The organism is Tenacibaculum litopenaei (genome assembly GCF_964514025.1).
GTDB classification, from domain to species: Bacteria; Bacteroidota; Bacteroidia; order Flavobacteriales; family Flavobacteriaceae; genus Polaribacter; species Polaribacter litopenaei.
On the sequence record NZ_CAZEQT010000007.1, the window covers coordinates 2501 to 117843 of the forward strand.

89 protein-coding genes and 2 riboswitches (2 of these 91 running past the window's edge) are annotated in these 115343 nt (G+C 39.3%); of the genes, 25 read left to right on the forward strand and 64 right to left on the reverse strand.

Annotation, left to right across the window (positions count from 1 at the left end; translation table 11 throughout):
* Positions 1–994 carry the 5' portion of a sensor histidine kinase gene (locus ACKTS5_RS14695; RefSeq protein WP_408044647.1) on the reverse strand. It extends 296 nt beyond the left edge of the window, so only the first 994 of its 1290 coding nucleotides appear in the window; the start codon lies at positions 992–994; its stop codon lies beyond the left edge, outside the window.
* 157 nt (positions 995–1151) lie between these two features.
* On the opposite strand from ACKTS5_RS14695, the gene ACKTS5_RS14700 reads away from it, so the two are divergent.
* From ACKTS5_RS14700 to ACKTS5_RS14740, 9 genes are all read left to right on the forward strand, one after another.
* Complete coding sequence (locus ACKTS5_RS14700) at positions 1152–2618, forward strand: cobyric acid synthase (protein WP_408044648.1); 1467 nt, start codon at positions 1152–1154, stop codon at positions 2616–2618.
* A 13-nt stretch (positions 2619–2631) separates the two neighbouring features.
* A complete protein-coding gene (locus ACKTS5_RS14705; RefSeq protein ID WP_408044649.1) occupies positions 2632–3657 on the forward strand; it encodes a pyridoxal phosphate-dependent aminotransferase in 1026 nt (341 codons plus the stop codon).
* On the forward strand, positions 3645–4580 hold the full coding sequence (gene cbiB / locus ACKTS5_RS14710; RefSeq protein WP_408044650.1) for an adenosylcobinamide-phosphate synthase CbiB: 936 nt from the start codon (positions 3645–3647) through the stop codon (positions 4578–4580). The genes ACKTS5_RS14705 and cbiB overlap by 13 nt, the downstream gene beginning before the upstream one ends.
* Positions 4577–5110, forward strand: a complete 534-nt coding sequence (locus ACKTS5_RS14715; protein ID WP_408044651.1) for an AAA family ATPase — start codon at positions 4577–4579, stop codon at positions 5108–5110. Before cbiB ends, ACKTS5_RS14715 begins: the two co-directional genes overlap by 4 nt.
* 57 nt (positions 5111–5167) lie before the next feature.
* Positions 5168–5352: riboswitch (cobalamin riboswitch) on the forward strand.
* 186 nt (positions 5353–5538) lie between these two features.
* The gene (locus ACKTS5_RS14720; protein WP_408044652.1) at positions 5539–6378 is read left to right on the forward strand and encodes a (2Fe-2S) ferredoxin domain-containing protein; all 840 of its coding nucleotides are present in this window, start codon (positions 5539–5541) and stop codon (positions 6376–6378) included.
* On the forward strand, positions 6359–7174 hold the full coding sequence (locus tag ACKTS5_RS14725; protein ID WP_408044653.1) for a Rossmann-fold NAD(P)-binding domain-containing protein: 816 nt from the start codon (positions 6359–6361) through the stop codon (positions 7172–7174). The genes ACKTS5_RS14720 and ACKTS5_RS14725 overlap by 20 nt, the downstream gene beginning before the upstream one ends.
* A 2-nt stretch (positions 7175–7176) precedes the next feature.
* Complete coding sequence (gene cobA, locus ACKTS5_RS14730) at positions 7177–7914, forward strand: uroporphyrinogen-III C-methyltransferase (protein ID WP_408044654.1); 738 nt, start codon at positions 7177–7179, stop codon at positions 7912–7914.
* Between the two features lie 6 nt (positions 7915–7920).
* Positions 7921–8859, forward strand: coding sequence for a sirohydrochlorin chelatase (locus ACKTS5_RS14735; protein WP_408044655.1), 939 nt, complete (start codon positions 7921–7923; stop codon positions 8857–8859).
* Positions 8859–9362: a hypothetical protein gene (locus ACKTS5_RS14740; RefSeq protein WP_408044656.1), complete on the forward strand. Its 504-nt coding sequence runs from the start codon at positions 8859–8861 to the stop codon at positions 9360–9362. Before ACKTS5_RS14735 ends, ACKTS5_RS14740 begins: the two co-directional genes overlap by 1 nt.
* Before the next feature lie 5 nt (positions 9363–9367).
* Here the strand turns inward: ACKTS5_RS14740 and cobN are convergent, their stop codons facing one another.
* The 14 genes from cobN to ACKTS5_RS14810 all read right to left on the reverse strand — a co-directional run bounded on the left by cobN (position 9368) and on the right by ACKTS5_RS14810 (position 26727).
* Entirely contained in the window at positions 9368–13111 is a 3744-nt protein-coding gene (gene cobN, locus ACKTS5_RS14745; RefSeq protein ID WP_408044657.1) for a cobaltochelatase subunit CobN, read from the reverse strand.
* Between the two features lie 6 nt (positions 13112–13117).
* A complete protein-coding gene (locus tag ACKTS5_RS14750) occupies positions 13118–14416 on the reverse strand; it encodes a cobyrinate a,c-diamide synthase (protein WP_408044658.1) in 1299 nt (432 codons plus the stop codon).
* A complete protein-coding gene (locus ACKTS5_RS14755; RefSeq protein ID WP_408044659.1) occupies positions 14413–16080 on the reverse strand; it encodes a VWA domain-containing protein in 1668 nt (555 codons plus the stop codon). The genes ACKTS5_RS14750 and ACKTS5_RS14755 overlap by 4 nt, the downstream gene beginning before the upstream one ends.
* A gap of 1 nt (position 16081) precedes the next feature.
* Positions 16082–16795, reverse strand: coding sequence for a hypothetical protein (locus ACKTS5_RS14760; protein ID WP_408044660.1), 714 nt, complete (start codon positions 16793–16795; stop codon positions 16082–16084).
* Positions 16792–17892, reverse strand: coding sequence for a cobalt-precorrin-5B (C(1))-methyltransferase (locus ACKTS5_RS14765; protein ID WP_408044661.1), 1101 nt, complete (start codon positions 17890–17892; stop codon positions 16792–16794). Before ACKTS5_RS14765 ends, ACKTS5_RS14760 begins: the two co-directional genes overlap by 4 nt.
* The gene (locus tag ACKTS5_RS14770; RefSeq protein WP_408044662.1) at positions 17893–18633 is read right to left on the reverse strand and encodes a precorrin-6A/cobalt-precorrin-6A reductase; all 741 of its coding nucleotides are present in this window, start codon (positions 18631–18633) and stop codon (positions 17893–17895) included. It abuts the gene before it with no gap.
* On the reverse strand, positions 18634–20490 hold the full coding sequence (cobM, locus tag ACKTS5_RS14775) for a precorrin-4 C(11)-methyltransferase (RefSeq protein ID WP_408044663.1): 1857 nt from the start codon (positions 20488–20490) through the stop codon (positions 18634–18636).
* 6 nt (positions 20491–20496) lie between these two features.
* On the reverse strand, positions 20497–21675 hold the full coding sequence (gene cbiE, locus ACKTS5_RS14780) for a precorrin-6y C5,15-methyltransferase (decarboxylating) subunit CbiE (RefSeq protein WP_408044664.1): 1179 nt from the start codon (positions 21673–21675) through the stop codon (positions 20497–20499).
* Positions 21672–22331, reverse strand: coding sequence for a 5,6-dimethylbenzimidazole synthase (bluB, locus tag ACKTS5_RS14785; RefSeq protein ID WP_408044665.1), 660 nt, complete (start codon positions 22329–22331; stop codon positions 21672–21674). The genes cbiE and bluB overlap by 4 nt, the downstream gene beginning before the upstream one ends.
* On the reverse strand, positions 22318–23694 hold the full coding sequence (cobJ, locus tag ACKTS5_RS14790; RefSeq protein ID WP_408044666.1) for a precorrin-3B C(17)-methyltransferase: 1377 nt from the start codon (positions 23692–23694) through the stop codon (positions 22318–22320). The genes bluB and cobJ overlap by 14 nt, the downstream gene beginning before the upstream one ends.
* A 1-nt stretch (position 23695) precedes the next feature.
* Entirely contained in the window at positions 23696–24382 is a 687-nt protein-coding gene (gene cobI / locus ACKTS5_RS14795) for a precorrin-2 C(20)-methyltransferase (RefSeq protein WP_408044667.1), read from the reverse strand.
* Between the two features lie 4 nt (positions 24383–24386).
* A complete protein-coding gene (locus tag ACKTS5_RS14800) occupies positions 24387–24974 on the reverse strand; it encodes a cob(I)yrinic acid a,c-diamide adenosyltransferase (protein ID WP_408044668.1) in 588 nt (195 codons plus the stop codon).
* Between the two features lie 48 nt (positions 24975–25022).
* Positions 25023–26111 carry a cobalamin biosynthesis protein CobW gene (gene cobW, locus ACKTS5_RS14805; RefSeq protein ID WP_408044669.1) on the reverse strand — a complete coding sequence of 363 codons (1089 nt, stop codon included), beginning with the start codon at positions 26109–26111 and terminating at the stop codon, positions 25023–25025.
* A 64-nt stretch (positions 26112–26175) separates the two neighbouring features.
* Positions 26176–26727, reverse strand: a complete 552-nt coding sequence (locus ACKTS5_RS14810) for a hypothetical protein (RefSeq protein ID WP_408044670.1) — start codon at positions 26725–26727, stop codon at positions 26176–26178.
* Positions 26728–27766: 1039 nt separating this feature from the next.
* Here ACKTS5_RS14810 and ACKTS5_RS14815 point away from each other — a divergent pair.
* On the forward strand, positions 27767–27973 hold the full coding sequence (locus tag ACKTS5_RS14815; protein WP_408044671.1) for a hypothetical protein: 207 nt from the start codon (positions 27767–27769) through the stop codon (positions 27971–27973).
* A gap of 1342 nt (positions 27974–29315) precedes the next feature.
* Here the strand turns inward: ACKTS5_RS14815 and ACKTS5_RS14820 are convergent.
* The 5 genes from ACKTS5_RS14820 to ACKTS5_RS14840 all read right to left on the reverse strand — a co-directional run bounded on the left by ACKTS5_RS14820 (position 29316) and on the right by ACKTS5_RS14840 (position 34691).
* Positions 29316–29804 (reverse strand): hypothetical protein, encoded by a 489-nt coding sequence (locus ACKTS5_RS14820; RefSeq protein ID WP_408044672.1) that lies wholly within the window; start codon positions 29802–29804, stop codon positions 29316–29318.
* 11 nt (positions 29805–29815) lie between these two features.
* Positions 29816–30799 carry a hypothetical protein gene (locus tag ACKTS5_RS14825; protein ID WP_408044673.1) on the reverse strand — a complete coding sequence of 328 codons (984 nt, stop codon included), beginning with the start codon at positions 30797–30799 and terminating at the stop codon, positions 29816–29818.
* 135 nt (positions 30800–30934) lie between these two features.
* On the reverse strand, positions 30935–32290 hold the full coding sequence (locus ACKTS5_RS14830; protein WP_408044674.1) for a di-heme oxidoreductase family protein: 1356 nt from the start codon (positions 32288–32290) through the stop codon (positions 30935–30937).
* 28 nt (positions 32291–32318) lie between these two features.
* On the reverse strand, positions 32319–33365 hold the full coding sequence (locus ACKTS5_RS14835) for an imelysin family protein (RefSeq protein WP_408044675.1): 1047 nt from the start codon (positions 33363–33365) through the stop codon (positions 32319–32321).
* Between the two features lie 27 nt (positions 33366–33392).
* Positions 33393–34691 (reverse strand): autotransporter outer membrane beta-barrel domain-containing protein, encoded by a 1299-nt coding sequence (locus ACKTS5_RS14840; protein ID WP_408044676.1) that lies wholly within the window; start codon positions 34689–34691, stop codon positions 33393–33395.
* 213 nt (positions 34692–34904) lie between these two features.
* Here ACKTS5_RS14840 and ACKTS5_RS14845 point away from each other — a divergent pair, with 213 nt between their 5' ends.
* Both ACKTS5_RS14845 and ACKTS5_RS14850 read left to right on the forward strand, forming a co-directional pair.
* Positions 34905–35924, forward strand: coding sequence for a sensor histidine kinase (locus tag ACKTS5_RS14845; RefSeq protein ID WP_408044677.1), 1020 nt, complete (start codon positions 34905–34907; stop codon positions 35922–35924).
* Positions 35914–36621 (forward strand): LytR/AlgR family response regulator transcription factor, encoded by a 708-nt coding sequence (locus tag ACKTS5_RS14850; protein ID WP_408044678.1) that lies wholly within the window; start codon positions 35914–35916, stop codon positions 36619–36621. The genes ACKTS5_RS14845 and ACKTS5_RS14850 overlap by 11 nt, the downstream gene beginning before the upstream one ends.
* Before the next feature lie 177 nt (positions 36622–36798).
* Here the strand turns inward: ACKTS5_RS14850 and ACKTS5_RS14855 are convergent, their stop codons facing one another.
* The 18 genes from ACKTS5_RS14855 to ACKTS5_RS14940 form a co-directional block, all read right to left on the reverse strand.
* A complete protein-coding gene (locus ACKTS5_RS14855; RefSeq protein WP_408044679.1) occupies positions 36799–37560 on the reverse strand; it encodes a LytR/AlgR family response regulator transcription factor in 762 nt (253 codons plus the stop codon).
* A gap of 387 nt (positions 37561–37947) precedes the next feature.
* Positions 37948–39057 (reverse strand): cytochrome-c peroxidase, encoded by a 1110-nt coding sequence (locus tag ACKTS5_RS14860; RefSeq protein WP_408044680.1) that lies wholly within the window; start codon positions 39055–39057, stop codon positions 37948–37950.
* An 18-nt stretch (positions 39058–39075) separates the two neighbouring features.
* Complete coding sequence (locus ACKTS5_RS14865) at positions 39076–40608, reverse strand: DUF6850 family outer membrane beta-barrel protein (protein ID WP_408044681.1); 1533 nt, start codon at positions 40606–40608, stop codon at positions 39076–39078.
* A gap of 49 nt (positions 40609–40657) precedes the next feature.
* Complete coding sequence (locus tag ACKTS5_RS14870) at positions 40658–41983, reverse strand: DUF4876 domain-containing protein (RefSeq protein ID WP_408044682.1); 1326 nt, start codon at positions 41981–41983, stop codon at positions 40658–40660.
* 22 nt (positions 41984–42005) lie between these two features.
* A complete protein-coding gene (locus ACKTS5_RS14875) occupies positions 42006–44714 on the reverse strand; it encodes a TonB-dependent receptor (RefSeq protein WP_408044683.1) in 2709 nt (902 codons plus the stop codon).
* Between the two features lie 298 nt (positions 44715–45012).
* Complete coding sequence (locus tag ACKTS5_RS14880; RefSeq protein WP_408044684.1) at positions 45013–45441, reverse strand: heavy-metal-associated domain-containing protein; 429 nt, start codon at positions 45439–45441, stop codon at positions 45013–45015.
* A 10-nt stretch (positions 45442–45451) separates the two neighbouring features.
* Positions 45452–47158: an efflux RND transporter periplasmic adaptor subunit gene (locus ACKTS5_RS14885; protein ID WP_408044685.1), complete on the reverse strand. Its 1707-nt coding sequence runs from the start codon at positions 47156–47158 to the stop codon at positions 45452–45454.
* A complete protein-coding gene (locus ACKTS5_RS14890; RefSeq protein WP_408044686.1) occupies positions 47155–47877 on the reverse strand; it encodes a heavy-metal-associated domain-containing protein in 723 nt (240 codons plus the stop codon). The genes ACKTS5_RS14885 and ACKTS5_RS14890 overlap by 4 nt, the downstream gene beginning before the upstream one ends.
* 2 nt (positions 47878–47879) lie before the next feature.
* The gene (locus ACKTS5_RS14895) at positions 47880–49109 is read right to left on the reverse strand and encodes a TolC family protein (protein ID WP_408044687.1); all 1230 of its coding nucleotides are present in this window, start codon (positions 49107–49109) and stop codon (positions 47880–47882) included.
* On the reverse strand, positions 49093–52833 hold the full coding sequence (locus ACKTS5_RS14900; protein WP_408044688.1) for an efflux RND transporter permease subunit: 3741 nt from the start codon (positions 52831–52833) through the stop codon (positions 49093–49095). Before ACKTS5_RS14900 ends, ACKTS5_RS14895 begins: the two co-directional genes overlap by 17 nt.
* A gap of 86 nt (positions 52834–52919) precedes the next feature.
* A complete protein-coding gene (locus tag ACKTS5_RS14905) occupies positions 52920–53342 on the reverse strand; it encodes an HYC_CC_PP family protein (protein ID WP_408044689.1) in 423 nt (140 codons plus the stop codon).
* 442 nt (positions 53343–53784) lie between these two features.
* On the reverse strand, positions 53785–55125 hold the full coding sequence (locus ACKTS5_RS14910; protein WP_408044690.1) for a LytR/AlgR family response regulator transcription factor: 1341 nt from the start codon (positions 55123–55125) through the stop codon (positions 53785–53787).
* Between the two features lie 178 nt (positions 55126–55303).
* The gene (locus ACKTS5_RS14915; protein ID WP_408044691.1) at positions 55304–55837 is read right to left on the reverse strand and encodes a hypothetical protein; all 534 of its coding nucleotides are present in this window, start codon (positions 55835–55837) and stop codon (positions 55304–55306) included.
* A gap of 19 nt (positions 55838–55856) precedes the next feature.
* A complete protein-coding gene (locus ACKTS5_RS14920; RefSeq protein WP_408044692.1) occupies positions 55857–57320 on the reverse strand; it encodes a hypothetical protein in 1464 nt (487 codons plus the stop codon).
* A 22-nt stretch (positions 57321–57342) separates the two neighbouring features.
* Entirely contained in the window at positions 57343–57936 is a 594-nt protein-coding gene (locus tag ACKTS5_RS14925; RefSeq protein ID WP_408044693.1) for a hypothetical protein, read from the reverse strand.
* 305 nt (positions 57937–58241) lie between these two features.
* Positions 58242–61355 (reverse strand): efflux RND transporter permease subunit, encoded by a 3114-nt coding sequence (locus ACKTS5_RS14930; protein WP_408044694.1) that lies wholly within the window; start codon positions 61353–61355, stop codon positions 58242–58244.
* A 9-nt stretch (positions 61356–61364) separates the two neighbouring features.
* Positions 61365–62453 carry an efflux RND transporter periplasmic adaptor subunit gene (locus tag ACKTS5_RS14935; protein ID WP_408044695.1) on the reverse strand — a complete coding sequence of 363 codons (1089 nt, stop codon included), beginning with the start codon at positions 62451–62453 and terminating at the stop codon, positions 61365–61367.
* A 27-nt stretch (positions 62454–62480) separates the two neighbouring features.
* Complete coding sequence (locus ACKTS5_RS14940) at positions 62481–64820, reverse strand: TolC family protein (RefSeq protein WP_408044696.1); 2340 nt, start codon at positions 64818–64820, stop codon at positions 62481–62483.
* 278 nt (positions 64821–65098) lie between these two features.
* Between ACKTS5_RS14940 and ACKTS5_RS14945 the strand changes: the two genes are divergently transcribed.
* From ACKTS5_RS14945 to ACKTS5_RS14960, 4 genes are all read left to right on the forward strand, one after another.
* Complete coding sequence (locus tag ACKTS5_RS14945; protein ID WP_408044697.1) at positions 65099–66232, forward strand: helix-turn-helix domain-containing protein; 1134 nt, start codon at positions 65099–65101, stop codon at positions 66230–66232.
* A gap of 3 nt (positions 66233–66235) precedes the next feature.
* Positions 66236–67102 (forward strand): helix-turn-helix transcriptional regulator, encoded by an 867-nt coding sequence (locus ACKTS5_RS14950; protein WP_408044698.1) that lies wholly within the window; start codon positions 66236–66238, stop codon positions 67100–67102.
* Positions 67103–67172: 70 nt separating this feature from the next.
* Positions 67173–67583 (forward strand): DUF4345 family protein, encoded by a 411-nt coding sequence (locus ACKTS5_RS14955; RefSeq protein WP_408044699.1) that lies wholly within the window; start codon positions 67173–67175, stop codon positions 67581–67583.
* Positions 67570–68505: an SDR family NAD(P)-dependent oxidoreductase gene (locus ACKTS5_RS14960; RefSeq protein WP_408044700.1), complete on the forward strand. Its 936-nt coding sequence runs from the start codon at positions 67570–67572 to the stop codon at positions 68503–68505. Before ACKTS5_RS14955 ends, ACKTS5_RS14960 begins: the two co-directional genes overlap by 14 nt.
* 44 nt (positions 68506–68549) lie before the next feature.
* Here ACKTS5_RS14960 and ACKTS5_RS14965 read toward each other — a convergent pair whose 3' ends face one another.
* Positions 68550–69479 (reverse strand): carboxypeptidase-like regulatory domain-containing protein, encoded by a 930-nt coding sequence (locus ACKTS5_RS14965; protein ID WP_408044701.1) that lies wholly within the window; start codon positions 69477–69479, stop codon positions 68550–68552.
* A 231-nt stretch (positions 69480–69710) separates the two neighbouring features.
* On the opposite strand from ACKTS5_RS14965, the gene ACKTS5_RS14970 reads away from it, so the two are divergent.
* A complete protein-coding gene (locus tag ACKTS5_RS14970) occupies positions 69711–70850 on the forward strand; it encodes a hypothetical protein (protein ID WP_408044702.1) in 1140 nt (379 codons plus the stop codon).
* Between the two features lie 598 nt (positions 70851–71448).
* On the opposite strand, the gene ACKTS5_RS14975 is transcribed toward ACKTS5_RS14970, so the two are convergent.
* Genes ACKTS5_RS14975 through ACKTS5_RS14985 form a run of 3 tightly spaced genes read right to left on the reverse strand, consistent with a single transcriptional unit; the run spans position 71449 to position 73998 of the window.
* Positions 71449–72117, reverse strand: a complete 669-nt coding sequence (locus ACKTS5_RS14975; protein ID WP_408044703.1) for a response regulator — start codon at positions 72115–72117, stop codon at positions 71449–71451.
* A 1-nt stretch (position 72118) separates the two neighbouring features.
* Positions 72119–73744 (reverse strand): tetratricopeptide repeat-containing sensor histidine kinase, encoded by a 1626-nt coding sequence (locus ACKTS5_RS14980; RefSeq protein WP_408044704.1) that lies wholly within the window; start codon positions 73742–73744, stop codon positions 72119–72121.
* A gap of 47 nt (positions 73745–73791) precedes the next feature.
* Positions 73792–73998, reverse strand: a complete 207-nt coding sequence (locus tag ACKTS5_RS14985) for a hypothetical protein (protein WP_408044705.1) — start codon at positions 73996–73998, stop codon at positions 73792–73794.
* A 325-nt stretch (positions 73999–74323) separates the two neighbouring features.
* Here ACKTS5_RS14985 and ACKTS5_RS14990 point away from each other — a divergent pair, with 325 nt between their 5' ends.
* Complete coding sequence (locus ACKTS5_RS14990) at positions 74324–75046, forward strand: hypothetical protein (protein ID WP_408044706.1); 723 nt, start codon at positions 74324–74326, stop codon at positions 75044–75046.
* A gap of 270 nt (positions 75047–75316) precedes the next feature.
* The gene (locus tag ACKTS5_RS14995; RefSeq protein WP_408044707.1) at positions 75317–75979 is read left to right on the forward strand and encodes an MIP/aquaporin family protein; all 663 of its coding nucleotides are present in this window, start codon (positions 75317–75319) and stop codon (positions 75977–75979) included.
* Positions 75980–76003: 24 nt separating this feature from the next.
* Here the strand turns inward: ACKTS5_RS14995 and ACKTS5_RS15000 are convergent, their stop codons facing one another.
* The 8 genes from ACKTS5_RS15000 to ACKTS5_RS15035 form a co-directional block, all read right to left on the reverse strand.
* On the reverse strand, positions 76004–76435 hold the full coding sequence (locus ACKTS5_RS15000; protein ID WP_408044708.1) for a carboxymuconolactone decarboxylase family protein: 432 nt from the start codon (positions 76433–76435) through the stop codon (positions 76004–76006).
* 61 nt (positions 76436–76496) lie between these two features.
* The gene (locus tag ACKTS5_RS15005) at positions 76497–77075 is read right to left on the reverse strand and encodes a Crp/Fnr family transcriptional regulator (protein WP_408044709.1); all 579 of its coding nucleotides are present in this window, start codon (positions 77073–77075) and stop codon (positions 76497–76499) included.
* 393 nt (positions 77076–77468) lie between these two features.
* The gene (locus tag ACKTS5_RS15010; RefSeq protein WP_408044710.1) at positions 77469–78035 is read right to left on the reverse strand and encodes a Crp/Fnr family transcriptional regulator; all 567 of its coding nucleotides are present in this window, start codon (positions 78033–78035) and stop codon (positions 77469–77471) included.
* 226 nt (positions 78036–78261) lie between these two features.
* Complete coding sequence (locus ACKTS5_RS15015; protein WP_408044711.1) at positions 78262–87147, reverse strand: LamG-like jellyroll fold domain-containing protein; 8886 nt, start codon at positions 87145–87147, stop codon at positions 78262–78264.
* A gap of 10 nt (positions 87148–87157) precedes the next feature.
* Positions 87158–87694 (reverse strand): hypothetical protein, encoded by a 537-nt coding sequence (locus ACKTS5_RS15020; RefSeq protein WP_408044712.1) that lies wholly within the window; start codon positions 87692–87694, stop codon positions 87158–87160.
* A 6-nt stretch (positions 87695–87700) separates the two neighbouring features.
* Positions 87701–88669, reverse strand: a complete 969-nt coding sequence (locus ACKTS5_RS15025) for a hypothetical protein (RefSeq protein WP_408044713.1) — start codon at positions 88667–88669, stop codon at positions 87701–87703.
* A 1083-nt stretch (positions 88670–89752) separates the two neighbouring features.
* Positions 89753–90511, reverse strand: a complete 759-nt coding sequence (locus ACKTS5_RS15030; protein ID WP_408044714.1) for a response regulator transcription factor — start codon at positions 90509–90511, stop codon at positions 89753–89755.
* 106 nt (positions 90512–90617) lie between these two features.
* A complete protein-coding gene (locus ACKTS5_RS15035; RefSeq protein WP_408044715.1) occupies positions 90618–91373 on the reverse strand; it encodes a response regulator transcription factor in 756 nt (251 codons plus the stop codon).
* Between the two features lie 495 nt (positions 91374–91868).
* On the opposite strand from ACKTS5_RS15035, the gene ACKTS5_RS15040 reads away from it, so the two are divergent.
* Positions 91869–92090, forward strand: a complete 222-nt coding sequence (locus tag ACKTS5_RS15040) for a hypothetical protein (RefSeq protein ID WP_408044716.1) — start codon at positions 91869–91871, stop codon at positions 92088–92090.
* A gap of 164 nt (positions 92091–92254) precedes the next feature.
* Entirely contained in the window at positions 92255–92407 is a 153-nt protein-coding gene (locus ACKTS5_RS15045) for a hypothetical protein (RefSeq protein ID WP_408044717.1), read from the forward strand.
* A gap of 45 nt (positions 92408–92452) precedes the next feature.
* Here the strand turns inward: ACKTS5_RS15045 and ACKTS5_RS15050 are convergent, their stop codons facing one another.
* From ACKTS5_RS15050 to ACKTS5_RS15060, 3 genes are all read right to left on the reverse strand, one after another.
* Positions 92453–92821 carry a hypothetical protein gene (locus ACKTS5_RS15050; RefSeq protein WP_408044718.1) on the reverse strand — a complete coding sequence of 123 codons (369 nt, stop codon included), beginning with the start codon at positions 92819–92821 and terminating at the stop codon, positions 92453–92455.
* 102 nt (positions 92822–92923) lie between these two features.
* A complete protein-coding gene (locus ACKTS5_RS15055) occupies positions 92924–93532 on the reverse strand; it encodes a hypothetical protein (protein WP_408044719.1) in 609 nt (202 codons plus the stop codon).
* Positions 93533–93781: 249 nt separating this feature from the next.
* Entirely contained in the window at positions 93782–95437 is a 1656-nt protein-coding gene (locus ACKTS5_RS15060) for a tetratricopeptide repeat protein (protein ID WP_408044720.1), read from the reverse strand.
* 194 nt (positions 95438–95631) lie between these two features.
* Between ACKTS5_RS15060 and ACKTS5_RS15065 the strand changes: the two genes are divergently transcribed.
* Positions 95632–98517 (forward strand): T9SS type A sorting domain-containing protein, encoded by a 2886-nt coding sequence (locus tag ACKTS5_RS15065; RefSeq protein ID WP_408044721.1) that lies wholly within the window; start codon positions 95632–95634, stop codon positions 98515–98517.
* A gap of 1876 nt (positions 98518–100393) precedes the next feature.
* On the opposite strand, the gene folE is transcribed toward ACKTS5_RS15065, so the two are convergent.
* The 7 genes from folE to ACKTS5_RS15100 form a co-directional block, all read right to left on the reverse strand.
* Positions 100394–101050: a GTP cyclohydrolase I FolE gene (folE, locus tag ACKTS5_RS15070; protein WP_408044722.1), complete on the reverse strand. Its 657-nt coding sequence runs from the start codon at positions 101048–101050 to the stop codon at positions 100394–100396.
* Positions 101051–101064: 14 nt separating this feature from the next.
* Positions 101065–101469, reverse strand: a complete 405-nt coding sequence (locus tag ACKTS5_RS15075) for a MerC domain-containing protein (protein WP_408044723.1) — start codon at positions 101467–101469, stop codon at positions 101065–101067.
* On the reverse strand, positions 101459–102781 hold the full coding sequence (locus tag ACKTS5_RS15080) for a hypothetical protein (RefSeq protein WP_408044724.1): 1323 nt from the start codon (positions 102779–102781) through the stop codon (positions 101459–101461). The genes ACKTS5_RS15075 and ACKTS5_RS15080 overlap by 11 nt, the downstream gene beginning before the upstream one ends.
* Complete coding sequence (locus ACKTS5_RS15085; protein ID WP_408044725.1) at positions 102778–104187, reverse strand: DUF3526 domain-containing protein; 1410 nt, start codon at positions 104185–104187, stop codon at positions 102778–102780. Before ACKTS5_RS15085 ends, ACKTS5_RS15080 begins: the two co-directional genes overlap by 4 nt.
* 4 nt (positions 104188–104191) lie before the next feature.
* Positions 104192–104893, reverse strand: coding sequence for an ABC transporter ATP-binding protein (locus ACKTS5_RS15090; RefSeq protein ID WP_408044726.1), 702 nt, complete (start codon positions 104891–104893; stop codon positions 104192–104194).
* 184 nt (positions 104894–105077) lie between these two features.
* Positions 105078–105731 carry a hypothetical protein gene (locus ACKTS5_RS15095; protein WP_408044727.1) on the reverse strand — a complete coding sequence of 218 codons (654 nt, stop codon included), beginning with the start codon at positions 105729–105731 and terminating at the stop codon, positions 105078–105080.
* A gap of 10 nt (positions 105732–105741) precedes the next feature.
* Positions 105742–106260, reverse strand: coding sequence for a GNAT family N-acetyltransferase (locus tag ACKTS5_RS15100; protein WP_408044728.1), 519 nt, complete (start codon positions 106258–106260; stop codon positions 105742–105744).
* A 106-nt stretch (positions 106261–106366) separates the two neighbouring features.
* Positions 106367–106554, forward strand: a riboswitch (cobalamin riboswitch).
* 92 nt (positions 106555–106646) lie between these two features.
* Between ACKTS5_RS15100 and ACKTS5_RS15105 the strand changes: the two genes are divergently transcribed.
* The 3 genes from ACKTS5_RS15105 to ACKTS5_RS15115 all read left to right on the forward strand — a co-directional run bounded on the left by ACKTS5_RS15105 (position 106647) and on the right by ACKTS5_RS15115 (position 112175).
* Positions 106647–108986 carry a TonB-dependent siderophore receptor gene (locus tag ACKTS5_RS15105; RefSeq protein WP_408044729.1) on the forward strand — a complete coding sequence of 780 codons (2340 nt, stop codon included), beginning with the start codon at positions 106647–106649 and terminating at the stop codon, positions 108984–108986.
* Positions 108987–109027: 41 nt separating this feature from the next.
* A complete protein-coding gene (locus ACKTS5_RS15110; RefSeq protein WP_408044730.1) occupies positions 109028–110536 on the forward strand; it encodes a PepSY domain-containing protein in 1509 nt (502 codons plus the stop codon).
* Positions 110537–110732: 196 nt separating this feature from the next.
* Complete coding sequence (locus ACKTS5_RS15115; RefSeq protein WP_408044731.1) at positions 110733–112175, forward strand: SLC13 family permease; 1443 nt, start codon at positions 110733–110735, stop codon at positions 112173–112175.
* A 59-nt stretch (positions 112176–112234) separates the two neighbouring features.
* Here ACKTS5_RS15115 and ACKTS5_RS15120 read toward each other — a convergent pair whose 3' ends face one another.
* From ACKTS5_RS15120 to ACKTS5_RS15135, 4 genes are all read right to left on the reverse strand, one after another.
* Complete coding sequence (locus ACKTS5_RS15120; RefSeq protein ID WP_408044732.1) at positions 112235–112762, reverse strand: hypothetical protein; 528 nt, start codon at positions 112760–112762, stop codon at positions 112235–112237.
* 124 nt (positions 112763–112886) lie between these two features.
* Positions 112887–114206 (reverse strand): methyltransferase domain-containing protein, encoded by a 1320-nt coding sequence (locus tag ACKTS5_RS15125; RefSeq protein ID WP_408044733.1) that lies wholly within the window; start codon positions 114204–114206, stop codon positions 112887–112889.
* A gap of 72 nt (positions 114207–114278) precedes the next feature.
* Positions 114279–115172 (reverse strand): DMT family transporter, encoded by an 894-nt coding sequence (locus ACKTS5_RS15130; protein WP_408044734.1) that lies wholly within the window; start codon positions 115170–115172, stop codon positions 114279–114281.
* On the reverse strand, positions 115165–115343 hold the 3' portion of the coding sequence (locus tag ACKTS5_RS15135; protein ID WP_408044735.1) for an APC family permease. Its footprint extends 1117 nt past the window's final position; 179 of the gene's 1296 nt are visible here — the last part of the coding sequence; its start codon lies beyond the right edge, outside the window; it ends in the stop codon at positions 115165–115167. The genes ACKTS5_RS15130 and ACKTS5_RS15135 overlap by 8 nt, the downstream gene beginning before the upstream one ends.

Consider the following 115343-nt stretch of genomic DNA (forward strand, 5'->3'; position numbering starts at 1 on the left):
TCAAGTTTTGAAAAATCTGGGTAAACTGTGCTTGGTTATAGTAAATTTCAGGAAACTTATTTAAAAATTTAATGATCACAACGTCACTTCCCCATTTTTCAACGAGGTCCATTAACTCCTCTGTTACATTCAATAACTTAACCGCGTGCTCTTTGTTTGCTTGTAAAGAATAATTTAAAATCCCATTTATCAACAGATCCATAATATCAACTTGTTCTTTTAAGGTTTTCAAATTGTGCGCCATTTCTTCTTTGCTAACTTCTTCTTCATCTATATCTGGTAAGGTTACCCATTCTGCCAAGGTATGTATATTTCTCAAGTGTCTTTTTAAATCATGAGAAACTACATAAGCAAACTCTTCCAAATCTTTATTACGCAATTCTAATTCTCTCGCTCGGGTTTCTAAATCTCTCGTCCGCTGTTCAATATTTTTCTCTAGAGATCTATTTACTGCTTCTAAGCCTTTTCTGTACCTCATAATCCCATTGATAATAATGAAAGAATAAATAAAAATGGTGGCTATAGAAATCAGTATTGCTCCTTCCGTCAGGATATCCACTTCGGAATAGACCACTCTATAGGTCATATGTAATAACTGTATGGCACTAAAAATTATGACGAGCGTTCTATTTGTCAACATTAAGATTCCTCCGAACATTACAATATAACTTCCCAAGAGGTAATCTATTGAAAAGTTATTCAGTGCGACTGTATAGGTCAAATAAAATTGGAATGTAAACAGCAAGGTAAATACAAATAACCCGTAATACTTATATATCCATTTCCTTTTAAACCTAGGCAAAAGCCCTACCGCTAAAAATACTATAGAAAACAGCTCCCTCATATAGGGAAGCTCAACAGCATTTACATTGAATTCAAAAATGAGTACTGAGTACAGGTACAATCCTGGAGAAATTAAACAGAGCACAATACTGCTGTTTCTAATTTCAAAGGACTCTAACTTCCCCAATCTTTTTAAGTATTGTTTTAACATCAGGATTCCTTATCAAAATAATTCGAACTTAAATATACAAAAACACACAGGTAATTTACTGAAAACATTCAATTTAGGACAATTCTTTAAAAAAGCCAATCTGCGAACTCTTGATATCACCAATATATAAGTATTTTTAGGCTCTAAATTTTTGACCATGAAACCACAAATACGACCGATTATGTTTGTAGGAACGGGATCGGATGTCGGAAAGAGTTTAATTGTCACTGGAATGTGCAGGTTACTTAAACTCAGAGGATATCACCCTGCCCCTTTTAAGGCTCAAAACATGTCGTTAAACAGCTTTGCTACTCCAGAGGGATTAGAGATCGGGCGTGCTCAGGCAGTTCAGGCAGAAGCTGCAGGCATCGCTTGCTCTACTGCGATGAATCCTATATTACTCAAACCGTCTAGTAAACACTCTTCGCAAGTTATTTTGCACGGAAAACCGATTGGTGACCAAAGTGCAAAAGCGTATTTTTTAGGCAACAATAAAATGGAGTTGTTCAAGGAAGCCACACAGGCATTTCAGACTCTTGCTAGTCAATACGCACCGGTGGTCATGGAAGGTGCCGGTAGTATTAGCGAATTAAACTTGAAACACCGCGACATCGTTAATATGCGTATGGCAAAAGCGGCCAATGCCGATGTTTACTTAGTTGCTGATATTGATAGAGGCGGAGTATTTGCCAGCGTATACGGAAGTATTGCTCTTCTGGACGATGATGAACGCGCATTGGTTAAAGGAATTATTATCAATAAATTTAGAGGAGATATAAGTTTGTTTGAAGCGGGCAAAAAAATCATCGAAGATCTCACTAAGATTCCCGTTCTCGGAGTAGTGCCATTTGCTCCTGATATTTATATAGAAGACGAGGATTCACTTGGACTCGAAACAAAAAATAAAACTACAGGTCAAAACACCGTAAATATTGCAGTTATCCTACTCCCCTACCTTTCTAATTTTACCGATTTCAATGCTTTAGAAATGGACGAGCGAGTTCATTTGTTTTATACACGGTCGAGTGATGATTTAGAAAAAGCGGATATCATTATCATTCCCGGAAGTAAAAACACCATGGCCGATTTACAGTTTTTGAGAACTACGGGACTTGCAAAAACGATCATGCAGGCATCCAAAAAAGGAAAACTACTCATCGGGATATGTGGTGGATATCAGATGTTAGGTAATTCTATTGAAGATCCTCACGGAATTGAAAACGAAATCAACACCTTACCTGGTTTGGGAATCATCCCCGCAAAAACAATTATGGCAAAGGAGAAGATCACGGTACAAACCAGTTTTACCTTCAATAAAATTTCTTCGGTATGCACGGGCTATGAAATTCATATGGGACACACTACATTTGAAGAGTCTTCTCCGATGAACAGTATTGACGGCAAGCCGGAGGGCTATCAAACTGCTACGGTTTGGGGTACCTATATTCATGGTTTGTTTGACAATGCAGAAATCGTAGATACTCTTTTGGCAGGTTTTACTACAGAACAAGGAGAAAAATTTGATTACGAAGCGTATAAAAATGAAAACTACGATCGTCTTGCAGAGCATTTGGCTACTCATTTAGACATTGAATTTATTATTAAAGAAATGCAACGACACTAAAAACGTAAATCTTATGGCTATTCAATACGGTCATGGTGACGATAAACACCTCTACAGTCATATTAATTTCAAGGCTAATTTCAGCTCTAATGTTTGGTTTACAGGAAGTGCTCCAGATCTTAAAGAGCATTTACGCACACAAATTAATACGATTGATCAATATCCGGCTCCAAGTGGTGAATTTCTGAAAAAACAAATCGCAGCTAAACACGAAGTTTCTGAGCAAAACATCCTAGTTAGCAATGGCGCTACTGAAGCCTTCTATCTCATTGCCCAACACTTCAGTAAGAAACGAGTGAGTATTTGTTATCCCAGTTTTTCGGAATATGAATTGGCCTCTAGAGTTCACGGCCTACAAATAGAATACTTACACAGACAGGACTGTACTACCCATCAATTTAATTCTGATATTGCTTTTATCTGTAATCCGAACAATCCGGATGGATTTGAAAATAGTAGCGAAGAAATAGCGCTGCTTTTAAAAAAACACCCCGATACTTATTTCGTTATTGATGAAGCTTATATTGAATTTACGAGTAGTGCTATTTCGGTAGTCCCATTATTAGCGGAACACAACAACCTCATCATCGTAAAATCACTGACCAAAGTCTTTGGCATTCCCGGCTTACGCCTTGGCTACCTTATGGGAGCTACTGCCATTATCGATGCTATTGCTGCACACAAAATGCCTTGGAATGTCAATGGTTTAGCGCTTAGTGCTGGACGGTATATTTTCCAAAACTATGCATCGTTATATCCTAACTTTTCCACATATTTGCAACGTTGTTACGAACTTCAAACTGCTATCTCAGAGATTCCTGGTTTTCGTAGTATCCCTTCTCGAACTTCGTATTTCTTGGTAAAGATGCAAGACTACGTATCTCAACGCCTAAAAAACTACTTGGCTGAAGAACACCAGCTGTTGATTAGAGACGCTTCTAATTTCAAAGGTTTAGACCAGCGTTATTTTAGAATTTCGGGGCAAAGTGACTCTGAAAACAACCTACTAATAAAAGCCTTAAAAGCATGGAAGCACTGATAAGCATCTCACCTTTATTACTTGGATATGTACTAGACCTTCTTCTGGGTGATCCGCGAATGTTACCACACCCTATTCGACTCTTTGGAAATGCGATTTCCCTAGGTACTCGATTATTAAACCATGGAACTCATCGATTTTTAAAAGGACTTTTGCTAACTGCTCTCCTTTGCGCTGCTACTTTTCTCTTTTTTTGGTTTCTCATGCAATGGACTGCTCAATACCTCTATGTATCACTGAGCATCGGAAGTATTTTTTTGTTCTACGCACTGGCGAATAAAAGTCTGCTTGAAGAAGGCAATGCCGTATTTACTGCTCTCGAAAAAGGCATCGAAGAGGGACGCTCAAGACTGTCATGGATTGTAGGTCGAGATACCCGATCACTAGATACTCAACAAATTACCAAAGCGGTATTTGAAACTGTTTCTGAAAATCTCAGTGACGGTGTAATTGCCCCTTTGTTTTACTATGCTATTTTGGGAATTCCCGGTGCAATGCTCTACAAAATGATTAACACCTTAGACTCCATGATTGGATACAAAAATGACCGTTATTTTTATTTTGGGAAGTTTGCTGCCAAGCTAGATGATGTTTTTAATTTTATTCCTGCCCGATTGACGGCAGCGCTCATGTTACTCGTCAGTGGAAAGTTACATAAGCTCCCTACAGTCATGAGGCAAGCAAAAAATCACACAAGCCCGAATGCGGGATATCCGGAAGCAGCATTAGCTATTATTTTGGATTGTCAGTTTGGGGGACCGAATGTTTACCATGGAAAACTGGTAAACAAACCCTATATAGGGACTAACTCACGTCAAGTACTCCCCACTGAATTCAAAGCCGTATCCAAGATCAACCAACGAAGTACTTTTTGTTTTGTAGTTCTTATCGCTATTTTACAATACCTTTATTACACACTATGAATCGAATTATCATAACAGGAGGTCCGGGTTCTGGAAAAACTAGCTTGTTGAAAGCTCTCAGAAACAAAGGTATGCAATGCTTTGATGAAATTGCTCGTGCGGTTATTGAGGAACAGCAAGCTAAGAAAGGTCAAAAAACCCCTTGGCAAGATGTTACCGGATTTACGGAGCTCGTCTATGAGAACACTTTAGCTAAATTTGATGAACCCATTTCAAATTTTGCTTTTGTAGACCGTGGATTACCAGATAACATCGCCTACTTAAAACATTATGGAGGCCTTATCAGTACCCAATGGAAAACTTTTAATTACTTCGATTTTTACTATCCGACTGTCTTTTTACTACCTGCATGGGAGGCGATCTACGAGCAAGATCCACAACGACTACAATCGTACACAGAAGCCCAGGCCCTGCATAAAGAGTTAGTAAAGACCTACAAAGACTTGGGGTTTGAAATTATTCAACTTCAAAAAACAACTGTAAGCAAACGCGTTACTGCCGTGATTCAATATACAAACCACCTTCATTAGGAATGATTCCTTCTGTTTCTCGACATCATCACATTGATTTAAAATAATATCATTTATATTCGCAGGTAACAAATTGGTTTTTTAGCACACTAAAAATTAAAAGGGAATTTGGTGCAAACCCAAAGCTGTTCCCGCAACTGTAAGCTCTCACCAATTTTTGTACGACAACCACTGTAATTCGTTATGGGAAGGTGTACAAAATAGAGCGAAGCCAGGAGACCTGCCTCTTTGTGTATATTTATTAACTCTCGGGTAAAGAGTTCGAAAATAGTTACATATTTTCTTCCCTTACCTGCTATTATCAACACAATTATGACAAATTCAATGATTTTAAGCAGGGTATGGTCTGGAATACTGTTCCAAAAGACCTACTCTTCGGCATTTCTGCTTTTTTCTTGTAACACTACAAACTATTCAAAACGCTAGGTATGGGAAAAGACTTATCAAAAGTAACCACCACCTTTCAGTTTTGTGATGGCGGATCGTGCAGGAAGGCACATAGTGAATTGAGTGTTAGAGAAGCTAGAGCCCATTTGAGAAATGCCGACTTATGGCACAGCACTCATACCATAAAAACTCGTTGTAACGGTCGTTGTGAAGATGCTCCTACGCTCATAGTTCAGCCTGGAAATTTTTGGTACAAACAACTAGACCAACAAAAAGTAATTGAAATAGTAGAGGCCCACACTACTGCGCAATCACCAGTAGAGGCCTATTTATTATTTAAAGAAGGCGGTGAAAGCGTTTTATCCGACCGAGAGCGCAAGGTTACTCCTGTGGTATTTAAACCCAAAGTTCATGAGGAATACGGGACTGTACTCGTTGCCAGAGCCTCAGCCTCTGACCAGTTTTTATATCCCGTACTAAAAACCATGTTTGAAAAGTTTCCAAACTTCGAACTGCTCCACCCTATCCAAAACACGCGAATTACCACTGAGCATCAGGTAAAATACACAGATGCTTTTGACCTTATGATTAAGGGACCTGAAGCGGAACTCGCTATAGCCATCGGTCCAATTACCAAAGCTATGGAGAAAGAGGTAGCCCCAGAAATTCTAAGTCGAAAAGTAGGTGTTTCTGAGGTATACTGGTTCGATAATCATGAGCGCTATCAAGGGGCTATACATTTAAAAAACAGAAAAGGAAAACCGATTGTGAATTTTTTAATTCCAAAAGAAAATCAAGACCTTTGGACTTATCTAATGACAATATATTTAGAAATGACTATTAACTCACCTAGAATTGCCGATGAAGTTACCACAAATTAGTATAGTTGGATCAGGTTGGCTCGGTGGTGCTTTAGCTACCGTACTAGCAGAAGACTATACTATTCATATTTCAACTACGAGCGTCTCTAAAGTGGAAACGCTAAAAGCTCAAGGATTTACTCCTTTTGTTTTTTCCTTAGGATCGACGAATACTCATGAGATTCCATCTTTTTTGGAAGGCAGTGATATTATCATTATCAACTTTCCACCGAAGCGACGTATCGATGCTATTGAAACCGTCTACCCACAGCAGGTATCGGCTTTACTCCCCTTTATAAAAGAACATCAAAAGGTTCTCTTTATCAGCTCAACCTCTGTGTATCAAAACACCAATGATTGGGTTACGGAGTCTTTACCCCTTCATCCTGAAAAAGCATCTGGCTTAGCGGTGCGAGGTGCAGAGCAAGCTCTTCAAGAGGCTTTACAAGAACGATTAACCATCCTTAGATTTTCGGGGTTGATTGGGTACGATCGTTTGCCAGGACGATTTTTGGCTAACAAAAAAGAGCTCAGAAATGGAAAATCACCCGTCAATGTCATACATCGCGATGACTGTATTGGACTCATTCAACGCATCATTGAAACAAAAAGTTGGGGTGAAATTTTCAATGGTTGTTCTGACGAGCATCCTACACGTGAGCACTTTTATACCTTAGCAGCAACGCGCCTTGGATTAACGGCTCCAGAATTTGTACAGGAACAAACACCTACAAATTTCAAACTGATTTCAAATCGTAAGAGTAAAGAAAAACTAGCATACGTATATCAATTCCCCGATCCTCTAAAACTAATTTAAGCATGGCCAAAATTTCTATTATTGGAGCAGGACCCGGTGACCCAGAATTACTGACTGTAAAAGCATCGCGATTAGTTACGGAAGCCGATGTTATTTTACATGATAATTTAGTATCGGAAGCCATACTCAGCTTAAACGGGCATGCTGAGAAAATATACGTCGGCAGAAAATTTGGAGATAGCAGCAATCAAATGGATCGTCAGCTTCGTATTAATGAATTGCTACACGAACACTATTCACAAGGAAAAAACGTCGTTCGATTAAAATCTGGTGACCCTTATATCTACGGACGAGCCGCTGAGGAAGCTCGCTATTTAAGTGAACGCTCTGTAGACTTTGAGGTAATTCCGGGAATTTCAGCAGCTTTGGCCGCAGCAAATATCTATAATATTCCAATTACGGAGCGCAACAAATCAAACGCCGTACTTATCTGTACTGCACATACTGCTGACTATTCCTTTGAGCAACTCAACGGCATTGCACATATGCTGAAAGCTGGAAATACCATCAGCATCTATATGGGACTCAAAAGTCTGCATCGCATTATTCCTAAATTGATGGAAGTTTGTAAAGACCCAAACATTCCCGTCAATGCCATATCGAATGCCTCGCGAAGCAACCAACAAATTTTAAGTGGAACTCTAGGAACTATTGAAGCACTGGTAGCTGAACGAGATTTACCCATGCCCGTCGTTTTTATTATTGGAGCGGACCCCATATTAACAACTAACAACAATTAATATTTGATGAAAGAAGGAATATTACTTTGCGGGCACGGCAGTAGACGCCCCAATGCAGTTACTTCATTTAAAAAACTCGTAAGCATATTACGAGCACGATACGAGAACAGTTATGAGGTAGATTACGGTTTCTTAGAATTTAACCATCCTACTTACGAAGCTGCTGTAGAGCGTATGTACCTTAATGGTGTTCGCAAAATTTACGCCTTACCGGTCATTCTTTTTGCGGGTTCTCACGCTAAGAATGATATCCCGTATGAACTTAACACCCTGCAGTCGTATCACGACGATTTGAGCATCCACATGGGAAAACACATTGGGGTCAGTTCCTTTTTACTCGATTTAGCAAAAAAGCGAATCGAAGAAACGGAAGCTAAGTTTGGAGCAATAGACAGAAAAGACACTTGTTTAGTAGTTGTAGGAAGAGGTACCACAGATTCCGATGCCAACAGTGACGTAGCAAAATTGACCAGCATGCTTTGGGATGGTATGGGATTTGGTTTTGCCACTACAGGATATAGCGGAACGGCATATCCGAAGGTAGACGAATGTCTTAGTATGGTTAATAAACTCGGATTTAAACGTACCATCGTCATTCCTTTCTTCTTTTTTACAGGAGTACTCTTAGAGCGTATCTACAGCAGTGTTACACAACAACAGGCTAAATCTGAAAATGAATTCATTTATACGGACCCTTTTGGCACTGACGAACTCATTTTACAGGCTTTTGATGAACGTTTGGAAGAAGCCAAAAATGGTACAGCTCATATGAACTGTCAGCTCTGCAAATACAGAAAACAAATCATTGGATTTGAACAAGATCAAGGACAAGAACAAATTGGACACCACTTAAATGTCAAAGGAATACTTTTTGAAGAAGACGAAAAGCCAGGAAAAGATGCCAACAGTATTAGTGCTAAACTCAAGAACATTTTAGGAATCTAATGCTTGTAAAAGAACAGAACAAGTCAGCAAGTAAAATCAAACAGGTGGTGGGTGCCCCTATAAGCATTCAACATCGCAAGGGAAGTACAACCTTTTTTTTACGTTACTTCCATCACAAAATTAATGGTAGCCCTAAGGTTGAATGGCATAAAAACGGCAAGGTAAATCTCCAAGTATTTGAAAAGGGCATCGCCCTGTATTACGCCAAAGAAACTACTCGGGAAACACTCTTTTTACCATACCACGATATAACAGATCTCTCTTTTACACCGGGTCTTGAAAACATCCGATTTTGTAAAATTTCCATTTTCAAACTCGCCGTAAAACTGGGGATTCCTATTCGGTATGCACGATATTTAGCTACTTTTCAGGAGTATCAAATTGCTCCATGCCGATTGAGTATCAATACTAAAGAATATCAGTTAACTATGGAAGCCAATGGTTACCAATACCATAGACACGCTGCTTTTTTCGAGGGAATTCGCGAGAAAAGCAGCTGTTAAATCATTTACTCAACTCGCCCTTCACCTTCTAAAAACAACTGTTGTAACTTTTCTACGAGTTCATCAGAAGGGTTTTCCCACATTCCTCTCTGAACGGCCTCTAGTAGTCGTTCACTCATATCTTTCAACGCCCAAGGATTGTGTTCTTCGATAAAGTTCTTCGTTTCTTCATCCAAAAGATAGGCTTCAGTAATTCCTTCATACATAAAATCATCAACTGAATTGGTGGTCGCATCATAGGCAAATAGGTAGTCTAAGGTAGCCGCCATTTCAAATACGCCTTTATAGCCATGTCGTTTTACACCAGCTATCCATTTCGGATTGACCACTCTAGAGCGATATACTTTTAACAGTTCTTCTTTCAAAGTTTTCACCTTCGGATTTTCAGGACGTGAATGATCGCCGAAATAAATTGAAGGTTGTTCTCCGCGTTCCGTTTGCACTGCATTGGCTAGTCCACCGTGGAATTGATAGTAATCATCACTGTCGAGTATATCGTGTTCTCTGTTGTCTTGATTCTGCATGACTACCTGCATGGATTGCAAACGATGTTTAAATGACTCGTGTGCTGACACTCCCTGTTTAGAAGTACCATATGCATAGCCACTCCAATTGATATACACCTTTGCGAGATCTTCAGGACTGTTCCAGTTTTTTTCATCGATTAGTCCTTGGAGGCCTGCTCCATAAGAACCGGGCTTTGAACCAAACACTCGAAACTGGGCTCTCTGTTCACTTTGCTGTCTTTCTAAGCCTTGCTCTAACCAATACTCCGTTTCTGCTAGCACGCGTTTTTTAATCGGGTTATCTTCCAGAGGTTCCTCTAACTGCGCTACCTTTTGAACCGCTGCATTGAACAAGTTGATCACATCGGGGAAAGCATCTCTAAAAAATCCAGAAATACGCAAGGTCACATCAATCCTTGGCCTCCCTAAGGTAACTAGAGGAATGATTTCAAAATCCGTTACTCTTCTGTTTAAATTTTTCCAAATTGGTCGTACCCCTAAAAGTGCCATGGCTTGCGCTATGTCATCACCACCGGTTCGCATCGTAGCGGTTCCCCAAACAGAAATCCCAATGGTTTCAGGGTACTCTCCGTGTTCTTGCAAGTAACGATCAATAATTAATTGAGCACTGCGCTCTCCTAAACGATAGGCCGTTTCTGTAGGTATGGTTCGAACATCTACTGAATAAAAGTTTCGTCCTGTAGGTAATAAATCGACTCGTCCACGAGTAGGGGCTCCCGAAGGTCCGGAAGGAACGTATTTCCCGTCTAGTCCTGCCAACAAAAACTCGATTTCATCGCTGGTATGTTCCACTGCAGGCAAGGTTACCGCTTCGAGGTAGCTAAGAACTTTGTTAAAATTGGGTAATTGCGTGTCCCGAACTTTTTTAACTTGATACGACTGAAGTAATTTTTTTCCATACTCTTCTAAAAATGCTACCCATTGCCCTACCGTCCTATAATTTTGATCTCCGTATTGATAATTTAATGGCGTATCATAATCGGTTTGATAAATTGGCAGTTCAACACCTAAGTCTTTACTAAGTGCCTGTGTAATTCCCTGTGCACTTTGACTAGAGGGACGGTGCAGTGCCATGAGCAAATCTGTCAACTGTTCTCCTGTAGGAGCTTGACCAAAAATATGCAATCCATCGCGGATTTGAGCTTCTTTTAACTCACACAAATATCCATCTAATTTTACCAAGAGTTCATCCACATCATCACTGGTGATATTCAAATCGACATTTAACTGCGACTGCTTTACCAATTTGGCGATTTCTTGTTCTAACACTTTTGAACGTTTGGTATCGAGTGAAGAAGCTTCGTAATATTCATCTACCAAATGCTCTAATTTCACCAAACTACCATACGTTTCTGCCCGTGTCATCGGTGGAATCAAATGATCAATAATCACCGCTTGGTTTCTTCTTTTTGCCTGCGTCCCCTCTCCTGGATCATTGATTATAAAAGGATAAAAATGGGGTAAGGTTCCAAATATGGCCGACGGAAAACAAGTTTCGTCGTTAAGAGACACACTTTTTCCCGGTAACCATTCAAGGTTTCCATGTTTCCCTAAATGAATGACTGCCGATGCGTCAAAATTATCGCGTAACCAAAAATAATAGGATAAATACTGATAGGTAGGCGGTAAATCGGGAGAGTGATAAATTGATTGCGGATCTTGATTGTAGCCTCTTGAAGGCTGGATACTCAAGAAAACATTGCCCAGTAACATTCCAGGCACCACAAAACCACTTTCCGTAAAGTACGGATCTTCTTCCATGTTCCCCCACTGCTCTCTTACCTTAGCTTTTAACCCTGCTGATAACTTATCAAACCTCGACTTAAAATCGCTCAGCGAATACAGGATACTGTGAGGACGGGTTTCGGTAGTGTTTGGGTCATTCGTCGTTAATTGGGTCAACCAGTGAATCACCTCCGTCCCAGAAGACGGCAACTGCTTTCCTACCTCATACCCAGCCTCCTTTAGCGCTGCAAGTACTTGTACACAACTTTCAGGCGTATCTAACCCAACTCCGTTCGCTAAACGACTATCTTTATTTGGATAATTGGGTAGAATTAACGCTATTTTCTTCTCATTATTCGACAGATTTCGCAAAATACTCCATTGCTTCGCCATTGCAGTCATAAAATTACAGGCTGGCAAGTAGGCTTCGTACTTCACTAGCGCACTGTCAGTTAACGGATCTTTCTCTTGTTCTTTTTTAAAGGAAATCGCTTTCCCTATTATTCGACCATCTATTTCTGGTAAAGCAATATTCATCGCAATGTCTGTAGGTGGTAGTCCAAACAATCCTTCTTTCCACACTTCTTTGTTAGTGGTGGAGAAAATTGTTTGCAATACAGGAACCTTTAAATTCTCAAAAATAAAGCTATCGTGATCTGTTGATTTTACTGTGAATCCAGAAGTATTTAAAATTACTTGTAGGCTCCCTACTTCAAAACGCAATTCAGCCTCGAGTTCTTCTAGAATTTCCCGATCTCTAAAACTTTGGGCAAAAGCTACAACAGGCGTTAGTCCTTCCTTAGCCAAACTATCCGTCAAAGCTTTGATTGGTTCCAGGTTATTAGACAAATAATGAGCTCTATACGCTATAACAACTGCCACTTTCGTGTCTGCATCCCATGTCGATTCCAATTCCGATTTGCTTACAATTCCATCCTGGACAGTATACAAAAACAAGGGAGCAACCACTGTTACCTCTGGCAGTTGCATTTCTATAGAAAAGTACTGTTGGCACACGTATTTTAAAAGCGTGCTCGTATTGGCCTCTCCTCCTTGTTGTAGGTAATTTCTGCATTGATGTACCTCTTCCAAAGGTACCGATGACTGCTGCATCAATTCATAATCTGGTTCATGAGCTGGAATGAACAGCAACTTACACCCCGTTTGCTCTTGCATTTCTTTCAGCGCCTCAACGAGATAACGATAATAACTCATTCCACCGAGTAAACTACATACAATTACCTCTGCATGGGTCAATACTTCTTCTATATAAGTATCAATAGTTAATTCTTGCTTGAGATACACCAAATTGGTCATTCTCAAGCTAGGTAATTGAGTTCCTAGCTCTCCGTACAACTTTCTATACGCCTCGTTCATGGCGTGGATATCAGTATCTGAAGCACTTAAAAAAACCACATTTCCTGGTTTCTGATCGATATAAAATACTCCGTCATCGTCTGGATTCCAACCTCCAGGAATGGTTGCTATTAAATGCATATTATTTTAGTTCTTAATTGAATGTAACCAACCAAAGGTTCCTTCTCCCCAATAGAGGTGCATATAACTGGCCAGCACATTTTTATAGGTATAATATTTCGTTGTGACTTTTTTATTTCTAGCCGTGTATATTTCCCCCACGGTCTCGGTATGTTCATCGTTGTAAATAGAAGAATAATGGAACTCATGTCCCCAGAGTTCATCGTTTTCAAATACGACCCTACGGTATCCTAAATGCAGCTTTTTACCTTCCATACTGGTCCCAAAACCGAATACTCCAACCATAGGATGCCTAGTCCCCTCTTCGGTAACGATCTCCTTTCCTAAGTACATCATTCCACCACATTCCGCCAAGATGGCGACTCCTTTATCCGCTCTGGATTTTACCTGACTTAACATCTTGGTATTTTTTGACAGTTCCGCCACATACAATTCAGGGTATCCCCCAGCAAAATACAGGAGGTCCGCTTCTGGGAGCTCCGTATCGCGCAAAGGACTAAAATAAGTTATGTCACCAATTTGTTCGAGGTATGCGAGGTTTTGTCGATAGGTAAAATTGAAAGCTTCATCTTTCGCCACGGCAATTTTTAATTTCTTGCTATTTTTTGAAACAATAGTAGCTTTCGGAACTGTAACCTTGTATTGAGTTGCCGCCAAAAGCGCATCCATGTCCAAGTGCTCTCCTACATGCTTAGCGGCACTGTCCAGAAGCTCCTCGTAATCTTCGTGAACATGCAAACCTAGATGTCGTGAGGGAATTGCTATTTTCTCCTCGGGGGGTAAGTAACCAAAACAAGGAACACCGACATCTTCACAGGCTTCTTTTAAGAATGAAAAATGAGACGCTGTCTTTACAAAATTGAATATCACGCCCGCGATTTTCACCTCTGGATCAAAGTTTTTTAATCCGAATAACAAAGGTGCTGCGCTGTAGGCCATCGCTTTGGCATTCAATACCAGCACTACTGGCAATTTTAATTTCTTCGCAATCTCTGCCGAGCTCCCTTTGTCTTTAACAGCTCCATCAAACAACCCCATTACTCCTTCGACAATACTGATGGTTGCTTCTTGGCTAAAGTTGCTAAATACCGTTTTCATATGGGAATCCGACATCATTACCGTGTCTAAATTGATGCTTTGGTTTTTTGCCGCATTGGAATGATGCAACGTATCGATATAATCAGGACCGCATTTAAAAGGTTGAATTTTCACACCTCGCTTGCTAAAGTATCGCAAGAGTCCTAAGGTAACTGTTGTTTTACCTGAATTACTCGCTGGAGCAGCAATTAAAAAAGCATTTTTCATGAGGATACTTTCAAATGTGTTAAAGGTAGATACGTGACCCGCAGGGTTTCTGCTAATTTTTTAGCCAATCCTAGTTTTACAAACCCCGTTTCAGTATCGACCACGGTAGTATTTTTTAATTGCCCTAAGAACTTTTTATAGCTCGATATGGCCGCTTGAAAAGGTTGTTTTCCTCCAGTATTAGCACGACCATCGGTCAAAACAAACAACTGCACTGTTTTTAGATTTACAGTTTTAATCAGTTGAGCAACCGTAACAAAAGCTGCTTTCAAATTGGTTTTTCCTCCCGCCTTTAACGCTTTGCTCTTCTCTGACAACAATGTCAAATTAGTGGTAAATGGCTGAGAGATTACCGCGGTCGTTTCTCGTAAAGAAACGATTGCATATTTTATTTTTCGCCTGGGATTCGCTGCTAGGGTTTTTAACAACAAGCCTTTCAGGTATCCCAATTGCTTATCCACTGCCATGGAGGCACTGGTATCAACCATAAAAACTACGTGTAAATCCGATTCTTCACGTTTAAATTTATACGAGAGATAGTCTGCTTCTCGGGCACAGTATTTTTTTACCGTTTGGAAAACATCAATCTTTCGTTCTTCTGTAGGTTGTTGCGCATGGGTAAATAATTTTTTATCTATCGAAGCACTCATTTCGCTTTTCAACGTGCTCTTAGGCTTGGTTTTTAAAGCCGCTTTCACATTCTCAGGCAACTGAAATTTCGTCGCTGTTCCTGAAGTATTTTGAGAACTAGGATCTGAAGTATCCGACTTCGATGTGTCTGGATTTGAATTGGACTGCGGTGACTCGTCTGAATTTTTAGAACGGTGATGGAGTACGAATGGTGCTACTTTATCAAGGGTCTCTTTTGTCAGTTCAGTAGCTCCAATAAATGCAGCATAAGCTCTGGCTGCCTTCAAAATTAAAATATCGGCTCTCATCCCTTCTACCTTGTGCTGCAAACAAAGTTCAGCACTGTAGAGTAATAGTTCGTCAGGAATATCGTAAGCTTCTATCCTTGTTCGAGCTTCTATTAGCTTGCCTTTCAACAAGGCTTCTTCTTGAGCAAAACGCTGAATGAAAGCCTTGGGGTTACTATCAAATTGCAATCTCCTTTTTACAATTTCTTTCCTTAAAGTTACCTCTTCCGGCGTACGAATTTCAACGGACAACCCAAACCGATCAAGGAGTTGCGGGCGTAAACTTCCTTCTTCAGGATTCATTGTTCCTACCAGACAGAACCTGCTAGACATCCATTCTGAAAGTCCTTCTCGTTCCAAGTGATATCCTCCCGAAGCACTGGCATCTAATAGCACATCCATCAAATAGTCATTCAGCAGATTGACCTCATCAATGTACAGAAAACCACCATCTGCCTTGTTTAACAATCCACGGTGAATTGATGTTTGGGATTCTTTTAGTAAGGTTTCTAATTGGATACTTCCCAATACACGATCTTCCGTGGCACCGATTGGAAGATTAACAAAAGGCGCTTCTTCCCCCAATAATTGACTCAAAGCTCTTACGGTAGTTGTTTTTCCGGTTCCTTTGTCACCTGTGGCAAGTATACCTCCTAGTAAGGGATCAATGGCATTTAAGAGTAGGCACAATTTAAAATCTTCTTGTCCAACAATAGCCGTGAACGGATATGTAAATTGTTCTTTCATATTAATGGGCTAAAGTTTTGTACAACCACAATACTCCTATGAGTATAGAACTTATTCCAATCATCGCATTTAACCATTTGAAAATAGCGATATTTCTCTCGATAAATCGGCTCATGGTAAAGATGAGTACATAACTGTACACCGCCATAGCCACAATTACACCTACTGATTCGATTACTAGAATCCAAATAGCTTCCGAAATAGTGCTCGCACTTAATATCAATGCAGAAGTCAAGGCTCCTCCCGTTCCTGCTAGTCCGTGTAACATTCCGATCCAAAATGATCGATTGATTGGATTCATCGCGATTTCTTCACCAGATTTACCGTGTAGGTGAATCAAGTTACCAGGGTCGTGCTCGTGTTCTTCAATTTTTTTATGGTCCGTCATAAGCGCTTTTAGCTTATGATTTCGTTTAATTGCCACGAGTCCGAGCCATATCATAATCGGACCGACCATAATTTCAGCAAAATACGAGATGTTTTCTATGAACGATAAAAGTACGCTGCGGAATAAAAGGGCGATTCCTCCAAAGAGCAACAAGGTCACTGAGTGACCAAAAGCCCATTGGGAAGCAGTGAATACTGTTTTTAGTGTTACCTTCTTCTTTTGGATGGCATTATCCGCGGCTAATACTGATACTGCAGAAATATGATCTGGTTCAAAGGAGTGCAGAATTCCAGCAATTAAGGGTCTTGTTAGGTTTAAAAAGTTCATCGTTTTTTATATAGTATTGTTTGATTGTTATTGTTAATTAGATAAAGTTCGAGCTCTGTATCAGGAGCTAGCATCACACAGTTTTGAAAACACTTTTCCAAGAGCTTTTGATAGAAAGGTTCTTCCGGTTCAAATGTAAATAATTCCCGCAATCTACCCGCCATATTTAGGTCTAATACTTTGGTCGCTAGCTCAGTTGAATACCCCGCTTCCACCGCGAGTTGATAAATGAATTCCTTATCCCAACTAGCTTTCGCACTGTGCGTATCGAGCATCCCTTTGGCCAACTTTGCCGCTTTACCCAACATGATCCCCATGAGTACTTTACGCACTTGGGGTTTTTTATTTATTTTTTCGAACGTAGCTCCAATCCAATTGCCGTAATGTATACATGCCGTTTCATGGATGGTTGGAAACAGTTGTTTGAGTGCCTTTTCACTTCGTCCTCCAGAATTGATCATTAATTGGTCTTGTCCATTTGCTATGGCCACGTCAATCCCTTGATGAATACTCGCAATATATGAGGCTGCCGAAAATGGGGTTACGATTCCAGTAGTTCCAAGTATAGAAATTCCACCGATTATTCCCAGTCGACTATTTAACGTCCGTTTTGCTAGTTTTTCGCCATCTTTGACCGAAATCTTAACGGTTACTCCACGTTTTTCGTACTGAAAATCGGCTTGTATTTTTTGACAAACACCTCGAATCATTTTTCTTGGTACAGGGTTGATAGCAGGCTCTCCGACTGCTATTTCCAAGCCAGGTAAGGTTACCAATCCAACACCTTCACCACGTTCAAAAATGATATCCCCTTGACCATTCCAAGATACTTCAGCGCTAATTGCAGCCTTGTTCGTAACATCTGGGTCATCACCAGCATCTTTAATTACCGTGACTTTTACCGAAGTTGCCAAGCGCTCCACCTTGTGTAAAGTAAAGGAAGCCACCTGCCCTTTGGGCAATACTATGCTTACCTCTGTAAGGTTTTTACCAGTGGCCAGCATCCACAAGGCAGCTTTGGTCGCTGCTGTTGCACAAGCTCCGGTTGTGTATCCAGATCGCAAGGGTCTGTTTGGTATGTCTTGTAATTCGCTCATTTAGTATTCACGCTCGAGTACTTTATCCAACGTAGCTATATCAGTAATTCGGTGTAAGTTTTCGGGTAGTGATGGTTTTTTCAGAATATACATCGGGGTTTCTGTCGCAATTGCAGCCTGGATTTTCTGGTCCAAACCGGCATTGATTCCACTCTCTTTGATCAGAATTACGGCCGGGTTAATTTTCCGATATAGTGCAACCTCAGACCTAAAACTCTCAAACCTTCCTAAAATCAGCCGTTCTTTTTGAAAACCAACCTTTACCGCACCATTTAAAGAAGCTGTTCTATTTAATATTCTGAACCAACAAGGAGTGTGTAACCAAAAAGGTTTCAATCTTTCAATGGATTGCACTCCTGTTAATGCAAGCACACTCGTATATTGTTTTTCGTTAAACAATGCTAATGCTTCTTCATAAGAATCAACATACCGTATCAACGGATGCGCTACCCTACTCGAAAACTGTCGTTCAAATCTGATTTTCGGAATTCCTAGCGGTAATTTTGCAAGCATCGTGTGCAAGGTCATCGCAAAGGGATGTGCCGCATCAATAATGGTGGTTATCTGCTGTTTCTTACAGAAATCTACCAATTCGATAGCACTAAAAGCACCAGAGCGATAGTTGCCCCTCCCTTGAAAGTCGATCGCTGTTTTCGTACTGTACCAATAGTCCCAACCTCTTTCTTCAAGGTAAGCAGCTACTTGTTTACCTTCTGTCGTTCCTCCGAAAACCAGTATCACTTATTCCGATTTTACTACTTTTTGTTTTTTTCTAAATATATGGTGCCATTGATCGTCGTATAACCACGATCTGTTTTTTCGCGCACCAATAGCCTCTCCTACGACGATTAATACCGTTCTCGTTAACTTATTTTCTTTAATTATCGTTGTTAGCTCTGTTAAATTCCCTGTCCACACCTGTTCATCTTTCCAACTAACTCTGTACAAAACGGCCAAGGGAGTTTCAGGAGGATAGTGTTCTAACAATTCTGCCTGTACTTTTTTCGCTATTCCTGCACTCAAGAAAATACACATCGTCGCACGCAATTTTGCCATATCAACAATCTTCTCATGCTTTGGTGTCGGTGTGTTTCCTTCTCCTCTGGTGAGTACTATTGTTTGTGCTACTTCAGGAATGGTAAATTCGGATTTTAAATACGCCGCTGCCGCTTGGAATGAGGAAATCCCAGGTACTATGAAATAGTCATAGCCTTTAGCATCAAAAAGCGTCATCTGTTCCTGGATGGCTCCATAGATAGATGGATCTCCTGAATGCAAACGAACAATTTTCAACCCTTTTGAATAATAGCTATCCATGATTTCCATTTGTTCTTCCAAGGTCATCGAAGCAGAGTTTCGTACCAAGGCTCCTGGCTTTGCCATGTGGGTGAGTTCTTCGGGCACTAAACTACCGGCATACAATATGCAATCTGCCGCTTCGAGTAGCTTTTGTCCTTTCAGCGTAAGTAGTTCTGGATCTCCCGATCCTGCTCCAACAATGGCTATCGCAGGTTTGCGCATAAAAGCTTCCCCTATGGTCAATGCATAGGTAAATTTTTTACCAGAGGCTGTCAATACCTTTGTTTTTTCGACTAGCCAATCTTCTTGTCCTCCCATTAAGGCAGCTGATGCTTCTGATACGCCCGGAACACCAACTTTTGCCAATACTGTTTCCGATGGGTTGGCAACTACTACTGTTTTGAGTTCATCTCCTGTATACGTAATAAATGGCAAGTCTCTTTTTTCTGCCCATTCTAAATACGCTTGTTCTTCTGCCTTAATCGCTGCACTTCCAATGGCAAAAATACTCGCTTCTGCTAGCCCTTCTTGCTTGAGTGCTTTGCTGAGTTCCAACTCTAATAACTCGGGTTCTAAATCTTTTGCACAGCCGCTACCTAAGGCCAAACACGGCGGGTAATAAGACCATACGGGAATGTCCGTAGTAATCAACTCATACCCCACGTAGAGCAACAATTCATACTCCGCTGTATTTACAGCATCTACCGTATAGAATAGGTCGACAAATTCAGGTATTGATTGCTCCAAAAACGTCGTTCCCTTATCGGTTACCTTTAGTACTAAGGCTGTTTTTTTACGATTTACAAAAGTTGAAATCGCTTGATTTTTAGCTACCGAGCAATGCTCTTTCCATCCAAATTTCGACGCCAGCACATCCAGACTCCACACTCCTTGTAAATCACTCGAAGTTGAAATTACAGGTTGCGCTTGCAGTATACGACTCAATTGTAAGGTCAACTCATTCGCCCCACCAATATGACCACTCAATACCGATTGCACAAACTGCGATTGATCATCAATATTAATCACGGCAGGATCTACTTGTTTATTCTCAAGATACGGTGCAATGCTTCGAACACAAATTCCTAATGCACCGATAAAAATCCATGCATCGAATTTATGAAATTGCTGTGCTAACAGTTCATCCAGACTGTCTATGCGTTTACTATTCTTTGTTTCTTCAATGGCTCTCGTCGAAAACACTTTGCTTCGATACAGCTCTGACTGTAAGGTAAAAGCCAATTCACTTCCTTTGTCTGTAAAGTTTACAATGGCTATTTTACTATTTTTTTCTACCATGTCACATTATTTTTCTGCACTGAGAATACGTATAGTATTGTGAGCATCTACAGTGAGTTCGGTACTTCCTTTTTGAGTTAACCCCAGGAAATTACACGATTTTATAAATTGTTTTTTACTTTCTTCTTTTACTGCATTGATCACGAAGGTAGTTCCGCTGGGAACCAAACGTTCTAATGCAGTCATCAATTCGTTCAATCTTCCGCCGTGTCCTCCGATAAAAATGGTATCTGGAACAGGGAGTTCTGCTATATTGGCTAAAAAGAAATCTCCCATTATCATTTCGATGTCAGGCACGCCAAACTTCTTCATATTCTCCTTCATAATTTCTTCGCACTCCATACGCTTTTCAAAAGCTATCACTTTTAGGTGTGGATTCTTTAATTTTGCCTCTATACTTACCGATCCTGTACAGAATCCGATATCCCATAAAACTGTTTTGTTGCATACGTCTAAAAAGTGCAGGCTAGTTAAGCGTACAGGCATTTTGCTAATCATGTTCGGTCGACCAGGAAGGCCTTTAAATTCGGAATCTCGAATACCGAAAAACTGCTTTCTTTTAGTCAACTGCCTCAATAGCATACAATTCAGAGTACTCGCCTTGTAGTTACAGAGATCCGCTAGCGAAAATTCCGTTATTTTTTCCTGTTCACTTTCCAAGTCCTCACCTAGGATTGCTCGGTAATTATCATAGCCATAGGCTAGCATTCGTTTGGCCAACATTGCTGGCGTATTTTTTTGATCAGTCAGTACTCCAAAGAGTTCTTTTTGTTGTAGTAAAGCTACATCAAGTTCTTTCCACGGTCTTCCATGAACGCTTACGACCTCCAAATTATTACAAGTCGTATTGGTTTTATGAGCCAGGACCTGAACAGCGCTGAAATGAGGGAATACCTCCATGACTGCATTGGGATATTTTTTTAGCAGGGTACTTGCCATTCCGTAGAACAGCGGATTTCCTGAGGCAAATACTACTATAGGCTCCTCACAATGTTCGTAGGCCCGATACAGTGACTCCATAGGAGCTTGCACGGTAATCCAACGGTGTTTTTCAGGTAAGAATTGGCGGACCAAGCCCAGGTGGCGTTTTCCTCCACTAAAGATCGTATTGGCAGCAATGATACTTTTTATCCTATTGGAAAAAGTCGGTATATTATTGGGAATTCCAACGACTATAAACTTCATGAATACTGGTTGTAAATCACTACCTCTTCAAGTTCTTTTTTGGTATCCCATTTTTTGATTTCCAGTTCGGGCTTCGAATAAAATAGATCGGTATACCCCAAACACAGATACCCAATTAACTCATGATTTTCAGGAGCTTTAAGTACCTTTTTAACCTTGTTAGGATCGAGGATACTCACCCAACCTAAACCGACATTTAAAGAACGTGCCATCAGCCACATATTCTGAATTGCACAAACTACACTAAACCTTCCCATATCGGGCATACTCGTTTGTCCGAGTACTGGTTCGTTTTTAGGGGTATAGAAAACGGCAATATTCAATGGAGCTTCCTCAATACCTTCGAGTTTCAACTGCTGATACGCTTGTTGCTTTTGATCCTTGAACTCCGCAGCTCCTTTTTGGTTTTCTTCCTCAAAGGAAGCCTTAATTGCAGTTTTGACGTGAACATCTTGTATAACAACAAATTCCCAAGGTTGAGAAAATCCCACAGAAGGGGCTGATAATCCTGCTCGTATGATTCGATCAATTGTTTCTTTCTCCAAAGGTTTTGGTAAAAAGCGGTTGCCTCGCACATCGCGTCTACTCGTCAAAATTTCTTCGAGTAGGGCTTGCTCTTGCTCAGAAAACAATCGGTCATTTTTAAACTCTTTCATAATTCTCTACCGCTTCAAATTCGTTAATAGTAAAGGCTGCATTTACCAATGCTGCAGCAAAATTGCTTCCTCCACGCTTCTCTTTAATCAAAGCAAAAGGAGTATTTTTTAGCATTTTCAATCGCTCTTTTGATTCAATTACATTGATAAAACCAACGGGAGCACCTATAATTCCGACGGGATTGATGGTTCCTTCGTAAGTTTGGTCTACAATTTCAATCAGTGCTGTAGGTGCATTTCCGATTACAAACAATGCTCCCGGATATTGTTCGGCTGCTCGTTTAATTCCGGCTTGCGAACGCGTTAAATTTTCTTCTTTCGCCAAGGCTGTCGTTTCCTCATCATTAAGCAGACAGATCACCTGATTTTTATATTTTCCGGAATATGCCTTTGTGATTCCCGATTGTACCATAGTGACATCCGTAACTATCACGCCTCCATTTTTTAAATATTCGTGCCAAATATCAAAAGCGTCTTTTGAAGCCTCCAAGTACTTGATATACTCAAAGTCACCAGAGGTATGGATACAGCGGATAGCTGCCCAAAGTGTACTTGGCTGTAAATTGTGTGCTGGCAACTGTGATAGTATCTCCTCAAAGCTCGCTTTTTGAATTTCAGCGCCTGTATGTGGTTTTCTATTCAAATAGCCACGTGGCGTAAACAAATGATTGCGGTATCTTTGGGTTTGACTATTTCCAATGAGTACTACACTAAACATATCCACATCCTCTACATTTAATTCTCCCAAGGTTGTGAGTTTGATCGCTTCTTCCGATCGTCCTAGTTGCTTACAAATGGCCACAGGTGTATCGGCAGCACGGTATTGCAGGTAAATTGACTTTAAGGTTTGCAATTGCCAATAGCGCTTTTTACTTTTAGGATTGTATAAGCCCGTTACAAAATCGCCCATGGCTGCTGCGTGAATTCGCTTTTCAATCACCGTCCAAGGCGTCATCAAATCGGATAGGGAAATACAACAGAAATCATGTCCTAATATGGCCCCCAATTTGCTTCCAGCGGTAATAAATGCAGAAATTCCAGGAACCGTTTCCAAGGGAATATCCAATTCCTGTTCTGCCACTTTTTGATAAACAATAGAAGCCATCGCATAGATGCTAGCATCACCAGAACCAATGACCACTACTCGTTCACCGCGAAGTGCATACTCTATAGCAATATCTGCTCTTTTTTCTTCCTCGCTTAACTCTTTTCCGATAGTCAGGGCATCCGGACTTATCAAATGCTCGATAAACTGAAAATAATAATGGTACCCTATGATTACCGTTGCTTCCTCAATAGCTTTGGTTGCCATCGGGATTATATACTCCTTATGTCCAGGACCTAGTCCTACTACTTTTATCATGTTATTTCTTTAAAATTAACAGCGAAAAATACGGTATTTCTCTATCCATCAAATCTCGTATGTCCGTTGTTATAAACTCTTCTGCTGTTCCCAAGCGTTCGGCATAAAACAATTGCCACTGTTGGTGCATCAGCGCTTCATAAAATTCGTTCCAATTGGTTTTGACCTTCATCAAAATTAAGGTGTCAAATTTTTCAAAATACTCCTTAATAATCTCTAACGACTTCACTCTCGGGAGCACTCCCACCATATCGTTTAACAGACTCAAAGGAATTTGATGTTGCGAAGCTGCAAGACTGAATGAATTGACTCCCGGAATCAACTCAATTTCTGTATTTGCGGCCTGTAAATGTGCCAAAATGTAGGAAAACGATGCGTATAAACTCAGATCTCCTTCACAGACGATGACAATTTGCTTGCCTGCCTTTGCCTGAAGTACAATTTCTTGTGCTACCGTTTCGTACACTTTCTTTACCTGCGTACGATCGTCATCCATGTTTAAAAAAAAGCCTCGTAGTACTTCCTCTTTAATTCCGTGATATGTAAGTATCGGCAGCACATAACTTTTACGAACGCCTTTACTTATGGACCCAGGATAATACACTATATCGGCTTCTAGTAGGGCTTTCAGCCCTTTTAATGTCAATAATTCAGGATCACCTGGTCCCAAAGACACGCCTTTCACCATGAACCTATTCCGTTTTTTTCTTTTTTCTTTTGTACAAGAACAACTGCCATTTTTCTTCAGCGACTCCTTCCTTATCCATTTCAGCTCTCGACATAGTAAAAAATAAATCTGACAGGCGATTCACATAGGCCATAATATACTCTTCAACACATTCAGGATCTTCTTCCCAGAGGCTTACCAAATTGCGTTCCCCTCTTCGTATTTGTGTACGACATACATGACAGAGTGCTGAAATTTCATTTCCTCCTGGTAAGATAAAATAATCTGATGGAGAGCTAATTCCCGCCTCCAATTCATCTAACCACGCTTCGCAAAAGCTCGCTCCATCAATAGGTTTAGGATTTGGATTCACTTTTTTAGAATCTGACGGACGCGCCAGATGCGACATCATATCCATCATGTCTTTTTGAATGCGATGCAGATTCGCTTGCCACTCATGAGTTTCTCCGAGTTTTGCTCGGAGTAAGCCTATGGTTGAATTTACTTCATCTAAGGTACCTATACATTCAATTCTCGCCGAATTTTTAGCTGTTCTCTTCCCGCCAAAAACACCGGTTTTACCAGTATCTCCCTTTCTTGTATATATTTTCATCTCACTCTATATTATTTAAAAGACAGCTATTTACACAGCTGTCTTTATCTATACTTCAACACTTAATTTACTCTCTATAACTTTACTGAGTTCTTCTTCGTGCAAATGCTGCCCGATAATAACTAACTGGGTAGCTTGCTTCTCACCGTCTTTCCACTTTCTATCGAAATAATTTTCGAATCGATGAGCAACGCCTTGTACGATCATTCGCATCGGCTTATTTGCAACCTTAATGATTCCTTTAACTCTATAGATTTGATACTCTTTTACCAAGTCTTCTAATACTGATATGATTTGTTTTGGTGTATGAGGCACCTTTACCTCAATCACTACAGAATTGATATCGTCATCGTGGTCATGGTCATGGTCATGGTCGTGGTCGTGGTCATGATCATGGTGATGATGGTGGTGATGGTCTTCATGACGAGAGTGTTTCTCTTCGATAAAATCTTCAGCTTTGGCATCCAACCCTAACAACACATCTACCGGAATTGCACCTTTTACTGCTTCCACTACTTTTACAGAAGCTGCAACTTTTCCTGTAATAATTGCTTTCACTTCGTCAAAAGCCTCACGTTCAATCAAATCTGACTTGGTCATTAAAATAAGATCTGCACAAGACAACTGATCCTCGAATAATTCTTCGATTGACGATTCGTGATCCAAACTATCATCTTCAAGGCGTTGCGCTTGCACTTTTGCTCGATCGCAAATTTCACCAGTAGCTTGTCCTACACTGTCAACAACAGTAACCACAGCATCTACGGTAATTTGCGGCTTTAAATCTGGCCAATTAAATGCTCTTACCAAGGGTTTGGGCAGGGCTAATCCTGAAGTTTCAATAATAATGTGATCAATTTGATCTTTTCGTTCCATTAACTGGAGCATGGTAGGAAGAAATTCTTCTTGAACCGTGCAACACAAACATCCGTTGCTCAGTTCTAAAATATTCTCTTCTTCACAACCACAATCATTACCTTTCAAAATTTCTCCATCCATTCCGAGTTCACCAAACTCATTTACGATAATAGCCAATCGTCTTCCATTGGCATTTTTGGCAATTTGATGAATCAACGTGGTTTTTCCCGATCCTAAGAAACCTGTAATAATCGTTACAGGTATTTTTTTTGTTTGCATTTTATAATGTTGTATGTAGGTCTTCATTCCCTCTCGTGAAATGAAACCTGATTGTTATCTCAAATTATTTTTTCGCTTCCGTAAAGGTATCAAATAACAAAAACGCCTTCAATTTGTAATAGTCATGATCGAAATCACTCGGTTCAAAAACCGTTAACATTCTAGAAGCTACCCATTGCGGTGACAGATCCACTTGTTGGGTCATCTCCTTTCGTATGGCTTGTAATTTCTTTAAGGTACTCTTATTGTACAAGGCTTCGTCTTGATAAGCAACCTGCTCACATAGCTGTAAGCCTTTTAAATTTTTCTTTACTCCCATTTCTTTAACATAGGTCAAAAATGACTTTGATGGGTAGTTGATAAAATCTTCTCCTCGTCCTATAATTTTATAAAGCGCTAAGTAACTAGCCCCTTCTTTCGACAGTAATACATTTTCACGAATCAACTGATTTTCATAATCCTCAATTAACTGTTTCATTGCATTCCCTTTATCCTCAAAAGAGTTATAGGTACACTCCATTAATTTGTCTTCAAAAATTTCTTCTTTCTTCGCGTTACTTTTGCAGGCTCCGAAAGCGAGCAATGCGACTAGGGAATACTTAAAAACATTTTTCATGTGAATCATTTTTCTTGGTTAACTATTTATTTACAATTTCAAATATAACCACATATCTAATTCCAAAAAATAAATGCCGTCAAAAATTACCTATAGTACCTCTGGAATGCTTTTCAAATATACCTTACCCTACCTCAGAACACCTGAAGGGAAATTACACTTATTCCTTACCATAAATTAAAATTCACCTAACACCTCATCTTATATCCTACAGTACCTTTAAGCTAACAGTGTTACTGTTTCATTATTAAAAAGGACTTTCCTTTACCACGTGAAAACGTGGTTTTTTTATTCAGGGATTATAGGTAGTACTTCAGGGAAATCAAGTAGCATCGACATAGGAAATCACGGTATTTGATTTCAAGAAATTCTAAATTACCTTGCTGTTGTTGTAATACTAAGCGTAATTCAAAATCATTTATTATGACAACTGAAAGGTCCTTGTAGGGGAGGACCTTTTTTTTTATTCCATTCATCGATAAATACTTGCATTATGACGATGTTCGGTGTCCGCCGGACTAAAACAATCGAATCCTCCGCACTAAAACTTTACCTTTACCATGCGTTAATGTTTGAAAACAAGCCTTTTGGCTTGTCGAAGAGAGGTGTTGGTAACTACACCTCTTTTCTTTTAAAAAAATTTCCCCTAAAAGGAGTATCAACTACAACTATTGAACTCTTACAAGTATACATCATTAAGAAAGTAGTATAAAATGTTTGGTTTAGCTAAAGAACTTATTCATCCGAATAAGTTCTTTCTTTTTTTCACTCATTACATTAAAACTACCGTTCATCCGATGATTTCCACCACTCAGCTAATATTATTCGGTTCTTCTCCGAATGACTTCTATATTTGTACACGTATCAGAACAACTTGATACATTTTAAAGAAGTATTCATTTTTTGAAGGGTGTTTGAATACTTCTTTTTTTATTTCTACTCCACAATTCTCCTAAGTCACTATTGGTATAATTCCTTATTGTTTTGTTAACGAATCGTTATTATATTTGTTTACTATACTAAAGAACTCACCTGTCTTATGATTGCCTTTACTGTATTCGAAATACTACACCTCGAAACCATACAGCAGTTAATTCAAGACTTTCCTTATTACAGGAAAGAACTTTTCGAGTTTCATATCACCAAAATAGAATTGGACAGAGTTGAAAAAATCCGAGTTTCTCTTTCGGGTGAAGAGCGCGATGTACTCAATGTACTGAAAGCTATTGAACAAAAACTTGGCTAGTCATATGGCGGGCAGTAAGTATCCCTCCAACTACAATAGTAATTCGCTTATCGACAAAAACCTTCCTCTCAACCACATTTAACCCTAATAAACAAAGAGTTACCTTAATTTCGTAGTGTAATTCTTTACTAAGGAATCGGCTACCTAAGAAAGAATTTTTTGTGTAACTCAAAAATTAATTATCATGAAGGCAATTACTTTAAACCCCAAAAACTTAAATGTAGAACAGTGTCAATACGTAGCTTCTGAATACGCACATCTTTTGACTGAAGAAAATAACTGTGTGTATATCTATATGTCGAAAAACGTTCAAAACTCCGTTTTATGTCCAGTTTTCAATTTTCTAAGCATTTCTCCTTCATTGATAAAACTGAGTAAATTTCATTCATTTACCCATATTTTAAAATTCAGTACCTCTTCAATTTTTGACAAAAAGTTACTGTTTATGAAACTAAACCATCTCATGTGCAGTTCCCCAAAGCAGGGTATCTTACTTTGTGACGAATTCCATTTTGTAGAGTGTTAATCCCAAAACCCCTAATAAACACACCCCTATTTTACCCTACCCAACTAATGGTTAACCCTGAGTTTTTTTTCAGGGTTTTTGCGTATTGGATAATTAGACAATTGCTTATACATTTGAAATGAGTTATTATTTGATTTCTTATTATTATAAATTAATTAAATTATTAACACCCTTCTAACAAGAAAAACCTCTGTTTACAGAGGTTTTTTTTATTTTTTTAATAAAATCACTAACAATATTTCAAAGCCACTCAACTTCAAAAACTGACGTTTCAACTAATACTACCTCCTTTTTCCCTGTAGTATCCGTACCTTGCTATCACAGAAAACTACTACTGACAACACTACTTACTCCCCCCTAGTTTTACCAATTAAATTTCAGCGGAGTGAACGTACAACCACAACATAGAAACATACTTCTCAAACATACCTCTAGAGAAGACCATAAAATTCGTTACAAATGGGTAAGTAAGGAAATTGCTTCACTTTTAGTTGCCTCAAGCAGACTAACAGGAGAGTTTTGTTATGCCCCACGATATATTTTTTATTGGTACAAACTACTACAGTTCATCAATAGAAACTAAAAAAAACACTTCCATTAGAGAAGTATTTGCTCGATTTTTTAAAACATTTTGTAAGTACTTTTCCTACATTTCGTCTATAGATAATATACCATTCAACTATTTTTCGCGACATGTTTCGCAAATTGGTTGTATTTTTGGTATGATTTTAAAAAATAGAGTTTATCATTTTTTAGAAGTTTGGTTAGTTTTTGAAGAGTAGTTGGCAACAACTACTCTTCTCTTTTTGCCACAGATTACGGTTTTGTACGTATTGGAGAAACCCTCCTTGTAGGAATTTGTACGGTAAACGTCGGGACGCGTTCTGCTTGATGACAATTGTTACAATTGATTCTCATCATTTGGAAATTGGACATAAACAATTGCTTATCACCTTTTTTTACTGCTTTCTTAACCTCCGGAACCACATAGTTAAGAAAGTTATCGGCCGAAGTCCTGCGCTTTGGACGACGTTGCAATCCGAGTACTATGGCTTTCTTTATTTTAGACAGTTGATAATTTGCGTACTCCCAGTTTTCATCCTGACCTGCCCAATACAATTCCTGGTAACGATATCCTACCTCTACCATTGTTTTATCAAACCCTCTAAATTGACTTTCTATTGTTTTTAACTTTTCCTTTGCCGACCCTTGGATCCACTTACCTTGCACTGGCTGATAGCTAACCTGTTGTTTGCAAGCAAGTAGTACACTCCCTAAAAAACAAACACACACTATCTTAATCATCCTTTTCATCATTACAAACTATTGATATAGGTTTTTACTATCTGAAGCCCTTCCTGATCTACTACTGTAGTCCCTATCCAGGGCATTTCACCACTACTGATTACATTGATTATTTTTGATTTCTTGTCCAGGATTCTCGTAGTTCCTATTGGTGTGGTATATCTGAAATCGTAACGTTTTCTTGCCGCTTTGGGAAAACCTGCCGGATTGTGGCAATGTGCACAGTTCATTTCTAAATACGCTCTACCTCGTTCTTGTATGCTACGTTGCTGGTCGAGATAATTGGGTAAGCTCGGAACGCTATGGTGATCGAAATTTGAAAGCAAGCCTTTATTTTGAAAATACAGGAGTTGATTAATGGTTTGACCATTACGCTGAACTTCCTTATTCATATTAGTTAAGGTTGGTCCTAAGGGCATAACGGATGCCGCAGTCTGATGGCACGTGGTACAGTCTCGTTCAGAAGGCACTTTATAACTCACCGTTCGAGCTTGACCGTTGGCTGTGGTCCAACTAACGGACTTTGTTAGCCCATCTAATTTCAAATGAGCTTCCGTTTGTACATCATTCCACACATAAGTCGCTACATTCCATTGATCTGCAGCTTTTATCAACAAACGTGTTTCGATTAATTTTTTTCCTAGGTTGGGGTCGCGATCGTCTTTGAAGTAGTAAAATGTTTTGACCAAAATAGTTCCATTTGGAAAACTAGGAACCCCATTGTCCAGTTTCGTAATTTCTCCTCCCGGAGGAAGTTTTACCAGTCGCTGCTTTTGAGCGTAATTCACAAACAATGAAGAGGACAGTTCTATGCGTTCGAACCCACTGGTCGGGATCAGGTCTGTGGGATTTCCTCGATAAATATTATAGGCCGCTAGTACCGGTTCAAAATTCACTGTACTGGGTGCTTTTATATAGCCAGGGTCATTAGAACAGCTTATGCTAAACCCTATTAAAAGAGCACAATAGCTCCCTATTTTTCTGATTATTTTCATCTTGTCGTTTTTTGTTCGTACGAAGAACCTATAAACGACGAGCAAACTCAAAAAAAATCTGTCAGCAGTTCTAGATTTTCTGTAAAAAAAAGAGGAGATGTACACATCTCCTCTATCAAAACTAAATAAAAACGGTTATAGTGAATTTACAAATGCTAATAACTCGTCTCTTTCCGTCTTGGAAAGCTTTTTAAAATTTTCTTTTGCCAATCGTCCTTCTCCACCATGCCATAAGATTGCTTCCGTGATATTTCTCGCTCGTCCGTCATGTAAAAAATTCGTATGCCCATTCACTACTTTTGTCAAACCAATCCCCCACAAGGGACGCGTTTTCCATTCTTGACCATCGGCCAAAAAATCAGCTCTGCCATCAGCCAACCCGGGCCCCATATCGTGAACCAATAAATCGGTATACGGCCAAATAGTTTGATTAGCCAAAGCGCTAATACTCGCTGTCTTGGTTTCTTGCTTTGGCGTGTGACAGGCTGCGCATTGTAATTGATTGAACAAGGTAGCTCCTCGCTGTACCTTCGGATCGGTGAGATTTCTGGCGGCAGGTACTCCTAAAGTCTGACTGTATAAGGTTACCTGTTTTAGAACGAGCGGAGAAATTTCTGGATCATCGGCAAATCCATCCAAAGGACTGTCTTTCGCAAACAATTCATTGGTTACTCCCATATCTTCATGATAGGCTGTTGCTGTTTGCACCCGTAAAGTACTGGTATTGGCCTTCCATCCAAACCTACCGAGCTCTAGGTTGCCAGACTCTGGATTTACCACGTAGTTAGCCTTTCCTGAGATACCATCACCATCACTATCTGACTCATCAACTCTACTCAGAATTGCGGCCTCTGGTATGGCTTCTAACAAGCCCAACCCGAAGACAGGAGGAGCTATTCTAGGTGAAATCTCGATCTGTTGTATGGGTGCGTATTCATTGCGATACGAGAATACAGGTTTTCTCAAAACGACCACAGTACCATCGGCAAAGCGCTCTTCTACAGGTGACCATTGCACCGTATATTCCATTTCTGGCTGAAAACCAATCACAGCTTGATTTTGGGCCTGTGTTCCATAGCCAGGAACAGGTAAAGGTCCTTGGCTTGTCGAATTACCGGCAGAAATACGGTATAAAAGTCCACTCGGCGCCTTTAAACTTGTCGGGAAGGCCGGTCTACCATCTCGAGGATGACAGGCCACACAATTACTATTGTTGAACAAAGGCCCCAGTCCAGGGTTTGTAGGTGATCCTGCTGTTACAAAGGTATTCTCAAATTCAGCATCTCCTGCCAAGTGCATTTCTAGATTCGCTCCTACCAAATTCGGAGCAGGTGTTTCAAAAGCAAACGACGTCACCGAAAATACGGTAGTTGCTCCTCCCGCCAGTTCGCGCTCACGAATATCCGTAAGTGGTGTATAGCTAGTGTCATCAGTTTCGGATGAACAGCTCCAAAAAGTTCCTAAAAGAACTAGGTATATATATTTTTTCACTTCTTGTATTCTTGCGTTTTTAGTTTGCTTATAACTTGTTCACTACGGGCTTCAACTGATTTTCAATAGTATTGAACAAGGTATTTACCTTTGCCTGCGCTGCTTTTACAGATTCTCGATTCGATATAATTGCTTGAGTAAAGGTTCCGGGAATTCGATCTATACTTTGAATAGCCTCTTCTATTTGTTGTTTTATCAGACGATCTAGATTGGTATGGTCACTGCCAATGGCCTCAGAAATTCCTCCGAGGTAAATATTTTTAATACTGATAATGTTATTTACAAAATCGGCCTTAGAGTTATGAGCAAATCTCGATTCTTCCTGATCTGGAGCTGCCTGCCCATTAGCTCCATTCAGAGGTGTTTCAATCTTCGCATTCGCCACCTCATCTGCTATTACTGCAATACCATCAGTAATCTCTTGTAAAACGTTGCGCTGAGAAGCGTAATTAGCAGAAGGTAATTGTAAAAACTGATTGGCAAAATTACCGCTACCTGCTGTCCAGCCGTGGTACAATTTAGCTGTATTTGCTTGTAAATTCTTGGTCGCCGCTTGGAGATATTCAATTTCTCTGGTGGTGAGTTCGGAGGCTTTTTTTGTTCCATCAATCCCCCAAAGTAGGTATTCAATTGTATGGAACCCTTTGGCATTGTTGTTCTGTCCGGCCAAAAAGGTCGCTGTAATCGGCGTATTTCCGGACAATACCGTATTTAGGAACGTCAAATCTAAGGGCCATGAATCTATTGCTGGATCAATCCCTTCTGTATCTACTGGGCCATACAAAAATCCTTCTGATTGTTCCCAAGGTGAGCGAGTTTCTCTCCAAGCTGTTCTTACGGCTTCTAATGCCGTTGTATTACCAACAGTTAAAAGGGCTCCTTTTACAATCAAATTTTGTGCTTTTGTATCCAATTCTTTATACGTTGAAATTATCACAGTATTCGTAATACTCTTAATTGACGTGGAATAATCCTTCTGATTCTCTAATGCTTTACTCGGTGTATCACTGGTACACGCCGTTCCTACAAAAAGACTAAGTAGCGCGACACCTGCGCTTTTTAAAAAAAAATTCATGCTAGTATTCATTTTATCATTCATTTATTAAAAGGTAAATCCTATTCCCATAGAAAATACCTTATCAGTTTGATTTCGATTCATATCCACACTGGTTACTGGATCAATATGTTTAGAGCCAAGAGTTTTGTGAGCGTAATGCGCTTTGAGAATAATGCCTTTATGCACAAACCAATTTACACCACCAGTAACTACGCTTCGCTGCCAACGAGGGTTATCAACTACGCCATCACTAACACTGAACATGGTATCGTAAAAATCATAGCGTACAAAAGGATAGACGCTCATAAGTATTTTTTTCTTCAAAAAATACGGCAGTACGTCATAGCCAACTTCTGCAGCAATTCCGACGGCACTGCGCGCTACTGGAGTCCTTTTCACACCGAGTTTATTTGATAAACTCGCATTGAAATACGATACTGCATTGGCATTTCCTAAACCGCCCCAAAGAGCCGTTGTAGCTAAGCGCCAATTCCCTTCATTATAGGATAGGTGGACTTCCCATAGCTCCACAAAAGCATCTACATCCATATCATTTTTCGGGCGATTTCCTCTAGAATTCCCAAAATAGCTACTGAAACCGACGAAAGTATTCTTATGCGTACCGAAGAGGTAATCCCATCGGGTAGCGAAGGCAAAATTCTCAGCGTTTACCAACTCAAATCGGGTTTGATGCCCATCTCTTATAAAATGTTGACTGTTAAATCCGGTAGCATCCAAACCGTTCACAAAAGCGAGGTGATAACGAATGCGTTTGTTCCACAAGTATCCGTAAATATCTATCCCCGTTTCATACCATCCTAAGGGGAGTAATTGATTTTCCATCTCAGGTCGATAAGTAGTAAAATACTCATCAGGAGTATCCAAATTTTGAGCGAGCCCAAACTGTAACTTGAAGCGACCTAATTTGACATTGAAATATTCTTTTAAGGCAAAATTTATATATACTTGTTCGAGCTTTACCTCACCACCAGTAGCAATTTCCTGTTCAAACTCTCCTCCTTCTTCAAAAGTTTCCAATTCCAACGAAGCTCCGGTACCTCCATGCTCAAACTCGAACTCTGTTTTTAAGGAGATCATCGGAGAAAATTGATAATCTAAATACAAATTCAGGCGCTCTGGATCTATGGTGTTTTTCTGATTCGGATTGGTATCGAAATCATTGTTATAATAGTGTATGGCCCCATATCCTCTCAACTTAAAACTACTCCATCTAAGTAGGTTCGGCGCCAGTTCGGTAGGTAAGACGTTCGATTGTGATTGTTGGGCTCTCAAGGAACTAGCTAACAACACTAGCGCTACTCCCCAGATAAACTTTTGCTTCATTATTTTTATTTAGATTTGATTTTCTTTTTGTTTTCGAAGGCAAAAGACCGAGCATCTTTTCAAAAAGTAAAAAACAATCAATGAATCCCCTCCCTTTATCTGTGAAACTAGGCGGTAGTAGTTCATTGAAAAAATAAGCGTTTACACTGAAGAATTGGAGGTTTCAACTGAACTACAACGAAATACCTTACTAAATCTCGTATTTTTGTTAGCATGAAAATTTGGAAACAACAATTAGCTATATGGCTAGCCTACAGCATTTCTTTATATAGTTTTTTTGAATATCTCACAGATACGATTACTGCAATTGTCCATGTAGCCAGCTTTGTAGGTACTCAACTCATCGCCTACTACAGCAATACGCGTATAGTACTGCCTCATTTTTTTGAACAAAAACGGTTTGGGTTGTACGTACTACTCAATATGATACTACTCATTTTTGGTTCCATAGTCACCTCCATTTCAGAGCAATTTACTCCTGAAGCTCTAACTAATATCAACGGTGATTCTGCGCTTATTCATTATGAATCTCCGTTTGCTCTTGAACCCTTAATAGCGCATGCCATGCCCAGTTTTATCGCTATTTTTATCGCTTTTGTGATTTTTCAGCACCGCAAAAAAGCCATTAGAGACCAGCGCGACTTGGCCCTTATCAAGGCTGAGAAAAACTTTCTCGTACAACAATTAAATCCTCATTTTTTATTCAATACACTCAATAATATTTATTCCTTGACTTCTAGTAATAACCCAAAAGGAGCAGCTGCCGTCATGACCTTATCAAAATTGTTGGACTATTCCTTATACGGTACAAAAAAAGAATTCGTTCCAATAGCAAAGGAAATTCAGGCTATTGAAAATTTCATCAATCTCTTCAAACTAAAGGACGATAGTATTCAACGGATTTACCTGGAAGTTACTAAAGTAGATCGCAATTTTTCTGTAGCACCACTATTAATGCTTCCCATCGTTGAAAATGCCCTAAAACACGGTGATTTGGAACAGACCTCTACTGGATACGTTGCTATTACAATTACTTCTGATGAAAAACACCTATACTTTACCTGTGAAAACAGTTATGCTCTTCCTAAAAAAGTAGATCAAACAGGGGGTATCGGTATCAAAAACATTCAGCGAAGACTCGCTATTATATACCCAGGCAAGCACGCATTTAAGATAACAAGTGCTTCCAATAAATTTTCAGTATCCCTAACTATAGATACCTATGGAGCTTAAATGCATTATCATTGACGACGAGCAACCGGCTCGTGAACTCTTAGAAAATTACTGTGCTCGACTGGAGCATATCAAGGTGTTGGGAAGTTATAAATCGGCCATAGAAGCCCATAGTGTTTTAAAAGCTACCGACATCGATTTATTACTTTTAGACATACAAATGCCTGACATCTCTGGAATTGATTTTTTACGGTTACTGCAACCTCAGCATACGAAGGTAATCTTTACCACTGCGTATCGTGATTACGCCTTGGACGGATACGAACTGGATGTCGTTGACTACTTGCTTAAACCCATAGAGTTCCATCGGTTTTTCAAAGCTATCGAAAAAGTAAAAATTTTACAGCGCCGTCAGGATGCACCTGAAATTGGAAGTGGGGACCCTAGGTATTTATCTATCAAATCGGGGAAGCGGATGTATCGAGTTCCTACTAAGGACATCAGCTATATAAAATCGGAAAACGAATATGTAAAGTACGTAACCAAGACTATGGGAAGTATTCTTGAACACGGAGCGTTAAAGGATCTCGAATGTCAATTATCACCTATTGAGGGTTTTATAAGGGTTCACAGGTCTTATATCATTAATACTGCCTTTATTGCCTATGTAGAGGGAAATCGGATTATGATTGAAGGCGAATTCATTCCGATAAGTGAGCGTTATAAATCAAGTTTTTTTAAATTATGGCAAGGTTAGTCTTCAAATATACATTTCAATAAAAAGAGGCCTCTAACCCTGTTAGAGACCTCTAAACCCCTAAAATAATAATTAGCCCAAAACCTAGACTGACTATGGGCGCAATGTATATCGAAATCTTCCAATCAAGAAAGACAACGTCAAAAGTGGTCTACGCTGTGTAACAAACGTATTGATTTAAAAGCGTAATCGTTTTTTGAGTTCATCTTTTCTACGTTTTGCCAAAGGCATTAGACTCCCGTTACTCATGAGGCAATAACTATCCTTTTTCTTATCAATTTTAATTAGAAAATTGAGATTAATAATATGAGAGTTGTGAATTCTAAAAAAGGTTTGACTGCCCAGGAGCTTCTCGTATTCTCCCAAATTTTTACACGAAACAATTTCTTCTCCATTTTTAAGACAAATTATAGTATACCTACCCAACGAAGAGCAACTTATGATATCCATCTCTTTTACAAGGGCGATTTCATTCTGAGATGAAATAGCTATGCTCTTTTTAAAATAATACCCATAGGCAATCATCTTTCTAAAATAATCGTGTAAATCATAAACAAACAACTCGTGTTTTTTGTAATACTGGTGAACCTTTTGCATGGTTTGTCCAACAACCTTAACATTAAAAGGCCTGAGAAGGTAGCCCAGGGTATCGAAATTCAAGGCTTCAAAGGCATGTGTCTTATCTTCCGCCATAAATACGATTTGAAAATCGTACTCCGTTAGCGAACTCAGAAAATCAAACACCAAATGTTCCTTCCATACAACATCTATAAAAATGAGTTTGGGTCGCTCTTTGTTAATTCGGTTAGACGCTTCTTCTAAATTTGTAACCACTTCAATTACCTGTAAGAATGGGCAATATCGAAGCAACAAATTTTCTATCGACTTCTCGCTGTTTTCCGGACTTTCCACTACGATTGTTTTGACATACTCAGTCATGCTTAGCTATGTTTTGTTATTAATACTAAAAGTCATGTATAATTACTGTGCTCAGTCGGTATCTCATCGACAGAACTTCTGAAGAAAATAGTTAGCTAGTACAGAAAAATTTCAAAGCAATTTACACGTACCACAAAAGTAGACTCCTTTGAGGGCTAGTGCGTTTTAAATGTAATCTAAGTGTAATCTGATGTAATTTACGAAAAATAATCCTAACAACCTCTTGCTCTTACAACTCTTTACTGCTAGAACTTCAGAACCGTACCAACGGCTGTTCATCTCAACATAGATTGCCCCAAAGCACCGAATATCCAAAAAGAAAAACGGAATAGCCAATTGGCCACTCCGTTTTTCTTTTCTGTTATAAATAATTCAATTAAATTTTAGCTATTCGGGTAATTCTGGTTTTTGAATTCGGAATGCTGGAGCTGATATGCTTTCTAAAAAAGCGGTAATATTTTCAATATCCTCTTTTGTCAATTCCGTTTTTACCAACAAACGAGATGTAGTCGGAAAGAGTGAATCGTTCTTTTGATGCGCTCTTCGTCTCGGTCTTGGCATCCCGTTGCTATACATGGTCAAAATCCCTTCCATTTTATCAAACAGCCCATTGTGCATCCAAGGTCTGGTTCGCATCACATCGCGTAAACTCGGGGTTTTAAACCTTCCGATATCTTCCGCCTTTTTAGTCACGTTATACCTTCCTAGGTCTTCGTATTTTCTTCCGTAGTAGGTAAGTCCTACATTGTGAAAAGATTCATCAGAAAATAACGGTCCGTTATGGCAATTCATGCACCTCGCCTTGGTTCTGAATAAATGCAGTCCTTTAAGTTCTTTTGCATTGAGCTTTTCTCTCCCTAGTAAAAAACGATCGAACTTTGATTTTCTGCTGATCAATGATCGTTCAAAAGTTGCAATGGCATAAGCGATATCATCGATGGAGATCGCATCTTTTTGCAAGAGCTCTCGAAACGATTTTTTATATCCTTCTATGCTGTTTACTCTGGCCACCACAGTATCTAGAGAGGTATTCATCTCTACAGGGTTTTGCATAGGACCGAGTACCTGCTCTTCGATAGAGTTGGCTCGTCCATCCCAAAAAAGCGATTTCTTATACGATAAGTTAAGTACTGTGGGTGCATTTCTTCTACCTTCTTTTAAAAATGCTCCCATAGAAACTCTTCGGTTATCCGTATAATTTTGATCTGGATGATGACACGAGGCACAGGCTATCTGTTTCGACTGTGACAATCGTGCATCAAAAAACAATTGTTTCCCCAATTGAATCAGTGCCTTGCTCGGAGTATTCCCATTGGGATACTTCGGACTCGGTAGTACTCCTAATTCGCGATGTGCTACCGTACTATCGAGAGTCGGTTTAGGCCACTGATCGGTTGGTTTTTGATAAGTGTTCAGTAGTAATTCGTATTCTGTTGGTTTTGCCTTACAGCTCATCAATACTAGCCCTATAAATAAGCTATAGATTATTTTTTTCACTTAATGGTTACTTGAATATTAATAAGTTATTGTTACGTATGCTTGTGTTAGTTGTTGAATTCTGCCTGTTTGTAATGGTAAGTTAAGAGCCGACAGAAACCCTTTCCCTTTTACTTTTACTTTTACTCCAAAATCGACATAAGTGGCATGTTTAAATTGGTATTGATATCCCAGTTGAAGTTCTCCTTGCACTTGCTTCGCAGTTTCCAAGGCAACAAATGGTGCAATCTCCTGGTCTACTAGGGTATTCCTCAGGCTAAACAACTGTTGTTTTGACAGGTTAATTCGTCCTCCTAAAGAGGCACGCCCGTATAATTTCGCTGATTTGTTAACCGCTATATCGCTACTGTAAAAAACAGTAAGTGCTGCATTGGTATACTTAAAGCTATTTAATACCTGATAATCTTTTTTTTGCAACTGGTGCAAACCAAGCTGAGTTCCATAATTTGCCGTAACTGAACTTGCAGAACGCGTTACTTTTTGATATCCTGCTTTGGCCTCCCAAAACCTAGCATCGTAATTTTTACCTTGGGTACTCACCTTATAATTGTTTCCGGTAGAAAAAACTCCTGACAGGTCGAATTGCTGGCCATTGCCAAAGTCGTAATACTGAAACTTTGCTCTGGTAGTATTATAGGTATAAGTTCCTAGTAAATAACGATCATTGGCCGTAGTTAGCGAATTGTAAAACTTATTGGTTCCTCTTTTAAATTCCGCTTTTGCATGCCAACGAACCTCCTTGTCGGTTTTCATTACGGAAGCCCCAAAACCCGCTCTCGATTCGTAGCTCGTATGATCGAGGCCAATGGCTGTTTCTATACTTCCTAGCCCAAAGGCACTTCGCAAAAACAGGTCTACGTTTACGGGAATATTGAAGTAACTAGCTTCTCCGTCATAAATAATATCACTTTCTTCAGTGATAACACCATAGGTTCCGTGGACTCCGACAGTAAAGCTGGATAACTTCCAAAAAAGCCCTAGTTCTCCTTCAATAAACATGCTTAAAATCCTCGGTTTGGGTTGGATGGTTTTGTAAAACTGACTTGTTTGATACTTTCCTCCTAGCTTTGCAAAAAATGTATCAGAACTGACAGGAAACACCAAGGCTCCATTGAGTTTAAACAATTGATTATTCCAGTCTCCTAAAGCATAGGCTAGCTTTTTAAACGGTGTGCTCTCCGCCTGGTTCCAAAAATTTGTACGATTGGTCAGGTTAAATCCATGCCCTTTTTCAAAGTTCTTAACATAACTCATATCTCCTACCAACAGAGCACTTTTCAACCTATAAATCCCGGTAGCTTCTAAGTTAAGATCTGTTACCTTTTCTGCATTCGCGGCGCTGCGGACAAAACGATGTTCTTTTGCTACCGTAAATCGTGCGAGGGTGTATTCCGCAATTGGTGAATTGCGATACAACTCAGGATTTTCATGAAAATTCTGTTGTATGGTTTGATAAAAATAATGCGGATAATCTCTTTGAATTCGCAAACTATCTTGCGCTTGGACCACACTTACCACACCTAATAAAAGAAGTAAAATTCGTTGTTTCATACGGTTGTAAAAAACGCAGTCAATTCAAAAAATTGACTGCGTAGTAGTTTTATTTCCACCCTCCAGGAACTGGAACGTCGATTACTGAAAAATCGTTATCTGAATTATTTGTGTCTTGTAACACTTTTCTTCCACCAAAAGTTTGAGCAACCTTTCTGATCACTGCTTGTGATGAATAATGTCCTTTTGCTACAGAAGCCACTCCGGCATCCAATGAAGTATCTAATCTTCTAGGAGAACGTCGTGCTGGATCAGGTCTATTCGTTTCAACAGCATCGATAATATCACTGTTTGGAATCTGTAAATATTTTCTAGTAGTTGCTGTAACCGTAGTTGTTTGTGGATTTGGTAACCTTTCTAAGCTCGCAAAGTCTTTTGTTCTAAAAATCACAAATGAATCTCTACCTAATGGATCTAAAATCATTTCTCTCGCATTTAAGTGATACGCTACTTCCACGTTAGGTACTGACGGATTATCGATATCTGTATCTAAAGGCGTTTTTCCTATAGAGTTTAAGTGTGCAATCAAATTCACCTCAAACTGCGCTCCACTGAGGTCAACAGTCAATGCTGGATTGTTTACACTGTAGGTTTTTCCTCCAACTACTAAAGGTTGTTTGTGGTTGATTGCTGTAGCGGCAATGACAATGCTCTCACCTGCTTTAATAGGATGTTGCTTTCCAGTCCCAGGAATTTTATACACGTGATCTGCATACACATAGTCAGTATTTGACTTGGCTCCTTTGGTTTGTCCAATAGATTTAGTCCAGTCGAATTGTCCATTAGCTAAGGTATACGCCTTAACAGAAGTTGTTGTTCTACCGTACAACTGTCCAAAATACAATCCGTCAGCATAAATGGTTTCGTTTGAATTGTTGTAAATTTCTACAAACATATCTCTAAATCCAGCTCCCTCTCTTAAATCAGAACCTGCGTAATAAATTTGCTTGAATAACAAATCACCAATTCGAGAAGTCTTTAACTCCACACTGTGGTTTGGTGAATTTTTTTGAATACTAATATTGTCTTTTGCTCCACTAAAGTTTACTTTGTCTTGCGCAGCTGCCGTACCAAAAAATGTCAAATACTGGGCTTTGGTAAATTCAATTGTAGCAGAAATATTATACACTCCTGGGTTTACCGATCCGAACTTTACTTCACCAGCGGCATCTGTTTGTGCCATATAGGTACTACCATTGCTCACTCCTGATAACTTTACCGTTACTCCTTCAATTGCCTTGTTAGCAAAAGCCTCTCCGAAGTTGGCAGTAATAGTAGCACTAACGGGCTCGATAACTGGGGTGTCTTCACTACATGAAATAAACCCAATACTGGTTAGCAATACTAAGATTACTAATTTACTTACGTTTCTCATTGTTTATCTATTTTTGATTGATCTAAAATTTATACGACACACTCCCTCCAAAGGAAATCGGTCTGTTTAATTCGCTATAGGTTAACTCTCCATCACTGTTTATCCTTTCCAGTATCGGTCGGTGGTTTAAAAAGTTGATAGCGTAAAAAGAAAAGCGCAAACCGCTTTCAAATTCCTTAGCTACTCGTAGGTGATAGTTTCCGTAAAAGGTTTCTAAACGAGAACTGCTGGCACCTAGATTGTTGTTCGTACTGCGAATTGGAATGTACTTGTCCAAGCCTCTGTCTTGTTCAGGAATGTTGTGATACTGCATATTCCTGTCGTAGTAAGCATAGGCATAGCGATCTCTTTCCGGGATACTGGTATCAGCATTGAAAAACTGTTCGGCAGTCAAGGTTATTACCAAGCCAATCGAAGGTACGTGATGCGTGGCGGTGATAGTACTATTGAATGTTTTGTAGGTTTGAGGAACGGGACGTAACAAACCTATAAAGGGTTCCGAACTGCTATCTTTCGATTTAGTATACCCTGGTAAATCCGAAAATGTTCGGGTATATCTGTACGCTGCATTAATATTAAAACTCGTATTAATACTGCGAATCTTGCGAATTGCCAATAAGACTTCTAATCCGTAATTAGTGGCCTCCAAACTATTCGTTGCTCTGCGGTAATCCAACAAGGTTGGGGTAGTTCCTATCTGTACATAATCAGGAGCTCTGTCAGGGTGAAACGTATAACTAAACTCAGGCAGTTGCGCTATCTCAAAATAGCGCTGATTGGTGAAACCATCGTATTGCTTATTAAAATATCCCGTCAAGGAAGCCGAATAGCTTTTGGTAGTATAATCCAATCCCGTTTCAAATTTCAAGGTTTTTGACGGCTTGATATTAGGTGTTTCGTACTTTCTGACAAAGGTATGTCCCAAGGCAAATGAATAGTTATTGGTTCGGAAATCTGCGATCACAAAATCGTAGTATAAATTACCCGGGAATAAGGATTGTAAAGAAGGTGATTTAGCAAATAACCCAGCACCGAAACGCGCTTTGAGTTTTCTACTCAAACTCAATTTCGTATTTAAACGCGGGCTCAACATAGAAATCCCATTGTACAAATCGTAGCGCAGACCTAAATCGGTAACCCAAATTTTCCCAAATAATTTTGTACTAATCTTCGATGTTACATAACTGCTGAACTTGACATCGGCAGGTACCAAACTATTGAAATTCACATTCCGATACCCTACTCGATCAGGAGTTGACAACAACTTTAAATCGTTTTCACTGTAATTTCCCCTTCCGAAATTTTTATCTATCCCCAAGTTTGTCCCAAAGTTAAATGCATATCGCGCCGAAGCTGTTTTAAAAGATTTTGAGAGCTCTATACGATTGAAGAATGAAAATGGTTTGTTTTCGATAACTTCACTTGCGAAAAAACTCACAGGAGTATAACTCAACTCAAAGGTCCCTTCGTCAAGACTATTAATGATAGGGGTTCCCCCTGTATTTTTCTCCGATATAGATCGAGAAACATTTTTACCATAAGACAATAACGAACTTACTTCTAGCTTATCAAGCCATGACGCATTTGTAAACCAAGTACTAGCATTAGAAATACGAATCGACTTATTATCAAAACCTTTGGTTCTATTGGTAATCGCATTTTCTAGGGTATTATAGGAATTGATATTTTGCCCGTATTGGACAGTCAATCTATTTTCGAATTTCTTTTTTCGTCTATAGCTCCATGACAAGCTCGTATTGATACGCTCAAAAGCGCTCAATACAGATCTGGGGTCGCTGTTAGAATTTAAATAATCGACACCAAAATTTAAAAAGCCTTGGTTGTTTTTTAACTCGAACCCTTGTGTGAGGTTAATTCCGTAAGAGCCGCCTCTCAAATTGGCATTTACGCGTAACGGCGTATAACCGTGCGCTTTTTTAATTTTTATCAGCCCTGTATTATGATCACCATAACGCGCAGAAGATATTCCTTGCACTACCTCAATCGATTCTATATTTTCTAAGGATAAGTTTTTTAAATCAACTCCTACTCCAACACTTGAATTCTCTTCCAAATTCGCAAACACCCCTGACTTTAAGGTAACTCCCCTTCCTCCGGTCATGTTTACATTATTATTCAAAGGCATGTCGTCAACTAAGTAACCTACCCCAAAAGAATTGTTCAATAAATACTCATTGTTATTATATCCTAGGCCTTGATTCTTATTAAACTTCGTAGTTTCGTTAAAAATAGCTGAACGCAACGTCAAGAGTTGTCGCTCGTGAAGATCTGATTCCGAAAGAGGTTTTCCCGGAATCAACTGCATGACATCGGCCACACTTTGTGCTTGAACGAGTTCAATGGCTTGCTTTTGGAGTACTAGGTTTGACCCTGTGCTCTGCTTTTTACGCTTTGCCACTACCTGTACCTCGTCAATACTCAGATTGTCATCTTTGAGAAGTATGCGCACCTGTTGTTGTGCTTTGGTGTAACTATGAGTTTGATCAACCTTACCAAGGAGGTGGTATTGTAACTTTACAGGGAATGATTTGACAGAAATTTCAAATACTCCATTTCGGTCTGACAGTGTCCATCTGCCCGTATTCAAATTTCTAACCAATACGTTCATTAAAGGTTGCTGACTTTCAGCATCCAATAATTTCCCTCCAATTTGTGCTTGGAGTGGTATGCTTAGTAGTAAGCATATAATAATAAGTAATCTAGCCTTCATGACAATATAAATTGCAGAGGCAAAATTATATAGATTTATTCCAAATAAAATACTTATTTAGAATAAATAAAAATAAAATATTTTGTACTCAATTTTTTTGCTAAAAAAATCGAATCCGAATTCTAAGGAGCTTAATTTTTTGAATTATTCGTAAAAAAACTCTTATTTTTTTAAGTTACAGAATGTATTATAGCGAGCGTTTACGGCAATTTTTCATTAACATACATCAATAAATTTATTCTTCGATGCAATTAAAAGGAAATAGAGCTACTTGGTTGCAGCTCTATTTTTCTTTCTTTTAGTGGGTATTTTCAGTGGTCTCTCCTTCCTTTAAACTCATCTTCATAGTTCTGTCGTACTGACAACATCCTGCTAGGTTACTATAGGCCTCTTCTCCTGCAACCATTTTATCCGTATCATAGCCAGATTCAGCCACTGCTTTGTGCAATGCTGCTAAGTCAGTTTTGGCTCCATCGAACGAGACCTGTAACTCTTTTTTCGCCTTATCCCAAGTGGCCTCTGCTACACCATCTATTGACTTGGCCGCGGTTTCAATAGTATTTTTACACATACCACAGTTTCCGCGGACACCAAAATTAGCTTTTGTCATACTTGAAGCTACTACCTCTTTTTTAACATCCTTACTGTCCTCTTTTTTTGCTTCTTGCTTACAAGAAGTCCATGCTAGTGCGGCCATTAAAGTTACCGCCATCATTGCTTTTCTCATGTTATATAATTTAATGATTACTAATTATTTCCTTTACTTCACCACATTTCAGCATTTGATCACCGAAATACGGGTTTCTAATTTCCTTTTGATCACTCAACCAATACGCGCCTTTATCTCTGGCTGCCATGGGACAATACTGTTTGTACACCGTAGTGAGTATTCCAAACGATTTCACTAATGAGATCATTTGAAGTGACAAGGATTCAAAAGCTACACGTTGTTGATCGATTGCTTTTGCTTGCTGTACTTCTGCTATTGCGGCGTTCAATGCAACCGATGCGTTTTTCCAATGTTTCTTTGCCATCTTATCAAAGAGTAATGCTGCATCCACCTCTTCCAAACTCACTTGGAATTTACCTGCATTTTGGGTCGCTGCCTTTAGGTTTGTATTGACTAATGCATCTTTAATAGCGCTGTACGCCGAAAATACACGTTGTAATTCTCCTTTAAATTCTTTAGAGACCTCGAAAGTCATCGCCTGCATGACTTTTTTATTCATCATCGACTTTTTTCCTTTTAACTGGGCCGCTGCATCGACAGTAAATACTCCGTTTGTTACGAGTACTTCTCCTTCTTTTACTCCGGAAAGTACCTGGTAAAAGGCTCCTTGTTGTTGTCCTAGTAATACTTCTCGCAATTCGAAAATAGGCTCGGAAGGATTCGTTTTAACGTACACTACCGATCGTTTACCTGTCCATAGTACTGCAGAAGCTGGAATGCTAAGTAGGGAGTCCTCTACTTTTTGCTGTCCGTCCATTTGTCCACGTAAAAACATTCCTGGTTTTAACTGGCCAGTAGGATTAGGAATTTCAACTCTAATTTTTGCCGTTCGTGTTTTTTGGTCAACGAGAGGATCGATAAAACTAACGGTTCCTTTTAAAACTTTAGCCGGGTATGCCTCCGTTTTAATCGCTACCTGTTGTCCTAGTTTTACCGAAGCAAGTTGGCGCTCATACAAGTCAAACACCCCCCAAACACTGCGCAAATCTGCAATGGTAAACAGTAATTGCCCTTGATTCACATAATCTCCTTGGAGTACTTTTTTTTCTACAACGGTACCTGAAACTGGAGCATGTATTGGAAAATTTTCGATAATCTTTTTTGAATTGAGTACGCGTTGAATGGTAGCCTCGGAGATTTTCCAGTACTTTAACTTGTTCTTTACCGCCTTTAGCAATTGTGGTTGCGTGGCTCTCAACTCATAAGCCGTGAGTAATTCTTGCTGAGCCTTCACAAGTTCTGGAGCGTAGATATACGCCAGTAATTGACCTTTCTTTACCTGCTCTCCCTCCGTGTTTATCAATAAGCGTTCTATGCGCCCTTTAAAATAACTCGCTATAGTTTTGTTGGTTTTATCATTTTCAACTAGCATTCCATTCAAGGCCATGGCAAAACCGCCATTTGCATTAGCTTGCACCTTCGATACCGCAATATTAGCTAGTGCCATCGCGTTTTTAGAAAGTTTAAATTCTCCTGCTGCCAAGCCCTCATGTCCTGCTGCCGCAGGAATTAAATCCATCCCGCAAATAGGACAATCTCCTGGTTCATTTTTCATGATTTGCGGATGCATTGAACAGGTCCACTTTTGATTTTTATGCTGCGAATGAGCGGCAACGGTCTGCTTTTCAGATCGTTCGTTTGTTGAAGGTTTTAGCAGGTAACCTACTGATATCCCTACAACTAATAAGGCTATATAAATTCCGTACTTTTTCATAATTTCTCAATTAATACTGCAATGGCCATCAAAATCATGATTGCATTTTCAATAAATGTAGCTTCGGTCATCGGTAATTTCAATACGGTACCTAGACAGGCACAGCGTATTGATTTTTTATCGCGCAACACTTTGATTACTCCTAGGGTAGTAATTCCTAAAATCAATAAGGTCACGAGCAATACCGGAACAATCGCTATTCTCAGTATCAACAACACGCCCAGCAAGGTTTCTAAAAAAGGGTATATCTTTCCATATACTTTTATTCGCTTCGCCAAAGGATCATACATGGCAAAAGAATCCGGAAAGCCTTTTAAATCGAGCATTTTAAAGAAGGCAAACACGAGATAGAAAAGTCCCATAAAATCGAGCATAAACTCATCCCAGGTTCCTCGTTGTAATTGTATCAATGCGCTTCCTCCCAAGAGGTAGCCAAAAATTAAAAACAACGGTTGTAATTGTTTCCACTTAGAAATTTCTGATTCTTCTACTTCATTTATTTTCTGGATCTCTACGATTTCTGAGAGTTTATATTTTGAAGGTAAGGCCGCATTCAAATCTTTTAAAACTAACCGTTCTTCACTTTGTATGCTCACGAGTGCTTGCTCGAGGTCCACCTCAATGGCTTGAACGCCTGTAATGGCAGATAGTGCCTTGTGCACTTTGGAACGACAACTTTGACAGGTCATCCCTGAAATATGATAGGTGTTATTTTTCATGTTTATTGTATTAAATAATTAATCAAGGCACATTGTTCGTAAAAACGACGGGTTGCCTGAATTTTTACCAATTGAAACTTGAGTTCCAACTCTTGTATTTCCAACAACTTGTCAAAATCCAAGGTTCCTGTCTCAAAGGATTTTATCAAGATTTTGGTAGCATTCGCAGTCTGACGAATATTTTTATTTTGAGTTTCGTATTGAATACGCGCAGCATTTCTATCAGATTTCGCCCGATATAAACTGCTTTCGAGTTCTTTAAACCGCTGTTGCTTCCCCAAGGAAAGCGCTTCCTTTTCCAATACAAATTGCTTGGTTTTGGAACGGTATTTTTTTGTAAAAATCGGTATGGACATAGAGAGCATGGGCATCAAAATATCCTTTCCGTTATCACCAAAATTCATCTGCGGGCGTTCCGCAACACTGATATAATCAATTCCGAATCCGAATAAGGGTTTTCGTTGTTTTTGATTGAGTTTTTCGGCATCTGAAATTGAATGGTACAATTTATCGTACTTCACCAATTCGGGGTGTACTTCCAATTTATCAACTGCTTTTAAAGCTTGTCTTTCGGGGATCAACAGTTCTGAAACCACTTCAATTTTCACGGTCATATCTCTGTTTAACAAGGCGTTCAGCTCTGCTGACAACCCTTCGTACTGTTCGCGCAACACTTGATTTTTCTCGTTGAGTTCGTTCTGTCTTATTTGCAAATTCAACACATCTACCACCGACGACTTTCCTACTTCTACAGCTGTTAACGCCCATTCTTCATAGGTTTTTAGTAAGGACAAATTACTTTGTACCACTTGTTGACTGGCCTTGTTTTGAAAAAGTTGGTAATACAAATACGACACTCCAAGTATCAATTTTCGCTTTTTAACTACGAGCTCTTGATACTTTACGTCCGCCAAAGCTGTTGCGTAGTTTTTTCGCGCTTTAACGGTTCCAAAAAACGGTAGCATTTGTTTGAGAGACACTTTAAATTGCTGGGCTCCTGTTCTCGTTTCTGGCCTGCTAGTAAACACGCCAACAGCCACTTGTGTATCGGGTAAATAATCTACTTCGTTTTCCTTTTCTAAGGCTCGCTTGTGATTTACAGCCAGCTGTTGCACCTCTAGATTGTTTGTTAGCGCAAGGTCAATCAAGCTTTTTAAATCCTGTCCTTGTGCAGGAATACTGAGTATTCCCATCACCCATAAAACCATGTTCAACTTAAATACGTTCTTCATCTCTTCTTTGTTTATGGTTACTTTTTACACGGAGTTCTTCTCTCCAACTATACAATACAGGTACTATAAAATACGATGTGACATCGATGATCATTCCTCCAAAGGCTGGTATGGCCATTGGAATCATTATATCGCTCCCCCTTCCGGTCGAGGTTAAAATTGGCAATAAGGCCAAAATGGTCGTTGCCGTTGTCATTAAACAGGCTCGAATTCGCTTTTTTCCTCCGTGCAGGGCCGCCGCTCGAACGGCGTTAATAGTACTGGGCTTCTCGCGTTCAAAAGTTTGTGTTAGATAGGTTGCCATAACCACCCCGTCATCAGTAGCTATCCCGAACAGGGCAATAAAACCTACCCAAACTGCAACACTTAAATTAATGGGGTGCATTTGAAATAATTCGCGCAAGTTTTTACCGAAGAAACTAAAGTTCATAAACCACTCTTGTCCGTAAAGCCACATCATAATAAAACCTCCTGCAAAGGCCACTGCAATGCCAGTAAATACCATCATTGAAGTACTTACCGATCGAAATTGAAAATACAGAATCAAAAATATGATTATCAAGGCCAGGGGGACTACCACGGCCAAAGTTTGCTCCGCGCGTACTTGATTTTCGTAGGTCCCAGTAAACTGATAGGATATTCCTTTCGGAACCACTAGTGTCCCCTGGGCAATCGCTTCCTCTATTTTCCTTTGAGCCGCTTCTACCACAGCTACTTCTGCAAACTCATCTCGCTTGTCAAATAACACATAGCCGACTAAAAAGGTATCCTCGCTCTTAATCACCTGTGGTCCTTGCTGATATCGTATCGTAGCGAGTTCACTGAGTGGAATTTGTGTACCGTTGCGCAGCGCAATCATAATTTGACTGAGATCTTGTGGTGACGTTCGTAATTCTCTCGGATATCGCACCCGTACACCATAACGCTCTCGACCTTCCACCGTTTGTGTAATCGGCATTCCTCCTACAGCAACGGTCAACTCTTTTTGAACGGTTTTCAAGGACACTCCGTAACGAGCTAATTGTTCTCTATCAATATCAATTAGCATATAAGGTTTCCCCACAATCCTGTCTGCAAAAACCGCCTCTGTTTTTACGCCTTCTACTTTTTTAAGTAGGCTTTCTAAACGAATACCAAAAGCTTCTATGGATTTTAAATCCTGCCCTTTCACTTTAATCCCCATCGGAGCGCGCATTCCTGTTTGTAGCATAACCAAACGCGTTTCTATAGGTTGAAGCTTTGGAGCGGAGGTTACCCCAGGAAGTTTTGTTACCCGCGTAATTTCTTTCCATATATCGTCAGGTGATTGAATCATCGGCCTCCAATTACGGTAATAATTTCCGTCGGTATCCGGAATCAAATCACTCGCCGTAACTTCCCAAAATTGCGTTTTCGTAGTTCGGTCCGTGGTATTCGGATTGGCGACGAGTTTTCCGCTTTTAAGAACAAATAGCCCCTCGTCATTTACTTTGTATCGAACCTGTACTCCTTCTTTATTCCGCATATATTCAGGCTTGTACACGATGACATTCTCATACATAGACAGGGGTGCTGGATCGAGCGCTGACATCACTCTTCCGGCCTTTCCTACGACAGTAGCTACCTCAGGAATCGTGGCCACGGCCATGTCGAGCTGTTGTAGCACGCGTTTGTTTTCGGCTACTCCGGCATGCGGCATCGAAGTAGGCATCAATAAAAAAGCTCCTTCATTTAATGACGGCATAAACTCCTTACCTGTATTTTTAAAAATGGCGAACCCCGCTAGTAATACACTCGCTGGTATGGTCAAAAACAACAGTTTGTTAGCCAAAGCCCATTGTAATAACGCGCCGTAGTAGCGTTGAAAAACCGCGAATATCCCCAACAATCCCAAACAGATACAACCGACAAAAACTAGGTTCAGGAAAACCGATTGTTCAAGTCCTAAGGGACGCCAATAATAGCTAAGTAATAGCACAACGGTACCCGCACTAATAGTAATTCTCAACAAGTTTCCCTGCTTATCAGAAAGCTTTTTCTTTAGACGTAAAAAGTTAATGAGCTCGAAGGCTATTAATAATCCTCCAATATACTGGCCCATGGCGACCGCTACCAAACCGACTCCCAACAAGACCGCTTTCTTAGCCATGGCGAGTACCCTACTCGTTTTGCGTTCTTTAAAAACTACCGCCGCAAAAGGTGGCAACAAAAACAACGCTACTAAAATTGCTGCTATCAGGGCAAAGGATTTTGTAAAAGCCAAAGGTTTAAATAGCTTCCCTTCGGCTCCAACCATAGTAAATACAGGAATAAAGCTGATTACCGTTGTCAAAACAGCGGTTATGATAGCTCCAGCAACTTCAATGGTGGCCTCATACACTATTTGTTCGATAGTTTTTCCCGAATGGTTTAACTCGCGATGCCTTAAAATATTCTCCGAGAGTATAACTCCCACGTCTACCATTGTTCCGATAGCAATGGCGATACCCGATAAGGCAACTATGTTGGCGTCAATCCCAAAGGTCTTCATGGCGATGAACACCATCAATACCGATACCGGTAGCAAGCCCGATATCAACATCGAAGCTTTTAAATTGAATACCATGACGATAATCACCAATATCGTAATCAATATTTCGAGGGTCAAGGCTTCGTTTAAGGTATGAAGGGTTTCTTTAATTAACTCCGTCCTATCATAAAAAGGCACTATGGTCAGTTGTGATGTGGTACCGTTTTCCAGTACTTTGGTAGGTAACCCACCAGCCAACTCGTCGATTTTTTGTTTGACCTTCGTAATTACTTCCAGAGGATTTGCTCCGTAGCGCGCCACCACAACTCCTCCTACAACTTCAGCTCCTTCCTTGTCTAACACCCCTCTCCGTGACTTGGCTCCCAAACTGACTTTAGCGATATCTTTAATTCTCAAAGCTGTATAATCGCTACTCGTCACGACGGCATTTTCTATATCTTCAATAGATTTAATATAGCCTAAACCACGCACTAAATATTCTACTTGATTAATTTCAACCGTTTGAGCACCGATATCTTCGTTACTTTCTTTAACGGCCTGTACTACTTTGGCCAGCGGAATATTGTACTGGCGTAGTAGGTCGGGATTTACATCGATTTGATACTCCTGAACATAACCTCCAATCGAAGCGACCTCTGAGACGCCATTGGTTGCTGCTAGCCCGTATTTAACATAGTAATCCTGAATGCTTCTCAACTCGTGAAGGTCCCAACCTCCAGTGGTATTTCCCAACGAATCTCTTCCTTCTAAGGTATACCAAAATATTTGCCCTAACCCGGTAGCATCGGGGCCTAAGCTCGGATTCACTCCTGTTGGAAGTAGGTTTGCTGGCAGTGAATTTAACTTTTCTAAAATTCGCGAACGACTCCAATAGAAATCTACTTTTTCATCAAAAATAATATAGATACTCGAAAAGCCGAACATCGATGAACTGCGAATAGTTTTCACCCCTGAAATTCCCAACAAAGAAGTTGTTAAAGGATAGGTAATTTGATCTTCAATATCCTGCGGAGATCTCCCTTCCCAAGCGGTAAAGACAATTTGCTGATTTTCTCCAATATCTGGAATGGCATCAACGGCCACTGGATTTCTGGGTACCCAGCCGGTATCCCATTGAAACGGAGCATTGGTTATTCCCCATCCCAAAAACAGCAGTAATAAGAGTACTGCTACTAACTTATTATGTATTAAGAAATGTATGCATTTTTTTAGCATAACGATGATTTTTACAATGAAACACTAGGCGATATATCGCCCTAACTATTGAAAATCGCTGTGCGATTTCCTATGTCATCATAAAATCATATTAAAAACACTTCATCCAGTAGTTGTAGGTCTCTGACGACCAGTGGGGATGTATAGTGTTGAAAAGGAATTACGCTATCGTGTAAATTCACGAAGCGATTGAGATAGGTAACGGCAAAAGCAGTTAAAAATACTTGTTGATCAAAGGTCAGTGAGTCTACGTTGTTTTTCAACTCTTGCTGTCCATCGACGACAAATTGTTTTTTACTACAGCAACCTTTGTCTGAAACTTTACAATCCGCAGTATTGTCAGTATTGACTTTCGCCAATTCCATACCACAAGTATCCGCTTGTTTAAACAGTGCGGTGTCAACTAAGGTAGTTCCACAAAAATGCATATCTACGGTTACGGACAAGGTAGAAAAAACCACTACCAAGGCCATGACTATTGCTGCTATTTTGTGAATTATTGCTCTCATTACTTGTCTACAAAGGTACAAAAATTAAAAAACTAAACCACACTTGTGCTGTTAAGGTATGCTTAAACTCATCAAGCGTACCCTTTTAACTGTATTTTTATGAAAAGGTTTGGAGGAACGCGTTATGGCTTCCAAATAAATTTCCCTTTTCTTTGGACCTGATGTACTCAGGAATTGACAAAACTAAGATTATCAATATACGTTCCTCTCCAACCTTATATTTTTCATTGTTTTTTGACTTAACAAAAATCAACTATTAGTTAACAAAAATTCAACAACCTCCTTCTGGAAAATTGTTTCTAAGTATTGGTGAACACTCAAACGTTATCAATATTTCAACTCCTAGCCATGCAGTTTACAAACACTTTAGGCTTTAAATGTAACAATTGTTTTCCAAACTTTACTATCTTTTAATCAATATCTTACACAAAATACAGAATCCTTAAAATTCATCCTTATACATTCTGGAAATCGGAATATAAATTTCACCATCCAACTTTACCTCCTTGTGACTGCGCTGTTCGATATAGTTTTTGTTTACGATGTACGACCGGTGGCAACGAACAAAATTTGGTGGCAATTCAAGCAAAATATCTTTTAGTTTACCGCGTTCAAACTCTCGCTTGGATGCTGTATAAAACCACAAATAATGATCTTCAACTTTGATATACCTCAAATCTTCCAGGTGAATAAACGCTTTATTTTTAAGTACAATTCGGTCACGATCCACTAAACTTCTGATCGTTTTTATTTCCTCTTTAACACGCTCATTTTCGGATTCCAATACTTGTTTTCTCTGGTGGGTTCGTTTCCATTTTCGATAGACAATGATCATCCCTATGGCTAAGATAGCAGCTCCCGCAAGTAACAGATACTGCTGAGAGGTCAATTGTTTGTTTACCTCTCCCACCTGCTTCAATTGCTGCTCGTAATCATAGATGAAAATATTTTCGGTTACTCGCAAGTTTCCCAATGTTGTATTCACTTGGTTTCTTTTTTTTAGATATACATGTGCACTATCGTGCTGTCTTAGGGCTCCATAACAATCAGATAGATTTTGATATACCACCTCTTTCACATAGCCACTACGATCAAAATGCGCATTTTGAATCCCGCGCATGAACTGCTTAATAGCTCCCTGATAATCACCTTCCAATTTGAGGGCAATACCTTCGTTTACCTGAGCTCTGAGTAGTTTTACTTCCGAATAGAACCATCCTATCGCTGCCAATTCTCGCTGAGCTTTAATAAAATACTCGGCGCCCATAGCCGGTTCTTTAGCTATTAAATCGCAATAAATTCCTCGCATTTGATAGCCTGCAGCCCTGCTGTATTTAGATACTTCAAGGCGCTCCAAACTATCAAAAGTTTCTCGGTAATAATTCAAATCAGGCTGAAAGACCTCAACGGAGGTCGTTTTTAAGTAATCACTATTCAACCGAAAAGATAATTTGTAATAACTGGTCCAGAAATAATCTTCCTCGCCTTGTTGCTGTCCTTGGTATCGGGCTAAGTATTGTTTGTACAAGCTCAACTTTTTGGGCTTGCGCAACAGCAATCCTAACAACCTTTGAAGAGCTGCATTTTCAGTTGCTACTTCTCTATGATTTTCTCCTATTTCCAGTGCTCGTCTGTAGTACCTGTAGGCCAAAGAATCGTTAAAAAAGTACTGGTTTTGTATATCTCCATACAGCAAATAATGAAGTGCAGCAGCGCTTTTTACAGGCTCCTTTCTGTTGAGTGACAATTTGAAAACACCTGATTGATAAGTACCCCTTTTCATTAGTTGCTCATAGACCTCTAGATACTGCCTGGTTACCGAATCCAGTTCGTTGCTTTTCGAAAGAGTAGCAAGAATGCCATAATTTCTGGCCAGAACACGGTTCGCTAATGCACGATTGGAAGAAGGAGCTGAACAACAGACCAACAGTCCAAAGCAGCTCCCAAAAACTATCAGGAATCTAACTTCCTTTAACCGTTTTACCCTGGCACAAATGTCCACCAATATTAAACGGCTCAAAATTTTTGTTTCCTTCTCCATCATAGATTAATTTAAACACGTGAAAATCGACTAATTCTCCAACGTTTTTAATCGGAACCACCTCGTTATGCAACAGCGGCACTGGTACACTTTCGGTACCCATGGCCTCTTCTACAATGACTCTAAAATTGAGGTAGCCTTGTCTGTAATAAGGCTCTCCGGGTTTCATCGTTGCAACTTGATACAGTTTGAACTTCGGGTTATTTTCATTCGAATTCACTAATTGAAAACTAAATGTACTGACCTCTGTAGAAGTTCCTTGTGGCTTCCCTTCAGCAAATTTGATCAAAATGATAAAACTGTCCTCTCCATCAAATTGAACATGTCCTACTTGATAATCGGCTTTGTTACTGACTACTAAGTTAGAAAAAATAGTTCGGTTAACTTCTCTCATATCACGAGGATACGTCGTTTCGCTGGCAACTGTTTTCAATTCCTTGTTTTGCTCATTCATAATTTAAAATATTTGGTTATTATTCTACTTTCTCTTCAAAATCGAATCCGCTAAATGCGTATTTCAGCACGAGTCCAAAAGACACCCCGTTTCTCAACGGATCATCGGTATTCATGCGCAGTACATCATTCAATTGCACATAGGCTCCGCCCAATACTTTATCCGCTTTGCTATTAAACAAATTCAATCCTATTCCGACATTGGTTTGACTGGAAAGCTGGCTATTTCCTTTGAACACCGCGTGGCGTAAATACGGGTTAAGTATGAGATAACTGTAGTTTTTCGGATCCTTATTTAAACGCTTAAGATACATATAATCAGCGTTAATAGCATATTTCATAAAAGTCTCATAACTCCCTTGATAGGCCTTTACTGCTTGAGAGTTACCATTAGTATCTGTAAAAGAAATTTCTTGCTCGTTTAACGCGTTAAAATTGTTACTGCGTTCAGCTCTTAGTCCGACTCCTATAAAGTGGTTGTAATTAATTTGTAGGTTGTACAGCAGTTCAACAACCATCGATGTAAAACGAATGTGTTGGATACGCTCTTCAATTGTTTGTCCTTGAGCATTGACGTCTAGGTCAAAATCTCGTTGATTTACTCCCAGTTTTATTAACCATTTTTCCGAACTTACATAAGTATGACTCTTGCGCTTTAGCGCTAAGAGCGCTTTTTCAACGTTCCCAATATCCTGAATAAATTGTTCACATTTTGTGCGCTGCAGTACAAGGTCCTCTGGCAGCGATACTCCTTCTATCTCTTCTAATTTCTCCAGACTGGTCACAAAATTATCCCAACCTTTTGAACGAGTAAAGATTTCTCTTTGTGCTAGTAGACTGTCTAGTTGCTCGGCGACCAAAAAAAACTGTGCTTGCGCTTCATCTACTCCAATAGCAGTGTTTAGTTTTCCCTTTAGCGCTGTTTCCAAAACTGATGTTTCTGTGGTGCTTGCATTTATTTTTAATAGTTTTTTTCGGGCACTCTTTTTTACATACGTATTTACAAAGTCATTCCATAAACTGTTTTTTACAGACGCTATACTTCCCTTGAGTTTTCTAAAATACATGTACAGATTCTTCCAGTTTTGTGTATTGCGATTATCCAAGATAGCTTTTTCAGATTCGCGAGAAGACACTCCGAGCGGGTCTGCTCGCAATCGATGGGTTTTGAATCCAAAAACTACTTCTGCATTGGCACCGGCATTTAAGTTTCCTTTTGAGATCAATTCACCAATCCCTTCGTTTGCATTGGCAGCGATACTTGCTCCGTAAAAATAGGCGTTCCACACCTCCTTTTTAGGGTCTCGTTTCCACTGTGTTTCATCAAAATAATCTAAGTGTAACTGACTTTCCACTAGATTAAAACTCACATTCGCTCCTTTGGTATAGATGGTACTATATCCTGATTTATCTACTCCTAAATTTTGAGCTATTCCCACTGTGACGGCGCTTAAAAATAGGAGACATCCAATACTATTTTTCATAATTTCCGTTTTTAGATTACTGCTATTGATCGTCTGTATGAATAAGCTTTAGGTTTTCTTGAACAAAAGGTACGTCTGTAACCTGTAATACATTCTCCGTCACCTGAATTCCAACACTGTAACTAGTACTATCATTTTGAAGTTGATAGCTTTCACCTTCTGCTGTTTTCAAATTGCTAATGCGTAACTCGTAGTTCACGATGCCATTAACCACCACGCTCACAGGTAAGAAAAAGCCCCCTAACCTAGGACTTAAAATCACATCTTCGGCATGTCCGGATAGTTCATTTGCGCTAAAATCTCCTATTGAAAAGCTAACCAGATCAAAGGCTCCTACCGGAACTATTTCGTAGTCCAAACTCGCTTTTCTGACTAGCGAAGCCACCCCAGCAGAGTGCTCATTATAATAAAACTCAGGCGAGGCTTCCAGTACCTTTTTTATCGACTGAATACCTGCCCGCAATCCAGCAGCTTGGAGCATTGGTTTGATACGCTCTAAAATAAACTCGGGAGAATACAGTTCTCTTTCTCTGGTATCGGTTGCAGTTACGTAGTTAAGTACGTGCTGATGTACCAATTTTTGATAGTTGGTAAATTTCTTTTTTGTCGTTGTCATTACATTTAGATTTTAGGTTAATTGTATGTGTTCATTCGCGCCAAAACACTTTTTACAGCTACTACATTTGAGTATCGTCAATTTTTGACCCGAACAACAAACACACTCAAAACTACCTACAAAACAAGGACTTAACCAATTTTTTGTCGTGACTCACGAAAAAAACGACGTGAACAACCAATTAAAAAATACTACACGGAGTTTCTTTTGGATTTACACCTGAAAATCGGTGATTGAACCTTTAATTTACTCCATAAAAAAAACCGAGCACGTGCTCGGTTTTCATCAAACATAAATAATTAACATTAAGCTTCCTCAAGAAGCGCATTGTTAAACTTGTAATCAGCAAATTTCACCTTAAATAAAACGCTGTATAAGGCTGGAATAAACAGCAGCGTTATCACAGTTCCAAACAGCAGTCCGATCATGATACTTACCGCCATACCTTCCCACATTTCACCTCCCGATACATACAGCGGTATCAATCCGAGTACCGTAGTAAACGTGGCGAGTAAAATGGGTCGGAATCGCTGCAAACAGGCCATGATAATGGCATCTTGTGAGGTTCTGCCTAAGCTCAGTTCTATTTCCATTCTATCAATCAATACAATTGCGTTGTTAATCACAATTCCGGCGAGCGAAATCACCCCCAAAAAAGGCATAAATCCGAATGGTTCCTGGAACAGCAGTAAACCTATGACCACTCCAATAATTCCTAATGGAATCGTCAGTACTACCATTCCCATTTTTCTAAAAGAATTGAATTGGATAATTAGTAATAACACAATTATAAAACCTGATAAAGGAAGGTAACTAATAACAGACCCCATACTTTCAGCCGTTTGCTTAGCGTCACCACCGAGCTCAAAGGCATACCCGCGAGGCCAGTTTTTTTGTTGAGCTTCCAACCAAGGAGTTACTTCGGCCATGATAGCGCTCGCATTTCCTCCTTCTCTAATTTTTGAAGACACATTGATTGTTTTCTTCAAATTAAGACGTCTAATTTTTGAATATTGCCACTGAGGAACGATGGTCGCGACCTGTAATAGCGGTACGCTCTTCCCGGAATTTTGTGCGAAGATATTCAGTGTTTCCAACGAAGCTAAACTCTGCTGTTGGCTATCGCCACTGCGCATTAAAATAGGTATTGACTTGTCATTTTCACGGTATTCTCCCGTTTGAAAACCATCTAAAACAGTAGTCAACGAGGTCGCTATATCTTGACTAGACACTCCGGCTGTTTGCGCTCTATTCTGATCTATTTTAATCAGGAACTTTTTGCTTTTCGGCCCCCAGTCATCTTTGATATTCTTAGTGGTAGGAAAACTCGCTAGCTTGGCTTTTACAGCTGCGGCTATTTTGGCGAGCTCATCAGGCTGACTTCCTGAAACTTTGATTTCAATAGGAGTACCTCCTCCACCTGAACCCAGAGCACTGACCTTCACATCGGCATTCGGAAAATTCTCAAAAGTAAAATGATCTAGTTTTGCTATGACCATTTTATTCTCGTTAAACGAAGAGGTATTTACCAAGATGTGGGCATAACTAGAGTTGGCCTCATCCTGACTGTAACCTAAGTCGTATGACGCGGGACCTTGCCCTACGTACGAAGACCAATCCACAATTCCGAGTGTTCGTTCCGAGTTTGTTTTTAAAGAATCGAGCATGTATTGCTCAATTTTAGCAGTTATTTCTTTGGTGCGCTCAATTTTGGTTCCTAACGGTAGATTGATATCTACGGTAACCATATTTCTATCACTATCGGGAAAAAACAAAAAAGGAATTTTTGTAAATCCGAATATCGCCATGAAAAAGGCAATAAAAATTCCGCCAATCACCAGCCATTTTCTCTTGAGCGTGATCAATATCAAATCTTTGTATTTTTCTTTGAGCAGGTTGATGGTTTTATCGATAACACTTTCTTTTTTCTCCGCTTTGGGTACCTGCTTTAAAAACAAGTAACAAAAGAGGGTTATTATGGTAAGTGCAATGATCCACGACGACATCAAGGCTATGGTAATCACGACAAAAATAGGACCTACAATATCTCCCATAGTCGTCGGAGACATATAAAAAGCCAAAAAGGCTGCAGAGGTTGTCAAGGTAGATATGAGCAAGGGCATCCAGAGTTCCGAAAAGGTATCCACAGCCGCTGTTTTCCTATCGATTCCTTGTTCTAACTTTACCATAATAGTTTCTGCGACAACAATCGCATTATCGACCAGCATTCCGAGGGCCATAATAAGCGCTGCTAAGGTCACCTGATTGAGTCCCATATCAATTACCCCCATAATCAACAGGGTCATAATCGTAACAATGGGTATCAAGCTCGCAATGACAAATCCGGTTCTGAATCCGAGAAACACCAACATCACCACCAATACAATACCGATAGACTGCATTAGGTTACTGATAAAGTTTTGGACTTTATTATCGATATACGTGTCCATTGAGGATACTCGTGTTAACTCCAAACCTACGGGAAGCTTTGCTTTCCAAGTCTGAACTACACGATCAACTTCGGTTCCCAAAGCAATGACATTGGCTCCTTTTTTTAAGTTTACGTGCAAAGACATGGCCGTTTTCCCATCAATTTTCACAATTTGAGTAGGTGGATCGACATAGCCTTTTTTGATTTGCGTAATATCTCCCAATTTCACTAATTGCGATCCATTACCAACAGGCACCAACATTTCTTTAATATCCTCAATGGAATTGAAATTCCCTGAAGGTTCAAGTATAATGCGTTCGTCTCCTACATTTACCTGTCCTCCTGAACTCAGAATATTCGTACTCGCAATTATTTGCTGTAATTTAGAGGCCGACAGTCCGTATTCTTTTAAACGCGTATTGTCAAATTCGACGAAGACGCGTTCTTCCTGAATTCCTCCTATTTCCACTTTGGCAGCATCAGACAGGGCAATGAGGTCATCGCGAATATCGTCTGTATACTCTTTCATTTCCGCATAGGTAAACCCATCAGAGGTCAGTCCGACTACAATTCCAAACACATCGCCAATACCGTCGTCCTGTAAATCGGGGCGTACCCCTTGTGGCAATCCTTCGATGGCTGAAATTTTTCGTCTCAAACGATCCCATACTGCCTGTAATTTTTCTGTAGGAGTTTCGTCTTTTAATGTAACAGCCACTACTGACAGCCCGGTTCTGGATGTACTGGTGACCTCCTTTAGCTCTGGGAGCTCTTGTGCTAATTTTTCTATTTTATCGGACACTAACAACTCAACGCGTTCTGGGCTCGCTCCGGGAAAAAACGAAACCACAGAAGCCACACGTACTGTATACGGAGGCATACTATCTCTGGACAGTCCTGTATACATTACCATTCCCATAATAACTATGGTCAACAATACCATAAAGGTAATTCGATTCTTCTCGATCGAAAACTTTGCTAAATTCATCCTTGTCGCTTAGTTTAGTTTCACTTCCTGTCCATCTAAAAGCGTTTGCAAACCAGCAGTCGCAATTTTTTCTCCTTGTGTCAATCCCTCCAAAATAATAAAGCCATCAGGGGTTAGCTCTCCAATTCGAACGAGCTGTTTCTTTACCCTTGTAGTGTCTCCCTCTTGTAAGATGACAAACACAAAGTTTCCATTACTGTCTTCACCAACGGCATTTGCTGGTACTACCAGCTGTTTTTTAGTAGTCGACTGGCTGTCCAAATGAAAATTCACATTTGCCGCCATTCCGCTCTTTACAGCAGCAGAAGGATTGGTCAGTACCACTCTAACTGGATACGTAGCAGTATTGGCATCTACAGCAGGAGCTACTTCCGTAACCTTTCCTTTAAACACCGTATTCGGGATTGCTGCAAATGCTACTTCTACCGCCATCTCTTCGCGAACGCCATTAATAACACTTTCGGGTAATCCCAGAGATATCTCCATGGCTGTTCCGGCATTTAAGGTTGCAATAGTTTGCCCCGCGCTGACATTTTCTTCGGATTCGGCTACCACTGAGGCTATGATTCCTGTTTCCGGTGCTACTAAATATCCGTAACGAATTTGTTCTTGCTGGAGTGCTACACTTTGTTTGGCTGTCGCATAGGAATTTTTTGCAGACGTAAACTGATTTTTTGCAGCTTCGTAATTACTCAGGGCGATACTTCCCTTTTCAAAGAGTCTGCGCGACCTGTCTAAACTCAATTTAGCCGTATTCATCGCTGACTCAGCGCTGTTCAAATTCGCTAAGGCACTCTGATAATTTAAACGAGCTTGCACATTGTCTAATACTGCTAATTCTTGTCCTTTTTTAACCTTTTGCCCAATTTTGATGGCAAACTTCGTTATGATTCCTCCGCTTCGAAAGCTGAGTTTTATGATCTTATCAGTTCTCGATGTTCCACTAAAAGAACGTTGTTTATCCCCGCCATATACTTGTACCTCCTGATACTTTACGGGGCGAATTAATTTGATAACGGCTTTCTCTTCGGAACCACAGGCAACGATGAGCGCTAGGGTCATGACTAAGCTTAGAATTGTTGAGATACTGTATTTCATTGTTAACTGTATTTTCGTGTATTGAATTTATTTTTTTAGTAGGTATTCTTTAAATCTCTGCGTAAAGTTTTGATTTTCTTCTGGGCTGTGGAGCAAAAAGAAATAACCGATATTGCGTTCCAATTGCAGGGCATTTATGAGGAAATTGTAGACGGCATTGGCCTTTGCTAATTGTGCATTGATGTAATTATTTTGGGCATCGATGAGCTGAATAACAGTAACTGCCCCTTCTTTATAAGAAGCTTGCGTGAGTTCTAGTGCCTCCTGAGCCGTTTGTTCTGATACTTTTGACAGTTCAATATTAGACACTTGATTTACTAAATTGAGCACTCCATTACGAACATTTGCTGCTATATTTAATTCACTATTGGCCCTGTTTAACTCAATTTGCTCCTTCTGGATTTTCGCTGTTTGCAAGTTGATCGTATTCTGATTTCTATTAAAAATAGGTATCGACACATTTAGCGCTACATTATAATTTGAATTTAATACGCTAAAACCGGGTAAGGGAGTCGTTCCTTTTCCGTGTCGACTAAAGGTATGATTGTATTGACCTTGCAAGGCAACGGTAGGTAAAAACCTATCGGATCCACTCAATCGCATATTGCGCTCAGTAGCTTGTAAATTAAACTGTAAGGATTTTAATTCGGGCGCATTTTTTTTCGCTTCTTCAATCAAAAAGGCAATAAAAGGTTCACGGGTAGTAGGACTGTCGAGCAGTTCGGTAAGCTGTTGGTAGTTATAATCTTTATACAGGCCTTTGTCCAGTTCAGCGTCTTCAACATCAATAGCTCGCTCAATCGGATTGTTTAGCAACTGATTTAAACTCACAAATCCTTGTTCCAATTGATTGATTGCCTCAATCATGGCTTGCGTGTTTTGAGCTAGCTCACTGCGGAAACGAAGTACATCTGATTTCCCAGCTTCACCGGCTTCAAAGTTTTCTGTTGCTATTTGCAAATTTCGTTTGGTCAGATCCAAGTTACGCATGCGAACTTGCGCATTTGCTTTCAAAATCAGTGCATTGAAATAGGCATTAGAAGCATTAAAAACAGTATTCAATACTTCCGTTTTGTAATTTTCAGTTTGTGCTTTTTTCAGGGCCTCTTGAACTGTAATATTCGCTCCTGCCGAAGCTGAAAAAACGGTTTGCTGTAAGGTTATATTTCCAGCCGTTGAAAACTCTGGACTCTGGCCATTGCTAATGGCTGCCAATCGCGGATCTACATAAGTACCGGTAGCGGCGGCACTGACACTAGGAAGGAAATTGCTTTTAGCTGTTTGTACTTGTTGCTCACTGAGAGCGACATCTTTCTCGGTTGCCTTCAGTCCTAGATTTGCGGTCAGCACCTGATCCATTACCGATTGTAGAGTATAGGTTTGTTCAGCATTTGGGTCGTACTCCTCTCCAACAAAATCAGTATCGTTTATCAGGCTGTACTTGATGGGGACTCCCACTGCTTTTGCAGTCGTATAATTGACCGTAAGACGTGAGTTATAGTCGATGTACACAGGTAATTCAGCTAAGGATTTCCCTGCTATAAACTGCTCAATTGTTATGGCTACTCGCCTAAAAAACTGATCTAAATTATCTTCTGACTGATTGCTCGCCATGATTCCTGCGCGCACGTACTCCAAGTCATTTATGGTAAACGACGGAATCTTTTTATCGATAAACAACGTTGCTAAAGATTTTACTTCCTCTCGTTTCAGAAAAAAACCTCCTGCTAAATACACGGCATCGACATCCGACAATTGATCTTCTATATCTTGGAGTCTGCTGTAACTGATAAGCTTATAAGCTGCGTCTAATTTTTCCAACTCCGAGGCAAAAAGTTGCGTTATGGGTAAAAGGTCGACGATCTTTTTCTCCATAATAATTCCCACCCTTTTAAAATTGGTCAACTCCTTGAACTTTTTCAAATCACTGAGAAAAGACTGAGAATCTACCAAGTAGGTGAAATTCTCGATTCCTGAAGTTCTTTTACTAATATCTATTTTGTGCAGATCTTGATTTAACGCTCCGAACAATACCGTCGGTTTCGGATAGCTGGTTCGTTGGGATAATACCAACCCATTTACAATACCGAATGCCAAAACGATATCCGTTTCATTCGCCAATAATGTCTTGTACTGCGCTTTTGCGAGTGCAGTGTCATAATCATTAATGAGCAAGGACTTCTCAGGAAATCTCACGAGTGCATCCTCTCCTACTACAGTTTGTATTTGCACTTGTAATTCTTTTAACAGTGGTGCCAACTCCGTAGCTTGCTGGTCGAGTAAAATCCCGACATTGACTATTCTCTTTTGCTGTGCAACGAGAAATACCGTGCTCAACAAGCTCAGTATTAAAACAAATTTCTTCATTATTTAGGTTTTGATAGATAGGACTTAGCTGTAGGGGGAAGAATCGCGAATAACGCAACTAAGTGACTGATAATAAATATACTAATTTTAAATTTGAGATGCAAAACTAGGAATCATTCCTTGTATAATTGTCGTATTTTATAATATTAGACACTTTTACACCCCTTAACAAAACCCTTAAAAACAACTAGTTAACACACTACTGTATTCAATTTTATAAAAATGGACATTTTTAGTTGAAGAATCTTATTTTTGTAGGAACATCTAAGCCCGGATCTATGAAATTCACCCAACTCTTTCCTACTATTTGTACCTTGTTAGGATTGTTCTTGAGCTTTTTTATACTATCAACTCGAAACAACTTTACGCGAAAAAAGGTAGTTAAAAAGAGTTTGTTGCTCATCGTTGTTATTTATACCCTCTTATCCATTACGACTTTTTTGGAAATCAATCGAATCAACACTCCGTTGTTTGTCGACTTTATTTTCTTTATCATCTTTCACTTTGTCGGTATCAGCTTTTTGTACTTTAGTTCTACACTGATCAACCGCAACGTTAATTTCAAGCCTTACCTCCTATTATTGGGAATTACCGCACTTTGCAAGGTCGTATTCTTTTCTTATGCCGTTCGTATCTTAGGAGACTCCGAATCGTATTATGAGCTATTAGAAAATGTCGATTCACCGATTATACAATACGGTATTTACGACTATATGATGTCGTGTTTGATCAATATCTTTTTTATCTATCGCGCTTTTGTTTTGTTCACAACGCAACCTTTATTGATAGAACTCGACACTAAAAAAGACATCTACCTTCGCTGGGTCCGCTGGATGCTGCTCATCAACATAGGTATTATCATTGCCATGTTTGTGCAAGTACTACTGCTGTTATTTAAAATGGTAAGCTTTAAACTCGTATTTACTACGGAACCCATTTTGTACACGCTTTACTTTTTCGTTTTTATCTACTCGCTGATGTATTTCCCTGTATTCGCCTTTACGGGTGATTATAACGATTTGCCAGAAAACGAACGCAAAAAATACCAACGCTCCAGTCTAAATAACTCACTGGCACTGTTTGAAAAAATAAATGATTTGGTACTCGCAGAAAAACTCTACTTATCATCGGAGCTTAAAATCAATAATTTGGCCAGCCGTTTGGATACTTCTGTACCACATATTTCTCAAGCCATTAACGAAAACAAACAGGTGAGTTTTTCTGACTACATCAATGGATTTCGCATAGAAGAGGCTAAAAAGAAACTACTTGAAGAGAAGCCAGATACCATTTTTGCCATATCTTTAGATGTCGGCTTCAATAGCAAGGCTACTTTTTATCACGCTTTCAAAAAGTTGACACAACAAACACCGACGCAATACAGAAAAACTCAGCTTTCAAGTAACTCCTAAACCATGGCCATTACAGAATTCAAAGAGCAGGTACTCCGTTATAAAGACCGGATAGTTTTTATAAAGCTATCCATGCCCTATTTTAGTAGAACCCTAAAAGAGTACGCTGAAAATGAAGCCTGTTTTATGTTTGTAAATCAAGGAGAAGTAGCGGTACGTGGTCAGGAAGATTACTTGAAGTTAAACCCCAAAATGGGAATGTTGGCCAAGTGTCTCAATTATTTTTTCGAACCTACAACACAGGCTGCCGATTGCAACAATCCTGTTGAATCTATCGGTATTTTCCTATACCCCTCTTTGGTTGAAGAAATCTTTGAGTTCGACCTCTCCACATCGAACCATCAAAGCACCTATAACCTGAAGCAAATCCCAATAAATCAGCTATTAGAAAACTACAAAGCGAGTATTGGCATATTGCTCGACCATCCAGAATTGGCAGATGCTCAAATTATAAAGACTAAAATTAAAGAATTCATTTTACTAATAAGTAAATTAGAACAAGCTCCGTCCCAACTCGATTTTTTGGCAGGACTTTTTAAACCTCAACACAGCTCCTTTGCTTCCACAATACAACACAATCTGTACGTGAACTTAAGCCTGGAAGAATTGGCTACACTTTGCCATCTGAGTCTGTCGTCTTTTAAAAGAAAATTTCAAGAGGTGTTTGATGAAAGTCCTAAAAAATACCTAAATAGAAAAAAAATTGAACGCGCAGCCCAGCTACTGCAATCGCAGGAATACAGAATATCCGATATTGCCTTTGATGTTGGTTTTGATTCTATTACTACGTTCAATCGTAACTTCCAATCCATTTACGCAATTTCACCCTCTGCTTACCGATTGAACCAAAATGATCAGCCTTTGACCTAAACTGTAAATCCTTAGACCCCAAATTTCAGGAATTTTGCTCCAGTAAGTAATAAACTAAACGAGTACAATTATGAAATTTACCACCATTCACAAAACCTACCTCTCGATAACGGGACTCCTGTTACTCGGTATCGGAGGATCCACCCTGTTATTTCCTGAAATGATCAAAGCGGCTTCAGGTATCGATTTAGGAAACAACATCAATTTACTAAACGAAACAAGAGCTTCGGCTGCCTTACTTTTAGTTGCTGCCTTGCTTACGTTAAGCGGCGTAGTAAACCGATATTTAACACAAACCGCCACGATTATTGCCCCCTTGAGTTTTTTAGCCATCGGTTTGGGTCGACTCCTCAGTATACTCCTCGATGGTATGCCTGTTGATAGTCTTGTCAAAGCTACTGCCTTAGAATTTATACTAGGAATCCTCGGAATCGTACTACTAAGTATTCACCTTAAAAAACAATCTCATGACCACTCTTAAAACCTTCCTTATCACCGGAGCGAACTCCGGAATCGGCAAAGACACCGCCAGGCAACTAGCCTTGTTACCCAACACCAAAAAAATTTACTTGGCGTGTCGAAACGCACAAAAAGCTCGTCAAGCACAACGCGACTTAGAAAAGCAAACAAAAAGTCACAAATTTGAAATTATTTCAGTCGACACGACACAACCGGCTACCGTAAAAAAAGCGGTACATGAATTACCGGAAGCCATAGATGCCGTTGTTTTAAATGCCGGAGGTATCGGGGGGAAAACTCCTGAAAAACTTACCCCCGAAGGTGTGACGACCATTACTGCCAGCAATTTACTGGGGCATGTAATTCTCGTGGACTCCTTAATTCGGGCTGGCAAGCTCAAGAAAACAGTACTTTTTGCGAGCTCAGAAGCCGCAAGAGGGATACAACAAACAGGGATGAAACGTCCTGAACTAAGTTCTGGATCTGCCGAAGAATTCACTCGTATTTACGACGGTCGATTTTTTGAAAACAAATTTGATGCGATGCAAGTATACGGATATATTAAACTTGCCGGAACGCTGTGGATGTCTGCGATGGCTCGTAAACATCCAGAATTTACATTTCTCTCCATAAGTCCGGGAGGAACACGAGGTACAGAAGGAATGAACGACCTTCCTCCCATTCAACGATTCGTTTTTAAATATATAGGAATGCCATTAATTATGCCGCTATTAGGGCTGTCTCACAGTTTAGAAAAAGGTGCACAACGCTTTGTGAACGCACTGAACAATCCCGATCTGAGAAGTGGAAAATTCTATGCCAGTAAAAAAAACGTACTCACCGGAGCTCTGGTAGATCAGGGAGCGCTTTTTCCTGAATTGGAAGATCAGGATTTACAAAACCATGCTTATCAAGCCATTCAAAACTTTGCTCAAGCATCTTAGTTTCTTCCCCTCCCTAAAAACACCGCGTTGTTTGGGGAGGGGAGCTACTTCCGATCATAGACCACCACAATACTCGCTGCCAATTTATATCCCTTATCTTCAAAATGTGTTAAGGAAGCAATGCTTTTCCAAGTATTTTCTAAAAAGGGATATTTTACATACGACTTCGTACTCAACCGGCGTTTGTTTTTACGTGTAAACCTTAACCCAGGTAAAATCTGTCTTCCTCGATCTTGGTATCGTACAGTCCCAGCATCATCTATGGCCCCCAACATTTCCACTCCTATAAAAACGCCTTCGGCTCCAAACTGCGGAAATGGCTGCTGCAACTGAATTTTTAACAAATTAGCTGATTTTTCATTGCAAATTACCATCGGAGGCTGTTGCAACAACGATTTCCCTGGAATACCATCGTTATTTTCATATACCTGTACTCGAAATGCAGTTCGAAATTTCCTCTTTTTCTCTCGCTTGGCTCCTAGCTGTTTTGTATTAATTGGAATCTGAATTTCCTTTATCGTTGCCTTTGTCAACGCTTTATGATACTTAAGCAATACGGCAAATTCCATTTGGGGCTGCATATACCAAGTTAAAATTTTGGACTTATTGGCATAGCCCAACACCGTTGTTTTTGGATGCAAGCGTTTCGTATTTATGACAACTTCATCGAGTTCTACGGGTAGTTGATACAGTCCTACTACAGTGTCTTTGAGTTGATCTATACGTATTTTCTTAGCTTCATAACCGAGGTGTTTAATACATAAAGTATCTGATTGCCGGAACTCCAGTAATTCAAATCGACCCGATCGATTTGTATAGCTTCCCTCATTGCTTCTGCTGTTCTTTACAGCTACAAAAGGAATGGGTTTTTGGGTTTCTGCATCGATTACGTAAATACCTTTCGACCGCTGTTGTGCTTGAGCTATTAAAGTACTTGCCAAAAGTATCCAAAGAAACCAATAATTCTCATTCATAGTTTTTGTCTTTTTCTCAAAACTAAAAACTATCCTTTCTCGTTTTCTAAAAATACTGTTATAATTTTCTATATCAATTCACAATTCTCATACCTAGCTCTTAACACAGGTTTATAAACAATAGCAAACTGGTAGGATTTAACAATTAACTGGTAGGGTAATACTGGGGGATTATCTAATTCAACCGTTTATTGCACGAACAAAAAAACACCCCCTTAAACCCTCAAAATTATGTATGACAAATTAGTACAAAAGAGTAGCTTAATTTTAGTGTTGTTACTCACAAGCATTTTTAATTCCTGTAACAGTAATGAAGTCACGGTTCCGATGGATCCTGCAAAAAACCAACTTATTACTCAACTCAAAAAACTGGTGGGCCCTAATGAAAAGGAACCTAACAAAGGAGAAGAAAACTTCGTCAGTAGTTGTATCACTACCTATAGCTGTTTTGAATATGTTTTCCCACTCAAAGTTACTAAGGGCAGTAGCACTATAACCATGAACAGCGACGAAGAACTAGCGCTCTTTTACGCAAGTCTCAATCCAGGAGTTGTTTCCTATTTTGTATTCCCTATCCAAGTAAAGTACTTTGGAGGAAGCAGAGAAACTGCGGATATTAACAACTACAGTGAACTCAATGCTGCTTACGACAGCTGTAAGGAACGCATTTCATCGTGTTTTTATTTAAACTTCCCGCTGCAACTTACCGACGGAAATTTGGTAAAATCCGTTGCTAACGAACTAGAAATGGGCTCTTTTTACCGAGAAATTCCAGACCCGACCAAAGTTGACTTTGTGTACCCAATGACTGTTACCTACACTACGACAAAACAAGTAATCAACGTTAAAGACGGTCAACAGTTTGACAATTTATACAAAGACTGCAGTCGCATTGCAAACTACGACTTTCTCGACAGCTTTCGCTGTTTTGAATTTCAGTACCCTATAAATGCCTTGGAAGGAGGAAAGACGATTACAATGAATGATAAAGCGGCATTGCTAAAATACTTTAAAGGCTTAAACAAAACGAAAGAGCCTGCACTCCAATTTCCGATACAACTAAAAATGGCAGATAACAGTTTGCGCTATGTATACTCACAAAATAAACTAGAAGCCCTTTTCGACATGTGTTTTGATGCTACGATTGACAAGGACGATTGTTTTGTTTTGGAATACCCTATAACTGCAAATCTCAATCAACAATCGAAGGAATTAACTTCCGATACGGATCTTTTCAACTTGTTAGATGGCATTAAAGCAAACGATCGCTTTAACCTCACCTATCCTGTTCATTTCTCTTTAGGTGGAAAAACAGGCTTAACAATTAGCAATGACCAGGAATTTACAGCAATTCTTAGTCGTTGCAACTAGTGTTTTTTACTAATTGTTTTTCGAAGAAAGTCAGCTCCTTATCGGAGTTGGCTTTTTTAATTCCATTAAGTTGGATCGGAAATAGCGCTCAAGCAATTGGGAAAAAGCTAAGCTTCCTAAAAAATTCAGTTCGACGGTGATTTTCAAATAGCAACAAAATTAGCGGAGAACAATGTACCGAAGACCTTCCACAGAGAAGGCCTCGATACCGGTTGCTGTACTAATTCGTTTTTAGCCATTGTAGCAGTAGTAATTGATTTTTAATCAGACTCAACACTAAACAAATTACAAACCCTTTAGTCACGGTTGTTTGTACATCAATTTCCCTTTTTGAGTACCGTTGATATCGGCAGTTTTCACGGTGAAATTCCTACCCCTTTTCGGTGTGAAAACCGTATGTAATTGCACTAGCAAAACCAACAACAAATAATAGAATAACGAATAGTTTGCTAGGTGTAAAACTCTTGTACCAAATACACAATACACTAAAAACACTCAAACTTAACATTCTAAAAAATTAAAACCTTACGGTTTCCCGTAAGGCCATTAATTTTTTTTGTATAAATCGTTGAACTTTTAAAAAAATGAGAAATCTGATTCAGATAAATCCAGAATCTTTTGCTTTCGCTACGAGGTGAGCAGAATTGTTTGCTCTAAAAATATCTTTGAGCTTCGTCAAACGTTTCTCAATGGAGCTCAAGCTATTCGGACTGATATTATTTTTGGCAAAGTTTGCACTAATTTGAGTTTGGGAATGTCCTTTCGCTAATTGGTTTAACAATTGAATATCGTAATCATTAATATCATTACTCTCAGAACTTTTCAAGGCTTTTTCAACGGAGAACGACAAAAACGGTTCCTCACTACTATAGGCCTGATTTACTGCTCGTACTAAGTCTTTTAATCCATGACGTCCTTTACAAACATAACCACTTGCTTTGTAGATATTGATAAATGTCCTCACCGGTTGTAATCGATCTTCGACGGAATACACAATAACGGGAATCGCAATTTCTTTTTCTCGTAGGGCCTTAACCAAATCCAATCCTGAGGTATAATACTGTACGCGATAATCATTCTTAAACGACAAATCTGTGATTAATAAATCGTAGGGTGTTCCATTGGCAATTGCTTTTTGTACCTTAAGATAAGCATCGTCACAATACTGTGCCTGATCGATATGCCGAACTCCCATTTCTTTGAGCGTAGCATAGACACCTTTATTGATATCATCCATATCCTCAGCAATCAAAACTTTCTTAAACATATCAAATAATAATTTTGCTAACAAATCCTTCTCGAGGCTCCGATTCAAAGGTAATACTTCCGCTAATAGAATGAATACGGTTTTCCGCATTTATCAATCCATTTTTTTTTGAAATATGACACCCAATACCATCATCTTTGTATTTAATTTCGATATGTTTCCCTGTATCTTTAAAGGCAATGACCACCAGTGAAGCCTCACTGTACTTTGCCATATTGGTAAGTAATTCTTTCAATACTCGGTACAGGACGTTCTTTTTTAGAAGGGGCAGCAGGTCCCAATTAATCATAGACAAATTCTTGGTAATTACTGAAATCTCATCGGTTTTATAACTGCTGAATAGGTCGTTTAAAATTTCGAGAAAATCCATATCCTCTTGAATCACGAAATTATCTCTTGAAATATCACGCGCTCTATTGTAAACCCCTTCTAAATCGTCTAAAATTTCATCGGTTACGGTACCTGCATTCTGCATTTTATTCATGACCTGATAGAGATCATTAGCAATAACATCATGGACTGTTTTGGAAATTCGTCCTTCAGTTTCTATGATATTTTCGGCGAGATTTTTTTTGTGCTGTTGACGATAAAAAAAGTAGGATATTACGGCCAAGAAAAAAACCAAGACTCCTAAAGTCTGATATAAAATCCGTGCTTCTCGTTCCTCTGCAGCGATCTTTTTCTCCTTGTCTTTGTTGTATTTTAGGTAGGCAAAATTGACATTTTGCTTGCTTTTTAATGTAGACCTTCCTCTGATGAGCTCGGAATACTTTCTAGCAATTGAATCGGTACTCAAAGCTAAAATATTCTCAAGTGATCGAATCGTAAAATCGTCGTTATTATAATCACTTGCCACGGAGAGCCCGTTAAAAAACATTTCTTTTGCCTTAGCGGAATCACCATTTTTTAAATAGAAGTTCCCAAGGTTTTCATAGGAAGAATAGCGTTTCGATTTAAATATTTCATCGCCTCGCAACTCCAATGCTCGCAACAATTCTCTTTCTCCTTCTCCTTCTGTGAACCGCAATTTATAAAGGCCTAAATTATCCAATAAAAGGGAATAAGATCCCAAGTCTGTAGTATCGACTTTCTGCAAGGCTTTACTCATGTGAAGGAAGGCTTCACTTTTCTTTCCTTCTTCCCGATACACAGAGGCCAAATTGTTCAGGATAATACTGCTATCGGCTCCACCTGACGCGTATTTCAAAGCTGTATTGTAGTAGTTTTTTGCTTCGATATAACTGTTACGGCCTTTGGCAATTTTACCTAACTGGTTGTATAAACTTACTTTTAAGGTCTTGATGTAGGTACTTTCATCTTCGCTTTCCAATTGCTCCAGTCCCAACATAATCGTCTCTTCGGAATCGTCGAAATATCCTTGCATAAATTCAATTTCAGACTGATAAATAAGACACATTACCATGTAACGAATATCGTTTTCAGCTTCGGCCTTTTGGTACAAGGAATCAAAAAATCGGAAGGAATCTACCAAATCATTCTCGCCATGAGGATTTCCGACGAGTTTTTGATAATACGTAATAGTATCAGTTTCTACCTGTCCAAAAACCTGAACAAAACAAAGTAGAAAAAACAATAAATAGGGGAATGAAATTTTGCCTTTTTTCATTCCCCTAAAATACTAATTCCAAGATAGAGTGTTACTACTTTTAACAACTAATCTTTTGTTGGTTTATCAGGTGGTGGTGGAGGTAATATGGTACCATCACCGCTACAGCAATCCTCCTGTAATTCGGTTGTGCTTGCTTTTACTTCTTTGGTTAATTTAGTATCAGCTTGGGTTAATATTTCATCATTATCAGTACAAGAGATGAGCATTCCATTGAGGAAAACCGCAATCATTATTAGGGTTAATTTCTTCATTTTGTAATTGTAATTATTAGACAACTGTTTTTTTATCGAGCGTAACTCGAACTGTTTTTATGTGTTTGCGCACATTAATTAGGCCTTTTGGAAGTCTAGTAGGGAGAGAAAAACGTCTTGTACTTCCAAATTCAAGACACAAGTCCATCGCTACTAGTGGAGAAGTTACTAGCAATAAATTAGTAATATCGCTTCGTAAATTCCGGTACAAAGCAACAGCGATTACTCAAAGAAATCAGGAATTAAAAAGGAAACTAATGAGAAAGATTTAGGAAGTGTATTTCCCTGAATTTTCCCAAAACTTAACCATTTAAAACTTAATATTATGCACCAACAAATCGTTCAAGAAGCTTTTGCAAAAACTAAAGTAGAAGTAGAACAAGAATTAGGAACTCCTATTTCAAGAACCAAAACTTCACAGTACCTGTCCACCTATTTACTGGATGAATACAATGTGATTTACGGGGATAAGAGTTTACGAGAAGCCTTTAAGAAACCGAGTTGTATAAAGCGCCCCGAAGTACTGCGAGCTCTGTGCAATTATTTGGGGTACGAAAATTACAGCAGCTATCAGAAAACGCAGGTAGAAACTCACAACGTTCACACGCATCACCGCATGGAAACAGCCAGTCCTATTTCAAAAGAAAAAAACAAACAACAAGTACATGAAAACCTAAGGCCGTTTCACAAACTCCGCAACAAGCTATCGGTTTACCAATCTTATGCAGCGGCAGTGAGTATGACTTTGGTTATTTGTTTGATTGCTATTTTATGGATTCGGAAAGATGCGTGGATGATGGAACAAGAAACTAATTTTAGAGATTTTCATTTTCCCGATAGCAAAATACTCACCAGTGATCGCTGCCTTAATTGCAACGATACTAATTTTGAACTGCGCTCTGGTACTACACAAATCCGTTACTACATAGTAATTAACGGAGCTGGTCAGCAACTTAATAGTTGGAATGCGAATTCCCAATTGCCGTTGTACCTCAATGAATTTCAATTTAAACAACTTGAGGTAACGCCTCAAAAAAAATATGCCTAGGCACAGCGAATACGATAGCATAATCCACAAGTTTTCAATGAAATAATACCATTACTTTACTAAAGCATCTTTAATCCCCCATAAAATATCTAGCTCCTACCCCTAACTTTACTCGTAATTCTTCATGCAATTCCCCCAAATTAAGTCTCCCGAAATGTATCTTCTAAAAAGCGTTCAAAACTCCGATCCATATTCATAAAATATTGAACTTTTAACAGCTACTCCCGTGTAGAAGTCCTGTTACTTTTGTCAAAAAAAAAATTCTATTTTATGACAAAATACCTCGCTGAATTTATCGGAAGCTTCTTATTGGTCTTTATCGGAACTGGTGCTACCATTATAAACACCACCCACGAAAATGTGCTAGGGCTCCAAGGAGTTGCTGCCGTTTTTGGACTGACTGTTTTTTTTCTAGTGTATCTTTTAGGACCGCTATCAGGTGCACACCTCAACCCTGCAGTGAGCATCGCAAATTGTGTTCGAGGGCTACTAGCACCGAGTACAACATGCTTTTATATCCTTGTACAGTTGCTTGGAGCCTTGCTTGCCAGTAGTGTATTATACCTACTATTTCCGACCGCTCCTCACTTAGGAGAAACCCTACCCACGGCAGGGATCACAATTAGTTTTATTTTCGAATTTTTAGTGACCTCACTACTCTTTGCTGTATTGATCGCTTCGGAACGCACTAAAGAAAATTTAGTCACCACGAGCTTACTCCTCGGACTACTCGTTTATTTGGGAGTTGTGGTTGTAGGTCCCTTGAGTGGTGGCTCATTCAATCCTGCTCGAAGTATTGGTCCAGCTCTGGTATCAGGGAATTACAATGGAATTTGGATTTATTGTACAGCTCCAATAGCAGGAGCTACCCTAGTAGCGCTTGTCTATAAGTTAAACAGGTACCTCCATCATAACTCAAAAATCACCGCCTAATACCAAACGGTGATTTTTGCATTGTTAGTGAAGCTTGGTGGCAATAGCTATTCTGTTCCAAGCATTGATTACAGTTATGGTCATGATGGCAGCAATGAGTTTTTGTTCTCCCAACAGTTCCAAAGCCTTTTCGTAGGACTCCTCCCGAATTCCTTCATCACTCAAGGTGGTCATTTCTTCGGTCAACAATAGCAGTATTCGTTCTTCATCAGAAAAAACACTTGCCTTTCGCCAGGCAACCACTTGGTGCAAACGCTGCTCGGATTCTCCGGCCTTGACCGCCTCATGAACATGCATTTGTATGCAATACAAACAGCCGTTTATTTGAGAAGCTCTCAGTTTAACTAAAGAAACTTCTCTTTTACTTAAGGCACTCTGCGCAATCCACTGTTCCAAGGTTAACATTCCCTGTAAGGCTTCTGGTTGCTCTTGATAAATATTTAATCGCTGATTCATAAAAATTGATTTTACTTTCAACAAAACTATTGGAAGTAGTGCTCAATTTTCTTAAGCTGGTTTAAGAACGTATTTTTGCTCTCAGCTCACTTATGTATTCGGGGGTTATCCCTAAAAAAGACGCGAGTAGGTACTGAGGCACTCGTTGTTCAAATTCAGGGTATTGCGCGATAAAATATCGGTACCGTTCTTCTTTTGTGTAGGCGTATTGGTACTTCATTCGCAGCAAAGAAGCTCCGTAAGCAATCTCGAACACTTTTCTGAAATAATGATTCCAATCACTGTACGTTTCCAGCAAGCGGTCATAGTTTTCTTTAGAAATACACAAAACCGTCACTGGAGTTACCGCTTGGATACTAAAATCGGCAGATCGATTTTTTACAAAGGCCATAACATCGGTTAACCACCAATTCTCTATAGCCATTTGCACTGTTTGCTTGCTACCTTTTTCAGATTCAAAATACATGTGTAGACAGCCCGAACTGACAAAAAAAAGTGGAAAATTTCGTTCTCCAGCACTCATGAGCAATTCCTTTTTTTTAAACATTTTCAGTTCAAAAAACGCTGAATACTCTAAGGATTTCCCGCTCCAATCTGCTTTTCCAACTACCGACTCAACATGTTTTTTTAGGAGTGACATTTCTTTTCGCATAGTGCTAAAATAGTGAATTATTTTCCTGTACTTACCTCAATCTGTTTCCTCAGAAAACGCGATCTCTACCCTTTCAATACAGTACCATCGCCTCCCGGTTCTCGCATTGTCACTATTCGCTTTACGCTATAATGGAACCACAATACAAGATGGAAAAGGGGGATCGGGAGGGATAGTGCTGTCATGAAGCAATAATTCAAGGGAAGTTCATTCGCTCTTGTCATCATAAAAAGTATAACTTTATGAAAAGTCAATTCTTTTTAATCTTTTAGTTTCGCTAAAAGGTATTACAAACAATTTTAAAATCAACAATCTACCGAAACACAAACCTTAACTTCGGCAAATATCTACAGAAAAACGCAGCCCAAAATTGACTTGAAGTCAAGAAATGACCTGCTTTCGAATTCTACTCAAGGTTTCGGGCAAAATTCCTAGATAATTGGCAATTTTTTTAAGTGGAATCTTTTCCAATACTAAGGGATTGTTAGAAATCAAATCGAGGTACATCTCTTTTTTTGACTTCGTCAGAAAATCTTGTTCTCGTTGCACGGTTCTCAAAAAATTCTTTTCGAGTTCTATTCTTCCTATTTTATTCACCAGCAAAGAATGTTCGCAGGCCTTTTGGTATGCATCAAAAGTAAACTCCTCATATAGGCAATTCGAAATTGCAGTACACTGAATCACGGACGGGATTTTTGATAGTGCTGCCACATAAGACCCAAAAAAAGAATTGGCAAACTGAAACAACATGGTTTTCTCATCCTCACCAGAAGCTAGCACTTTTATCTCCACAATTCCTTCGTTTAAAAAGTAAAATTTTGTTGGAACCTTACCATACGGAAGGATGACTGTTCCCTTTTTTACTTGTCGTTTCCTAACCTCAAAAGGATAGGTCTTATCCGTAAAATCTTTTTGGTAAAATTCAACGATATACTCTCGTAAGTTCATAGGTTGTCGTTAGATTCTTTTTCGCGCAATACTACTCTGTAGTCACCGCTATTTCTTTTCTGATGGTGCAGTCAAAAGCCCTTGGTATACAAGGGCTGTATTCATTTTCAAATTTAGGAAATAGCAAAGAAGCCTACAAGCAGTATTTCTTATATATCCATCAAAAAAGAGCCGCTCTCGTGAGCGACTCCTTTCCTTTACTTATAAACAAGTAATGCTGGTTTACTTACTTCACTAACAGCTTTTTCGAAATTTGTTTCGTTGCTGTGGTCAGTTTGTAAATGTACATTCCTGGCTTTATCGAAACGCTCGCATCGCTACTATTCCATTGGATTTGATGCCAGGTATTTGCTTCTAGAACTCCTGAATGCAGTGTTTGTACTTTTTGCCCTAGCAAATTATAAACACTTAGATCTACCCATTCAGCCTTGGCAACACTAAATCGGATACGCGTAGTGGTGCTCATTGGGTTTGGCTCGTTTTGCAGCAAATTGTATCCCAAATTCAGCGCTGTCGCTTCGTTGGTATCGCCTTTTTCTCGATGCTGCCATACAAACGGGTTCACAACACTTCCTTTAGCACCAACTTTAAAAGGAACACGATTTTCTAGTGCAACCACTTGTTCTCCATCAAAGAGTTTAAAACTCAGTTCCTCAGCAGCTACGCCTCCAATTCCGATATAATAGTACCATTGGTCATCAATGCGTACGGGCTTGGCAACTCCTCGTACTTCCTTTCCTACAAAAGCAGCTATGAGATGCTCTTTATCTGTATCAAGTACTTCTGAGTCCAATTGACCAACCACATACATAAATCGCGGATATGCCTGCTCATCTACTTGCCATTGCAGTGATTTTGCCCATGATATACGTTCCTTATCAGTACTTGGAGTTTCAGTATTTGGAATCCTGTTTCCTGCCCTTGAGGCTATTCCACTGTAATTGAGCACTCCTGGATTTTTCGCTGTATACAAATACCCTAAATTCGGGGTCAAATGCGTTAAACTTCCTTTCCAACCTTCAGCCGTATATACCGCGTGAAGCGTGCGTCGCTCTATGCGATCACCAATACTCACGGTGGTAGCATTTAGAGAACTCAAAGCAATCGGAATCGTTTGTAACGAATTTGGATAATACGGGATACTCATTTGGGCATTCCCTCCAGCAATTGCAACATCAGTTGTAAGCGGTACTTTTACTCCCTCAACAGTTATAAACTTAATTTTAGCAGAGGTCAACCTAACAATATACGCTTTTCGCACGTCTAAGAGATCAGTAGCGTCAGGCTTGCGAATCAAACGACCACGAGCATCCGCTTCGGCAAGCAACTTAAAATCGTCCGCTCGATATAGTTGATCTCCGGCTCCCAAACCTTTTATCGCACTTAATGACAGCGCATATCCACTCGCATTGTCACGGAGGTTAAAACTCACTTCCTGATACCCTGAAGACAGGGAAATTCTTCTCGAAAGTTTCGACCCCACAGTTAAGGTCACTGGGGTTAAGTTTCCTAATACCTTGCGAATTTGATAGGTATATCGTTCAACCACTCCACTGTATTCAGTACATTCTGAGGCGTCCCAAACTTTAAAGGTCAATGCTCCAGTTTCTACGGCGCTTCCGTAAATTGCCAATCGAACAAGACCATCGTCTCCCACGGTTGCCTGACCTCGATATTGTCCGTCTTTGTATACGGCAACTATATCATTACTATCCAGTGACTGGGTTCCGTTTATCATTAATTTCGCGTTTAAGCTCATATTCCCAATAAATGATCCTTGATTAAAATCACCGGCAAAGTCAGGAGTTGCACAAGCCACCTCTACGTTCAGATTAAACGATTCAATTCCGATGGTAGTATCAACTTCTCCAATAGTTTGAATCACCTCGGCATAGACATCCGTTTCATGAATTCCTGGATTTAAGTACGGCGCTACGGTAAAGCTCAGATCCGACGCTACAAAACCTGCTCTTAAGGTCAGAAAAGTATTTGGTGCAACCTTCTTACCGTTTTTTTGAATTGTTAACCAGGATGGAATTTGTTTAAAGCGGTGTTTGATATCCGAACCTCCCTTTGAATTGTCGAAATTCACATGATCAATCGTAGATGCCACTCCTTGAGTTTGCTTAACACTCACATTATTGGTACTCCATTTAATCGTGTTCTTGTTGACTATAAACGACCATGCTTTTGCCGAAACTTTGTTTCCAAAGGGATCTTCTAAACGATTGCCGAGTACCATTGCCGTCAGCTTTGCTCCCTCCACAAAAGAAGCGTCGAGCACTGGCTTAATATGTACTTTTGTATCTCCGTTCGAAACGAGAATTTGAAACTGTACGTTTTTGGCAATTTTAGTTACATCTAACGGAGCAGCATTCCCCACTCCTCGTGTAAAACTCAATCCAGCTGCCGTAGTTCCTATGGCATTTCCAGTATAATCTCGGATCGCTTCATCAGGTCGCGCTCCAACACCTTTTAAGGCATTGTTATCAAAGGCAAAATACGCTTTTAACTCCAATTCATTTCCAACGAGTTGTTTATCCATGTGTTTTACCAACTCCGGAACTTCGCGCTCTTTGGTCCATATTTTAAGTTCGTCAATACTTCCGATAAAAGATTGTCCGCCTTCTTCTTTGGCAATCCAAAGTGCTTCATCGTTCGCTGTAACCGATGGTAATTGACCGCCACCTACTGAAACGCCATTATAATATATTTTCAGATCACCGGCCGTATTTCTAGTTACAGCTACATGGGTCCATTGTGCCGATTTTAGTGCTTTTCCTGCACGGATTGTCTTGTTAACCACAAGAGTTCCATCCGATGCAATTGCTAACTCATAGTTCGCTCCCTTCTTCAAAATCGTCGCAGTGCCAGCCGATGGTAAGGCCTTAGGTTTTAACCACATTTCGATGGTAAATGGTTGTCGCTCTGCAATTGAAAGTTCAGGTATGTGCGGAACTTTTACAAAATCAGCTTTGGTATCAAAATCTGCTGCAATCAAATCTTTCGGCAATCCACCCAAAATTCCACGAAGTGAAAAACTGCTATTGACCGCTGTTTGCGGGTTAATGGCACGGTTAAATACTGCCGTAATCTCTCCTGCTGTTAGCACCCCTCCATTTACTGGATTGGTTTGAATAACTACCGGTGCAGTTCGTCTGATATTTCCGTTAACAAAAGTCGTTGGATTACTGCTATTTGCAGGTAGATTCGCTCCACCATCATCACATTTCGGAGCAATTCTGAAGCGGTAGGCTCCGTCAGACAGCCCAGAAATATCAGCTAAATACGTAATAAAACCGGTATCCTTATCCATATTAGCCTTGAGTTCTTGCATAGACAATACTTTTAGCTTTTTCACATCATCGTCATTCCCAGGAAGTGTATACTGAAGTTCCACCTTAAAATTATCGTCGAGCTTTTTGGCCACTAACTCCGGAATGCGGAATCGGAATTTTAACTTGTTATTCTTCGTATTATTTACAACCCAGTTGTTACCAGGGGCCGTCGTTTCTATTTTATTCACACAAGCACCTGTAAAATGTGCCGTTACCGGAATTACGTGAACAGGTTTAATACCTATCTCAGCATATTCATCAACACGGTACGATTCGTAATCATCTTTTTCACAATCTGCCCATATTTTAATTTTGATATCCTTATACGATATGGTTTCCGGTTCTCCTTCTCCTCGTTTGATTTTTAAGATGGCCTTTACCTCTTTTTTCACACCAGTATCTGATCCTTTCACAGGTTCAAAACTAATGGTAGAAGCGGTGGTTGGCTCAAAAATAGGCGATTCGTTCAGGAATACTTGTGCTCGTTGATTTGACGACCCCACCATTCCGACATAATAAGTCTTTTTTGTATCGTCACGAGCCGTTTGAGTATTTCTCAAGGTCAATTCGTATTCAATTACGCCATCACCTGCTTTGTACTTCACATTATTATCAATGGCAATCTCCACACCCACTCGTGAAGCAGTTCCGGATTCAAACGGACACATACTCTTTCCTGCCACCGTATAGAAATACGGCGTATCATAGGTTTTATCACGACCGATACGAACGCTAAAATGATCTCCTGCGTCAGCATCAGCTAGGGTAAACTTATCCACACGACTATTGGAATGCTCTGAACTACTACTACCTTCAATGAGCCCTGAGATTTCCAAATCTGTTTGTAAGCTAAAGGCAACACCTGCGAGATTCAAATCCTTACTAAAGGTTTTACCACCTCCAATGGTAGCGCCTCCTGAGTTACCACTTCCTTGACTTTTGGATCTTTCAAGGCTATACGTGGTGCTCGCACCTCCACTAAACGAAATTTGATTATCCAATTGAGTAACACTTGATTTGCGATCGTTTCCGACGGTTTTCAAGTCGGAAGTAGTATTCTCAAAAGTAGTCGTTTTGTTTGTTAGATAGGCGAGTTTTTCGGCACGTGTCTTGCGTTTTACAATACCTTCCCAGCTTTCAATCTGATAAACGTAATTGAGCAGTTTTTTATCGATATTTTTATCCTCTTTATTAATTTTAAATCCGGCTATTATCTCCTTACGCTCCATATTTTCACGCTTTTTCTTGGCATCTGCTGAAGGAGGGAACAACTCATCGTGTTTTTTTATCAATAACACTCTCAGGTCTTTTAATAAATTGTCTTCGATATCTTGACGTGTATAAACAAATGGTGTAAAATTGTCTGCTGACATAATTTTTTTATCCGTTAACACTCTTGGAACACAATCGTTTCCTACCTCTAGAGTTTTACCGGTACCAAAGGTCAACACCCTTGAAACTCCGACAAAAACATCGGCATCTTCACCTGTATAGGTAGTTCCATCAGAAGTACTAATTTCTTGCGTTAAAGCCATGTTCAAACTATTTTGACTGGTATGTCTGTAGGTAAAACCGGCTTTAATCTTCCCTGTAAATTTTGCTTCTGACTCTACTGCTGTATAGATAATTCCCTGTCCTGCTCCTACACCTAAAGGTGCTGCAATTGCCAAGGTTACAAATTGGTTTGAAATATCAGAACCCAGGGTTATCGAAGTATCTGTACTGATGTCTTTTCCTCCAACAACCGATTTAGAAAAACTGTAATTCGCTCCTCTACTCAAGGTTGCTGAACTGTTACTTCCCGGAGGATCGTACAACACCATTCCTACCGTTGGATCTAGCAGTGTAAAATCTTGATTTCCTCTACGTGCTCCAGTGACATAAGCGGCAACATTGGTCGTCAAAGTCCTTCCTTTATGATTCACCGTCAAGGCAAGGTTACGCTGATAATTTCCGCTAAAATTTGGTGATCCTACAGAAGTCAAGAACGACTTTACCCCTGTTTTCTCTGAAAGTCCTTCGGTTCTTCGAATGATCATATCACCCGATAAATTTACCGTCGCATTTGCTACTGGACAAGTACTCCCCGGATAAGATTCAAACACATTTACTTTGGCTAAAATGGACTGTCCTGCTACCAATTTATACACCCTAGCACCCGTTCCACAGGTCGGAGTAATTTTAGCTTTTTGGAAAGCCGCGATACGAGCTTGTTGGTCTTTCATCTCATCAATCTCATCAAACTCTTTTTTGGTAAGACTGTACAACTCAACAGAAGCCTGTAGTTGATTTCTGTACAGAAAATCATAAGAGCTGTTCTGCGTTCTCATATCAATTACCGCCGACTTGATAACATCAGCAGTACCTTTGCGGGTAAGGGTAACACTGTATTGCCCCGGTACTAAATCGTGTACCGTGAACATATTTTTCTCCACATTAAAATTACTGGCTGTAATTTTCTTTTGGTACTTTGGAAAAGCCACATCGGTACGCTCGATAATTCCTTCCCAATCTCCAACATTATTATTACAAGGGATGACAATATTACCGACAAACGTTCGACGGGTAGTATTCTCAAAGTTTATGTTGAGCGCTGGCTCTAGCAAATTAAATAAATACACCTTATCGTTGGCTGGATTGACCAGTGCTTTTGCATCGCCCTCCTTATAGGCACGATACTCAAACTCAAACTTTCGGAGATACTTAGAACTACTCGCATTATTGAACTGTGCCCCTTGATGTAATGTCAGATAATTGTTTGTTCTTCCCGTCAAGGTAGGTGCTAAATTCACGGCCCTATTTCCTTCCGTATGCTCAAAACGATATGAGAGTAGCAACGACTGTTCGTCTTTTTTAACCACACTACCATTCTTGATATTTCCTAACTCATCAACGGTATAGTGCTCAGATCGGTACTCTATTATATCCATATTAGCACGTGCATACTTTGAATAATCGGCTGCTGTCTTGGTAGCTCCTAACACAACTTTTGCTGAAGTATCTCGGATATTTAGGCTTGTATTTTGATAATCTGTATTTACCAAGAAACCGAGATTATTAGTGGTTCCGTTATACGTCAACGCAAAAAATCGATACTGTCCATCATTGTCTATCACCGTTGTCAGCAATTCAGTACCATCGTGCATCACAACGAGCTTCGGACGTTTTTCCATCCTCAACTCTAAGCGTAACTTCCCCCAATGTAATACCGTTTGAACTTTTCTTTCTACAGGCTTTTTATCGTCAATCACAACATCGGCTTTGACAAACCCCGACCATACAAAACCGTTTTGCTTAGCACGGGCATACTCCACTGCTTCAAATGATTGTGCATATCCATCCGATTTAAAATCGAGACTGATGCGATCCGTTCCCAAATTAGCCTTGTCTAACTGAGGTTGTCCAATGCTCACTTCATATCTACCCGGAGCGCCTGATACTTTATACACTCCTTGATTGTTGGTGCGCACTAAAGAATTCTTTTCACTACTATTTACAACCTTCCCGTTTAATTTTACTGTAGTATTCTGAACGGTTGGAAATTCAACGGGCTTTGCCTGTCCTTCCACTTGGGCTAAATACATAACTTTTCCCGTTATATCGTACTGTGAGATATTCGTAAAAAGTGTAGCACTTGGCTCGGCTGGATTCAGGGTTCTCGGAATATCTCTAGCTGTTAATTTGGGTGAAAACTCATTGTTTGGCTTAGAAGGTATTATATTATACGCAATTGCATTAGATGCTGCTCCTGCCGACTGATTACCAATATTTAAACTAGTAAAACGATACCCTCCTTTTGCGTCTGTGTATACACCGTAAACAATAGGCGTTTTTTTCTTGCCTCCTTTTTCTTGCTTCCATACAAAAGGTTGTTCTGCTGGTTTTAACTTCGTCAATGATTTTCCAGCAAATTTCCCTACCGTTCTCAAGGCTTGATTGTACACCCCATGAGGATCGTTTAAATCAAAGCGATAATACAGTGCTAAATCAGTGCTCGTAGTATTTCCGAGTACTAACTTGTAATTGTTAAAAATTTGCTCCGTCGTTCTTGCCACATCCCAAAAACGTACCTCATCAAATTCATAAGACGTACTGGCTTTCGCATTAAAGTAAAACTCAGGATCTCTACTTAAATCATTCACCAATGGAACCTTAGCTACGGCATTAGGCACTATCGGTTCCTTTTTATTTAAAGGTTGTTTCTTACCTCCATCTATATACAGGGCTCCTCCTTTCTTCGTAAGTACAAAAGCAAAATGGTGCCATTCCGTATCATTCGGTTTTGCAGCACTGAGATAGGTTTGCTCACCTCCCGCTGTTGCCACTAAGCTTACGGTCGAGTTATTTACACGAACTTCACTATCTGCAATTTTTAATACGGTATTTGTTCCAGTAGCATTACTAGTATTGCGATACCAAAATTCAATACTCACAGCACCACTACTTCTACTCAAACGGGTACTGTTTTCTATGACTATGGGACTTGCTCCTTTTTCAAATCGCAAACTATGTCCAGGTACAGCACCTGTAGATAAGGCTGCAGCAACCAATGCTCCTTCAGTAGCTATGCGTTCGCTACTCGCTATGGCCCCTTTGACAATCCCATTTGAGAACACAAAACCATTGGCTTGACCAGGTTTACTTCCTGGTACTCCTTCGGCCGCCACTTCATAGGTGTAAATTTCGTTCGGCAATATTCCGCGGTCGTTTCGATATTTCAAATAGCTCGAAACTCCTTCTTGTGAATTCGGTACATAACTATCTACAGTGGTAAACTTATCCAACGGATTATTTGCTTGTTTTCTGCGAATAATATAACGAGTAGCTCCTTTAATATGCGGCCACTTTAATTCGATATAATTTGTATTCCCTTTCATTGCATCACCTATGGATGCACTCAGCATGACATCTTTTAAACTGTAAATTGGATGATCGGTATCAGTGCGCAGTTGAGCGAGCTCAATTTCTTGCTTATTGCTGAATCTCACTTTACTCGTTACGTTTCCATACGCGGGTTTACTTTTATCAGCCACTCCTGACGATAGCATGTTATACCACAATAATCTTTCCGTTGGCGAGTAGGTGAGTTTTTCTTCCTTTTGCTTATTTCCGGCATAGGCAACCACCAGCCCGCCTAAATTCAAATTTTTTAAATTTGATATGCTCTCATTAGCGATGGTTACAAAGCGTTCTCTTTTTATTTCAGTAGGTGTTCGCAAGCGATTCCAAGCTCTAAACTCAGCCATGGAAACACGATCACCAGCAATGGCGCTGAAATACAATAGCTGTGGTGAAAAATTAGCAGGGTAGCTTAAATTTTTGATCAGCTCTCCATCTACATAAATCGCCATTCGCTGTCTCTTTTGATCAATTGCCAATGCAATATGATGCCAGGCATTATTCCAAAAACGCTCTTGCTTTCCTAAGGTTAGTTCTGTTTGTGTACCGGCAATATTGATAAACATTCGCTTATCGGTTCCCATAATACGGAATCGATTTGCTCCTAGCTTTAAATTTGAAAAGCGCCAATATCCGTCTTCTGGTACCGTTCTTCCATCGGCTTTCATCAACCAAAACTCAACTGTAGCCTTACCTTGTTCTCCCGTATTTATCAGTTGATCCGTCAACTTCGTTCCGGTATTGAAATGAGAATTGTACTCATGAGCCCCTGTCAATATAAATACAGGGGGATGTTCTTGTGCTTGCACGGCTATACTCCCTAAAAAAAAGGCGTATAGCAGTACTAATTTATACTTTATAAACTGTAATTTCATTCCTCAAAATTTATAATCGATTCTCGAGTTTTTCTACTTTTAAGCTGAGCGTTTTGCTAGCTCCAAATCCCTTTGGCAGCTTTTTCAGTACGGCCTTAGTGCCTTCCTGTGCCACGACAAAACCTTCCTTTCCCCCGAATTCTAGTACTAGTTTTCGGGGATCATCAGGATCGTTTAACAGCAACCTCCAATAATACTTTTGTAATTCAACGCTAGTAGGTTTTTCGAATTTTAGTTCCCCAGTACTTGTATCATGGGTCAATAACAGGTCAGGACTTTTACTCGCCATGACGTAGTGCATTCCTTTTTTACCCGGTACCTCGGTTAATAAAAACTCGAATAAATATCCTTCCGTGAACAAACTGCGTTCTAAACTATATGTATGGAATTCGGCTTTATGGGTATCTAAATTGTGAATCAAGGCTACTTTCTTACCACCCCCTTCTTTAATAAACTGAAAAGACGCAGTAGTCGTAGCTGGAGTTTGTGCTTGGCCTCCTACAACGAACCCCAAGCAGATTAAAAAAATATTCCAGATTTTTCTCATTCCTTCTTATTTTTTTAAAGCTTTCACCACTTCCTGAAGTTCTTTAAGCTGCTGACTCAAAGCTTCCAACACTCTTTTCTGATCCTTTAACTCCTTATCTTGCGCTATGGTATACAAGGTCAACTCCTCCACTTTTTCAACCAAGAGCGTATTGATTTGCTTCAAATCCATTCCTTTAGCAAGCACTTCTTTCTCTGAAGGCATTTTAGGCAAGTGTTTATTTTTCTTAATAAACGATTCCACTTCCGTTAAGGTTGGTAAGGTATAGGCATCACTAAATACATAATCTGGAAATGACGACACGCTTAGGCGAACAGAACGGGCTACTATATAACTCGCATCAACGTCATTAAACCTTACATTGTTCGCTATGAACTTCGGAGTTTTTACACGAACTTCGTCACGCGCTACACGGAATAACTGTTTTGCCACATCATTGCCATAATAGACAGCAAAGACATCATTACTCGCATTGTTCTTATTCGCATCAATGTGTAAGAAAAAGCTATTAGCTCCCTTAAAGCTGAAGTGATCTGTAGTAAAGCTCATCTGACTTTTATTTAGTTTTACGATCTGAGAACCTCCACTTGCTCCTTGATAAATTTGAAAATCATCAACGGTAGTACTATTGCCATTATTATCGAGATTTAAACGAAAGCGTCCCGTTCCGTCAAAGCTGAAATTCGTAGATTTGACCTTGGTATCCACAGGATTCACCGTTAAAATATTAGCTCGATCTCTTCCTGACGACACTCTAAACTCATCAGTGGCTCCACCGCCTCCGTTGGTATCTACATGTATTTCAAAACGACCAGATTGACTAAATCGTTGATGGGAACTGCTCAAAAAGCGTCTAGTTTCAAAGCTTCCTGTTTTTTCAACTCGCCAGTTATTTACGTCATCTCTTTGTCCTAGCATTTGAGTGCAGGAAAGAAGCAGTAATGCTCCACAGGTGTACATTGCTTTTTTGTTCATTTGTTTATTTGTTTATTTAGGTTTTACAGGTATCATAAGTAGCTGCTATAGCTCACTATTCTCGACTTACAAGGCTTTCAACTCCAGCACTTCTGGAGAAATCAGGCAATAGGTTTCCACTCCAGCGAGTAAAAAACTCGCTCGATCAGTTCTGAAAACATTGATCATAAATCATTGTAAAGCATGAAATTCTTACGGCTCCAGGTAGATTTTTATGAAGCGTCTCATTTCATAAATCAAGGTATTAAAGCGGTAATGCTTAAAAAACAAGGCATGCCCAATCGACAAAAAAACTCAAAAGCACTGCGGACAATTTCACATTTTTAATCTCGAAAGCAATTCCATTTAAATTACAAACTTTCGCAGGTACTCACGCTGTGAACATTGTGACTTAGGCACACCTCATTTGAGGGAAAACTAACCTTACAGGTATTCAACACTACTATTCAAGGGATTCATAAATTTTAACTATTTCTGAAGTAAAAGTACAGTAAGAGAAATAGATAGCCACTAGCCCAAGGGCTAGTTTTTACTCCGATTGATTGTAAATCAACTCATGTCCTCCATGACTTTTCTCTTGAAACGACGAAGAGATGCTAAAGAAATGAAACGGTCATACACTCTAAATTTTAACAGAAAAGTCCCTGTGCTCTGAATTCTGAGGTTGTTAAGAATAAGGCATAAAACGACTGATCCCAGTTTTCGTTCCTTTTACGAAACATCAAAACTGGGATTCATCAATCATTTATAAAATACACAGGCTTCTTGGAAGGGTTTGTTACTACTTTATCAGACAAAAACAATAACACAGAGACCCGATTTTTCACAAATGCTAAAACTTTTTCACCTCTAGTCTAGGACTACTAAACTCATAGTATTTTGTGAGGATTAAACGATCAGCATTCCTCCTATTAAGGAAACTAATCCACCCATTACCTCACTGCCCTCTACTATCTTAAAGATTAGTACCGACAAGTAAAAAGCGGTAATTTCTTTTTATAAAAAAGCTTTAGCTAGCTATTCAAAAAGTAAAAATAATTCTTCATTCACAATCAACCACTAGCCCATGGGCTAGTTTTTAAGCTAAATTATCCCTTGCTGAGTAGCTTTGGCAACGGCTTCTACAATTGTACTCACCTCCAGCTTTTCAAATATTTTTTGTCGGTGAAACTTTACCGTATGACTCGTGATATGCATATTTTCTCCCAACTGTTTAAGGTTAAGGCCACGAGCTGCTAAATACAGAATTTGTTTTTCTCTAGCCGTCAATTCAATTCTAGCAAAGGGCAACCACTGTTTTCTAGAATTGTCAAAAACAACTCCTTTACCGGTAAGCTCATTCATAATTTGAATATTTCCAGAGACGGCAGAACTCGATGGATGAAACCTCATCAAAGCCATTTCTATTCGGCCATCTTTCGCTAATTCGAGGGGCGTAAGTACCATATGAACCATGTTAAATGCACCATTCACTCCCTGTAACTTGACATCTACAGAAGCTGTTAAGTGCAATCGTTCATCGACTGGTACTCTCGTATATATGTACTCGAGTCCTTTAACGGAAAACACTTGTAACAATTCCTTATCACAGGTTCCCAATAACTCCAAGAATCCAGTATAACCACTTTCTCTAATCTCTTCAGACGTTTTTCCTCCCAGTAGATAAATATTGTTAGACACGTATACTAGGGTTCGTTTATGAGGGCGCTCTATGATAAAATTAGCGCCAAAAACGCGTTCCATGGCTCGGATAGAATCTAAAAACTCTTCTGATAAATCCTGTTCTGTATGCAGTGGAAGTTCTTCTAATTCCCAATTATTTTTAAAGGCTATTTCTTTCATAATGTTCTCTTTATACCGTTATTAAACCTTAACAAACTTTTAGCGTACAGCAACCAGTACACTACGAATAGTAGTTTTATTTGATACACTTCCGTTCAGGAAGCTCTTACAATAAGCCCAATTGATAGGATTTCGTCACTGCGGCTACGATAGTTCCCACCGCTAATTTTTCAAATATTTTTTGTCGGTGGAACTTGACGGTATGCGTTGAAATGTACAAGGCTTCTCCGATGCGTTTTAAATTGAATCCTCGAGACGCCATATATAATATTTGACGCTCTTTGGCAGTCAAGTGTTCTTTTTCCAAGGTAAACCACCGATCGAGGTATTGATCATAGAAGTAGCCTTTTCGAGTTTCTTCATTTAGAAGTCTTATATTACCAACGGTTCCAGAACTCGACGCTTGAAATTTTATGAGTGTTAAGGAAATCTCCCCTGTTTTAGTCAATGCCAAAGGTGTTAAGGTCATGTTGATCAGTTGATCACCTCCTGCATCATTGCTAATGTGAAAATCGGCTGTTGCAGTATATTTCATACGATCAATAAGGGGGATTCTCGCATAAAAAAATTCATGGCCTTTGGTCGAAAATAACTGTAACAACCCACGATCTTTTTCTGCCACCAAATTTTGAAAACCGGAATGTCCCAACTTTTTAATTTCTTCTGCAGTTTTTCCTCCTAATAAATCAGTATTCTTTGACACGTACACTAATCTTCTCTGATGAGGGTTTTTAATCACAAAATTGCAGCGAGAAATGCGCTCCATTGCATTGACAGTTTCCATTAACTTATCAGGCAAAGTATTCGACACTTGCTGAACTAACGCCGTGCCTTTTCGATTTTTAAACGTAATTTCTTTCATAAATTTAACTAAGATTAATCAGAGTTATTCATAGTTTCAAAAGCAAAAGGTGTAGATTCAAACTGTAGTTTTGGAAAATGACTTCTGTGTAGCTTATTCTCGTGTAGGTCAATATTATTGCACGGTAGGGATGCAACGCTAATGATTAGGCAGGATGCGATTATACACCATCAGGTGTCCTCAGAGTCTCGTTAAAAAATATAGCCTTTTTTGTAGTAATGCTTTGTTCTCCACTAAAGTGAGATCTACGGTATTATTCTTAAACATTACAAAGCGAATTCTCCCTACCTCATACTGCTCAAGACCACAAACAGGGTAATATACTACAATATAGAAGTAAAATAATACCAACACTATCTTACTCAAATCTATTCAGTTACGAACTGACTCTTCCCTTTTACTAGCGCTGACAACTACTTCATTTTGACATTATTTAGATTCATTATACCTAAGTGGTATCGTAAATTTATATTACGATTCAAAACAACTCAAATTATGTTATTTACCATTGCAGGATTGCTTATAAATTGTATCGGGATCTGTTTGTTATTCTACTACGGTGCTCCGAGTAGTCGACTCCCCGAAAACACGGGATTATCACACTCAGTGGGTGTTTCAAAATCACTTAATTCAACTTCTCGTTACGGCATTGCCTTGATTAGTCTTGGAACCGTTTTACAAGTTGTAGGTACTGTTGTACTCAGTATCTACCAATAATGGCACTATCGCCATCGTTAGTTTTTAAGTTTACTCGAAAAATCGAGTAGTAACACCCCTCTCCGGAGGGGTTCTTTTATCAAAAAACCTTACTTTAAGTACAGAAAAAAAATAGAATTAGTGGATTTTATAAACGATTTTGCAAGCAACCAAACATTGTATTTATGAAGACTACTATTTCAGCATTAGGAAAAGTATTAGACAAAAACACCCAACAAACAATTCAAGGAGGTAATGGCGGAGAAATTTACTGTCCTAACTATTGTTTTAAATACTTACCCTACTCATGTAGGTGTGATTGGGCAAACGGTATCTAAAAATGAAAAAAGCGAACCTAGGTTCGCTTTTTTATTTGTCTTTGTTTATAGCAAGGTACTACTCATGGTAAATATGATATACAATGGATATCCCAGTACTGAAAAATAATATTGATAATTTTTAGTCTCTTTCTTGACAACTGAAAGGATCATTAACACTAAGCCAATAAGCCACAATACGTTTGCTACTATTCCTAGTATAAGTAGTCGTGAATTAAACGTTTCTACATTGTGAATCAACGGCATAAATCTGGCTACCAAATAGGCTATGACCAAATTGATGATGATGACATACACCAATAACTTAAACGACCATTTCTTAAAATTCGTCTCTTTTTTAGTCTCTTCAAAATCTTTAAATTCTTCCATACTATTCCTCTTACTTCTCATTTCACTGATCAATGGATTGTGCATTTGGACTGCATTTTCACCAGTTTTCACGTAAAGATCGATACGCAGTAGCTGGTTCTTTGTCCATCCTTCATGTCTTCCACAAAAAACCTTTAGTGATTATAATTACTTCAGGTCCCAATAATACGCATAAAACTTATTACAATCATTAATTTTCGCAATCCCATCAAAAAAATATGTCAAGATTTTTTTCCTGAATGGGGATCTTTTATGCAAAGCATCGTCACCTCGATCTGTTATTACCGCCACCTCTGAATAGATGGTAAACAGCTCATTTTTTTTGTACCGCCCGTTAGAATCCTCATGTCCAAACGCATAGACGCTAAACTTTTGATGACTGTCTTCAAATAATTTAAGATCTCTCCATACCAAAACAGGCCGATGATAACCTTTAAAGCGGATGGTTTCAGTCCATATCCCAAAACGTTCGAATAAAACTTTCCCTGTATAGGATGCTGCATAGGTAGCATTGAATCGGGCCTTGTGGGCCCAACTTCCATCGGCAGTCTTCAGGTTCTTTGTAGGCATTACCTCACAATTTTTAAAACCATTAATGTGCATAAACGGATAATGCAGTTTAGCATTGGCCGCATGAACCACTCTTGGAATATTAATCTTGGTTTGAGTGCAATTGAATGTTTGCTCTTGAATTTGGCGGGTACTACTACAACTCAATACCATCGTCAAGCCCCCTAACAGTCTTACTATTTTCAATTAACTACAGCTAAACACAGTTGTCAACAATAGTATCAATGCTAAGGTTATTTTTAAAATACTCATATTCAAATAGGTTTGGTCGGTTTTTCACGGACAAAAATAGTCCATTCTTTTTGAATACAGTAAGCCATTGACTTACTCTTAGTAAGTCAATGGCTTACTTTTTAAAGTGTTGTACAGGTCAAATATAGGGATTACCACTCACGACAGAAGTCACTCGTAATAATTTTAAAAATTGCAATTTTATCAGAAAGAAGCTAGCAACTCATGTACCTCTTCTTTAGTCTCTACTCCTAATTTTTTACGAAGTCGAAACTGACTTGACCGAATCGCCTCGAGGGATACGTGTCGAAAGGTCGCTATTTCCTTGTTTGACAAGCCGAGACGAATATAGCTACACAATTCTCTGTCTGCCTGGCTCAATTGCGGATATTCTGATTTTAATCGAGCGTAAAATGACTGATTTATTGCCTCTATATTTTTATAGAAAATTTTCTCTTCTTCCTTCGGTAGTAATTGACTCTGAATAAATGCCCCCAAGGCTCTCCACTCCAATCTGGCCTCAGTACTCACAAATTTCTCAAATTCTTTTACTCTATGTGACAATTGATTCGCTAAGTCTTGTTTTTTACATATCTCAAGGGCCATTCGGGTTACATCTTGCTTTTTAAAACTCAATTCAGCATGCAGGTTTTTTATTTTCAACGCCTGTAATTGGGCTTCTTTTTTCCTCATTTTTCCCTTAATTAAAAAAAAGGCTACCCCTAAAATTAGTACCAATACGAGTAAGCACAGTCCGATAACCAATAACCATTGGCGCTGTATGGCATTTGCTCGCTCTTGAGATAATTGCTGTATCTCTTGCTCTTTTTGTTCAGCCTTAAATTTTTCACGTAACTTATTAATATTTTTCTGAACGGCAAGTCCCTGCAAAGAATCTTTAATACCTTGATATTTTGCCAAACTTTCCATTGCTTCTTTCCATTTTCCTTCTGTCTTATAAGTAGCAGATAAATCTTGATAGGTAATCATGCTCACCTGAGCAAATCCGTGTTTTTCTGAAATTTCTAAGCTCTTCGCATAGTGTTTATAGGCAGTGGTAAAATCCTTTAAAAGATAATCGCAATATGCCAAATTACCATAGCTCTTCGCCAAGGCTTTAGGATCATTCCCTTTCTTTAAAACATACTGCAGAAATTGGACGATATAGGGGCGAGCGGCCTTGCCATTTCCCTTCATCAAATAGGCTGTTCCCAAATTAAAAATAGCAATGCGTTTTACTTCCTGATAGGCTGCCTGCGAAAGGAATACATTGTCATCTATTTTACGCAATCCATCAGTGATCAATGCAATCCCCTCATCCACTGCTCCTCTTTGCAAAGACATTATTCCTTTATTAACATAGACCGTTTTAATCGAATTCATCACAAACAAAGAATCTTTAGTATTGGTACTATGATAATTTTCCAAAAAAGCTAACCATCTATTTTGCAGACCTTCTGCCTCTTTAAAGCGACCCAGGGAAATATATGCATTGGTAATCCCCGTTTCAACTATAAATCGCTGTTTTAGCATCTCGGGAAACTTTCTTAATCGCTGCAAGGCTAATTGGTAATGCAACACTGCTTTCGTAAAATCTCTTTGATACAAATAGTGTGCTCCCAACCATTTTTGAGCAATGATAAAAGCCTGATCACTGTTTTGTTTTTCACTCTGCACAACAATTTGTCGTAGCGTTTCCACATCTGCTTGGAGCAACTCGCGAGCTTCACTGAGCTCTAAGGCATTTTCTATCTGGAGTAAAAGGTTTTCTTCGGAAATAAGCTGTTGAGAAAAACCACTATTTCCAATGAACCAAAGCCATACTATTACTAAAAGTGGCTTCTTTATAACTAGTTTCATAATTTGTGTTGTATGGTGCTAAAATACTATTTCCATGAACAAATATTGGGGATGAAACGTTTTGAAACGCCTGTTTTTCAACAAAAAACAAATTAAAACGTTTAAAATTCTAACCCTTAAAACATAGTTTAGATTTTTGCTTAACCCATTGATTATTTCTGTTATCAGCTAATATTTACTAAAACCCCCTTATTATGAAATTGTACAAACCACCTATTTTACGCATTACAGTCTTTACTGTGGTCATTTTAATGTTTTTGAGAACGACGTCTTATGCTCAGCGTGCACGTTCTGTTGCCGGTACTCCCACAATTAGTGCCCAAAGTTCTGGTCTATGGTCTTCTCCGAATACCTGGGGAGGGTTACTTCCAAAAAACGATGACCGCGTTTTAATCCCAAATGGGATTCAGGTTACTATCGCCAGTAAGATTAGCGAAGAATTCAAATCAGTAGTCATCGATAATGGCGCAACCTTAAGCTTTGCCACGGGTAGCTCAACGGAACTAAGGACTGAATACCTTTACAGCGCCATGAATGGCGTACTGGAAATAGGAAAAATTGGATCTCCTATTGAAGTTAATAATAAAGCTAGCTTGGTATTCGCAGAACGCGGAGGTACTACAGTTACTTTAGACCCTGACCGTTTTGCTCCAGGAGCTATTTTAATGGGACCGACAACCATGCACGGAAGCGCTAAAACTTCTTGGTTAACACTCGCCCACCCCGTCCTAAAAGGAGAAGGACAACTTCAAGTCAATGGAATTCCAAGCGGATGGAAAGTAGGTGACAAACTCGTCATTGCTGGTACCACTCCTATTACGAATGCATCCATTCAGAAAACAGATGAAATTGCCAGCGATGAAGTGGTAACGATTACGGAAATAAACGGTCCGAAAATTAGCTTTTCACCTAGTTTACAACGCGATCATCGTCCTCCAAAAGAAGCTCCCAGCTTGGAAGTACACATAGCTAATTTAACTAGGAACATTGTGGTATCTTCAGAAAATCCTTCTGTTACCTCGATCAGTGGTGCTTATCGAAAACCTCGTGGGCACCTGATGTTTATGCACAATTTACGAGTAGATTTACGATATATGAGTACTCATAATTTGGGTAGAACCGATAAATCAATTCTTGTAGACGATTGGGATTTTACCGACTTAAACGCCGCTGCAAACACCGGTAAAGCATTAACCGATGGTGGTAAAAACCCCAGAGGACGCTATTCAATTCACTTCCATCGGGGAGGACTAGACACCAGTGTTTTTCCTGCCAAGCCGATTTTCCCACTGCCAACCCCTGCACATGTCGAGGGCTGTGTTGTAAATTCAGATCCAGGCTGGGCCTATGTAAATCACTCTGCTCGTGTACATTTTATTAAAAACGTAAGCTACAATGTGGTAGGAGGAGCCTTTAATACGGAAGCTGGAAATGAAACGGGTTCATTTATTAAAAACATTGCGATACGTACCATTAATCCAGAAAATCCGATTATGATTGCTCCGAGACCAAGAGACTCATATATGTCTGGAGGCCCCACATCTTCACTCGCCGATATCAGAGAACACCGTCAAGATTTCGCATGGCAAGGAGATGGCTTTTGGCTGCACAGCACAGGAGTGACTGTAGAAGGGAATGTTGTTTCTGGTGCTACCGGACATGCTTATGTGTATTGGCTAGATGGTTTAATTGAGAAAAAATTAGGTGCTGCTAGGGGTAGTATTGATGCCCATGTTCCGGCAGCAGAATTTCCAAAACAACACGCCTCTTTAAAGAAATGGAAAGAAAAATATCCGAATTTTGTACTGGATATTTGGTACCTTCAACCCAGGCCCTTTAAAAATAACATCGCCTACAATTTCGCTCGAGGCGTTCAAACTTACTATGTTCATACTGAACTCCACAGAAAAACAGACCCTACTGTTACCGACCCCAATAGTTGGATGAATGATTTACCTGATGATTATAAAGATCAGCTAGATTTGGTTTTAGATGGTACTCAACTATGGAATATTGGTAAAGTAGGGTTTGAAACTACCACAAGCGCCAATATCACTATTCAGAATTCAAGAGTTGTGGGCTATGGTGGAAGAACTGGAATCGAGAATTACGGTACCAACCCAAACCCCAATTACGTACATGACGAACCTGAAGTCATTGGTATGGACTTGGACTATTTTCAAAACACCCACCGTTGGACACTGCGCAATAATACAATAGAGGGCTTTTCAGGAAAATCTATAGGCCTAGTACTTCCTAAAAATGGTCAGGTAACCGTTGATGGTGGTAAGTTTAACAATTCTGGAATTGATATTTTTATAGGTTGTCCTTCTAAACACTTGAGCAATGAAAACGATGGTTTCGGAATTGGTATGCTATCAGAAAAACCAACAAAATCGTCCGTTCTTCTCACAGGCAATATCTCCTTTCAAAATGCTAACAACAACATAGTAATGGACGCAGAACTCATTTATGACGAGGTCCCTGGAAAGGGCTTCCCTATGATTAGTGGAGCCAAGCTAGACCCTCTGTTTTTCTTCGCACCTCAGGAAGTAACCTTTAATTTCGGAGAATTTAGCAATGTTCGTGCCTATTTTGACGAACAAGATGCCAATTACACACCTCTAAACTCAGGCACAAATGGAAATGCCTGCGCCTTTAGCGATCGAGCAGCTTGTGTTGATGCCAATTATGTAGACAAAACAAATAGTGAATTAAAGGCCGCTTTCAATAAGTCTTTTTTAGGGGCTATAACTCCCAATACAGCCATACGTACCCCAGTGCTTATCGGTGGTAAAGTAGCTACGACCTCCTTGAGCACATCGGATGTTAACGACGCTCCTCCATTTAAAATATTCCCGAACCCTTCTGCTGGCATTGGGCATATTACAAGTAAACTTAGTCATTATCGCCTAGAAATATTCGGATTGGACGGTAAACTTTTACAACAGTTCAGCTCCTCAGAAAAAAAATCAACAATTGACTTTTCGAACTTAGCCCCTGGTGTCTACTTTATCAAAATTATAGATAGAGACGAGCGTCATTTGGGTACCAAAAAAATCATCAAATCAGTCTATTAATTGTTGTATTTATTCCTTTCCCCTTGGCATCGATCGTTTTATCGCAAAACGACCGATGCCTTATTTAACAGCCCCTGCTCAACAGCCCTCCGTAAAAATGCAAACAATTTTACCATAGATAACGAAGGTAAGGTTGCGAGTCAATGCATATAAAAACCAATGATGAACTATGTCCATTCTTGAATGCACCGGTTACAAAATAAAGTAGGGACATAACTTTGTAAAAGGCTTGTTTTCAAGTAAAATTGTACTTTTTCCAAAACGTCAATAAGGCATTGTTGTATAATAGTAATGAATGTATATTCTAATGATGAACTATGTCTTTTCTTGAATACACTGGTTACAAAATAAAGTAGAATCATAACCTCACAAAAGCCTTGTTTTCAAGTAAAATCGTACTTTCTCAAAACAAAAAAGAAGATTTCCATACAATGTTAGTAAATGTATATTCTAATGATAAACTATGCCTATTCTTGAATGTTACTGGTTACAAAATAAAGTAGGGTTATAACATTGCAAAACGCTTGTTTTAAGTAAAATCGTACTTTTTCAAAACGTCAAAATGTGGCTATCAAATAATTTAAGGCAATGTATATCCTAATGATAAACTATGCCTATTCTTGAATGTGCTGGTTACAAAATAATGTAGAGACATAACTTTGTAAAAGGCTTGTTTTTAAGTAAAATTGTACCTTACAAAACGTCAAAAAGGCATTGTTGTATAATAGTAATGAATGTATATTCTAATGATGAACTATACCTTTTTTTGAATGTATTGGTTACAAAATAAAGTAGGGACATAACATTGCAAAATACTTGTTATAAATAAAATCGTACTTTTTCAAAACGTCAAAATGTGGCTATCAAATAATTTAAGTCAATGTATATTCTAATGATAAACTATGCCTATTCTTAAATGTACTGGTTACCAAATAAAGTAGCGTTATAACATAGCAAAAGGCTTGTTTTAAGTAAAATCGTACTTTTTCAAAACGTCAAAAAGGCATTATCGTATAATAGTTCTGAATGTATATTCTAATGATGAACTATGCCTATTCTTGAATACGCTGGTTACAAAATAAAGTAGAGATATAACATTGTAAATGGCTTGTTATAAATTAAATCGTACTTTCTAAAAACGTTAAAAAGGCATTATTGTATAATAGTTCTGAATGTATATTCTAATGATGAACTATGCCTTTTCTTGAATGTACTGGTTACAAAAAAAATAGAATCATAACATCACAAAAGACTTGTTATAAATAAAATCGTACTTTTTTCAAAACGTTAAAAAGGCATTATTGTATAATAGTAGCGAATGTATATTCTAATGATGAACTATGCCTATTCTTGAATACGCTGGTTACAAAATAAAGTAGCGTCATAACCTCACAAAAGCCTTGTTTTCAAGTAAAATTATACTTTACAAAACATCAAAAAGGCATTGTCGTATAATAGTAGCGAATGTATATTCTAATGATGAACTATGCCTATTCTTGAATGTACTGGTTACAAAATAAAGTAGGGACATAACATTGCAAAATAATTGTTATAAATAAAATCGTACTTTTTCAAAACATCAAAAAGGCATTGTCGTATAATAGTTTTGAATGTATATTCTAATGATGAACTATGCCTATTCTTGAATGTACTGGTTACAAAATAATGTAGGGACATAACATTGCAAAATGCTTGTTTTAAGCAAAATAGCACTTTCTAAAAACGTTAAAAAGGCATTATCGTATAAAAGTAGTGAATGTATATTCTAATGATGAACCATGTCTTTTCTTGGATGCACTGGTTACAAAAGAGTAAGGCAGATTCAGTTCCCATACCTCATCTGCCTTATTGAAAATAACTCCCCAATATTTATGTTTTATGCTTTTATAACCTGGTCCAGAAATTCTTTGCGTTTCGCATCGTCGGCAAAACAGCCTCCGTATTCTAAGGTTATCGTAGTACTATTTTTATCTTTTATACCCCTGGAAGAAACACAGAGATGTGCCGCCTCTACCACGACAATCACATCATCCGTATGCAATAACTCCTGTAAGTCTTTTAGTATTTGAAGACACAAGCGCTCCTGAACCTGAGGACGGTGCGCGTAATAGTCAACCAACCTGTTTATTTTTGACAAGCCTATAACTCGTTCTTTAGGAACGTAACCCATATGTGCTTTTCCAATTATTGGCAAAAAATGATGTTCACAGGCCGAATCGATATTGATATCACGTTCAATGAGCATTCGGTGGTACCCATATTTGTTTTCAAAAGTCGAAGCTTTCGGTTTGTTCATGGGGTTGAGCCCATAGAATAATTCTTTGACATACATTTTTGCTACCCGATACGGAGTACCTGATAAGCTATCATCGGTTAGATCCAGCCCTAACTCTTCCATAATTTTAGCAAAATGCCCTTGGATAGCTTCTATTTTTTCGCTGTCTGACTTCTCAAAAGCATCTGGTCTTAAAGGCGTCTCTACATTGGTACCAATATGATTATCTCCTATATTTTCAAACTGTTCTTTATCCATATCTGACTCCTTTATTACTTAGTATTTGACTGACAAGCTGCACCTCCACAGGTACAATACCTGCTATTGTAGATGTGTAAAACCACCAAACTCAAGGCAGGAATATAGACTGCAAACTCCGTCCATTCAAAGTAGGCTAACTTTTCATTAATCACTGCGGCAGTCAGTGCGAGCCAAGCGGTCCAAAGCCCAATTTTCACCCATGCTTTCGGCGTTGATTTAGCAGAATTAAATACGGCAATCAATGAAATTAACAGAAAAATATAATCCATACTTTTCCACCAGCTAAAAGCGTCATCACTTGAATTTGCCATTGGTTGAATTAAAAATAATAAGGGGGTTACTATACAATGAACTAGGCAAAGTCCGCCAGCCATTACCCCTAAAGAATCTGATTTCTTGGTTAGTTTATGAATCATGATTAAATTGCTTAAGATAGTCTTGATATTGTTTTTTAGTTACTTCTACATCGTTATAAAGTTCTTTTAACAATACCTTAATTTGTAAATCAATTGCTGATTGAATGGTTTCTCTATATGCCTTGTAATTGACGTAATGAGTTTTTGATTGTTCGTTAAAGCTATTCTGGAAAAAACCTACTGGATTGTACCAAAAACTACTAGCTATCAATTGATTTTTCTCTTCGCTTTCTCGCTCAAAAGGTTGCATACTCTCCTTCATCACTTCATTGGTTAACCCAACCAGTGCTCTTCGTAATAATCGCTTTGACTTTACAGAGTCTTTAGCTACAGGAGTTGTCGCCAAGGATGGGAATTGTCGATACAGCGCCGAGCTCAACTCTTCCGAAGATTTTTCGTAAAGCGCTGATTTTTTATCACGTGTCGCATCGATATAATCCGTCATTAGATTGCGTGGTTTTTCAACACTCAACTGCTGATGTACTGCCCCTGGGACAATAAAACACAACAATAAATACACCCCGATCATCAATAAACTATTGCTTAAGATTCGACGTCCTTTTGCAACGATCACAAAAAACACACTCGCCCAAAGCATCAAATAGAGCATACTCATTCCGAAGAACTTCATTGCAGCATCAGGAACCAAACTGAACACTCCTGTCAAAAAGCCTCCGTAGATAAAAAGTAGCAGTACAACGCTGCTAGTGACTAGTACGTAAAACGCAAACCTAGATAATAACCAATTATAATGAGACGTATGTTGTACTACTACTAATGACCAAAAACCTTGTTCACTTTCGTAACTTTTTAAATTATAAGTCAATACGAGCAATACTACCGGTAAAAGGTAGAGTAATACAAAGGCAAAATCTAGAGTTCCGGCCTGCAAACGCTCTGGGTTTGCGATTTCCTCTGCCATATCCGAATCGTAAGGACTACTTCTAAAACTCACTCTTTTATAATACCCAAATTGCTCTGCCTGTCCTATGCTGTATACCATGGCTGGTGAAGGAGATTTAAAGGCGTATACTGAGGTGTACCAAATAGCCCAATAGGGATTTGTCACATCGACCCAAGGACGTTCTTGAGGACCTTTCTTGCCAGCGTCGTAATAAGCAATAATTTCAGCTCTTGCTTGGTCCGCTTTAGCCTGAATATCATTAATCTCTCCTTGTTGCTCCTGAAACAGACTCGCTCCATTATGCAATCCGTAAAGCCCAGCAATAACAAACAATAGTACTGCCACTATTTTAAACGGATTTTTCACAAAGTGCTTCCATTCAAATAAAAATATCTTTACCCCACTCATATTACTTGCATTTTTTTGGCTCCTCTAAGGAGTAATACTAGAATTCCAATAGACCAAAAACACAGAAAACCTAAATCGCTTTTATAGTAGTTCCAAACGGACGAAAAAGTCGTTGGTTCGTATTTAAAGTCTTCTATACTTTTATAAAAGGCATTGCTTGCCTTCCATCCCCAATCACCTGATTTAGAACCACCATAAGCGTGTTCATCATTCAAGGCTTTGATGAGTTTTCGGCGATAGTGCTCAACTTGTAACAAAAACTCTTGGTGATGTAAATTGTCGCTTCCGACAACTCCCATACTCGCATTTTGCAAAGAAAGAAAGGGATTTAAGCCCCCCATCCACTGATAATTGCGTTTCTGTCTGGCTTGTACTTTTCTCAAATTCCCAAAGTGTTTATCCCATACCTTGTTTCCGTACTCTTCATCAGCTTGCATTCGCAGCCCATCAAAGTTAATGGGAAGCTGTGCTATGGAATCGACCCCGTATTGCTTTAATACGCGTTGTTTCAATTCAAGTCCTCGTGCATCTGATGGATTATGACCATCAATTCCTTTGGCTCTATCTGTTTTCATCGCTGTTTGAAAAGCTGCTCTGCTGGGTAAGGGGTTCAGTTTATCGACAATGCTCATCGCAATACTAGGCATAAACAACGTCCAAATCATCCATATTCCCAGAAGAGATGTCAACGCCACTGTTGCATTTTGCCACTTCAACGAACTGTATACACCAAGTCCGCTTAACACAAAATAATACAAGGTATAACTCGCAAAAAACAAGGCCCCTCTTCCCAAAATTTCTAAGGTCAATTCCTGATAATTTAGCAAGGTATACGCAAGCATAACTAACAGCAACAGCAAAACTCCATATAGCCAAACTACCAGGGTTTTCGCCAGGACCAATGCTCTAGGGCTTGCTCCTTGAAGTAATAATAGCTTAAGACGTCCGCTTTGCTTTTCACTACTAATACTGTGAAATGCTAAAAAAATCAGTAATAAGGGTAATACATACTGTAGTAATAGCGCACTCTTTAACTTGCCAAACTTAGAAGCTGCCATCATTTGTGAGGCTTCAGAATGAACCATTTCATTCTGAACATGACCTTCAACACGAATGACATTTCCGAGGACACTATGTACCCCCTCGTCCAAACTACTCAAGGCATTACTCGGTTTAAACACAAAGGTTCCGAAATGAGCTGCCCCATGAGGATTCATTTCTTTTAAGGCTTCCCATTGTCCACGAACATGAGCTTTGGCTTGTTCAAAAGACGCTCGTTCTTGCGCCATTTGCGCTGCTCCTAAATACAACGCACTGCACAGGACAAGTACAAATCCAATACTCACTGCCCAAAGTGCTTTGTTACGGCTTAGGGCCCAACTTTCATTCTTTAAAATTGTCCACATAGCCCTAATTTTTCATAAACTCCAAGTACAATTGTTCCAGTTCATTGGCGCTAACCTCTGCTGAAGACAACTGTTTAACAAGTACTCCTTTTTTCAATATCCCAATGCGGTTGCACACCTCTCGTACTCTAAAAATATCGTGTGAAGCCATTAAAATTGCGGCTCCTTCTGAAGCCAGTTTTTTCAATAACTCTGAAAGTTCATTACTCGCCAACGGGTCTAATCCGCTCGCCGGCTCGTCTAACAAATAAACTTCTGCTTTTTTCGCGTAGGCTATGGCAATCCCTACTTTTTGACGCATTCCCTTCGAATACCCTGCCACTTTTTGACTATGTGCTTCCTCCTGCAATCCACAGGTCAATAAAAAATCTTTGAGTTCTTTTTTACTGTAAGAGATTCCTGCTAGCCTACAGAAATAATCCAGGTTTTCAACTCCCGTTAAATAAGGATATAAATTGACATTTTCTGGTATATATCCTATGAGTTTCCTCACCTTGGCAGTATCTTTTACCGTATCTAAATTTTGTACCGTGATACTTCCGGTATCAGGTTGTAAAAACCCCAATAACATATTGATCGTCGTTGATTTCCCAGCTCCGTTAGCTCCTAACAGTCCGAGAATTTCACCTTGCTCAATTTGTAAATTCAAATTGTTTACTGCAGTATGCCCTTTAAACGACTTACTTACTTGTTTTATTTGTATCATTGAAATTCAATTATTGCAACAGTGTGGCAAATATAATAAAGAAAGCTATTAATGCATATAGGTTGCTTTCAATTTAACAAATAAATTTAGTAAGCTATTTCAAAAGTACGCCAAGCACAGCTTCAACAGTATCCTGAATTTATTCCTTTCTTATGTTTTAAAAAACGCGTGGTAATATTGAACCCTATTGTTTTAGATAGAAAGGATCTTGAACACTTCCTACATCGTGCACATTATACATAAATGCACCTCCTTTTCTCAGTTGCAAATCATCAAACAATCCCTGTGCATCAGCAGCAGCGAATACCTCATTTAGTATTTTTTTCACAGCTGCATCAGCCCATAAATTCAATTCTTTCACTCCTGAATTTTCATCTTCATAATGCATTTTATCATATACATCTTCTTCTTCCACGGCCTCAACATGGAATGGAGCACATACCGCAAAAGGATCTAAAGACACACCGTATCCGACATTCCATTTACCAAATTCTGCATACTCATAATAGTGAGGGTCAATAGTTAATTTATAATCTCTCATATTATAAAGGCCGAACGAAAAACTTTCGAATGGTGGTAGCTCCTGATCGCTATACTCAAATAAAATGGCATCGTAGGTAGTAGCATCTTGCAACTGCATGGTTTTCCAATATGGAATGGCTCGCAACAAATCACTTTCGACTTCTCGTTTATAGGTTTCCAGGTCGTACTCATTGTAGAGAGACAATGCTTTTTGTATAGGTTGATAGGAACTCGTCAATCCAGCTACGCGATGCTCCATTTCAATAAGATCACGTCTTAATTTTTCAGTCAACTTTTTATTTAATTCACTTATCATAGGATACTTTTTACAATGGTAATTGGTATAAATTATTCGACGATAAAGGGACTTTCTTTACACCGACTTTTACAAATCCTAAACTTTCGTAAAAACGACACAGTTTCACATTAGTGGCTACGGCATCAAGACGCAAAAACTCGCAGTCTTTTGCTCGAGCTTTTATTGCAATTTTTTGCAATACTAAAGCCCCCAGTCCACGACCGTTATAGGCTTCTTTGATTACCAAAGAATGTACGTAAAATGCTTGGTCATCTCGCAATCCCCAATAGTATTCATCTTTTTCCATGATTCTAACCATACCGATGGTTTTCTCATGGAGATCTCGGATAAAATAGTACTCTCCTCGAGACAAGCCTTCTTTGACCCAGGCAATTTTTTCAATAGGAGGATGAATCCAATACTGCCAATGGTCCACATTTTTAGCTTGAATTTTCAATGCTGTTTCTTTAAACAGTGCAAGTACCTCATCCAGAGCTTCCTCGTCTGCAGGATGAAATTCAAATTCTATAGGTTCTAAGTTACTCATCAGGTAAACTTAAAAAAAATCTCTCATATTCAAAGCCTTCAAGCCTGTACTTACTTTTCTCCTAATTAAAATTACACACAACTTGGTCATTTCTGTGAAATCCTTACTTTTACGCCCGATTTTTGGTTTTTTACGCTGGTAAAAATTAAAAGGGAATTTGGTGAAAATCCAAAACTGTTCCCGCAACTGTGAGGTTTATTTACAACGAGCAATCAATTAAGTCACTGCTAACATTAGTGGGAAGGCGATTGTTCGGAACCGAGTCAGGAGACCTGCCAACAATTCATAATTTTATTAGTAACTCTCGGGTAAAGGGTTAGAAAATATGCAACTACTCATCGTAGTATTTTCTGCACATTACCTGCTTAAAACTCATTTTTCAGCAGATGAAAAAATTTGTATTATGCAGTGTATTTATGCTGTTGGCTATTGTTGCCAATGCGCAATCATACACTACAATTTCAGGAACCGTAAAAGACCTGAAAACCGGAAAAACCATTTCCAATGTCACTGTAGCCTTTAAAAATGTACGCAAAGGTACCCATACCGATGCCAATGGCCATTTTCAGCTTCAAGTACCTACTAAAACTAAAACTGTTCAATTTTCAAAAATCGGCTATGAAACCGTAGTAAAGAACATTGCGTCATTGTCAAGTTCTGAGCCATTTATTCTTTTTCTACAAAAAGAAGTCATCGCTTTGGACGAGGTGCAAATCGACGCTAGGAAACAATTAATGAAGCCTGCTGTTCTGGCTGTAGGAAAACTTCCTATTAAAGATATCGATGCTCCCGTTACTACCAACAGCGTCGATCAACGATTGCTCCTTCAACGCGGAGTGGACGATTTAGGAACGGCGGTAAAAAGTGCCACTGGAGTTCGACCTATTAATCGTTACGGCGGTTTTCAAACCTTCCGAATTCGCGGATTTAACAATTTTGTTTTATTGCTAGACGGAGTGCGTGATGAGCGTCATAATATATCGACAAGTGCTCCAAGTACTAACCTTGCCAACGTTGCTCGTATCGAAGTTTTAAAGGGCCCTGCAAGTGTACTATACGGACACTCAGCGCTAGGAGGAATTATCAACATCGTTCGAAAAAAACCAACCCTTCACGATACTGGTAACTTTACTATTAGCTATGGTAGCTATAAAAGTTATACCATGAGTGCTGGTTTTGGAGGTTCCATTTCTCCTGAACTCCGATACCGAACAGACTTTGGCTTGACCAGAAGCCAAGGGTGGCGAGACTACGGCGTGGCTACCAACAACGGATCTTTTGCTTTGACCTATACTCCGAGCTCTAAAGATCGTTTGGATTTTTACTTACAAGTCAATGACGACCAATACGACACTGATACGGGAATTCCGATGGACGACGACGGTTCACTAGTACCTGGCTTGGATCCAAAAACACGTTATAACGATCCGCAGGATTATCTCAAACACAAACGCTACGACGCTCAATTAAAATACACGCATGAGTTTTCTGAAACATCAAAACTTACCAACCTTTTGTCCTATGCAAGTGACGATATTGATTACCTCTCTACAGAATTCTTAGTATTAAACGCTACTAAAGACGCTATTAAAAGAGATTTTCCTTTCTATTTTAATCATCAAACAAAAACATTACAAAATCAGCTCGATTATAGTTTTCAAGCCACAACGGGTAGTATAAAACACCAACTATTACTCGGAAATTCTTTGAGTTTTTTGGATAGAAAAACCTTTAGAGGTAAGGTGATTGGCCCTGGTACGTTTACGACCATTTCTGTTCAAAACCCCGTATTAAACCAAGGACATATCGAAGCTGTTGACGACAAAGTAGATGTTAAGGAAGAATTTGTCAGTGGTTTTTACCTACAAGATGCCATCAGTTTTTCAGAGCACTTTAAAGCCATGATAGGTTTGCGTTATGATATTTTTGATGGAACCTACTACAGAGATGAACTCAACAAGGATCGCGTTGTGCTTACTTCAGGAACGCGCACCACGATCCCATCAACTGCCTTTACCTATCGCGCGGGAGTTGTTTACCAACCCATTCCTGATGCGCTGAGCTTTTTTGCTTCGTATTCTAATTATTTTAAACCTTCTCGAAGAGTAGCTCCCAATGGTGTTGTTTTTGATCCGGAAAAGGGATACCAAATAGAAGGTGGTGTTAAGTATCAGAAAAACCAACGTTTTTCCGCAACCATATCAACCTACTACCTACTTAAAAATAACATTGTTGAACGAACGAGTGTCAATGATTACCAACAAATTGGAGAAGCCGATTCTAAAGGAGTTGAATTAGATATTGAAACACAGCCTGTTCCTGGATTCTACCTAAAAGCAGGATATGCTTTTGTCGATGCAAAGGTACGGTCATACAACCCTCAATTACAACGTGTAGCTCCCGGTAACTCACTGCGTTTTGCTCCGAAACACAGTGCTAATTTCTGGGCCAACTACGAGTTCCAATCGCGAGCTTTGCACGGTATCGGACTCGGATTTGGAGGAAACTACGTGAGTAGTAATTTCACCAACTCGAGCAATACTTTTACGCTTCCGGCCTATACTACCCTAGACGGAACTATCTACTATCAAGCCAAACGCGTGCGCATAGGAGTAAACATTAACAACCTTGCCAATACACTGTATTACACAGATGCTATTTACGATCGTCAGTTCTTTGTAGGACAAGGTCGTAATTTCAGAATATCATTAGCTTATAAATTATAAACCGAAGTGCCCTCCCTTGTCGAGGGCACTCTTTTTATTTCATGAAGAAAATAATTACCCTTCATCGTTGGTTAGGAACGTTTTTTAGTTTCCTCTTTCTCATTTGGTTTCTTTCCGGAATTGTCATGATGTATAAGAGCTTTCCTTTTTTGAGTACTTCACAAAAGAGAGCCTTACAACAAAGCGCTACAACTGCAACATTGAAAGCCCCTTCGGAAGTTTTTCCCGATTACCGTAATGACACCTTACACCAACTCCGAATTAACTATCAACTACAGCGTCCTGTTTATCACCTAACCTCCAGTAACGGCACCCTTATTTCTAGATATGGAGATACCGGGCAACAGCTAACTACCAACAGTGAACGAGCATTCTTACTGGCAAAAGAAGCATTAAAAACAACCGCAAAAGGATCGGTCACCCATTTGACTGCCCTGGATCAGTGGATTCCGAGAACTCGCTACCTCAAGCACCTCCCTATTTACAAAGTAACCTTCGACAGCCCCGACACCCCGTATGTCTACATTTCTTCTGTTACTGGAGAAATACTGTCACATACGACTGCCAGTGATCGAATGTGGGCCTGGCTAGGTGCCATTCCTCATTGGATTTACTTCAAAGACATACGCATTCATAACGAGCTTTGGTTCCAACTTATCGTCTGGCTATCTGGATTGGGATTTGTGATGGTACTTACAGGGATTGTTACGGGTTGGGTCCGTTTTCAGAAAAAACCAAAAAAACCATTCCAAAGATTTAAAAACAAGTGGTATAACCTTCACTATTATTTCGGTTTATTTTTTGGAATATTTATAACAACTTGGATTTTCAGCGGTTGGATGAGCATGACGCCCTTGAGCTGGACCCCGAGTACAGGCCTTTCTAAAGCTGAATTTCGCACATGGCAGGCCAGTGCAAAAACTCTTGCCTCTATATCACCATCGACCTGGAACAACCTTTCAGTACTGTGTAAACAAACGCCATTTAAAGAAATCCAGCTACAACTATTCCAACAAAAATATTACGCAAGTATTGGCGATGCGAATGGACAACGTCTGGTAGCTTTGGACAATAAAACCATCCCAAAATTAACGCAGTATGTAAATACCGTTAAAAAATTTCCAAGTCACCATCACATCCAAAGTGCAACCTTACTAGATCACTACGACGATTACTATTACAGCAGGCACAACAGTAAATCACTACCGATTATTCGGGTCCAAACAACCTCTAAAATTTATTACTACATCGATCCTAAAACAACGCAAGTTGTGTACAAATGTGCACCTAAAAACCGTGTACAACGATGGATTTACCATGGTTTACACAGTTTGGATTTCTCTTTTTTGGCCTGGAATCGCCCTTTATGGGACATTATTATGATCTTTTTATTGATAGGAGGCACCGTAGTATGCGCTACCGGTAGCTACCTAGGAATCAAATTTTTAAAACGAAAAAACAAGCAACAAAAGCATCGGAAAAACAAGAAAAAACGAAAAAAAAGCAGAAATATTTCCAAAAAACAAGGTCAATTCAAAAAATTTTATTAATTTCATGATTGTCTTAGGAGACGTCCTTAGACTTTCTTTTTCATAGCAATTTTCCCGTTCATCTAGAACGGGTTTTTTTATGCTTGCTGTTCACCTCATTTACTACCCAACTATTTTAGTTAAATAACCTCATCACCTTACATTTTAGTCAAAAAGACTATGTTTGTAACTACCAACCAGACTATTAATAACTTTTATGAAGAAACTTCTTATTCTATTTCTAGGACCTGCACTCTGCCTACTACTTACCTTAAGTCCCTATGAACTCCTATCAGCAGAAGCAGATGCCGTTTTAGGTATTGCTATTTGGATGATATTATGGTGGATAACCGAAGTAGTTGCCATTCCAGTGACCGCACTTATCCCGCTGACCTTTTTTCCTTTACTTGGAATCATGGACATGCAACAAGTAACTAGTCATTACGGTCATCCCATCGTTTTCTTATTTTTTGGTGGATTCGTCATGGCCTTAACGCTGGAAAAAGTAAAACTTCACAAAAGAATAGCCCTACATATTATTCGATACACAGGAAACAGTCCGGATAGGATAATTCTAGGTTTTATGATCGCTACCGCATTTTTGAGTATGTGGATCAGTAATACGGCTACTACTGTAGTCATGCTCCCCATTGCCTACTCAGTAATTCAGTTACTTATAGACGACGCAGACGGATTTACTAAAAATGACCAGAACTTTTCACTGAGCATCATGCTCGGAATTGCCTATGCTGCTAACGTTGGAGGGATCGCTACTTTAATAGGTACTCCTCCAAATATCGTTTTTGCTGGTTTTATGGAAAGTGAATATAATTACAGTGTTTCTTTTATTGACTGGATGCTTGTAGGAATTCCTTTTGCCGTAATTATGCTGGGAATGATTTACCTAACGCTCACCAAAATCATGTACCCTAACAGACTGGGAAACTTTGAACAATCAGCAGCCTTGCTTCAACGAGAAATTCAACAATTAGGTCCCATGAAGAAAGCTGAAAAATACGTTCTCGTAATATTCATCACAGCGGTCATTGCATGGATATCGAAAAACACAATCAATCAACTATTCCCTGCCCTCCATCTTTCTGACACCAGTATTAGCATGGTTGCTGCCATGAGTTGTTTTGTGGTTCTCTATAAAAAAAATCCCCTACTCGCTTGGGATGACACGACTCGTTTACCTTGGGGGATCGTAATACTCTTTGGCGGTGGATTGGCTTTAGCAAAGGGACTTTCCAATGCAGGACTCATCGATGTTATAGGTAACCTTGTTAGTCAATGGTCTTCTACTAGTTCCTTACTCATTGCTGCATTACTGATTTCGCTTGTCTTGTTTATGACAGAACTTATGAGTAATGTCGCACTTATTGCCATTTTTGCTCCCACCGTTGTCGGAATTACCCTCGGCTTAGAGATGAATACACTACAGGTACTTATTCCGGTGACGATGGCTTCGAGTTGTGCTTTTATGCTTCCGATGTCTACACCACCTAATGCCATCGTTTTTGCCAGTGGTCACATAAAAATTCCACAAATGATGCGTGCCGGAATCGTATTAAATTGTATTGCAATACTCCTGTTAGTGCTGTTCTACAGCTATATAATTCCTTTGGTATTCGAACTACTGCCCTTGACAGAGGTATAACGGCAACTACGAATCAAAAAACGCTGCTATGCTAGCGGGATATCCTTTGTATTCACCGGTTACCAGTGAGTAGCCGTGTTTGCGTATCGTACCAAGCGCCCTTCATTGAGTTCTTGAAGGAAATCGCAGCTCGTCAATCGCAACATCACCGTATTTTCTTCCAAAGTAAAAGTATCGTGAATATCTCCAGGCAAGTACACACTGCATTCCCCTGCTTTCAATACATAGGCATCCTTCTGAACGACTTGCATCGAACCATCGGGGTAAAATACTCGATTGTACAGTCCCATTTTTGACTGTCCTTCCACCGTACCATAAATTACCCATCCGCTACCATGATCGTGAGGAGGACTTTGATCTCCTCGTTTTTCAACGTGCCCCATTAACACAAAACCGTGTTTGTCACTTCGGTAAATTTCCTTGGACGGTAGTTTTTGTTCCTTCAATTCCTCCATCCATGTCTCCTGCTTACTCGTCTTCATTAATTCTTCCAATAATACTTTACTTTGGAGTGTTAGTTCGGAAGTTAATGGTCCCCAAATATTTGATAATTCTTCTATAAAATGATCTAATGCTTTACGTTTCATAATCTTTGTTAAATATATTCTACTCTTTTTACTCTTCGTTATTGAACAATGTTATTTCCTTTTATGCTGAGCCTTCGTTTTCAATTCAGCGCGTTGATTGCAACCAAAACCACTAAAGCTCGTCCTATTTCTTGCGCCCCACAAATCGCAAAACCGAACATTCAAAAGGTTCTTTACTACCTTCGTGTAATACCTCGTGAGTTACGGTCAAATCCAAAATTTCATAATTGGAAAAATCCTTAAGTATTGTTTCTTTCGCGTATAGCAAGCTCTCTTTTTGAGGACCTTGCTTATTGTATTTCGGATGCTCAGTACTAAAATTTTCAAGAACGAGAATCCCTCCTTTCTTTAAGTGACTATCTAATTTTTCATGAATCATGACACGTTCATCTCCCTCAAAATGAACAAACAAAAAGCCCACCATATCAAAAGACTCCTTTGGGTAAGTTGCATGAATTGCATCTTGAACCTCGTAGTCGATGGTGACACCGTGTTTTTTTGCCAATCGCAATGCTTTTTGTTTAGCCTCAACGCTGTAATCATAAGCAGTAACATTCCATCCTAAACTTGCTGCATACACAGCATTTCTTCCCTCACCTTCTGCTGGCAACAGTAATCTCCCTGGTTGGAATTTGTTCAATTGCGCTGCAAAATACCCATCGGGCTCAGTACCGAACATATAAGCTTCCTTTGCATAATTTTCATTCCAATACTCTTTCATAAACGCTGTCCCTGATACGCGTTTTGAAGTTTTCTTATATGCCTTAATTAGGTATTGCTTTGGGAGCAACTCTGTTCTAATATCAAAATCGACAAAACCTGCCGTCGTTAATTCATCCACCACATTTTCAGGTGTCAATCGCATTTCACGAGGAGGCCCCTCATTGAGAAAACTGTCTTTTTTATAATCCACAATTACTAACTGCCCTCCTTCTTTCAAGCCCCTCGCTACTTTTTTAAAATAAGCCTGACGGTTGTCAATGTGGTGATAGGTATCTACTAATAGTACTACATCCACTTCTCCTTCCTTCAATTCTGGACTATCGACAGGCACTTTTCGAATTTCCAGCGCTTTTGAATTTCTTGCTCGTTCTCGAGATCTTGTCGTAAGCAACTCTATAAAATAATCATCCGTATCTGCTGCGATAACCTCAGCTCCGGCATCCAGCAATTTATATGAGAAGTAACCGGTTCCAGCTCCGATGTCCATAACCTTTTTATTTTCTAACGAACCTATGGCTAACAGTACTTCTTTTGGTTTTTGCCAAGCATCTCTGTTCGGAGCATCGAGATGTTTTTGCAAGTCACGTCCGCTGTGATGCCCTGCACTGTTTTTTTGGTCAGTACTGGTGGGCTTTGCTCCGCATCCAAATCCTAAAAAAACGGTTAACAACACACAAATTTTAGTTCCAGTTAAACGCAAACTATTCTTCTTTAAGCTCATAATTCTCTTTAATTTTCTATCCGATACAAAGATCTTGATATGTCGTAGCCTGTTTTATTTAATAAAGGTGCTTTATGCGGTACTATTTTCACGAAATACAAGACTCAATGTATACAACAACACCGTGCTAAATAGCAATCCACCTCCAAGTATTGTACTTAGACTAGGAACTTCATCAAAGATGTACCACGCCAATACAGGAGCTAATACATTTTGTAACATCAGTGTCAAGGTCACCTCTGATGCCTTTATATAACGAGTTGCCATCATACCTGCCACTCTTCCTAATGGAGCTGTCAGCAACCCCATCACCGCCATTACTCCCCAAGTCTTCCATGAATAAGTCGCTGGCTGTGCGCTCATAAACATCGAAACTGCTAAAAGGAATCCGCCCAGTCCTACCAAGGCTATCCGATTCATTTCAGGATATTTTCTAAGAACCGTAAATATCATCGCTACACAAAAAACTGAAACCAATGCTAACAAATCTCCCTTCCAATGAATGCTCCCCAAAGAGCCCTGTACAACAATACCTACTCCGATAGTTACTCCTATAATAGCCAACCAAGTAGTTGTTTTGGTTTTTTCTTTTAAGAGCAGCCATCCTAATAAGGCTGCGACCGCCGGCGTAGCTGCTTGGATCATGAACGCATTGGCTACTGTTGTCTTTTTTACACTCAGTACAAAAGCAGTAGCACTACCTAACATCAGCAAACTGGTTAAAACTAGGGGCCATCCATCACGACGTATGACGCTAATGATCGATCGTTTTTCCTGTTGCTGAACGAGTATCGCCATGGATACAGAAGTATACAAACCAAACAAAAACACGGTATCATAACCAGATACTCCTGAGGACCTAATAAACAGCGGATCTAAACTCATAAACACCGCTCCTATCACTGCCCATAAAACGCCTTTACTGACCGATTTCTTTTTTCCTAAAAAACTTGATAAACTATCCATTCTGATTGCGTTTTTGTTCTAAATATTCATTAATTATATAGGTTAAGCTACCCACAATGAGTAGGGCTATACCGATGAGTACCTGCATTCCTTGTTCATAACATAGGTAGCCCAACACCCATAAACTCATTCCTAAAAACAGCAATTGTGGCACAGGGTACATCGGACTTT

What these genes read in the sequence shown, in the direction of transcription:
- ACKTS5_RS14995 (WP_408044707.1), top strand. Translation starts at nt 75,317, where the DNA reads ATGACAAAATACCTCGCTGAATTTATCGGAAGCTTCTTATTGGTCTTT.
- ACKTS5_RS14870 (WP_408044682.1), bottom strand. Translation starts at nt 41,983, where the DNA reads ATGAGAAACGTAAGTAAATTAGTAATCTTAGTATTGCTAACCAGTATT.
- ACKTS5_RS15050 (WP_408044718.1), bottom strand. Translation starts at nt 92,821, where the DNA reads ATGCACAATCCATTGATCAGTGAAATGAGAAGTAAGAGGAATAGTATG.
- cobJ (WP_408044666.1), bottom strand. Translation starts at nt 23,694, where the DNA reads ATGATAAAAGTAGTAGGACTAGGTCCTGGACATAAGGAGTATATAATC.
- cobA (WP_408044654.1), top strand. Translation starts at nt 7,177, where the DNA reads ATGGCCAAAATTTCTATTATTGGAGCAGGACCCGGTGACCCAGAATTA.
- ACKTS5_RS15095 (WP_408044727.1), bottom strand. Translation starts at nt 105,731, where the DNA reads ATGATAAGTGAATTAAATAAAAAGTTGACTGAAAAATTAAGACGTGAT.
- ACKTS5_RS15045 (WP_408044717.1), top strand. Translation starts at nt 92,255, where the DNA reads ATGAAGACTACTATTTCAGCATTAGGAAAAGTATTAGACAAAAACACC.
- ACKTS5_RS15035 (WP_408044715.1), bottom strand. Translation starts at nt 91,373, where the DNA reads ATGAAAGAAATTACGTTTAAAAATCGAAAAGGCACGGCGTTAGTTCAG.
- ACKTS5_RS14895 (WP_408044687.1), bottom strand. Translation starts at nt 49,109, where the DNA reads ATGAAGAACGTATTTAAGTTGAACATGGTTTTATGGGTGATGGGAATA.
- cbiE (WP_408044664.1), bottom strand. Translation starts at nt 21,675, where the DNA reads ATGAAGTTTATAGTCGTTGGAATTCCCAATAATATACCGACTTTTTCC.
- ACKTS5_RS14765 (WP_408044661.1), bottom strand. Translation starts at nt 17,892, where the DNA reads ATGAGCGAATTACAAGACATACCAAACAGACCCTTGCGATCTGGATAC.
- ACKTS5_RS15100 (WP_408044728.1), bottom strand. Translation starts at nt 106,260, where the DNA reads ATGAGTAACTTAGAACCTATAGAATTTGAATTTCATCCTGCAGACGAG.
- ACKTS5_RS14875 (WP_408044683.1), bottom strand. Translation starts at nt 44,714, where the DNA reads ATGAAGGCTAGATTACTTATTATTATATGCTTACTACTAAGCATACCA.
- ACKTS5_RS14725 (WP_408044653.1), top strand. Translation starts at nt 6,359, where the DNA reads ATGAAGTTACCACAAATTAGTATAGTTGGATCAGGTTGGCTCGGTGGT.
- ACKTS5_RS14705 (WP_408044649.1), top strand. Translation starts at nt 2,632, where the DNA reads ATGGCTATTCAATACGGTCATGGTGACGATAAACACCTCTACAGTCAT.
- ACKTS5_RS15090 (WP_408044726.1), bottom strand. Translation starts at nt 104,893, where the DNA reads ATGATACAAATAAAACAAGTAAGTAAGTCGTTTAAAGGGCATACTGCA.
- cobN (WP_408044657.1), bottom strand. Translation starts at nt 13,111, where the DNA reads ATGCATTTAATAGCAACCATTCCTGGAGGTTGGAATCCAGACGATGAC.
- ACKTS5_RS15125 (WP_408044733.1), bottom strand. Translation starts at nt 114,206, where the DNA reads ATGAGCTTAAAGAAGAATAGTTTGCGTTTAACTGGAACTAAAATTTGT.
- cobW (WP_408044669.1), bottom strand. Translation starts at nt 26,111, where the DNA reads ATGCAAACAAAAAAAATACCTGTAACGATTATTACAGGTTTCTTAGGA.
- ACKTS5_RS14920 (WP_408044692.1), bottom strand. Translation starts at nt 57,320, where the DNA reads ATGAAAAATAGTATTGGATGTCTCCTATTTTTAAGCGCCGTCACAGTG.
- ACKTS5_RS14975 (WP_408044703.1), bottom strand. Translation starts at nt 72,117, where the DNA reads ATGTTTAAGAAAGTTTTGATTGCTGAGGATATGGATGATATCAATAAA.
- ACKTS5_RS14810 (WP_408044670.1), bottom strand. Translation starts at nt 26,727, where the DNA reads ATGAAAAATGTTTTTAAGTATTCCCTAGTCGCATTGCTCGCTTTCGGA.
- ACKTS5_RS14900 (WP_408044688.1), bottom strand. Translation starts at nt 52,833, where the DNA reads ATGCTAAAAAAATGCATACATTTCTTAATACATAATAAGTTAGTAGCA.
- ACKTS5_RS14905 (WP_408044689.1), bottom strand. Translation starts at nt 53,342, where the DNA reads ATGAGAGCAATAATTCACAAAATAGCAGCAATAGTCATGGCCTTGGTA.
- ACKTS5_RS15000 (WP_408044708.1), bottom strand. Translation starts at nt 76,435, where the DNA reads ATGAATCAGCGATTAAATATTTATCAAGAGCAACCAGAAGCCTTACAG.
- ACKTS5_RS15085 (WP_408044725.1), bottom strand. Translation starts at nt 104,187, where the DNA reads ATGTGGACAATTTTAAAGAATGAAAGTTGGGCCCTAAGCCGTAACAAA.
- ACKTS5_RS14985 (WP_408044705.1), bottom strand. Translation starts at nt 73,998, where the DNA reads ATGAAGAAATTAACCCTAATAATGATTGCGGTTTTCCTCAATGGAATG.
- ACKTS5_RS14855 (WP_408044679.1), bottom strand. Translation starts at nt 37,560, where the DNA reads ATGACTGAGTATGTCAAAACAATCGTAGTGGAAAGTCCGGAAAACAGC.
- ACKTS5_RS14880 (WP_408044684.1), bottom strand. Translation starts at nt 45,441, where the DNA reads ATGAGAAAAGCAATGATGGCGGTAACTTTAATGGCCGCACTAGCATGG.
- ACKTS5_RS14940 (WP_408044696.1), bottom strand. Translation starts at nt 64,820, where the DNA reads ATGAAGAAATTTGTTTTAATACTGAGCTTGTTGAGCACGGTATTTCTC.
- ACKTS5_RS14820 (WP_408044672.1), bottom strand. Translation starts at nt 29,804, where the DNA reads ATGATTAAGATAGTGTGTGTTTGTTTTTTAGGGAGTGTACTACTTGCT.
- ACKTS5_RS14750 (WP_408044658.1), bottom strand. Translation starts at nt 14,416, where the DNA reads ATGAAAAATGCTTTTTTAATTGCTGCTCCAGCGAGTAATTCAGGTAAA.
- ACKTS5_RS14885 (WP_408044685.1), bottom strand. Translation starts at nt 47,158, where the DNA reads ATGAAAAAGTACGGAATTTATATAGCCTTATTAGTTGTAGGGATATCA.
- ACKTS5_RS14700 (WP_408044648.1), top strand. Translation starts at nt 1,152, where the DNA reads ATGAAACCACAAATACGACCGATTATGTTTGTAGGAACGGGATCGGAT.
- ACKTS5_RS14835 (WP_408044675.1), bottom strand. Translation starts at nt 33,365, where the DNA reads ATGAATTTTTTTTTAAAAAGCGCAGGTGTCGCGCTACTTAGTCTTTTT.
- ACKTS5_RS14925 (WP_408044693.1), bottom strand. Translation starts at nt 57,936, where the DNA reads ATGACAACGACAAAAAAGAAATTTACCAACTATCAAAAATTGGTACAT.
- ACKTS5_RS14945 (WP_408044697.1), top strand. Translation starts at nt 65,099, where the DNA reads ATGAAATTCACCCAACTCTTTCCTACTATTTGTACCTTGTTAGGATTG.
- ACKTS5_RS15010 (WP_408044710.1), bottom strand. Translation starts at nt 78,035, where the DNA reads ATGAACTTACGAGAGTATATCGTTGAATTTTACCAAAAAGATTTTACG.
- ACKTS5_RS14960 (WP_408044700.1), top strand. Translation starts at nt 67,570, where the DNA reads ATGACCACTCTTAAAACCTTCCTTATCACCGGAGCGAACTCCGGAATC.
- ACKTS5_RS14755 (WP_408044659.1), bottom strand. Translation starts at nt 16,080, where the DNA reads ATGAAAGAACAATTTACATATCCGTTCACGGCTATTGTTGGACAAGAA.
- ACKTS5_RS15030 (WP_408044714.1), bottom strand. Translation starts at nt 90,511, where the DNA reads ATGAAAGAAATAGCCTTTAAAAATAATTGGGAATTAGAAGAACTTCCA.
- ACKTS5_RS15040 (WP_408044716.1), top strand. Translation starts at nt 91,869, where the DNA reads ATGTTATTTACCATTGCAGGATTGCTTATAAATTGTATCGGGATCTGT.
- ACKTS5_RS15020 (WP_408044712.1), bottom strand. Translation starts at nt 87,694, where the DNA reads ATGAGAAAAATCTGGAATATTTTTTTAATCTGCTTGGGGTTCGTTGTA.
- ACKTS5_RS15080 (WP_408044724.1), bottom strand. Translation starts at nt 102,781, where the DNA reads ATGAGTGGGGTAAAGATATTTTTATTTGAATGGAAGCACTTTGTGAAA.
- ACKTS5_RS15065 (WP_408044721.1), top strand. Translation starts at nt 95,632, where the DNA reads ATGAAATTGTACAAACCACCTATTTTACGCATTACAGTCTTTACTGTG.
- ACKTS5_RS14715 (WP_408044651.1), top strand. Translation starts at nt 4,577, where the DNA reads ATGAATCGAATTATCATAACAGGAGGTCCGGGTTCTGGAAAAACTAGC.
- bluB (WP_408044665.1), bottom strand. Translation starts at nt 22,331, where the DNA reads ATGAAAGAGTTTAAAAATGACCGATTGTTTTCTGAGCAAGAGCAAGCC.
- ACKTS5_RS15075 (WP_408044723.1), bottom strand. Translation starts at nt 101,469, where the DNA reads ATGATTCATAAACTAACCAAGAAATCAGATTCTTTAGGGGTAATGGCT.
- cobM (WP_408044663.1), bottom strand. Translation starts at nt 20,490, where the DNA reads ATGGTAGAAAAAAATAGTAAAATAGCCATTGTAAACTTTACAGACAAA.
- ACKTS5_RS14740 (WP_408044656.1), top strand. Translation starts at nt 8,859, where the DNA reads ATGCTTGTAAAAGAACAGAACAAGTCAGCAAGTAAAATCAAACAGGTG.
- ACKTS5_RS15025 (WP_408044713.1), bottom strand. Translation starts at nt 88,669, where the DNA reads ATGAACAAAAAAGCAATGTACACCTGTGGAGCATTACTGCTTCTTTCC.
- ACKTS5_RS14915 (WP_408044691.1), bottom strand. Translation starts at nt 55,837, where the DNA reads ATGAATGAGCAAAACAAGGAATTGAAAACAGTTGCCAGCGAAACGACG.
- ACKTS5_RS14910 (WP_408044690.1), bottom strand. Translation starts at nt 55,125, where the DNA reads ATGAAAAGGGGTACTTATCAATCAGGTGTTTTCAAATTGTCACTCAAC.
- ACKTS5_RS14815 (WP_408044671.1), top strand. Translation starts at nt 27,767, where the DNA reads ATGATTGCCTTTACTGTATTCGAAATACTACACCTCGAAACCATACAG.
- ACKTS5_RS14850 (WP_408044678.1), top strand. Translation starts at nt 35,914, where the DNA reads ATGGAGCTTAAATGCATTATCATTGACGACGAGCAACCGGCTCGTGAA.
- ACKTS5_RS15130 (WP_408044734.1), bottom strand. Translation starts at nt 115,172, where the DNA reads ATGGATAGTTTATCAAGTTTTTTAGGAAAAAAGAAATCGGTCAGTAAA.
- ACKTS5_RS15120 (WP_408044732.1), bottom strand. Translation starts at nt 112,762, where the DNA reads ATGAAACGTAAAGCATTAGATCATTTTATAGAAGAATTATCAAATATT.
- ACKTS5_RS14950 (WP_408044698.1), top strand. Translation starts at nt 66,236, where the DNA reads ATGGCCATTACAGAATTCAAAGAGCAGGTACTCCGTTATAAAGACCGG.
- ACKTS5_RS14865 (WP_408044681.1), bottom strand. Translation starts at nt 40,608, where the DNA reads ATGAAACAACGAATTTTACTTCTTTTATTAGGTGTGGTAAGTGTGGTC.
- ACKTS5_RS14965 (WP_408044701.1), bottom strand. Translation starts at nt 69,479, where the DNA reads ATGAATGAGAATTATTGGTTTCTTTGGATACTTTTGGCAAGTACTTTA.
- folE (WP_408044722.1), bottom strand. Translation starts at nt 101,050, where the DNA reads ATGGATAAAGAACAGTTTGAAAATATAGGAGATAATCATATTGGTACC.
- ACKTS5_RS14935 (WP_408044695.1), bottom strand. Translation starts at nt 62,453, where the DNA reads ATGAAATACAGTATCTCAACAATTCTAAGCTTAGTCATGACCCTAGCG.
- ACKTS5_RS14825 (WP_408044673.1), bottom strand. Translation starts at nt 30,799, where the DNA reads ATGAAAATAATCAGAAAAATAGGGAGCTATTGTGCTCTTTTAATAGGG.
- ACKTS5_RS14760 (WP_408044660.1), bottom strand. Translation starts at nt 16,795, where the DNA reads ATGAACTTTTTAAACCTAACAAGACCCTTAATTGCTGGAATTCTGCAC.
- ACKTS5_RS14930 (WP_408044694.1), bottom strand. Translation starts at nt 61,355, where the DNA reads ATGAATTTAGCAAAGTTTTCGATCGAGAAGAATCGAATTACCTTTATG.
- ACKTS5_RS14735 (WP_408044655.1), top strand. Translation starts at nt 7,921, where the DNA reads ATGAAAGAAGGAATATTACTTTGCGGGCACGGCAGTAGACGCCCCAAT.
- ACKTS5_RS14970 (WP_408044702.1), top strand. Translation starts at nt 69,711, where the DNA reads ATGTATGACAAATTAGTACAAAAGAGTAGCTTAATTTTAGTGTTGTTA.
- ACKTS5_RS14800 (WP_408044668.1), bottom strand. Translation starts at nt 24,974, where the DNA reads ATGAAAATATATACAAGAAAGGGAGATACTGGTAAAACCGGTGTTTTT.
- ACKTS5_RS15115 (WP_408044731.1), top strand. Translation starts at nt 110,733, where the DNA reads ATGAAGAAACTTCTTATTCTATTTCTAGGACCTGCACTCTGCCTACTA.
- ACKTS5_RS15105 (WP_408044729.1), top strand. Translation starts at nt 106,647, where the DNA reads ATGAAAAAATTTGTATTATGCAGTGTATTTATGCTGTTGGCTATTGTT.
- ACKTS5_RS15110 (WP_408044730.1), top strand. Translation starts at nt 109,028, where the DNA reads ATGAAGAAAATAATTACCCTTCATCGTTGGTTAGGAACGTTTTTTAGT.
- ACKTS5_RS14720 (WP_408044652.1), top strand. Translation starts at nt 5,539, where the DNA reads ATGGGAAAAGACTTATCAAAAGTAACCACCACCTTTCAGTTTTGTGAT.
- ACKTS5_RS14890 (WP_408044686.1), bottom strand. Translation starts at nt 47,877, where the DNA reads ATGAAAAATAACACCTATCATATTTCAGGGATGACCTGTCAAAGTTGT.
- ACKTS5_RS14990 (WP_408044706.1), top strand. Translation starts at nt 74,324, where the DNA reads ATGCACCAACAAATCGTTCAAGAAGCTTTTGCAAAAACTAAAGTAGAA.
- cbiB (WP_408044650.1), top strand. Translation starts at nt 3,645, where the DNA reads ATGGAAGCACTGATAAGCATCTCACCTTTATTACTTGGATATGTACTA.
- ACKTS5_RS15060 (WP_408044720.1), bottom strand. Translation starts at nt 95,437, where the DNA reads ATGAAACTAGTTATAAAGAAGCCACTTTTAGTAATAGTATGGCTTTGG.
- ACKTS5_RS14955 (WP_408044699.1), top strand. Translation starts at nt 67,173, where the DNA reads ATGAAATTTACCACCATTCACAAAACCTACCTCTCGATAACGGGACTC.
- cobI (WP_408044667.1), bottom strand. Translation starts at nt 24,382, where the DNA reads ATGGTGAAAGGCGTGTCTTTGGGACCAGGTGATCCTGAATTATTGACA.
- ACKTS5_RS14845 (WP_408044677.1), top strand. Translation starts at nt 34,905, where the DNA reads ATGAAAATTTGGAAACAACAATTAGCTATATGGCTAGCCTACAGCATT.
- ACKTS5_RS15015 (WP_408044711.1), bottom strand. Translation starts at nt 87,147, where the DNA reads ATGAAATTACAGTTTATAAAGTATAAATTAGTACTGCTATACGCCTTT.
- ACKTS5_RS15005 (WP_408044709.1), bottom strand. Translation starts at nt 77,075, where the DNA reads ATGTCACTCCTAAAAAAACATGTTGAGTCGGTAGTTGGAAAAGCAGAT.
- ACKTS5_RS14840 (WP_408044676.1), bottom strand. Translation starts at nt 34,691, where the DNA reads ATGAAGCAAAAGTTTATCTGGGGAGTAGCGCTAGTGTTGTTAGCTAGT.
- ACKTS5_RS14980 (WP_408044704.1), bottom strand. Translation starts at nt 73,744, where the DNA reads ATGAAAAAAGGCAAAATTTCATTCCCCTATTTATTGTTTTTTCTACTT.